Below are 113805 nucleotides of genomic sequence, written 5' to 3'. Positions count from 1 at the left end.
GCAAGACGCGCATTTGGCTGCTTGATACCCAGAGCCAGACCGTGCAGCCACGCGACGTCAGCGTGGTCAGCCGGGATGCCGACAGCGTCCTGGTCAATGGCGGCATCAAAGCTGGCGAGCGCATTGTCACAGCCGGCGTGAACAGCCTGAAACCCGGGCAAAAAGTCAAAATCGACGAGGACAGCCCGCGATGAAAGGGAGCTTCAACTTATCCGACTGGGCCCTCAAGCATCAGTCCTTCGTCTGGTACCTGATGTTCGTCGCGCTGCTGATGGGCGTGTTCTCGTATATGAACCTGGGCCGCGAGGAAGACCCCTCGTTCACCATCAAGACCATGGTGATCCAGACCCGCTGGCCGGGCGCGACCCAGGAGGAAACCCTCAAGCAGGTCACTGATCGCATCGAGAAAAAACTCGAAGAGCTCGACTCCCTCGACTATGTGAAAAGCTATACGCGACCGGGTGAGTCCACGGTGTTTGTGTTCCTCAAGGACACCACCAGCGCCAAGGCCATTCCGGAGATCTGGTACCAGGTTCGCAAGAAGATCGACGACATTCGCGGCACCTTCCCCCAGGGCTTGCAGGGGCCGTCGTTCAACGATGAGTTCGGTGACGTATTCGGCTCGGTGTACGCCTTTACTGGCGACGGCTTGTCGATGCGCCAGTTGCGCGACTACGTAGAGCAGGTGCGCGCCGAAATCCGCTCGGTGCCGGGGCTGGGCAAGGTCGAGATGATCGGCCAGCAGGACGAAGTGATCTACCTGAACTTCTCCACGCGCAAACTGGCGGCATTGGGCATTGACCAGCGCCAGGTCGTGCAAAGCCTGCAATCGCAGAATGCGGTAACGCCGGCCGGGGTGATCGAGGCCGGGCCGGAGCGGATTTCGGTGCGCACCTCGGGGCAGTTCGCCTCGGAGAAAGACCTGGCCAACGTCAACCTGCGCCTCAATGACCGCTTCTATCGGCTGGCGGATATTGCCGACATCAGCCGTGGCTATGTGGATCCGGCGCGGCCGATGTTCCGCTTCAACGGCAAACCGGCAATTGGCTTGGCGATCGCCATGCAGAAGGGCGGCAATATTCAGTCGTTCGGCAAGGCGCTGCACGGGCGCATGGACGAGCTGACCGCCGACCTGCCGGTGGGCGTTGGTGTGCACAAGGTGTCCGACCAGGCCGAAGTGGTGGAAGAGGCCGTGGGCGGCTTTACCAGCGCGTTGTTCGAAGCCGTGATCATCGTTCTGGTGGTGAGCTTTATCAGCCTCGGCATGCGCGCCGGGCTGGTGGTCGCGTGCTCGATCCCGCTGGTGCTGGCGCTGGTGTTCGTGTTCATGGAATACAGCGGCATCACCATGCAGCGGGTCTCGTTGGGCGCCTTGATCATTGCTCTGGGCCTGTTGGTGGACGACGCGATGATCACCGTGGAGATGATGATCACGCGCCTGGAAAAAGGCGAAACCAAGGAGCAGGCCGCCACCTACGCCTATACCTCCACGGCCTTCCCGATGCTCACCGGTACGCTGGTGACCGTGGCCGGTTTCGTACCGATTGGCCTCAACGCCAGTTCGGCAGGCGAGTACACCTTTACCCTGTTCGCGGTGATTGCCGTGGCGATGCTGGTGTCTTGGGTCGTGGCGGTGCTGTTTGCGCCGGTGATCGGCGTGCATATTCTCAGCGCCAATGTGAAGCCGCATAACGCCGAGCCTGGGCGCATTGGCCGTGCGTTCAATGGCGGTATGCTCTGGGCCATGCGCAACCGCTGGTGGGCTATCGGTATTACCGTGGCGCTGTTTGCGGCCTCGGTGTTTTCCATGCAGTTTGTGCAGAATCAGTTTTTCCCGTCATCGGATCGCCCGGAAATCCTGGTTGATCTGAACCTGCCGCAAAACGCCTCGATCAATGAGACGCGCAAGGCGGTTGACCGCCTCGAAGCGATCATCAAGGACGACCCGGACATCGCTCGCTGGAGCACCTACATCGGCCAGGGCGCTATCCGTTTTTACCTGCCGCTGGACCAGCAGTTGGAAAACCCCTACTACGCGCAACTGGTGATTGTGAGCAAGGGCCTGGAAGAGCGTGGCGCCCTGATCGCCCGCCTGCAACAACGCTTGCGCGATGATTTTGTCGGTATCGGCAGCTACGTGCAGCCGCTGGAAATGGGCCCGCCGGTCGGGCGGCCGATCCAGTATCGCGTGTCCGGTAAAGACACAGACCAGGTGCGCAAGCACGCCATCGAACTGGCGACCTTGCTGGATCAGAACACCCACCTGGGCGAGATCATCTACGACTGGAACGAGCCGGGCAAAGTGCTGCGCGTCGACATCGCCCAGGACAAGGCGCGGCAACTGGGGCTGTCGTCCGAAGACGTGGCGCAGTTGATGAACAGCGTGGTCAGCGGCGCGGCGGTGACCCAGGTACACGACGATATCTACCTGATCAACGTGGTCGGTCGCGCCGAAGATGCCGAGCGCGGTACGCCGGAAACCTTGCAGAACCTGCAGATCGTGACGCCCAACGGCACCTCGATTCCATTGCTGGCCTTTGCCACGGTGCGTTACGAACTGGAGCAGCCGCTGGTGTGGCGTCGTGATCGCAAACCGACGATTACCATCAAGGCCGCGGTGCGCGATGAGATGCAGCCGACCGACCTGGTCAAGCAGTTGGCGCCGACCATTCAGAAATTCAGCGACGGCCTGCCGGTGGGCTACAAAGTCGCCACCGGCGGCACCGTGGAGGAAAGCGGCAAGGCCCAGGGCCCGATTGCCAGCGTGGTGCCGTTGATGCTGTTCCTGATGGCCACGTTCCTGATGATCCAGTTGCACAGCGTGCAGAAGATGTTCCTGGTGGCCAGCGTCGCGCCGCTGGGGCTGATCGGCGTGGTACTGGCGTTGATTCCCACCGGTACGCCGATGGGCTTTGTGGCGATCCTGGGGATCCTGGCGCTGATCGGCATCATCATTCGCAACTCGGTGATCCTGGTGACGCAGATTCATGAGTATGAAGAGGCCGGCTATACGCCGTGGGATGCGGTGGTGGAAGCGACCGAACACCGGCGTCGGCCGATTCTGCTCACCGCGGCGGCGGCGAGCCTGGGCATGATCCCGATTGCCCGGGAAGTGTTCTGGGGGCCGATGGCTTACGCGATGATTGGCGGGATTATTATCGCCACGTTGCTGACGCTGTTGTTCCTGCCGGCGCTGTATGTGGCCTGGTACAAGATCCGCGAGCCTAAGCAAGAGCAACAGGAACAACGCAGCTAAAACTGTGGGAGGGGCTCGTTCCCGATGGCGGTGATCAGTCAACCCATCACTGACTGGACTACCGCTATCGGGGCATAGGTATCTACACAACTCTTTGGTGAGCCGCCGGACCTGTGGGAGGGGGCTTGCCCCCGATGGCGGCCTAAGAGCCGACCAGGATGCTGGACTTTGATCGAGTGCATATCCGTTATTTGGGTAGCGGCTGCTATTGGTTCCGCTTTTACAGCGGGTCACTTTGGAAAAGAGCCCCAAAGTAACCAAAAGGCTCTTGCCCCACCACTCGGCACCTCGCCTAGGCTCGGTGTGCCCGTAATCCGCCATTGATTTGGGGGGCCGCCGCCACGCGCCATCCATGGCGCGGGGCGGCTAAACCGGCATCCCTGCCGGTTTACCCCCCAAATCCCTGTCGAATTCCGGCCAGCGTGGTTTGACGGGGCGCCTGAGATCAAAAGCAGATCAAGAGCAAGAGCAAGAGCGGCTCGCTTCGCATCGTGGTTAGCGTCGGCAGTGGTTACATAAGTTGTAGATACCCATGGCTATCGGGGGCGAGCCCCCTCCCACATTTGGATCTTGATCTCGCTTGAGGCTGTGGGAAGCTTCCGAAAAGTCCACTTGTTGCCCCGGCCAACGGCTGCATGTTTTACCCTCTCGACCTCACTTCTCCGTCCAGGTCGATACCCATGCAGTGCCTGCGTCCTATCCTTGTGCTCTGTGCGCTTGTTCTTGCGCCCTCAGTCTTTGCCTCCACCGTGCTGGAAAACGCCCTGTGGCGCGTTGACCTCAACCCCGCAACCCTGGCCCTGCGTGTCACGCCAGCGGGCGAGGCCCCGGTACAAGCCTCCAGCGGTGTCACCGCGCACGCCGTCAGTGCTTTGCAAGCTGATGCCGCACAGGCCTCCTGGCAATGGGACAGCGGCGCCTACCGTCTGACGGCCCGGCTTGAGCATCGCGAACTGTCCCTGTCTATCAGCGCCCGCGAGCCAGGTGAACTGGCCTTGCTGCGCCAGCCGGCTACGGCCATGGGCCAGGCGCTGATCTGGCCGTTGGCTGAAGGGCATTATGTCCCCGTTGATAACGCCGTTTGGAAAGCGTTCCTGCTGGAGCGCGGCGAGGTCAATACCACCCAGGACCTGAGCTTGCCCTTGTGGGGCCTGGATCACGGGCGCTTTACGCTTAACTGGCTGCTGACCAACCCCTACAACAATCGCCTTGAATGGCAGCCGGACGGCCAGGGCCTGGCGTTGTCAGCGTTCCATGACTTCACACCCCTGGCCCCCGACGTGCCGATGACGCTGCGCCTGTACCTGGGCGATGCCGACCCGTTGGCCGGCGCCAAGCGTTATCGCCAGTGGTTGATCGAGCAGGGCCGTTACGAGCCTCTGGCGGACAAGCTGCGGCAAACTCCCGAGGCGGTAAAATTGCTCGGTGCCAGTCACGTTTACCTCTGGGGCAACGGCTTGCTGACGCTGGATGATGTGCGTGATTGGCCAGCGTTGATCAAGCGGCTGCGTACCCACGAGCTCGGCGGGCTGCTGGACCAAGAACCGGCGAAGGTGCTGGCGCACACAACCCCGTTGAATCGTTATGAGCAAACCGTGCTGTTGCGCGGCCTCAATGCGGCCATCAACCAGAAGGCCCGGCAAGCCTGGCAAGTGGAAGAACCCGACATGAATCGCCTTGCCGCTCGCTACGGCGAGGTGCGTAGCGAGCTGGCCCGGGATTTCGCCGCGGCCTTGAGTGATCGTCCCGAAACCTGGGGTAATTCCACCCTCCAGGCCTTGCGTGACGCGGGGCTCTCGCGTCTGCTGTTGACCCTGGGCGATGGGTGGGAAGGCGGGCTCTGGCACCCCGAAGCGATTCGCGCAGGCGTGGCTGCCGGCTACCTGATGGCGCCTTACGACTCGTATGAAACGGCGCTGTCGGCCAGCGAAAATCCGGACTGGGCCACTGCCCACCTGGGCGGCAAGGCCTACCGCGACTGCGCAATCGTGTTGAAAAACGGCCAGCCGAAAACCGGTTTTCAGCAATCTGGCCACTACACAGACCCGCGCTGTGTGCGACCGCTGCTGGAGGCTCGGGTGCGAGCGGTGCAGGCCGCAGCCGGTTTCAATGCCTGGTTCCTCGATGCGTATGCCACCAGCATGGTCTTCGACAGCTACCGCGACGGCGCTTCCATGACTCAGGCGCAGAATGCCCAGGGCAATATCGACGCCTCGCGCTGGATCAACACTTCACTAAAACTGCCCGCGGGCTCCGAAGACGGCAACGCCATCACCGCCGAGGGCATTCTGTTTGCCCATGGTATGCAAACACCGGTCATTGGCTGGGGCGACCGGGACATGACCCGCGACCGGCAGTCGCCCTATTACGTCGGCAACTGGTACCCGGCAGAGCAGCCGGCGGTGTTCTTCAAGCCTGTGCCGTTGAAAGCGTCGCTGCGCACGGTGTATTTCGACCCGACGCTGCGGTTGCCGTTGTATCAGGCGGTGTTCCATGGCTCGGTGATCACCACCCATCACTGGCTGTTCGACAACCTCAAGCTGAGCAATGTACGGGCTGAAAATGAACTGGCCCAACTGCTCTACAACGTACCGCCGCTGTATCACTTGAGTGCGGCGACACTCAAGGACAGGCTGCCGGTGATTCAGCGCCAGGACCGGTTTTTTCGGCCTCTGCATCAGCGGTTGGCGACTCAGGCGATGACTGATTTTCGCTGGCTGACGGTGGACAAACTCTTGCAGCAAACCACCTTCGCAGATGGGACGCGGCTGGTGGCGAATTTCTCGGCGGTGGAAAAACAGGGGTATGCCGGGCGCAGTGTGACGGTGCTGGTGGAGGGGAAGGAGCCGGTGGTGTATCAGGTGAAATAACGCTGCCCGTTACGGCGCCATCGCGGGCAAGCCCGGCTCCCACAGGGGAACGCATTCCAAAGGTGGGAGCTGGCTTGCCTGCGATGAGGCAGGTACAGGCGATGCAGCACTAAATCTTACGCCACACACTGGCCAACCAAGGCTGCTGCTCCCGCGGCAACCCGGCCGGCCGATAGTAATGCTCCAGCTCTTCAAACCCGGCCGCGGTCAGCAAGGCCTGCCACGCCTGCAGGTCGTGATAAGAACCATACCTTGGCCCATTCCAACCTTCCTGATTTTCACCCCGTGGGTTGGAGCTGAACAGCACACCTCCAGGCTTCAATGCGCCATGCAGCTCTTTGAGCACCCGTGGCAGTTCCTGCTTGGGAATATGAAACAGCACCGCATTGGCAAACACTCCATCGAAGCGCTCGGCGGGCAGGGCCAGTTTAAGAAAGTCCTGCTGCAACACTTCACAGCCACTGTCCTCCCGCGCCATCTGCGCAAACCGCTCGGAGCCATCCAGGCCCACGGCGATATGCCCCATGCGCGTAAACGTCTGCAAATCCCGTCCCGGCCCACAGCCGAAATCCAGCACGGTGAACGGCGGCGTGCCCTGGATATGCCGCAGCAGCGCGTCGATGTTCTGGCTCACATCGTGATCGCGGGTGCCTTCACGAAAGTCTTCGGCCACCTTGTTGTAATGGCCCAGGGTGGTGGCGGTGATCTGGTTGAGGTCGTCGGGTTCGAGTTTCATAGGGCTATTTCAGTGAGAACACAGCAACTATATCCGATGCCTGGGCCGCTACCACAATCTAGGCTTAACTAATCTTCGTAAATATTGTGCCAATCAGGACCGCCCGTCTTACAAGGAAATAGGTAGCAAAATTGTCCTACCACCTTCCGCGTTTCAGGTGGTGGCAAAGGCCAAGGTTCAAGTGGAAAAGAGATGGCGGTGGCGTTGTCTAGGACAAGTTCAGAAATTACCTCCCCTGTCATCGATGGGGTGCCTGCAGCGGTACCGCTTATAGCAACACTAAATAACAATGTGACAGACGCAAGGCTGTTCGACGTCATGAGTTTTGACATGATTTTTCCCTGAAGTTATAGATCGTTGGCATGAAGTGGCGTTTGCTGCCTCAAGTATTAATGCACTCAGGGCAGCTCCACTGCTACCGCATCCATATCCTGGGTGCTGTTGAGGTTTACACCCCCGGCGTAGCTTCCGCTTTGAGAGAAGGTGCTCAGCCAGTTTTTTTTGCCTCCACCAATCGAAGCCAGACAATGGGTGGTCGCAGCGTTTCCACCGGTTGCAGGTGACCAGATACAGCCGGTGAGGTACTGATCAACGTCGCTGTTAAGCGCAACAGTATTGTTATCGGCAATACCGAACGCTTGTGTCGACACGGCTCCCGTCGGGGGCTGAATCAGCTGAATGCCCGCCAACCCCGCTAGGGGAATCCACGTTAAGTCGCTCACTCTACCGGTATCGTCCTGCCGTGATGCCAGCACAACCCCTGAGTTATTGATTGCGCGTCCGGCATTTTTGGACTTGATAGAAAGGGTCAAGGTCAGAGGCGCTGTCGTCGGTGTCATCCAGGCTGCTGTCCGGACCGGGTTGGTGGCGGTATCGGGATACTCGCAGTAACCTACCGATTGCAGTGTGTTATTGATCCCTTTGACATAGCAACGATTGGCTCCAGTCGCTATGGGTAAAGAGCTTATGGTATAGGTCGTAACGTTAGCCTTAGCTACTTGGGGAATTGTGATGCCGTTGGTGCTGGGACAGTTCATGGCAATGCTGGGGTAGCCATTCGAAAGGCTGTCACTGACGCCCACTGGAACGCATTTATCGTTGTACCCAAGCAGTCCAAGCAGCGAAGAAAATACCCGCTTAGGCGTGTCATCCCCCGCGAGCCATATGACGGTAGATAGCTCCTGATTGCTGCTGATGCTCCATCCAACCATATCCCCGCGTTGATTGGACGCCATGATGATTGTTTTTACGTCCGCGGCACGCAACGGCAGCACTACCCCAGGAAGCGGCTTGAGAGGTGTCGGAGTGTTATTTGGAGTGGCGTTCCAGACCACGGCGGTGTTGACATTGTTTGCGTTCTTGCAGATACCGCCGATCCAGCCGGCGTTCGAGATATTGAGGGCGCGGCAAGGCTGTTCAGCAACCAATGGCTTGAGCGCTACTTGTGAGTTCTCTGTGTTCGTATCTGCTAACCAAGGGACATTGTTGGCGCTGGCACTGGCCGGAGTGCAATTGCCCACAGCGATACCACTGTCGTTGATGCCGGAGGTTTCGCATTGTGCTCCCGCTTCATGCCCTAAGTTGGTGTAGGCGGCAGCGTTGACGGTCAAGCTGGCCGCGCTCAGTAACAGGCAACCTGCAACCCCTAAAGAGTGCATTTTCATCATCAGTCCATCCTTGGCGAGAGATTCTGTTTGATTAGATACACGCAGAAAACAATCAACAACTGTCAAAGTTAACAGGTATAGGCGAGTAGTTTCAGCGTTTGCTCCGCACTCGTGACAGGGAACCTCAGGCTCCGTCTGATTCAGTTTAAAGACGTGTATTCGATGTAGTGCACTTCACTGGGTTCGTACTGTGGTATTCCGACATACCGCCCCGCGGGATTCTGGGTAAGATTCGGCTTTAATTCAAAGAGAGTTATCCATCCATGGAAGAGGAAAAACGTTCACCCGTTGGCAACGACACCGCGCCGAACAAGGTAGACCAATACGCCACGAGATTGAGCAATGGCCTGTTGTGGCTCAATGAGCGTGCCTGGCCGCTGACGGTGGGGATTCTCTCGGTGGCAGGCCTGTACCTGTACCAGTACATCCAGATGGAAAAGGTGCCGCTGAGTATCCTGTCGGCGTCGGCGTTCACCGCATTGCCGGCGATGTTCGCCATGTTGGTATTTGTGATCGGCATGATGGGCGCGTCAATCCTGGTGCCCACGTTCATCTTGTTCACGCGCCTGAACGGCACCGGTGTGCGCCTGAGTGATCAACTCAATCTCAGCCCGCAGTCGCCGCAAGAGACGGCCCAGCACAGGCGTTTACTGGGACATTGGGCGGCCAGCCTATTGGTGATGTTCGTGTTCTGGATGTCCGCCGTGTACCTGTCCGTGAACGCCGAAAGTGGGCTGTTGCTGACGCTCAGTTGGATCGTGGCGATCATGGCGGCGGTAGTGGCCTATGTCGGCATCATCATTCGCGCCAGGCCCGCCCATGTTGCCCTGCGTGAGTTGTCCGGGGAGTTCTGGCTGGCCAGTGCTGGCGCCGGGGTGGTTCAAATGGTGGTCATTCTGATGGTGACGGTGCCGGTCTCCCGCGCCTTCAGCGAGTACTCCGACAGCGCCGTGTTCTTTGCGCCGTTCATGGCCGCCGAAATGGCCGTGCTGTTCCTGATCCAAGGGAGCGCCGCCTGCCTGGTGGTGCGCATGCGCGTTCAGAAAAACCCGGTGGCGTTCGCCTCACTGGTGGCCTTTGCCCTCATCGTTTTACTCGGGCTGATCCCGGCGAGCGGGGCCAAGTTGGGCGGCCTGCCGTTGCAAGGCTCCGCCTCGGGAGGGCGCGTTTGTACGTTGATGACCTGGGCGGCAGAGGCCAAGGTTCCCGGCGTGCTGGTAGACGCCGACAACCCCAAGCGCAGCGTGAAACTGCGGGTGATGGCCGACTCGGATGGCAGCTACATCGTGCGGCCCTGGCAGGCCAAGGAAAAAACCATCACCTTCGTGCCCCGCGCCAGCGTTGCCCAGCTGGATGAGTGCCCGTGAGCTAGCGGGTTTCCAGGCGGGCGGAGCCCACTGCCCTCACCTCCTGCATCGAACGGTTATCGGTTCGAGAGCTGACCCAAGAAAAACCGTTTTCCCCGGCTCGGACAACGATTGCGAAGTTCTGTGGCACAACGAATGTCGGTGCAGAAGAGATGGGAGTGGCTGCTGCATTTTCGTTTACGGTAGCGAACAGCACGAAGACGGCCGACACGAAGCCGCTGGAAGTCATGAGGTTTGGCATGTGCTGAATCTCCTGGGTCGAATGTGTCGAGTATTAAATGGTGTTTGAGCTCGTAAGCATCCCTTTCAGTAAAGTTTTACCGCCACAGCTTGAACGTCCTGCTCGCTATCAACGTTCTGACCAGCGGCATAATTCCCGCTTTGGGAAACGGCCTTGAGCGCACTGTTTCGGCCACCGTTAATTGCTTCAAGGCAGCTGTATTTGGCAGGATTTTCACCGGAAGCAGGATGCCAGATACATCCGACTGTGTACTGAGCATCATTAGTCCTGTTCAGAGCCACCGTGTTGTTGTCAGCAATGCTGAATGCCTGGGTCCATGTTTTCGGTGGAGGCTCAATCAGCTGGATACCAAATATTCCGGCAGGAGGAATCCACGTGAAATAGCTGGTCCTGCCGTCGTTATCCTTGCGCTCTACCAGGGCAATTCCGTTGCTATTGATTGCGCGTCCATAGTTCATGGTGCCGATTGCCAGATTCAGAGTCAGCGGAGCCGACGTGGGTGTATTCCAGACTGCTGTTCGGGCCGGGTTGGCATTGGTGTTGGGATACTCGCAAAAGCCTATGGATTGTAGGGCGTTATTGAGGCCAGTGACCACGCAATGGTTGGCCCCGGTAGCGAGGGGCAAGGATGTCACGGTATAACCAGTGGCGTTAGCCTGCGCTATTTTAGGAATGGGAATGCCGTCGTTGCCTGGACAGTTCATGGCAATGCTAGGGTAGCCACTCATGAGAACATTGTTGATGTCCACCGGGGAACATCCGTCGTTGTATCCAGCCAGTCCAATCAGCGATGAGTAAACTCGCTTAGGCGTGTCGGTTCCAGCGAGCCACACAATGGTGGAGAACTCCTTGCCGTTGCTACTGATGCTTGATCCAACCATATCGCCACGCTGATTGAACGCGTTAATGATGGTCTGCACATCAGCAGCGCGTAACAATGTGCCAGGGAGCGGTGCGAGCGCTGTCGGATTGCCCGGTGTGGTGACGTTCCATGTTACGGCTGTGACGCTATTATTGGCATTCTTACAGGTGCCACTAATCCAGCTGCCGTTGGAGACAGCGTTGGCGTAACAGGGTTGGCCCGCAACCAGTGACGCCAACGCCACTTGTGAATCTGCTGTGTTCACGTTCGACACCCAGGGAATATTGTTGGCGCTGGAGCTGGGGGGCGAGCAGTTGCCGACAGCAATAGCGTTGTCGTTGATGCTGGTGGTTTCGCACTGCCCAGCCATAGGCCCCAATTTGACGTAGTGGGCAGCATTGGCCGTCAATGCAAGTACACTCGCCAACAGGCTGCCCGCGATTTTCATTAGGTGTGCTTTCATCATCAGTCCGTCCTTGGGGAAACGTTCACGGTCTGATTAGATATACAAAGAACATGGTCAACAACTGTCATAGTTGACAGGTATGAACGCGCACTCAGCGCTTGTTCAACACCCGCGCCAAGCGGTCCCCACTCAGTTGAATCACCGCCACCAGCACCACCAGCAACACAATCACGGTCAGCATGATCTGTGTGTCAAAGCGCTGGTAGCCATAGCGGTAGGCAATGTCGCCCAGGCCACCGGCGCCAATCGCCCCGGCCATGGCCGATGAGTTGATCATGGTCACCAGGGTGATGGTGAACCCGCCGACGATGCCTGGGAGCGCCTCTGGCAACAGCACATGCCAGATGATGTGCCAGCGGCGGCAGCCCATGGCCTGAGCGGCTTCGATCAGGCCGTGGTCGACCTCGCGCAGGCTCACTTCGGCGATGCGTGCAAAGAACGGCGTGGCGGCGATGGTCAGCGGTACCACTGCCGCCCATACGCCATAGGTGGTGCCGACGATCAAGCGCGTGAACGGGATCAGCGCCACCATCAGGATCAGGAACGGAATAGAGCGGAACAGATTCACGAACGCTCCCAGCACGCGGTTAAGCGCCGGTGCCTGGTAGATGCCGCCCTTGTCGCTGGTGACCAGGAAAACCGCCAGCGGAATGCCCACCAGTAATGCAATCAGCGACGACACACCGACCATCAACAAGGTGTCGATAGCGCCCTGTACTAAACGATCAAACCACATAGCCCAGCACCTCCACCCGTTGTGCCCAATTGCCGGCGCGGTTACGCAGTTCTTCGGCATTGTGCGGCGAGCCATTCACCGCCAGCAGTAATTGCCCCAAAGCGTGCCCCTGGATACGTTCCACACCGCCTTGCAGCAAACGCACGCGGCCGCCGAGGGCGCTGAACAGTGCGGCCAGGTCCGGTTCGTCGGTATCGCTGCCGGTGAATTGCAAGCGCAGCACCAGCGCCGCATCAGCCGAGGTTTGTGTCGGCTGCAGGCGGCTTTGCACTTCGGGCGGCAGGCCATGTTGCAGGGGTGCGAGCAGGGTTCTGCTGACCTCATGTTGCGGGTTGCCGAACACTTGCCACACCGGGCCTTGCTCGACGATGCGCCCGTGTTCCAGCACCACCACGCGGTCGCAGATCTCGCGGATCACTGCCATTTCATGGGTGATCAATACAATGGTCAGGCCCAGGCGTTGGTTGATCTCGCGCAGCAGGCCGAGGATCGATTGGGTGGTCTCCGGATCGAGGGCCGAGGTGGCCTCGTCGCACAGCAGAATTTCGGGGTCGTGCACCAGCGCGCGGGCGATGCCGACGCGCTGTTTCTGACCTCCGGAAAGCTGCGCCGGATACGCCTTGTGTTTGTCTTGCAGACCTACCAGCTCCAGCAGTTCATGCACCTTACGCACGCGTTGTGCCTGGGTCACGCCGGCGACCTTGAGAGGTAGTTCGACGTTCTGCCATACGGTCTTGGCCGACATCAGGTTGAAGTGCTGGAAGATCATGCCGATGCGCCGGCGCAGTGCGACCAGGTGGTCTTCATCGAAGCCGCCGATGTCCACCTGATCGATCAGCACGCGCCCGCTGCTGGGTTGTTCCAGGCGGTTGATGGTGCGGATCAGCGATGACTTGCCGGCACCGCTGCGGCCGATGATGCCGAACACTTCGCCACGCTGGATCGCCAGGTCGATGCCTTGCAGGGCGTGTACGGTGCCGCCATAGGTTTTGCCCAGGTTGATAAAACGCACGTGGGCGTGGTTCAGATCCGGGTGCAGTTCTGTCTGCTGGGCGTCCCTGGGCGCATGGCCCAGGTCGCGCAGTTGGGCGTTGGCGGCGGTCATTTTTTATCTTCCCAGCCGACTTGGTAGAGCTTGCCCAGAGATTTATCCAGGGCGGCACGTACCACGGGCGAATGCTGGTAGATGTCCACGAACTTGATCACCCGTGGGTCGGTTTTGCTTTTGGGCTGAATCACGAACTGGATCACGTATTCCGGGTGGTCGAGGCCATCGAACAGCAGCGCCGACTCCGCATCGAAGGTCTTGGACAGGCGGATATACGCCGGGTAGCCCTGCACCAGGTCGGCATCGTCATAGGCGCGTACCAGTTGCACGGCCTCCACCTGCAGGATCTTGAGTTTTTTCGGGTTGCTGATGATGTCTTCTTCGGTGGCCTTGTAGCCTACGCCCGGTTTGAGGGTAATCAGCCCGGCCTTGGCCAGCAGTTGCAGACCGCGCCCGCTGTTGATCGGGTCGTTGGCAATGGCCACGCTGGCGCCTTCGGGCAGGTCGTTGAAGCTTTTGTATTGCTTGGAATACAGGCCGACGTTGTTGATGATGCCCGGTGCGTAAGACACCAGGTCAAACCCGGCGGCGGCCTTGGCGTTTTCCAGGAAGGGAATGTGCTGGAAGTAGTTCACGTCGATGTCGCCGGCGGCGAGGCTGACGTTGGGAGCGATCCAATCGCTGAACTCGACCAGTTCGACTTTCAGGCCCTGCTTGCCGGCCTCTTCTACGGCCGCTTCCAGCGGAATGGCGAACGCGGCGGTGGTGCCGATTTTCAGCGGCGCGTCGGCGGCGAACACCGCTGTGCTGAATAAGCCGAAGGCCAGGGCCAGTGCTTTGACTGGGTGGGTGAGCAGGGTCTTTTTCATAATCAATTTCCAGTCATAAGGTATTGGTAAGACTTACGCGGTCAACTGTGGGAGGGGGCTTGCCCCCGATGGGGAGTGTCAGTGAATACAGCTGTGTCTGACCCACCGCTATCGGGGGCAAGTCGAATCGTCGCACCGCCCCTCCCACATTTTTGATCAGTGTCGGTAGCTGGAGCCGGTGTGTTGTTCGGGTAAGCGAGCGGTGCCGTGGAAGACTTTTTCCCGCAGCGTGCCCTGCTCATATTCGGTTTTGTACGAGCCACGTCGTTGTAATTCCGGTATCACCAGGTCAATGAAATCCACGTAGCTCTCCGGCGTCACAACGCGCGTCAGGTTGAAGCCATCCAGGCCGGTCTCGCTGATCCAGGATTCCAACTCATCGGCAACCTGCTCAGGCGAGCCCACCAGGGTGATATAGCGCCCACCCAGGGCGTGCTGTTCGAGCAATTTGCGCCGGGTCCAGTCGTTGTTTTGCAGGTTCTTGGTAGCCGACTGGATCGCATTGCTCTTCACGTACTGGATCGGTTCGTCCAGTGCGTAGGCGGAAAAATCAATCGCCGTGGACGCCGAAAAGTGCGCCACGCCGGCTTCCGCACTGGCATAGCTCAAGTACTCGGCGTGCTTTGCCCACGCCAGCGCTTCGGTGGCGCCCACGATCACGTTCAGGCCCATAAACACCTTGATGTCAGCCGGGTTGCGCCCAGCCTCCACTGCGCTGGCGCGCACCTTGTCCACTTGTTGTTTGGTGGCGGCCTTGTTCTGCCCGCTGATGAATACGCACTCGGCATGACGCCCGGCGAACAGCAGCCCACGCTCGGAACTGCCGGCCTGGAACAGCACAGGCGTACGCTGCGGCGATGGCTCGCACAGGTGGTAACCCTCTACCTGATAAAACTCGCCGTGGTGCTCCACCTTGTGCACCTTGCCCGGTTGCGCATACACCCGCGTTTGCGGGTCGTTAAGCACCGCGTCGTCTTCCCAGCTGCCTTCCCAGAGTTTGTACAACACCTGCAGGTATTCATCGGCCTGGTCGTAACGCCGGTCATGTTCGACCTGTTGGGTGAGGCCCATGGCCTTGGCGGCGCTGTCGAGGTAGCCGGTGACGATGTTCCAGCCGACGCGGCCACGGCTCAGGTGATCGAGCGTGGACATGCGCCGGGCGAACAGATACGGCGGCTCGTAGGTCAGGTTGGCGGTAAGGCCGAAGCCAAGGTGCCGAGTGACGGCAGCCATGGCCGAGACCAGCAGCAGCGGGTCGTTGACCGGCAGTTGGATGGACTCCTTGAGCGGCACGTCAATGGAGTTCTGGTACACGTCATAGACACCGACGATATCGGCGATAAACAAACCATCGAACAACCCGCGCTCAAGGATCTGCGCCAGTTCGGTCCAGTATTGGAGGGTCTTGTACTCGGTCGAGTTGTCCCGTGGGTGAGTCCACAACCCGTGGTTGATATGCCCGATGCAGTTCATGTTGAAGGCATTGAGCAGGATCTTTTTCTTGCTCATCAGATGGTCCCCCGCAGCGGCGGGTTTTCATCGTTGAGGTAATAGTTGCCTACCGCGTGGTATTTCCAGCGCACCGGATCATGCAGCGTGTGTACTCGGGCGTTGCGCCAATGGCGGTCCAGGCCATGTTCGGCCAGGGTCGCCTGGCTGCCGGCCAGTTCGAACAAGGTGCTGCCGGCCGCCAGGGAAATCTCGGTGCTCAGGGCGCGCACTTCGGCCACGGCGATGGACGCCGCGGCTACGGTTTCGGCATTGCTGTCGGCCTGGGCGCGGTCGAGGAATTCGCCGGAGCGCTCCAGCAACGCCTCGGCGGCGTGCAAGCGAATGCTCAGGTGGCCGAAGCTCTTGAGGGTCAACGGGTCTTCGGTGGCCTTGTCGTTGCCGGAATCGATCCATGGGCGGGTCTTGGTGCGCACAAAATGCAGGGCATCTTCAAACGCGGCGCGGGCGATGCCGGTGTCGATGGCGGCATGAAGGATCTGCGCCAAGGGGCCTACGGTGGTCGGGCGTTCGAAGGCGCTCTGGAACGGGATCACGTCCTGCGCTGCGACCCACACGTTATCGAACACCACCGAGCCGCTGCCGGTGGTGCGCTGGCCGAAGCCGCTCCAGTCGTCGATCACCGTCAGCCCCTCGCTGTCACGGGGTACGAAGGCCAGTTGCTGGACGCCGTGTTCATCCACCACCGAGGTGGGGATGCGTTGAGCGTAGATCGCGCCGGTGGCGTAGAACTTGCGCCCGTTGATGCGAAACCCGTCGCCATCGCGGGTGAGGCTGGTCACGCGGTCATGGGCGGTCTTGGTGCCCAGTTCCGCCAAGGCGTTGCCAAAGCGTTGACCGGCCAATACCTCGGCGTACAGGCGCTTTTGCTGCTCGGGGTTGCCGTTAACGCGCAGCACTTCAAGGGCATAAAAATGATTCTGCGGGATCTGGCCCAGGGAGCCATCGGCCTGGGAAATCAGTGCAATCACCTTGGCCAGGGTGACATTGGATACACCTGCGCCGCCGAATGCCTTGGGCACCGTAATACCCCACAGACCGGAGCGGGCAAACACGTCCAGCTCGGGCCACGGCAGGCGGCGTTCGCGGTCGCGCTGGGCGCTGTCACGGCGCAAGTCTTCAGCAAGGTCGCTGGCGACAATAAGGGCTTGCTCATCGCTGGTGATAACCGCGACGTGTTGAGAAAGAGTCATGAGTTTCTCCAGAAGCTCGTGGAAAAGTGTTCTGGTCGGTTAAATCCAGGAATGACGAGCAGGTAAGGTGCCGTTCAGTCGATAGGCGCCGATGGCGTGATACTTCCAGCGCACCGGATCGTGCAGGGTATGCACCCGGGCGTTGCGCCAGTGACGGTCAAGGTTGAATTCGGCGAGGGTGGCGCGGCTGCCGGCCAGTTCGAAGAGCTTCTCGGTGACCTGCAATGCCACTTCGGTGGTGAGTACCTTGGCCTCGGCCACGGCAATCGAGGCGCGCGCGGCGGACTGCGCGGTGATCGGCGCCGCGCTGACCTGGTCCAGCACCTGGCCGGCCTTGCGCAACAGTGCCTCGGCAGCATGGAGCTCGATCTTCAACTTGCCGATATCGGCGATCACATACAGGTCATCACTGGCCCGCTCGACTTTGGCGTCGATCCAGGGGCGTGAACGCTCGCGTACAAAGGCGATCGTGTCGTCGAGGGCGCCACGGGCGATGCCGGCGTCGATCGCCGCCTGGATCAGTTGCGAAACGGCACCCTGGATATTCGGGCTTTCGCCAAGGCGCCAGTTGTCGATCACCAGCTCCGGCTCTACCGCCACGCGGTCAAGCAGCACGGTGCCGCTGGCGGTGGTGCGTTGGCCGAAGCCCGACCAGTCATCGACAATGCGTAGCCCTTCACTGCCACGCCGCACGAAGGCCATGACTTGCTTGCCGTCATCATTCAACGCCTTTATCGCGACCCAGTGGGCAAACAGTGCGCCGGTGGAGTAGAACTTCTGGCCGCTGACCACGAACCCATCGCCTTCTGCCGTGAGGCGTGCCTTGAGCTCCAGGGTGTTTTTGGTACCGCGTTCCGGGCCGCCGTTGCCGATGCGCCAACCGTCGAGCACGCTCTGGAACAGCTGCTTTTTTTGACGCTCGGTGGCGGTGCCCTGCAACACGTGCAGGATGCCGAAATGGTTCTGCGGGATCTGCCCGAGTGCCGGGTCGGCCGCGCTGATGATCGCGAAGACTTCGGCCAGGGTCACAAACGACACTTGTGGGCCGCCGTATTCGCGGGGAATGGAAATACTGCCCAGGCCGCTGCGGGTGAATTGTTCCAGCTGCGCCCACGGCAGCTTGCGCTGCTGGTCGCGCGTGGCGGCCTGCAGGCGCGCAGCCTGAGCCAGCTCATGGGCCGCACTCAGTGCCTGGGCGTCGTTGCGCAGTACCGTGGCAGGCAACAACAGGGGGGCTACGTCCAGATCACTCTGGGGGGGTGTTAGAGCCAAGTTAGACATCAGCGCCGCTCCTTGGCTGCACGCAATGCCCTGGCGTTATGCACCGGGGTAATTCTGACCATACCGACCTCGCATTCAATGAAATAAAAACAGAAAAATCAGGAATGTCCGGTGGTCCGGTGCATATACCCTAAGCGTGTTAATTCTTTAAATAAACTAACTTTTAGGAATATGCATAGAAGGGCTGTCACCCCGGTTCACAGGGTGAGCCGAAGCGACGCGGTTGATAGCCAGGCGCGGGCGAGGCGGGCTGGGTTGGCGTTGCTGGTGTGCAGGCGGCGATGCGCAGCGTGCGGGCCGGTGCCCAGCGTGAATTATTGCCCACGCGATCGAGAATGCAGTACGTGACTTCCAACCGGCAGTCGTCGCCCGCTTCAACAATGATTTGGGACGGCACCCACACCTGCACTGCCAGACCCACGTTTTTGGCCTGGATTTTCGGCAGGTCCAGGCGTACGTCACCCCAGCGCAGGGTGATCGCATCGCCGGTGCTCATGTTCAAGTAAGGTTCGATCGTCAGCGGAATGCCGCGCCGCACCTGGTTGCTGTTGACGCCATAGCGGCGGATCGTTTCGGGCAGGCCCACAGGGGCGAGATTCTGGTTTTCGTCACTTTCGTGGTTCAGGCAGGGCGCAGGCTGGCCTCCGGGGTAGTTGGTCTTGACCCGCACCAGGGCGACGGCTGAGCGCATCGGGCCATGGCCGATTTGCAGGACCTGGTAGTGGACGCGTGCCGGCCCGTCCTGCACAAAGCTTTCCGGTACCCACAGATGAGTGAAGGTGCCGATCTTGCACGCGGTCACCTTGCGCGAGGCGGCAAAGCAGTTGTTCCAGAACAGTTCGATCAGGTCGCCTTCCTCCATGCCCGAGTAGGGAGATATGTCGACCTGCAGATGCGTGGAGGCCAGGGCGCTGATGCCGTTTCCTACTGCCTGGGGCAGCTTCGGGGCAGGCAGCATGGCCAGGGTTTGAGTGTGTGTCATAAGTAATCTCCTTGTTGCAGCCAGCAGTCATCGTTCCGAACCTTCGGCGCATAGGCACAGGGCGATTCGAAAGGAACGATTCAGTCAGTAGCCGGGATGGGATCCAATCCTCAAGGCGCTAGATAAGAGGGTTGGCCGGGGAGCGTCAATGGAGGCAAAAGGCTAAACGGCGGGTTTGTGGATATTCAGAAGGGTCTGACGGGGAGGGGGATTTTAAGGGGAGTACGGCGGGGTATTTTATGCGCTGAAACGGTAACCCATTGTAGGAGCGAGCTTGCTCGCGAAGAACGTAAACGGTAACGCGGTGAATCAAATTGACCGCGTTGCCTGGGCGTTTTTCGCGAGCAAGCTCGCTCCTACAAAAGGTAGGTTAGTGGGCGAGGAATTTGCTCAGAAACTGGCGGGTGCGTTCTTCCCTGGGGTTGGCGAACAACGCTTTGGCTTCGCCCTGTTCAACGATCACGCCTTTGTCGAAAAAGATCACCCGGTTGGCCACGTCCCGCGCAAAGCTCATCTCGTGGGTGACAATGACCATGGTGCGGTTTTCTTCGGCCAGGCTGCGGATGGTTGCCAGCACTTCGCCCACCAGTTCCGGGTCGAGGGCCGAGGTGGGTTCGTCGAACAGGATCACCTCCGGCTCCATGGCCAATGCGCGGGCAATCGCCACACGCTGTTGCTGGCCGCCGGACAGCCGCCTGGGGTAGGACGCTTCCTTGCCCGCCAGGCCAACCCTGGCCAGCAGTTTGCGGCCTAACTCCATCGCCGCTTCCCGTGGCATCTTCTTGACCACAATCGGGCCTTCGATGACGTTTTCCAGCGCGGTACGGTGGGGGAACAGGTTGAAGTTCTGGAACACAAAGCCCACGTGTTGGCGCAGACGCCGTACCAGGCCCTGTTGCTGGTTAAGCGGCTTGCTGCCGTCGATCTGGATATCACCCACCTTGATGCGGCCGCTGGTGGGTTCTTCGAGAAAATTCAGGCAGCGCAGGAAGGTGGTCTTGCCGGAACCGCTGGGGCCGATGATGGCGATCACTTCGCCTTCCTTGACCTCAAGGTCGATTCCGTTGAGCACCACCTGACCGTTGAATTGTTTGGTCAGTTTTTCAACCACGATCATGCTTCAAGACTCCAGGTCATGCCGGTTGACCCGGTCTTCCAGACGATTTTGCAGATGCGCCAGGATGCTCGCCAGGATCCAGTAGATCAGGGCTGCGGACAGATACATGGTGAAAATTTCGAAGGTACGCGCCGATACCAGTTGGGCCTGACGGAACAGTTCGGGCACCTGGATGGTGGCGGCCAGCGCCGTGTCCTTGACCAATGAAATAAAGCTGTTGCCCAAAGGCGGCAACGCCGTGCGCATCGCCTGAGGCAGGATGGCCCGGCGCAACGTCTGCGCACGGGTCATGCCGATACTGGCAGCGGCTTCCCACTGGCCACGCTCGATAGAGGCGATGGCGGCCCGCAGGATTTCACAGGCATAGGCGGCCATGTTCAGCGAAAAGCCGATCATGGCTGCCGGGATCGGATCCAGCTCGATGCCTACTTGCGGCAAGCCGTAGTAGATCAGGAACAGCTGCACCAGCAACGGCGTGCCGCGAAAGAACGACACGTAGACACGGGCGGTCCAGCTCAGCAACTTGAAGCGCGACAGGCGCATCAAGGCCAGGCCGAAGCCCAGCAGCAAGCCGAAAAACATCCCGCCAAGGCTGAGGATTACCGTGTAGTACGCGCCCTTGAGCAGGAAGGGCGCGGAGTCCAGCGCGAGTTGGAAACCTGCTTCCATTATTGAGTGACGTCAGCGTTGAAGTACTTCTCGGACAGCTTCTTCAAAGTGCCGTCGGCGCGCAGTTTGTCGAGGGCCGTGTTGACCGCATCGAGCAATTCAGGCTCGCCTTTGCGCAGGGCGATACCGGATTCCTGACGTGAGAAGGCGTCGCCGGCCGCAGCGGTGTCGGGGGCTTTCTTGGCGTATTCGAGGGCAGCCAGGCGGTCGATCAGGATCGCGTCGATACGACCGATGCGCAGGTCCTGGAATTTGGTTGGGTCGTCGTTGTAGGTCTTGATAATGGCTTTGGGTTGATTGTCCTTGAGCCATTGTTCGTAGTTGGTGCCCAGGCCCACGCCGACTTTTTTACCGGCAAGGTCGTCGGCTTTCTTGATCGCGTCGACGTTCTTTTTCAGCACCAGCGCCTGGATACCGGACACGGTGTAAGGCTTGGAGAAATCATACTTTTTCTTACGCTCCTCGGAGATGGTCACCTGGTTGACCACGGCGTCCAGGCGCTTGGACTCCAGCGCGGCGAGGATGCCGTCCCAAGGGGTGGCTTGCAGCTTGACCTTGACGCCCAGCTCTTTGGCCAGTGCTTCGGACAGCTCCACTTCGAAACCGCTGAGCTTGCCGCTTTCATCGACAAAGCTGAACGGTGGGTAGGTGCCTTCCAGGCCAATCTTGATCTCGCCGGCCTTCTTGATGGTGTTCAATTGCTCGCCGGCAACTGCCTGGCCCAGCCAACCGGCGCCAAGCGCCAGGCCCAAAGTGCCAACCAACAGCGTGCGACGAAATGCAGAAATAGTCATGGAGAGCCCCTGTGTTTTTATGGTGAGCGAAGCAGGTGACGCGGTAGTCGTATCCTGCCCTAAAGCGCGAAGCGCGTCTTCGCCTTCGGCGCGATGATAAGGTGGGTTTTTAAGTCTTGAAAATAATAAAAATACAATTTCATATTCTATTTTTGAATATGACCCCATTCATTCAGTTGAATACTGAGTCATAGGCAAACAATGCCGGCGCGCCACCGGTATGCAGGAAAATGATCGGCCCCTCTTCAAACCGCTGGCGCCCGATGCCGTCGAGCAAACCGGCCATGGCCTTGCCGGTATAGACCGGGTCCAGCAACAGACCTTCCTGGCTGGCCAAAAGTTTGATCGCCGAGAGGGTGCCAGCATTCGGCTCGCCATAGCGGGGGCCGAAATACTCGTCCCACAGGGTCACTTTGAAGGCCTCGGGAATAGCCACACCCAGCAACTCGGCAGTGCGTTCGGCCAAGCTCTGCACTTTCGGGAATTGCGCTTGCTCGGTGCGCGACACCGTGATGCCGATCACCGGCAACTGCGGCAATGCTTCGCTCAAGGCCAGGGCCAGGCCGCTGTGGGTGCCGGCACTGCCAGAGGCAAGCACCACGGCGGCGAACTCAATTGCGCTGTCTTCAATCTGCGCCGCAAGCTCCAGCCCGGCGCGCACGTAACCCAATGCGCCGAGGGCATTGGAGCCGCCGATCGGCACCAGGTAGGGCTTCTTGCCATTACTGCGCAGGCGGTCGGCGAGGGCTGCGAGTTGGGCGTCGGCGTTGTCGAGGTTTTCCACCAATTCGACTTTGGCATCGAACAGTTCCAGCAGCAGGCGGTTGCCATTGGTCAGGTAGTTGGGATCTTCGGTGCCGGTAGGATTTTCCAGCAGGGCCACACAGCCCAGGCCGAGTTTGGCGGCCAGGGCGGCGGTCTGGCGCACATGGTTGGACTGGATCGCGCCGGCGGTGATCAGCGTGTCGGCGCCCTGGGCGATGGCGTCGGCTGCCAGGTATTCGAGTTTGCGTAACTTGTTGCCCCCCATGGCCAGGGGCGTGGTGTCATCGCGTTTGACGTAAATATCCCTGCCCAGCCAGGCCGACAGCCGTTCAAGTTTTTCCAGAGCGGTGGCACCGCCCAGCAGTTCCAGACGCTTAAAGCGCTCAAGCTGTTGTTTGATCATGGCTACGCACGGTGACTGAATGATGGGGAGGACTATAGGCAGGCACTTTTCATCGGGCAACCGTCAATCGCTTATGAACAATAGTTCTTACGATCACACCATTGGTTCTTAAGAGCTGCCAGGGTGCATACCGTAAAGTGATGGCCATTTCGTCAGGAGTGAATACCGTGAGTGAGCGTTCCAGTCATTGGCAATTGCAGACCATCGTCAGCCAGTTGCGCGGCGCGCGGGATCAGTGGCGAACACGCAACGGTCGCTTGAGCGGCGAACACGGTGGCCGTGAATTGCCGTCCCGCGAGGCGGTGGCGCAGATCCTCGAAGCCTTGTGCGGCGCGCTATTCCCCATGCGCCTGGGCCCGGTGGATCTGCGTGAAGAAAGCGAAGACTTCTACGTGGGGCATACCCTCGACGTGGCGCTCAACGCCTTGCTGGCCCAGGCTCGCCTGGAGTTGCGCTACGCGGCACGTCAAGGCGGCGACGATGACAGCGGTGTGGACGCCCACGCCATTCGCCTGATCCAGGATTTCGCCCTGGCATTGCCGGCCCTGCGCAGCCTGTTGGATACCGACGTACTGGCCGCCTACCACGGCGACCCGGCCGCACGCAGTGTGGATGAAGTGCTGCTGTGCTACCCGGGCATCCTGGCGGTGATCCACCATCGCCTGGCCCACCACCTGTACCGCGCAGGCTTGCCGCTGTTGGCGCGCATCAGTGCGGAAATCGCCCACTCGGCCACCGGCATCGATATCCACCCCGGCGCGCAGATCGGTCCGAGTTTCTTCATCGACCACGGTACGGGCGTGGTGATTGGCGAGACGGCGATCATCGGCGAGCGCGTGCGTATCTACCAGGCGGTGACACTGGGTGCCAAGCGCTTCCCTGCTGATGAGGATGGGCAGTTGCAAAAAGGCCATCCACGCCACCCCATCGTTGAGAATGATGTGGTGATCTACGCCGGGGCCACGATTTTGGGGCGGATCACCATCGGCCAGGGCTCGACCATCGGCGGCAATGTGTGGCTGACCCGCAGCGTGCCGGCGGGGGCGAATATCACCCAGGCGAACTTGCAGCATGATGATGGGGCGCAGAAGTAATACCTGAGCCAACCGCCGACCAGTGTGGGAGCTGGCTTGCCTGCGATAGCGGTGTATCAGTCAACAGATGGGTGGCTGACCCACCGCTATCGCAGGCAAGCCAGCTCCCACATTTCGTATGAGTTTCAACGTGGGGTCGCTGAACGATTTGCCTTCTTCAGCCGTCATACCAATCCCTGAGCTAGTGTAGGAATTACCTACCACTCAGCCCTGCGATTAGTCCAAAACTGCCTATTCATGTTTAACTTGAACGTTCGTTCAAGTTAAACCCGGTGGTTCGCTGCCCGCTCACAACAGGAGGCTTACCTTTGCTGAGTCCGTTTTTTACAGCCATATCCCGCAACCTTGAGGTGCATCGTTCATGAGTGCATCGTCCACCCCTTCCAGCGGCATGGTGCGCATGAATGCGCCCGTTTTCTACTTTGCCGCCACCGTCATCCTGCTGTTTGGCATCACGGTCATCGCTATCCCGCAACAGGCCGGAGCCTGGCTGCTGGCGGCGCAAAACTGGGCGGCCAATACGGTCGGCTGGTATTACATGCTGGCGATGACCCTGTATCTGGTCTTCGTGGTGGTCACCGCGCTATCGGGCTACGGCAAGATAAAACTCGGTGCCGACCACGACGAGCCCGAATTCAGTTACCTGTCCTGGGCCGGCATGTTGTTCGCCGCCGGGATCAGCATCACGCTGTTTTTCTTCTGCGTCTCGGAGCCGTTGACGCACCTGGTGCAGCCGCCCCAGGGCGAAGCGATGAATGCCGATGCAGCGCGCCAGGCCATGCAGGTGCTGTTCCTGCATTGGGGCCTGCATGGTTGGGGCGTGTTTGCGTTCGTCGGCATGGCCCTGGCCTATTTCGCCTACCGGCATAACCTGCCGCTGGCCCTGCGCTCGGCGCTGTACCCGCTGATCGGCAAGCGCATCAATGGCCCTATCGGTTATGCGGTGGATGGCTTCGGCATCATCGCGACGGTGTTCGGCCTGGGCGCCGACATGGGCTTTGGCGTGTTGCACCTCAATTCCGGCCTGGACTACCTGTTTGGTATTGCCCATACCCAATGGATTCAGGTGGGCCTGATCACGTTGATGATGGGCGCGGCGATCATTGTGGCTGTGGCCGGTGTCGACAAGGGCGTGCGGGTGATGTCCGACATCAACATGCTGCTGGCCTGTGCGCTGCTGCTGTTCGTGTTGTTCGCAGGGCCTACCCAGCACTTGCTCAACACCTTGATCCAGAACATCGGTGACTATTTGGGCGCGCTGCCGACCAAGAGTTTTGATGTGTACGCCTACAACGAGCCGAGCGACTGGCTGGGCGGCTGGACAGTGTTCTACTGGGCCTGGTGGATCGCATGGTCGCCGTTCGTGGGTCTGTTTATCGCGCGCATCTCCCGTGGCCGCACCATCCGCGAGTTCGTGTTTGGCGTGCTGCTGATTCCGCTGGGCTTTACCCTGGCGTGGATGTCGATCTTCGGTAACAGCGCCATTGACCAAGTGCTCAACCATGGCATGGCCGCGCTGGGCCAGTCGGCCATCGATGACCCGTCGATGAGTCTCTACCTGCTGCTGGAAACCTACCCGTGGAGCAAGACGGTAATCGCGGTCACGGTGTTTATCAGTTTTGTGTTCTTCGTGACCTCGGCGGACTCGGGCACTGTGGTGCTGTCCACCCTGTCGTCCAAAGGCGGCAATGCGGATGAAGACGGGCCGAAGTGGCTGCGGGTGTTCTGGGGCGCAATGACGGCCCTGGTGACCAGTGCCTTGCTGTTTGCCGGCAGTATCGATTCGTTGAAGTCTGCGGTGGTCCTGACCTCGCTGCCGTTCTCGCTGATTTTGCTGCTGATGATGTGGGGGCTGCACAAGGCGTTCTATCTGGAGTCGCAAAAACAGATTGCGCAGTTGCATTCCCTGGCGCCGATATCGGCTTCACGCAAAGGTCGAGGCGGCTGGCGCCAGCGCTTGAGCCAGGCCGTGCATTTCCCGTCGCGTGATGAGGTGTACCGTTTCCTCGACACCACGGTGCGCCCGGCGATCGAAGAAGTAACGGCCGTATTTGTCGAGAAGGGCCTCACGGTAGTAACCCAGCCCGACCCGTCCAACGACAGCGTCAGCCTCGAAATTGGCCATGGCGAGGAGCGTCCGTTTATCTATCAGGTGCAGATGCGCGGTTATTTCACGCCGTCGTTCGCCCTCGGTGGTATCGGCAAGAAAGAGATCAACAACCGTCGCTATTACCGGGCGGAAGTGCACTTGAGCGAGGGCAGCCAGGACTACGACCTGGTCGGCTACACCAAAGAGCAGATCATCAACGACATCCTCGATCAGTACGAGCGCCACCTGCAGTTCCTGCACATGGTGCGCTGATAGCGTTCCTCTCAAGTAGGTCTTTGCTGTAAAAGGAAGATGCAGACTTAAGCGATTCAGCTGCTTAAAAGGCCCGGGAATATGCCTATTCCCGGGCCTTATTTGCCCTAGATCAAGAGAGGATTCGATGACGTACATTGCTGCCGAAAACCGCTATGAATCTATTCCCTATCGCCGCGTAGGCCGCAGTGGGTTGGTGCTGCCGGCCCTGTCCCTGGGGCTGTGGCACAACTTTGGCGACAGTACCCCGATCGACACCCAGCGCGCCCTGCTGCGTACGGCGTTCGACCTGGGTATCAACCACTTCGACCTGGCCAACAACTACGGCCCGCCCTATGGCAGCGCCGAGATCAACTTCGGCCGTTTGCTGCGTGAAGACTTCAAGCACTACCGCGACGAATTGATCATTTCCAGCAAAGCCGGCTGGGACATGTGGCCCGGTCCTTACGGCCAGGGTGGCGGTTCGCGCAAATACGTGTTGGCCAGCCTGGACCAGAGCCTGCAACGCCTGGGCGTCGATTATGTGGATATCTTCTATTCGCACCGTTTCGACCCCGACACGCCGCTCGAAGAAACCGCCGGCGCCCTTGCCACCGCCGTGCAGCAAGGCAAGGCGTTGTACATCGGTATCTCGTCTTATTCCGGGGTCAAAACCCGTGAAATTGCCGCGCTGCTGCAAGAGTGGAAAGTGCCGCTGTTGATTCACCAACCGGCTTATAACCTGCTCAACCGCTGGGTGGAAAAAGACCTGCTCGACACCACCGAAGAGCTCGGCGCCGGGGTGATCGCCTTCACGCCGCTGGCCCAGGGTTTGTTGACCGATAAATACCTTAACGGGGTACCGGCCGATGCGCGGGTCAATCGTCCGGGTGGTGGCTCGTTGCAGGCCCAGCACCTGTCCGAAGCCAACATCGCCCATGTACGCGGCCTGAATGAAATCGCCAAGCGCCGTGGCCAGAGCCTGGCCCAGTTGGCGTTGGCGTGGACATTACGTGATCCACGGGTAACCAGTGCGCTGATCGGCGCAAGCCGACCGGAGCAGATTATCGAGAACGTCGGGGCGTTGCAGAACTTGAGCTTCAGTGCTGAGGAACTGGCGGAGATTGATCGGTTTGCGCAGGAAGGTGGGATCAACTTGTGGGAAAAACCGTCAACCGCCGAATAAGCTGCCGCACTCGGTAAATGTGGGAGCCGGGCTTGCCCGCGATAGCGGTTTTTCAGCCAATAGTGCAGTGGCTGAACAACCGCTATCGCAGGCAAGCCAGCTCCCACAGTTGATCTGCGCTGGATTCTAGAACGGCACATCCCCAAGAATCGTTGCCCGGTGCATCACCCGCCGCTGCGGCCGGTAGTCATCCACGGCGTAATGCTGGGTGACGCGGTTATCCCAGAACGCTATGTCATTCTCCTGCCAACGCCAGCGAATGGTGAATTCCGGGCGGGTGGCGTGGGCGAACAGCAGCTTGAGAATGGCCTCGCTTTCGGCGGGTTCCAGTTCATTGATTCGGGTGGTGAAACCGTCGCTGACGAACAGCGATTTACGCCCACTGACCGGATGCGTACGCACCACCGGATGCGACAGCGGCGGGTTCTTGCGGCGGGTTTCTTCCCAGCGCAGCAAGTCTTCGGCGGTATTGCCAAAACGCTCCAGCGGAAAGGATTTGGTGAAATCGTGGGTGGCGGTGAGCCCGTTGAGCAATACCTTCAACGGTTCGGAAAGCGCCTCATACGCCGCAATGCCACTGGCCCACAGCGTATCGCCGCCAAACGCCGGCAGCAGCTTGGCACTGAGCACGGCGCCCAGAGCCGGCGTGGGCAGGAAGGTCACGTCGGTGTGCCAAACGGCGTTGTCACGCACGTCGGTGACCGCGGTGTCGAGGATCAGTACTTGCGGCTGTTCCGGCACGTTGGGGTAGATCGGGTGGATGTGCAGGTCGCCAAAATTGGCCGCGAAGCGTGCCTGTTGCTGCGGGGTGATCGGCTGGTCACGGAAGAACAGCACCGAATAGTGGAGCAACGCCTGTTCAATGGCGTCGCGCTGCTCAAGGTTCAGCGGCTGAGTGATGTCGACGCCACTGATCTGGGCGCCCAGGGCGGTGCTTAATGGGGTTATGTTCAGGCTGCTCATTGTGGACTCTTCACTCAGTGTGCCTGGCCATGCCAGGGCACTAATTTACGCTGCAAGGCACGCAGGCCCATTTCCATGGCGAAGGCGATCAGGGCGATCACCAGGATGCCCAGCACCACCACATCGGTGACCAGAAACTGCGCTGCCGACTGCACCATGAAACCCAGGCCGCTGGTGGCGGCAATCAACTCGGCGGCGACCAGGGTCGACCAGCCCACGCCCAGGCCGATACGCACACCGGTGAGGATGTCGGGCAGGGCGCTGGGCAGGATCACATGGCGAATCAGTTGCGCACGGGTGGCACCCAACGACTGCGCAGCCCGCAGCTTGGCCGGGTCGACGGTTCGCACCCCGGTTGCGGTGGCGATGGCGATCGGGGCGAAAATCGCCAGGTAAATCAGCAGCACCTTGGACAGCTCGCCAATGCCGCACCAGATCACGATCAGCGGCAGGTAGGCCAGCGGTGGAATCGGCCGGTAGAACTCGATCAACGGATCGAAAACGCCTCGGGCAATGCGGTTGGCACCGATGGCAATCCCCACCGGCACGGCGGTCAGCACCGCAAAACCCAGGCCCAGGCCAATGCGGCTCAGGCTCGCGCCCAGGTGCTGCCACAAGGTGGAATCCATGTAGCCGGTGGTCGCCAGCAGCCAGCCTTTTTGCAACACGGCGGACGGGGGCGGCAGGAACAGAGGTTCGATCAAGCCGGTGGCGGTCACTGCCCACCAAAGGGCGAGCAGAGCGAACAGGGTCAGCACGCTGATCCAGCGCGTGCTCAGGCTGCGGCGTACCGGAATAACGGCAGGTGACACCGGCTTGCTGGCCGTGGCGGGAAGTTCGTAGCTGCTCATGCGTACACCTGCCGTTGGGAGAACACTTTGCCCAGCACATGTTCACGGGTTTCGATAAAGCGCGGGTCGGACTTGATTGCGCGGGCTGATTCACCGGCGGCGTAACGTTGGCCGAAATCCAGCTGCAGGCGTTCGACGATCTGGCCGGGGTTGGGCGCCAGCAGGATCAGGTCCGTGGCCAGGAACACTGCTTCCTCAATGTCATGGGTAATCAGGAATACCGGCTTGGCCGTGCGCCGCCACACTTGCAGCAGCAACTCCTGCATTTGTTCGCGGGTAAAGGCATCCAGCGCGCCGAAGGGTTCGTCCATCAGCAATACGCGAGGGTCGGCCGCCAAGGCGCGGGCCAGGCCGACGCGCTGTTTCTGGCCGCCCGAGAGCTGCCAGATGCGCCGGCTGTCGAAACCGGCCAGGTCCACCAGCGCGAGCATTTCGCGGGCGCGCACTTCGCGCTGCGCCTTGGGCACGCCGGCCAGTTCCAGGCCAAAGGCGACGTTGGCCAGCACGTCCTGCCAGGGCAGCAGGGCGTCGTCCTGGAACACCACGCCGCGCTCGGCGCTGGGGCCCTTGACCGGCACGCCATCTAAGGTGATGCGCCCGGCAGACGGTTCGACGAATCCGGCAATCAGGTTCAACAACGACGTCTTGCCACTGCCGGACGGGCCCAGGGCAACCAGCAGCTGCTGGGGCCCAAGCTCCAGTGAAATATCGGACAGTACCGGTTCCGGGGCGCCTGGGTACTGTGCGCTGATGCGCTCCAGCTGTAGCAAGGCCATCGCGATGAACTCCTTGGATCAGTTAGTAATGAACTTGGCGCTGACGTAAGGGGCGTAGTCGGGCAATACGGCATCGACCTTGCCTTGTTCCTTGAGGAACACAGCGGTATCGGTGACGGCCTTGGTGGTTGGTGCGCCCAGCAGGGTCACCTGGTCAGCGGCCAGCGGGTAGACGTTGCCTTGCAGCAGCAAGGGGATGTCGCTGGCCTTGGCGCCGGAGAGTTTCACCAGCTTGTCGACGTTGCCTGAGTCGGCAAGCCAGGCTTGTGGGTCTTTGCGGTAGGCGGCGTAGGCATCCAGAGTGACCTTGGCGAAGGCGGTGACGATCTCCGGGTGCTTTTCGGCAAAATCCTTGCGCACGATCCAGGCATCGAACGTCGGCGCGCCGAACTTGGCCAGTTCGCCGGAGGTGATCAGCACTTTGCCGTTTTCCTTGGCCACGCCCAGGGCCGGGTCCCACACGTAGGTGGCGTCGATATCACCGCGCTTCCACGCGGCGATGATGGCCGGCGGCGCGAGGTTGAGAATGGTGACTTTGGCCGGGTCGATGTTCCAGTGTTTCAGCGCGGCGAGCAGGCTGTAATGGCCGGTGGAGACGAAGGGCACGGCGATTTTTTTGCCGATCAGATCCTGCGGGCTGTTGATCCCCGAACCGTTACGCGCCACCAGGGCTTCGGCGCCGCCGATCTGGGTGGCGACGAGGAAGGTTTGCACCGGGACTTTGCGGGTTATCGCGGCGGTGAGCGGGCTGGAACCGAGGTAGCCGATCTGCACGTCGCCGGAGGCAATGGCGGCGATGATGTCGGAGCCATTGTCGAATTTGCGCCAGTCGATTTTGGCGTGGGTGGCTTTTTCATAAGCGCCATCGGCCTGGGCGACTTTGGCCGGGTCCACGGTGGTCTGATACGCAATGGTCACGTCCGCCGCCTGGGCAAACAGGCTGGCACCGGCCAGGGACAACGCGGCCAACAGGCGCAAAGGGGTCAGCAGTTTCAAGGGGAAGCTCCTCAATCAGGCGGCCGAGGGTCGGCGTGAGAGGAGACTAAATGATCTAAGAATTCGAAAATAAATAACTTTTTCGAATTAGCTTAAAACTGTAGGAGCGAGCTTGCTCGCGAAAAACGTTAACGATGACGCGTTCAGTCTGGATGAGCGCGGTGTTCCTGGGTTTTTCGCGAGCAAGCTCGCTCCTACAGGGTGCTGTTTAGTTGCTGATGGCGAGGATGCTGGCCTGGTACGAGCCGACAAACACATCGAAATCGCCCACTTCGTTCTGCTCCAGCTCTGCCTGTTGCGCCAGCGACGCACGGGCCAGGTCTTCAAAGTGCGCTTGTTCCTCAGGCGCCAAAGGTTCTTTGCGGAAGTATTCGGCATGGACCTCGCTCTGATGCAGGGAGAACTGGGCGAAGCTCTCCTTGCGCTCAGCCATGGCTGCCAATACCTGGGCCGACGGCGTCAGGGACGGGTCCTTGACCTTCGCCAACTGGGCGTCCAGTGCCTCGCTGTGTTCGGTGATGCCGTGGCTCTGATCGAGCAGGGCGGCCAGCGGGGCAATCTTCTCCAGCAACTCGGCCGCCCATTCCTTCATGTCCACCGGCTGGCCGTCACGCTGCAATTGCAGGCCCGGACGACGGCCTTCCTTGACCACGCTGAGGAAGTTGGAGGTGGCGTTGCCGCACTCGTTGTTGGCGAACAGTGGGCTGTCGTTCAGCGCGCAGTACAGCAGGAACGCGTCGAGGAAGCGCGACTCCGGCAGGTCGATACCCATCGGCAGAAACGGGTTGATGTCCAGGCAGCGCACTTCGATGTACTGGATGCCACGGGCCATCAGCGCCTGGATCGGCCGCTCGCCGGTATAGGTCACACGCTTGGGGCGGATATTGGAGTAGTACTCGTTTTCGATCTGCAGGATGTTGGTGTTGAGCTGCACCCACTCACCATCCTTGTGCGTGCCGACTTCGACGTAGGGCGCGTAGGGCGTTGCCACCGCTTCGCGCAGGCTGTCGGTGTAGCTGGCCAAATCGTTGTAGCACGGCGTCAGGCCGGCCTGGGCGTTGCTCTGGTAACCCAGGTCGCTCATGCGCAGGCTGGTGGCGTAGGGCAGGTACAGCGTGTCGGCATCCAGCACTTCAAGCTGGTGCGAGCGCCCGCGCAGGAAACCGGCGTCCAGGGCTGGCGAGGCGCCAAAGAGGTACATCAACAGCCAGCTGTAGCGCCGGAAATTACGGATCAACGCGATATAGGCCGTGGACTGATAGTCACGGTCGGTGCCGACAAATCCTTCTGTTTCCTTGAGCAATGGCCACAGCTGTTCCGGCAGCGAGAAGTTGTAGTGGATGCCGGCGATGCACTGCATGGTCTTGCCGTAACGCAGGGCCAGGCCCTTGCGGTACACATATTTGAGCTGGCCGATATTGGAGGTGCCGTAGTAGGCGATCGGAATATCTTCCTCAGCCGGCAACGGGCACGGCATCGAGGGGCTCCACAGGTATTCGCTGCCCAGCTTGGAATAGGCAAAGCGATGGATCTTGTCCAGGCTGTTCAGGGTGTCGGCCGGGTTGGGCAGGGCTGGGGTGATGAACTCCAGCAGCGATTCCGAATAGTCAGTGGTGATCTGTTCGTTGGTCAACGCGGCGCCCAAGGCTTCGGGGTGTGGCGTTTGCGCCAGGCGACCCTCGCTGGTGACACGTAGGCATTCACGCTCGATGCCGTGCAAGCACTGCTCTAGCAGGGAGAGGTGTTCGCGCTTGCCGAGCAGGGCCAGGCGGCGGTTGAGAAGTTCGCTCAAGTTGGATTCCTTCACGCGTCAGTCGCCCCAATATGGGGGTGGGCAGGACGGTCTACAAGGGTGAAGTGGAAACTGGCGTGATCGCCTGGTTCTGAGTCGATTTGACCCGCTCTGAAAATGCCGACTTCACTCCATGAGTTGGGCTACAGCGCAGCGAGAAAATTCCGACGCTGTTATCGCAGCGCCGAAATTAACTCAAATCGAGGGTGGGGAGCTATAGGACAGCGAACGTGCCCTGCGCTTTTGCGACAAGTCTTTCGCCCTGGTACACGTCGGCTTCGACCACCAACGTGCGCCGGCCGGCGTGAATCACCCGGCTGGTGCACAGCACGTCACCGTCTTCGACGGCGCGAATATAGTTGATTTTGCATTCGATGGTGGCGCTCTGTTGGTCGAAACCATGGGCGCTGGAACAGGCCAGGCCCATGGTGATGTCCACCAGGCTGAAAATCGCCCCGCCATGGAGCTTGCCCGCGCGGTTGCGCAGGTGCGGCTCCAGGGTCAGGGCCACCTCGGCAACGCCTTCGTCCAGGCGCTGCAGGCGGCAGCCGATCAGTTCGCTGAACGCGCTCTGGGTCAAGCCGGCCGGGATGTCCATCAACGCTTCTTCAACTGTTTGGCATTGGCGAACAGCGACGCCATGGCGTTGTTGCTCGGCGCGGCAGTCGTCGCTTCCTTGCGCGGCGCGTTGTTCTGCGACTGGCGCGGTGCCGAACCTGGGCGAGCGCCACGAGCACCGTCGATTTTCTCGCCGGGGGTATCGCTCATGCGCATCGACAGGCCGACGCGTTTGCGCGGGATGTCGACTTCCATGACCTTGACCTTGACCACGTCGCCAGCTTTGACCGCTTCACGCGGGTCCTTGATGAACTTCTCCGAAAGCGCAGAGATGTGCACCAAACCGTCCTGATGCACGCCGATATCCACGAAAGCACCGAAGTTGGTCACGTTGGTCACCACGCCTTCCAGGATCATGCCCGGTTGCAGGTCCTTGAGGTCTTCGACGCCGTCCTGGAACTCGGCGGTCTTGAACTCGGGACGTGGGTCGCGGCCAGGTTTTTCCAGCTCTTGCAGAATGTCGGTGATGGTCGGCACACCGAAGGTTTCGTCGGTGTACTTCTTTGGATCCAGGCGCTTGAGGAACGCAGCGTCGCCGATCAGCGAACGGATATCACGGTCGGTCTCGGCGGCAATGCGTTGCACCAGCGGGTAGGCCTCCGGGTGAACTGCCGAGGCGTCCAGGGGGTTATCGCCGTTCATGACGCGCAGGAAGCCGGCCGCTTGCTCAAAGGTTTTTTCACCCAGGCGTGCGACTTTTTTCAGCGCAGCACGGGTTTTGAACGCGCCATTTTCGTCGCGATGGCTGACGATGTTCTGCGCCAGGGTCGCGTTGAGGCCCGAGATTCGCGCCAGCAGTGCCACCGAAGCGGTGTTCACGTCTACGCCCACGGCGTTTACGCAGTCTTCCACCACCGCATCCAGGCCGCGTGCCAGTTTCAGCTGCGATACGTCGTGCTGGTACTGGCCGACGCCGATGGATTTAGGGTCGATTTTCACCAGTTCGGCCAACGGGTCTTGCAGGCGACGGGCGATGGACACCGCGCCACGGATCGACACGTCGAGGTCCGGGAATTCCTTGGACGCCAGTTCCGAGGCTGAGTACACCGAAGCGCCCGCTTCGGAGACCATGACCTTGGTCATTTTCATGGCCGGGTATTTTTTGATCAGCTCGGCGGCCAGCTTGTCAGTCTCGCGACTGGCAGTGCCGTTGCCGATCGCGATCAGGTCCACCGCGTGCTTGGCGCACAGGGCGGCAAGGATCGCGAGGGTCTGGTCCCACTTGTTGTGCGGTACGTGTGGGTACACGGTGGCGTGGTCCAGCAGCTTGCCGGTGGCGTCGACCACCGCGACCTTGCAACCGGTGCGCAGGCCCGGGTCGAGGCCCAGGGTGGCACGCGGGCCGGCCGGTGCGGCCAGCAGCAGGTCGTGCAGGTTGTGGGCGAACACGTTAATCGCTTCGGTTTCGGCACCGTCGCGCAACTCGCCCAGCAGGTCGGTTTCCAGGTGGGTGTAGAGCTTGACCTTCCAGGTCCAGCGCACCACTTCGCCGAGCCACTTGTCTGCCGGGCGGTTCTGGTTCTGGATGCCGAATTGTTGACCGATCATGCCTTCGCACGGGTGCATGGTGCCCGGCAGTTCGTCGCCGACTTTCAACGCGGAGCTGAGAATGCCTTCGTTGCGGCCGCGGAAAATCGCCAGGGCGCGGTGCGACGGCATGCTTTTGAGCGGCTCGTCGTGTTCGAAGTAGTCGCGGAACTTGGCGCCTTCTTCCTCTTTGCCGGCGATGACGCGGGCGCTGAGGATGGCTTCCTGCTTGAGGTAGGTACGCAGTTTTTCCAGGAGGCTGGCGTTTTCGGCGAAGCGCTCCATCAGGATGTACTTGGCGCCTTCGAGGGCGGCCTTGACGTCGGCGACGCCTTTTTCAGCGTCGATGAAGCGCGCGGCTTCGGTTTCCGGCGTCAACGATGGATCGTTGAACAGGCCGTCGGCCAAATCGCCCAGGCCGGCTTCCAGGGCGATCTGGCCCTTTGTACGACGTTTCTGTTTGTATGGCAGGTAAAGGTCTTCGAGGCGGGTCTTGGTGTCCGCGAGTTTGATGTCGCGTTCCAGTTGAGGAGTCAACTTGCCCTGTTCCTCGATGCTGGCGAGGATGCTGATACGCCGTTCGTCGAGTTCTCGCAGGTAGCGCAGGCGCTCTTCCAGGTGACGCAGTTGGGTGTCGTCGAGGCTGCCGGTCACTTCTTTTCGGTAACGGGCGATGAAGGGCACCGTGGAGCCTTCATCCAGTAGAGCGACGGCCGCTTCGACCTGTTGTGGGCGTACACCGAGTTCCTCGGCGATGCGGCTGTTGATGCTGTCCATAAAACCACCTGAAATTCTTAAAATCAGCGCACCGGCCCGTAAAAACAAGGCTCGGCGAGGCTGGTTGAGCGGCCCGACTGGCGCCGCTGCCTGGGTCAAGAGGCTGGCTATTGACCCTCGAAATCGAAAAAGTCACGACAAGCGGGTAAAAAAAGCCCGGCAGCAAACGGTAACGATCTGACGTTGCCCTGCACGGAGGCGCCGCATTATAACCAGCGTTCTGCCATTGGGGGGTACTGCGCCGGAGGTTGTAGGGCGCGGGTTCGCTGGCAGTAGATGAAAAATCTGCTAACAATGCACACGGTGCGTATAACGGCAGCTACGCCATAATGCGCGCCGAGATAAGAGGAGCATCCAATGAGCAGCACCGCACAAACTGCTGAAGGCGAAAAAATTCTCATCGTTGATGACGATCCTGGGCTGAGCAGCCTGCTGGAGCGTTTTTTCAACTCCAAGGGCTACCGTGCCCGCGCGGTGCCGAACACCGAGCAAATGGACCGCCTGTTGGGGCGTGAAGTGTTCAACCTGGTCGTGCTCGACCTGATGCTGCCCGGCGAAGACGGCCTTACTGCCTGCAAGCGCCTGCGTGGTGCCAACAACCAGATTCCAATCATCATGCTCACCGCCAAGGGCGATGAGTTGAGCCGCATCAAGGGCCTTGAACTGGGCGCTGACGACTACCTGGCCAAGCCGTTCAACCCGGATGAGCTGATGGCGCGGGTCAAGGCCGTATTGCGTCGCCAGGCACCGGCCGTGCCGGGCGCACCGGGCAGCGAAGACGAAAGCGTCACCTTTGGCGACTACGAACTGTCGTTGGCCACCCGTGAGCTCAAGCGTGGCGAAGAAGTGCACATGCTTACCACCGGCGAATTCGCGGTGCTCAAGGCTCTGGTGATGAACGCTCGCCAACCGTTGACCCGTGACAAGCTGATGAACCTGGCCCGTGGCCGTGAATGGGACGCCCTGGAGCGCTCCATCGACGTGCAGATCTCCCGACTGCGCCGGATGATCGAGCCGGACCCGTCCAAGCCTCGGTATATCCAGACGGTGTGGGGCGTGGGTTATGTGTTTGTGCCGGATGGCACCGCAACCAAGTGACCGATGATTTGCAGGGGCGGGTATCCGGCGTTTGACTCCATAAGAGTCGACGGGATGCCCGGCGTCTGCAATTCTGCGAGCACCGCTCGTTCCTGCAAGGTGTGCAGCTTTCATCTATGAAAACCCCGCTGTGGTTCCCACAAAGTTTCTTCTCGCGCACCCTTTGGCTGGTGCTTATCGTCGTTCTGTTTTCCAAGGCACTTACGCTGGTTTATCTGTTGATGAACGAAGACGTGCTGGTGGACCGGCAGTACAGCCACGGTGTGGCCCTGACGTTGCGGGGGTATTGGGCCGTAGACCCTGAGAACCGAGAAAAAGTAGCCAAGGCGTCGACCTTGACTCGGGTTGATGGGGCCGGCGTGCCTGAAGGCGAGCAGCATTGGCCTTACAGCGAGATCTACCAGCGCCAGATGCAGGCCGAACTGGGCGCCGACACCGAGGTGAGGCTGCGCATGCATGTTTCGCCTGCGCTGTGGGTGAGGGCGCCCAGCCTGGGTGATGCCTGGATCAAGGTGCCGCTTTATCCGCACCCGCTGCGCGGGCAGAAAATCTGGAATGTGCTGGGCTGGTTCCTGGCCATTGGTCTGCTTTCAACGGCGTCTGCGTGGATTTTCGTCCGACAGCTCAACCAGCCACTCAAGCGTCTGGTGTTTGCCGCACGCCAACTGGGTCAAGGGCGCAGTGTGCGCCTGCCGGTCAGCGACACGCCCAGTGAGATGACCGAGGTGTACGGCGCGTTCAACCAGATGGCGGAAGACGTCGAGCAGGCCGGGCGCGAGCGCGAGCTGATGCTGGCGGGGGTGTCCCATGATTTGCGCACACCGTTGACACGATTGCGCTTGTCCCTTGAGTTGATGGGGGACCATACCGACCTCACCGATGACATGGTGCGCGACATCGAGGACATGGACGCCATCCTGGATCAGTTCCTGGCGTTCATCCGCGATGGACGTGATGAGGTGGTGGAGGAAGTCGACCTCACGGACCTCGTGCGTGAGGTGGTTGCGCCCTATAACCAGAACGGTGAACAGGTGCGCATGCGTCTGGAGCCGATCCAGCCGTTTGCATTGCGCCGGGTGTCGATGAAGCGCCTGCTGAACAACCTGATCGGCAACGCCTTGCATCATGCCGGCTCCGACGTGGAGGTGGCAGCGTATGTCTCCGGTGACAGTGCCGCGCCATACGTGGTGCTGAGCGTGATGGACCGCGGCACGGGTATCGACCCTGCCGAGCTGGAGGGTATCTTCAACCCGTTCACCCGTGGCGACCGGGCCCGAGGTGGCAAGGGAACCGGATTGGGGCTGGCGATTGTGCGGCGGATTGCGTCGATGCATGGCGGCAATGTGGAGTTGCGCAACCGTGAAGGCGGTGGGTTGGAAGCACGGGTGCGGCTGCCGCTGGGGTTGATGCTGCCTAGGGACGCTGTCTAACAAGCAATATGAATGCAAATGTGGGAGCTGGCTTGCCTGCAATGAGCATAGGTATCTACACAAGTTTTTGGTGTGACGCTGGACCTGTGGCGAGGGAGCTTGCTCCCGCGGCGGCCTGACAGCCGACGCTTATCTACCTGACACCCCACGATTCAAATGTGGGAGCTGGCTTGCCTGCGAAGGGGGCCTGACAGTCAACACAGCTGGATTGTGTACATATCCATTGCTGCGGTAACGGCCACTTAGGGTTCCGCTCTGACAGCGGGTCACTTTTGGAAAAGAGCCCGGAATGCCGGCCCAGCCAAAAGTAACCAAAAGGGCTCTTGCCCCACCACTGAGCGTGGTTTAACGGGGCGCCTGAGATCAAAAGCAGATCAAGATCAAGAGCGGCTCGCTTCGCATCGTGGTTACCGTTGAGCGTTACAGATTTGTGTAGATACCTATGCTGCGATGAGGGCGGCACATTCAACATCGTTGTTGACTGAGCTACCGCTATCGCAGGCAAGCCAGCTCCCACAGGTGTTTTGTGATGGGTGGTAGGTGTGGGTATTCAGCCCTTGCCCTTGGTCCGAGTCATATTCGGCCCGCCGTTCTTTTCCAGATGCTGAATGATGATCCCCGCTACATCCTTACCGGTGGTGGTTTCGATCCCTTCCAGGCCTGGCGATGAGTTTACTTCCATCACCAACGGGCCATGGTTGGAGCGCAGGATGTCCACACCCGCCACGCTCAGCCCCATCACCTTGGCCGCCCGTAGTGCGGTCATGCGTTCTTCAGGGGTGATCTTGATCAGGCTGGCGCTGCCGCCACGGTGCAGGTTGGAGCGGAACTCACCGGGCTTGGCCTGGCGCTTCATGGCCGCAATCACCTTGTCGCCCACCACGAAGCAGCGAATGTCCGCGCCGCCAGCTTCCTTGATGTATTCCTGCACCATGATGTTCTGCTTGAGGCCCATGAACGCTTCAATCACCGACTCCGCTGCCGTTGCTGTTTCACACAGCACCACACCGATGCCCTGGGTGCCTTCCAGCACCTTGATCACCAACGGTGCGCCGTTGACCATCTCGATCAGGTCGGGAATATCATCCGGGGAGTGGGCAAAACCGGTGACCGGGAGGCCGATGCCCCGACGCGACAGCAGTTGCAGGGAGCGCAGCTTGTCCCGCGAGCGCGCAATGGCCACGGATTCATTCAGCGGAAACACGCCCATCATTTCAAACTGGCGCAATACCGCGCAGCCATAGAACGTCACCGAAGCGCCGATACGCGGGATCACCGCATCAAAGCCTTCCAGGGGTTTGCCCCGGTAGTGGATCTGCGGCTTGTGGCTGGCAATGTTCATGTAGGCACGCAACGTGTCGATCACCACCATTTCATGGCCACGTTCAGTGCCGGCCTCGACCAGGCGGCGGGTGGAATACAGACGCGGGTTTCGCGACAGCACAGCAATCTTCATGCAGCACCTGGGGCAGAAATAGTGGAGACCGGGAACACCGGCTTGTCTTGAACGTACTTGACGCCTGGATTGACGACCAACTGGCCGTCAATCAACGCCTTGGAGCCCAGTAACAGGCGGTAACGCATGGCTTTGCGACAGGCGAGGGTGAATTCCACCCGCCAGACCCGGTCGCCCAGCGCCAGGGTGGTGCTGATCACGTAGCGCACCTGCGCATGGCCGTTGGAGCTCTTGATGGTTTTCATCGTCACCAGGGGCGCTTCGCAGCGACGGTGACGCAGTTGCACCACGCTGCCCAGGTGCGCGGTAAAGCGCACCCACTTTTCACCGTCGCGCTCAAACGGCTCGATATCGGTGGCGTGCAGGCTTGAGGTGCTGGCACCGGTGTCGATCTTCGCGCGCAGGCCCGCCACTCCCAGGTCGGGAAGTGCCACCCACTCTCGCAGACCCACAACGGTCAAATGGTCAAATGTCTTCAATATGGGTACCGGTCAATGTGCCCAGGCTTGAGGAGAAACCTTGGCCAGGGCATTGAATGCAGGCTTGGCGAACCAGAAACCCTGCATCAGAAATATTCCACAGTCGGAGAGGAAATCCCGTTCGCCAGCACTTTCGATGCCTTCGGCGATGACAGTAACCCCCAACTGCTCACAGATTGTGACAATCCCCCGGACGATCACCTGACGGACACGGTCTTGATCGACATTGCGAATCAACGCCATGTCGAGTTTGATCAGGTCGGGTTGGAAATCGGCCAGCAGATTCAGCCCCGAATAGCCCGCACCGAAGTCGTCGATGGCAGTCTTGAAGCCGAATTCGCGGTATTCACGCAGAATATTGGTCAAATGGCGATAGTTATCTACATGCTCGCTTTCCAGGGTTTCGAAAATCAGCCGGTCCAGGGGGAAATTGTGCGCCCGGGCGGCCTCCAGAGTGCTGCGGATACACAGCTCGGGGCGATATACGGCATTGGGCATGAAGTTGATGGAAAGGTGAGTTTGCATGCCCAGGGCAGCGGCCCCGGCAATGGCCTTGGTTCGGCAGCGCTGGTCGAAGCGGTAGCGATTGGTTTCGTTGACCTGAGCCAGCACCGACAGCGCGCCTTCCCCCTGGGTACCGCGCACCAAGGCTTCGTTGGCGAATATAGAGCGGTCACGCAGGTCTACGATAGGCTGGTAGGCGAACGCAAAATCGAACCCCAAAGGCTCGCTTTGCTGGCAACCCACGCACCGCTGGTTGGGCGAGGTGAGTGAAAGGGGAAAGTCGGTCACAGCGTATCCTCGCGAAAACAGGGTGCTACCTGGCGTATCTTAGGTGAGCCTTGGGATTTATGCGTCGAAGGGTTTCAACGGTAAGGTTGCGACATTTTTCAGAGCGAGGAATTCAAGTGGGTCAAAAACAGCAAGAGGAAGAAAAGGTCCGACTGGACAAGTGGTTGTGGGCGGCACGCTTCTATAAAACCCGTGCCCTGGCCAAGGCCGCGATCGAAAGCGGGAAGGTGCATCATCGCGGCGAGCGCTGCAAACCGGGCAAAGAGCCACGTATCGGCGATGAGTTTCAGATTCGTGCAGGGTTTGATGAAAAGACTGTCGTGGTGCAGGCGCTTTCCATTGTGCGCCGGGGCGCCCCTGAAGCGCAGACGTTGTACGCGGAAACCGAAGCCAGCATTGCCAAGCGTGAAAATGCCGCGGCCATGCGCAAGGCTGGGGCCTCAGGCTTGACCACTGATGGCAAACCGAGCAAGAAGCAGCGCCGCGACCTGTTCAAATTCCGCGGCAGCGGCAATGACGATTGATTGCACGAGTCGCCCATGCAAACTCGACAAAATGTGGGAGCGGGCTTGCCCGCTCCCACTTTTTTTAGCCCTGGGGAGTTACGCAGTTGTGCGCATGACACTCAACCGCCCAATAACGGGCAACTTGCTCAGTAGCCCGAAAAGCGGCGCCGTCATCCGCAACAAAGCGCCCGACACCTTCGCCGCAAACGGCGTGTAATACCCCCAGCCCAGCGCCAACAACGCCAGCAGTACGCCGCCGATGTAATCGTCCTGACCCCAGTGCGCGCCCGCGACCAGGCGCGGCATCATGAACAACAACGCCAGGCCCCAGATCACCAGCACCTGGCTGATGCGCTTGGCGAATACGGTCATGAACATTCCCCAGATCAACAGCACCGACGCATGGTCACCCGGGAAACTTTGGCTGGAACGGTCCTTCAGTTCCCAGGTTTTCTCCAGCCCGGGGAAAAAATCACTCATCTGAATCGCGCCGCTGATCACCATGGACGGGCTGCTGTGCTGCCAGCCCATGTGCGCCGCGAGTTTGGAGAACAACATGCGAATAAACAGCAACAGCAGCAGAATGCCGAGGAAGCCAAAAAACGCCTGGCGCACCTGCACGGCCTTGAACACCCAGTCGCCGCGAATCAGCAGTGCCAGCAAAATCACGCCGACCACTGCATCAAACGGTCGCAGGCTGGCCACGGCCCATACATGCAACCAGGTCGAATTCGTGGACAGCGGGCCATTGAGCAGATGAAACAGCCACTCGTCGAAAATTACACACAGCATCTGCCCCGTGGGCCACAGCCAAAAACACAGCAGCCCGATAGCGAGTAGATTGCAAAGAGCCCATCGCCGGAGGTTCCAGTTGGCTTGGAACAAACCCGGATTGTTCATAAACTGTCCCTCATCGCTTTATTCAGCTCCTTGAATTCAGGAGAAGTCGCACCAAGATGGTGCTAAAGCGTTTAATTTTATAAACCTTGTAATCATTTTGTCATCACTTCAGATACCCAGACCTATGACTGATCTACCGGATACCGACTTCACCCAACGCTTCATCTTCGATGAGAGCGATGCCCGCGGCGAGATGGTGTCGTTGGAGCTCAGCTATGCCGAAGTCCTTGCCAAACACGCCTATCCGGAGCCGGTCGCGCAATTGCTCGGCGAGCTGATGGCCGCCGCGGCGCTGCTGGTTGGCACCATGAAGTTCGACGGTTTGCTGATTTTGCAGGCGCGTTCCGAAGGGCCGGTGCCCATGTTGATGATCGAGTGCTCCAGCGAGCGCGAAATCCGTGGCCTGGCCCGTTACGAGGCCGACCAGATCGCCGCGGATGCCACCTTGGCCGACCTGATGCCCAACGGCGTCCTGGCACTGACCGTCGACCCGACCGAAGGCCAGCGCTACCAGGGCATTGTCGATCTCGATGGCCAAACCCTGTCCGAATGCTTCACCAATTACTTCGTAATGTCCCAGCAGGTGGGCACCAAGTTCTGGCTTAACGCCGACGGCAAGCGTGCCCGTGGTTTGCTGGTGCAACAATTGCCGGCCGACCGCATCAAGGATGAGGATGACCGTGCCGAAAGCTGGCGGCATATCATCGCGCTGGCCGACACGTTGAAAGCCGAAGAGCTGCTGGGCCTGGACAACGAAACCATCTTGCATCGCCTTTACCACGAAGAGGCTGTGCGGCTGTTTGACTCGCAAGCCCTGCATTTCCATTGCAGCTGTTCGCGTGAGCGTTCCGGCAACGCCCTGGTCAGCCTGGGCCTGGAAGATGCGCAGAATCTGGTGGTGGAACACGGCGGCCATATCGAGATTGACTGCCAGTTCTGCAACCAGCGCTACCTGTTCGATGCGGCTGATGTAGCCCAATTGTTCGCTGGAGCAGGCATCGATACCCCTTCCGACACCCGCCACTAAAACGTTTAAGCACAGGTAAATCACCTGACAAACGCCGGATTAGAGGTGTTCTGACGGGAGGGCCCTACTCTTTTTGGGCTTTTCTGGCATAATCCGGCCCACTTTTTTCGCGGTAGTAGTGCGCAACTTTCTACTACAAAACGTTTGGAGCACTCGGCCATAGGCCGACGGGGAACCTCATGACGCAAGCCAATAACACCGTATACACCGATCTGAGTGTTGACGATCTGGTCAAAGAAGCCCTGCAGCGCGGTGAAGGCGTGCTTGCCGATACGGGTGCGCTGGTTGTCGAAACCGGTCACCGCACCGGTCGTTCGCCGGTCGATCGCTTCATCGTTGAAGAGCCTTCCACCCAGGACGCCATTGCCTGGGGCCCGATCAACCGCAAGTTCCCGGCCGACAAGTTCGATGCGCTGTGGGCTCGCGTCGAGGCGTTCAACAACGCGCAAGAGCATTTCGTTTCCCATGTTCACGTAGGGGCTGCAGAAGACCACTACCTGGCCGTGAAAATGACCACCCAGACTGCCTGGCAGAACCTGTTCGGTCGTTGCCTGTTCATCAACCCTGCTCAGTACAACCCGGCCGGTCGTGAAGAGTGGCAAGTGCTCAACGTGGCTAACTTCGAGTGCGTGCCAGAGCGTGACGGCACCAACTCCGATGGTTGCGTGATCCTCAATTTCGCTCAGAAAAAAGTACTGATCGCCGGTATGCGTTACGCCGGTGAAATGAAAAAAGCCATGTTCTCGGTGCAGAACTTCCTGCTGCCGGCCGCCGACGTACTGCCGATGCACTGCGCCGCCAACATTGGCGAAGCGGGCGACGTGACCCTGTTCTTTGGCCTGTCCGGCACCGGCAAGACCACTCTGTCTGCCGACGAAAGCCGTTACCTGATCGGTGACGACGAACACGGTTGGGGCGAAGGCGTGGTGTTCAACATCGAAGGCGGTTGCTATGCCAAGTGCATCGACCTGTCCGAGAAGAACGAGCCGGTTATCTGGAAAGCCATCAAGCACGGCGCTGTGCTGGAAAACGTCGTAATCGACGAGGCCAAGCACGCCGACTACGCCGACGTCAGCCTGACCCAGAACAGCCGTGCCGCCTACCCGCTGGAGCACGTTGCCAAGCGTTCCGAGAAGAACCTGGGCGGCGAGCCAAACGCGGTGATCTTCCTGACCTGTGACCTGACCGGCGTACTGCCGCCAGTGTCGATCCTCAGCGAAGAACAAGCGGCCTACCACTTCCTGTCCGGCTACACCGCACTGGTGGGCTCGACCGAAATGGGTTCGGGCAGTGGCATCAAGTCGACCTTCTCCACCTGCTTCGGCGCGCCGTTTTTCCCACGTCCGGCCGGTGAGTACGCTGAGCTTCTGATCAAGCGTATCCGTGGTTTCGGCTCCAAGGTCTACCTGGTCAACACCGGTTGGACTGGTGGCGGCTACGGTGTTGGCAAACGCTTCAATATCCCGACCACTCGTGGCGTGATTGCGGCGATCCAGAGCGGCGCGTTGATCGGTGCACAGACCGAACACCTGGACACCATCAACCTCGACGTGCCATTGGCTGTACCGGGCGTTGAGACCGGCCTGTTGAACCCACGCAACACCTGGGCTGACAAGGCTGCCTACGACGAAGCAGCGAAAGCGCTGGCTGGCCTGTTCATCGAGAACTTCAAGAAGTTTGAAGTAAGCGATGCGATCAAGGCCGCGGGTCCCAAGTTGTAAGATTCGCCGGTTGTGAAAAAGCCGCCTCTTTGCAGGCGGCTTTTTTGTGCGCGAACGGTCAGTCGGCGATGTGCAGCACCACTGCACCGACCAGCACCAGTACGACGCCTAGCACTTGCACGGCTGACAATCTTTCCTTGAAAAACACAAACCCAAGGATCGCCGCAATCCCGCCTGACAGCGTACTGATCACGGTCACCACCGACACCGAGCCGGCCATCGCGCCCCACGAAAACGCCGAGAAGCCGCCGAGGTTCATCAAGCTTGCACCGGTCAATGTCGCGCAGTTTTTCAACGGCGGGATCTTCAGCCCGTCCTTGATCTTCAGCACCATCACCACCAGCACACACAAGCCCACCAGGTAACCCAGCCATAACATGGTGATCGGCCCCAGCGCCGGCAGGGTGTAGCGACCTTGCAGCCAGAAACTGGTGCCATACAGCGTTGCGGCGAGCATGGCGTAGGCAATGGACAGGCGCGGGTTGTTGTGGGGCGTGCCGTTGTCCTTGTGGAGGCTGGAAAGGACAACGCCGAGCACGCACAGGGCGATGCAGCCCAGCTGTATCAGGCTGATGTGCTCACCGCTGGCCCAGGACAGCAGGGTGGTCACTACGCCATAGGAGGTGACCAATGGCGCGACGATGGCGGCTTTGCCCAGGGCGAAAGCCTTGGACAGCGCGAGGGCTCCGGAGACGGTCAGCAGTGCGGCCGCTATGCCCAGCAGCCAGACGCTCAATGGCGCATCAAGGGACTTGAACAGGAAGGCCGGGAGAATGACCAGCAGCAGGGTCATGATCAAAAAGCCAAGCGCTTGGCCGAAATACACCGCGCGTTTAACGCCAACGGCGCGGGCGTTGAGGCCCACCAGAAAGTCCGTGCCACCCCAGAGCAGAGCGGCCAGCAGGCCCATTGTTACGTCCATGTAAGGTCCTTGTCATGTATACCGCTGGCCAGATTAACGCAGAACCAAGGTGGGAGGGGGCTTGGATTCAGCTCAGGTTCTCCAGCGTTTGCGTGTCCCAGCTGTGGGTCTTGATCGCCAGGTAGAGCATACCGATGGTCAGCGGAATTTTGTCACCACGGCCCTTGGCGCGACGCTTGAGGAACACGTCGAATACCGGCGGCTGGAAGTAACGATAAGCGTCGTAGTCGCTCAGGTCGACCCCGAAATCCTGTTCCAGTGTCTCCATGAACTGCTTGGCTTCGGCGCCATCGCAACCAAGGTCGAAGTTCAGTGAAGTGTGCAAGCCGATGGCCTTGTGCTTCGGCAGCCCGATTTCTTCGTGCAGCAACTGCAGGAGCTGCTGCATGGCAGGGTCTTCGGGGAAGTTGGCAGACAGGTTCATGAGTGCAGTCATCAAAGGGTGAGTGTTATTTACCTTGCAATAGATATTCGGGGTGCTCAGCAACCCGATGCCTGTCACAAAGGTGACTATCGGCAGACTTTCAAGCTGCGCCGCTATGATCCAGGACGTGGCATACAGCAGAAGTGTTGGACCGGTTATCAATAGGCAGAGCCCGAACCACTTCCTGAGTAAGGGCAACCTTATTGTCTTATCAATGACAGCGGCGAGTATCAAGAAGAGAAGCAAATTGATCCATTGAATGTGTTCACTCATCGCACCAGCCACCTTTGTACGTTTCGGCGGGTTGGTAGAGCCGTAAGGCGAATCACTGTGGAAGTGACGCCATAGTGGCCGATGTGTTGAGTCCTTTCGATGTTCACGGTTTTTGCCGAGACAGTTGATAGGGCGTTATTTTCTGTCAGCTGCGCGTAACTGCTAAAGAGGTTGAACGGGTATTTGAAGCAGTTTGGGAAAGGGATGGCGTGGCGTTTGGCGGTGTCCTACAAAAGCCTGCGGCATTTATGGCTAGGCACTGATGCAACAGGCAAAGCGAAACAACTGTAGGAGCGAGCTTGCTCGCGAAAAACTCAAGAACGCCGCGCTTTTCTAACTTACCCCGTCATCGTTGACGATTTTCGCGAGCAAGCTCGCTCCTGCACAGGTGTTGCTTAGACTTGCGCTTGCTCAGGTTGCAGCTGGACGTGCTGCGTACTCGTGGGTAAGTCGTCGCCAGTATCAAAATCCTGGCGAAGATCTTAATTCAATGTGAGCTTTCGCAATATTCCCGTCCGGCCCCCGGCCATCCTCTGCCTGTGTATCATCCTGTCTCTTATTTCCTTGCGACCTTTCTCGATTCGCCGAACTTACTGGGCTACGTTTTTAAGCCACGTTCAGCGGTCAATGGAGTGACAGCCTTATGCACGACACCCTCCAGCAGGTCTTTGGTTATTCACAATTTCGCCTGGGCCAGCAAGAGACGGTCAGCGCCGTTCTGGCCGGGCGTTCGGCAGCAGCCATTTTCCCTACGGGGTCGGGTAAATCCTTGTGCTACCAGCTATCGGCGGTGCTGCTGCCGCACCTGACGCTGGTGGTGTCGCCGTTGCTGGCATTGATGCAGGATCAGTTGGGTTTTTTGCAGCGCCATGGCATTTCGGCAGGCAGTATCGATTCGGCCCAGAGCCGTGACGAGGCCAACGAGGTGATGGCCCGTGCGCGTTCGGGCGAGTTGAAAATCCTGATGATTTCGGTGGAGCGCTTGAAGAACGAGCGCTTTCGTAACTTCCTGCACAGCGTGCAGATTTCTCTGCTGGTGGTGGATGAGGCGCACTGCATCTCCGAGTGGGGCCATAACTTCCGTCCCGATTACTTGAAGCTGCCGGACTACCAGCGCCAGTTCAATATCCCGCAAGCGCTGCTGTTGACGGCCACGGCTACGCCCAAGGTGATTGCCGACATGCAGGCCAAGTTCGCGATTGCTCCGGGTGACGTGGTCACCACAGGCTTCTACCGGCCTAACCTCAATCTGCTGGTAGAACCGGTCAGCGGCCAGGACAAACGCCGCCGGCTGGTGGAGTGGATGAAAGAGCGGCCCAACCAGCCGAGCATTGTCTACGTCACCTTGCAGAAAACCGCCGAGCAGATTGCTGAGCACCTGAACCGCCACGGCATCCAGGCCGAGGCTTACCACGCGGGTTTGCCCCACGATAAACGCGAGGGCATCCAGCAGCGGTTCATGGGGGGGCGTTCCAACTGCATTGTCGCCACCATCGCGTTCGGCATGGGCATCGACAAGAGTGATATCCGCAATGTGGTGCACTTCGACCTGCCCAAGTCCATCGAGAACTACAGCCAGGAGATCGGCCGTGCGGGGCGGGACGGGCAGCCGTCGGATTGTTTGGTCTTGGCCAACCGCGACAGCCTCAATGTGCTGGAAAATTTTGTGTACGGCGACACGCCGGAACAAGAAGGCATTCGCCGGGTGCTTGAGGAGCTGCAGGCAGCGGGCAACGAAGGGCAGTGGGAGTTTCTCCTCCGGTCGCTTTCGGACCACAGCAATATCCGCGAACTACCGCTCAAGACGCTGCTGGTGCAGTTGGAGCTTAAGGGCGTGATCGCGCCGCGCTATGCGTTTTATGCTGAATACCGTTTCAAATATCTTGTTGAACCTGATGCCTTGCTCGCGCGCTTTTCCGGCGAGCGTCAGCAGTTCGTCGCGGCAATCATTCAGGTATGCAAGCGTGCGAAGACCTGGGCGACGGTGGATTTCGACGCGCTTTATCAACAGCACAATGCCGAGCGCAGCCGTGTGGTAAAAGCGCTGGATTACTTCCAGGAACAGGGCTTGATCGAGCTGGAGAGCAAGCAGATGACTGAGGTCTACAGTTTGCTCGACACCGATTTCGATCCACAGACCTTGAGCGCTGAGTTATACGCAGGCTTCAAGCAACACGAGGTGACGGAGGTGGCGCGGATTCACGCCATGCTCGATCTGTTCGCCACCGAACATTGCCTGGGGCAACGCCTGGCGCAGTATTTCGGTGACGAAAACGCTCCCCAGCGCTGCGGGCATTGTTCGGTGTGCCACGGTCATGTCGCCCATCTGCCGGATCCGCCGAGCCTGCCGGCGCTTGTGGATAAAAACTTCATGGGACTGTGCGGTGATTTTATCCACAGGCATCATGAGTACACCGGTCATTTGCCGCATGCCGAGCGGTTGACGCGTTTCCTCGGTGGTATCAGTGTGCCGCTGTTCACCAAGCTGAAGGCGCGGGGCATTTCCGGTTTTGCTGCGCTGGAAGACTACCCTTACGCCGAGGTACGCGATTGGGCCCACGCCCAATTGGATTCACTCTGAAGAGACTTACCGATGACTGACTCAACGCCTTTACGCGCCGATTACCGCCACTTCCAACCGATTACCACCCGTTGGCACGACAACGATGCTTATGGTCACGTCAATAACGTCACCTATTACAGTTTTTTTGACACGGCGGTGAATACCTACCTGATCGAACAGGGCGGGTTGGATATTCACGACGGTGAAGTGGTGGGCTTTGTGGTGAGTTCGGCGTGCGACTATTTTGCGTCGATTGCTTTTCCCGAGCGCATTGAAGTTGGCCTGCGGGTGGGTAAGTTGGGCAACAGTTCGGTGCAGTATGAGCTGGCGGTATTCAAGGCAGGCGAAGAGGAGGCCTGTGCGGCGGGGCGCTTTGTGCATGTGTTTGTGGATAGGGCGTCGAACCAGCCTGTGCCGATACCGGAGATGTTGCGCGAGGCGTTGCAGCGACTGGTGGTTTGATGCTGTCTTGAAGCAAATGTGGGAGGGCGCAACCCTTCCCACATCAGTGCTGTTGTGGCCTTTAGGGCTTACCGATGACGGTAGTGATGCTTGTTCTTGCGATGGCCATAGGCATGACCGCGGCCCGGGTGGCCGTCGCGGTAGTAGCGACGGTCGTCACGGTCGCGATCGCGGTAGCGGCGGTCGTCGCGGTCACTTTCGTTGCCCATGTAGTTACCCAGCGCACCGCCGGCACCACCGCCGGCTGCTGAGCCGATCAGTGCACCGGTGCTGCCGCCGACGCTGCGGCCCACGACGTTGCCGCCGGCTGCGCCCAGTGCGCCGCCAATAGCAGCTTCGCCACGGCTGCGCTTGTCGGCGCCGACCGCACTACCGCCCGCGCCGCCCAGGGCCGCGCCGATGGTCGAACCGGTATTGCCGCCCAGCTGCTGGCCGACAACGGAACCTAGAACCCCGCCCAATGCGCCGCCTACACCGGCTTCGGTGGTGCCACCGGCCATGGCTGCGCCACTGACCAGGCCAAGGGACAACAAGAGAATCGAGGAGAACTTCATTCAGGGAAACCTCAAGGGGATGACGGCGCGATCCTGAGGTTGTATCGAGCCGCTGACAATCGAAATCCGACCGGCGGCAGAGGTTGTATACAATTCGCTAAGTTGCTGTTTTGTATAGGGAACTTAAGTCGTTTTTGCAGGTCTTTAGTTACTTCGGAACGGCCGCTTTTATGCAAAAGCGGCCTTTTTTTGTGCCTGTAGAATGTGCGGTGCTTGTGCTGGCCTCTTCGCGGGCAAGCCCGCTCCCGCATTACATCGGTCCACACAGTCTCAATGGTGAACCCATCCCAGTGTGGGAGCGGGCTTGCCCGCGAAAGCAGTAGTTCAAGCAACACATATCTCGGATCAAGTCAGGCCGAGCGCGCCATGATCAACCCACTGTCACTCGCCGCTTCCAAGCGAATCGCAACAAACTTCGATGTTGGCGTATGGCTACCGTCGCCCGTGCTTTCCAATGGCACCAATGGGTTCACTTCCGGGTAGTAAGCCGCCGCCTGCCCCGCCGGAATATCGAATGCCAGCAGCGTAAAGCCCTTCACACGGCGCTCACGGCCGTCTTCCCACAGCGACACAATGTCGGCCTTCTGCCCCGGTTTGAAGCCCAGGCGGATAATGTCGGCTTCATTGACGAACAGCACGTCACGCTGGCCTTTGACCCCGCGATAACGGTCGTCCAGGCCATAGATGGTGGTGTTGTACTGATCATGGGAGCGCATCGACTGCATGATCAGGTCCGGCACCCGGCCCGTGGCGTGGGTGCGTTCGTGGATCAGGTCCTTGGGCAAGATGTTCGGGCGGAAGTTGGCGCGGCCCGACGGTGTGTTCCAACGGCGTGCGCCGGCGGAGTTGCCCAGGTAAAACCCACCCGGATGTTTGATCTTCTCGTTGAAGTCCTTGAAGCCTGGGATGGTGTCGGCGATCAGGTCGCGGATGCGCCCGTAGTCGGCCACCAGCCAGTTCCAATCCACGGGCTTGCTGCCCAGGGTGGCGGCAGCAATGCCTGCCAGGATCGCCGGCTCGGACTTCATCAGTTTCGACAGCGGTTGCAGTTGGCCATTGGAGCCGTGGACCATGCTGAACGAGTCTTCCACCGTCACCGCTTGCGGGCCGTCGGCCTGGATGTCGATGTCGGTACGACCCAGGCACGGCAGGATCAGCGCGTCTTTACCGTGCATCAGGTGGCTGCGGTTGAGCTTGGTGCTGATTTGCACGGTCAGGTCGCAATTGCGCAGCGCTTCGAAGGTACGCAGGCTGTCCGGGGTGGCTTGAGCGAAGTTGCCGCCCAGGCCGATAAACACTTTGGAGCGGCCTTCAAGCATGGCGTGAATCGCTTCCACCACGTTGTGACCGTTGTCGCGCGGCACCTGGAACTGGAAACGACGCTCCAGCGCATCCAGAAACGCCACCGGAGGGCGTTCGTTGATACCCATGGTGCGGTCGCCCTGCACGTTGCTGTGACCGCGCACTGGGCACAGGCCGGCACCCGGGCGGCCGATATTGCCGCGCAACAGCATCAGGTTGGCGATTTCCTGGATGGTCGGCACCGAGTGACGGTGCTGGGTAATACCCATGGCCCAGCACATGATGACGTTCTTGCCTTTGGCGTACATGCGCGCCGCTTGCTCAATCTCCACCAGGGTCAGGCCGGATTGCTCGACGATTTCTTCCCATGAGGTGTCATCGATCTGGCCCAGATACTCCAGTACGTTGGCAGTGTGCTCATTGAGGAAGTCATGGTCGAACACCGCTTCCTTGCCTTCGGCCAGCGCTTGGCGTTCCCACAGCAACAGGAACTTGGCCATGCCGCGCAGAATCGCCATGTCGCCGCCCAAAGCCGGGCGGAAGTAAGCAGTGTTGGTCGGTTTGTCACCATTGGTGAGCATTTCCAGCGGATGTTGCGGGTGCTGGAAGCGCTCCAGGCCGCGCTCTTTCAGGGGATTGATGCACACCACCTGGGCGCCGCGCTTCACCGCTTCGCGCAGCGGTTCAAGCATACGTGGATGGTTGGTGCCGGGGTTCTGGCCCCAGACGAAAATAGCGTCGGCATGTTCGAAGTCGTCAAAGGTCACGGTGCCTTTGCCTACGCCCACACTCTGTGCCAGGGCGACGCCGCTGGCTTCGTGGCACATGTTGGAGCAGTCCGGGAAATTGTTGGTGCCGTAGGCGCGTACAAACAACTGGTACAGGTAGGCGGCTTCGTTGCTGGCGCGACCCGAGGTGTAGAACTCAGCCATGTTCGGGCTGGGCAGGGCGTTGAGGTGTTTGCCGACCAGGTCGAATGCCGCATCCCAGCTGATGGGGGCGTAGCGATCGGTTTCGGCGTCATAACGCATCGGCTCGGTCAGGCGGCCCTGGTATTCCAGCCAGTAGTCGCTTTGCTCCAGCAAGGCCGTGACGCTGTGCTTGGCAAAGAAGGCCGCATCGACGCGGCGCTTGGTGGCTTCCCAGTTGACCGCCTTGGCGCCGTTTTCGCAAAACTTGACCATGCCGCTTTCCGGCGAGTCGCCCCAGGCGCAGCCCGGGCAGTCGAAGCCGCCGTTCTGGTTGGTCTTGAGCATCATGCGCAGGTTTTTCAGGGCGTTGTCGCTGGTCAGCCAGGCTTGCGCCACGCTGATCAGGGCGCCCCAGCCACCGGCTGGGCCTTTGTAGGGCTTGTAGCGTGGGGTTGGCGTCTGGTCGGCTTGGTGGTGAAGGCTCATGGCTGGTGCTCCATCGCTGGGCTGTAGACCCGTGGCGCGCTTTTTTGCGGCAGGTGGATGAGATTGAGGTTGTGCCGGCGTGCCCATTGCAGGGCCAGGCCGGTGGGCGACGACAGGCTGACCAGGGTCTGGATGCCTGCGCGCAAGACTTTCTGGATCAATTCAAGGCTGCAGCGGCTGGTAACAATGGCCAGGCCACCGTCGGTCGGAATCTTTTGGCGGATCAACGCGCCGATCAATTTATCCAGGGCGTTATGCCGGCCGATATCTTCTCGGCCCAACAGCAATTCACCTTGATCGTTCATAAACACCGCCGCGTGCACGGCTCCGCTGTACTGGCCCAACGGTTGGAATGCACTGATGCGCTGGCGCAGACCGTCGAGCCATTGCGCGGGCGGCAAGGGCGCGCCGGGCAGCACTTGAAGGTCGGGCAGGGCCTGTTCAACCGCTTCTACACCGCACAGGCCGCAGCCGCTGGTGCCCGCCAATTGGCGGCGCTGCTGCTTGAGGTTCCAGAACGCGCGGCTGGAAATCTGCACCTGAGCGTACTGAGCGCAACCCTCGCCGCTGATCTTGAGGTCATAAATGTCGCTAACGTCGGCAATAATGCCGCTGCCGAGGCTGAAACCGACGATAAAGTCTTCAAGGTCCGTGGGCGTTACCAGCATGACTGCCTGACTGATGTCGTTGTAAGCAATGGCCAATGCCACCTCTTCGGCCAACGCGGTGCTGCCGACTTCGGTGTGTTCAAGATTGCAGTATTGGTAGCTCTGGCTGGCGGCGGGCGCAGGCGTTTCAAGGGCGGGCGCCGCGCAGGTTGGGCGCTTGGCGTTCATGGGGCAGTACCACCGACGGATTGATCAGTGTTCAGACTAGGCGCGACAAAGGGTCGCGTCTAATTGCCAGTATTGATGTATTGATAGATGGCGTCGATCAAGGTTCCCGGCCTTTTCGCCGGCGGCTTATTCCAGAGACGGCGGATCAGGATACTTTTTGAGTCTTTAGCCAGTCAGGAACCCAAGTCTGCAGGACTGGTCTAGTCTTGGGCATCTGGAAATTAAATCCCAAGGAGAGCGCACCATGAGTATTTTTAGCTTTATCAAAGAAGCCGGCGAAAAGATTGTTGACCTGTTGACGCCGGGTAATGCGAACGCCAGTGAGCAGTTGAAGGAGCATGTGAGCAAGGTGGGCCTGGGTAATCCAAACGTGCAGACCACGGTGGACGGCGATAAGGTCACTGTGACCGGTGAAGTGGCGACCCAGGAAGAGAAAGAAAAGATCCTTTTGGCGCTGGGTAACATTGCCGGTGTGGCAAGCGTAGATGACCAGATCACTGTCACCGGCCCTGCAGTTGCCGCGGCTCGCTTCGTCGTGGTGAAAAAGGGCGACACACTCAGCGCGATTTCTCTCGCGGTGTACGGTAACGCCAACCAGTACAACAAGATTTTCGAGGCCAACAAGCCGCTGCTGTCGCACCCGGACAAAATCTATCCAGGCCAGACACTGCGTATCCCTGAGTAATACGCAGGACAAAATGTGGGAGGGGGCTTGCTCCCGATGGCGGTGGTTCAGTCACCTGATACATGGCTGATACACCGCTATCGGGAGCAAGCCCCCTCCCACATGGGTTCAGAGCCCAGCAATGAGATCTCGGTAATCCCCGACAGCCGCGAATTCAGCGGTGTCCTTTGGTCCTTTTTTGCTGTCCGGCTCTTTCACCGCCAGCAAATGCCCCACGCCGAAATCCCGGGCACTGCGCAGAATCGGCAAGGTGTCATCGATAAACAAGCTACGGGCCGGGTCGAAGCGGATGTCGGCTTGCAACGCTTGCCAGAACTGTGGGTTCTCCTTTGGAAAACCGTAGTCATGGGAGCTGATCAATCGCTCGAAATACGGCGCCAGTTCAATGCGTTCCAACTTCAATGACAGCGAATCACGATGAGCATTGGTGATCATAATCACGCGCTTGCCGGCCTGTTTGATCGCCTTCAGAAAAGTATCGGCATCCGGGCGCAGGGCGATCAAGTGGGCCGTTTCCAGCTTGAGCTCACGCACCGGGATCGCCAATTCAGCGCTCCAGAAATCCAGGCAATACCATTGCAACTGTCCGGCGTTACGCTCAAACAACGGCTGCAACTCCATTTCGGCCATGGCCCGGCTCACGCCGTGCAGTTCGGCGTAGCGGTGAGGCAGGTGTTCCATCCAGAAATGGTTGTCGTAATGCAGGTCGAGCAAGGTGCCGTCCATGTCCAGCAGGACGGTGTCGATGGCGTGCCAGGGCAAAGAGGGCATGGTGCGTTCTCATGTAAGTAAAGATATCCGACACAGACAATCGGAAAAGCCACGGTATAGTAACCCGATCACGCCAAGGAGCCGCTTATGCGCCAGAAACCCACCGTCCTCGCCCGCGACATAGTCGCCAGTAGCCGTTTGTTCCGCGTGGAGGAAGTGCAGTTGCGCTTTTCCAATGGCGTTGAACGGACCTACGAGCGCCTGGTGGGGCGTGGTGCTGGCTACGGCGCGGTGATGATTGTGGCGATGATCGACGAAGATCATGCGTTGCTGGTCGAAGAATACTGCGGCGGCACCGACGAATATGAATTGTCCTTGCCCAAAGGCTTGATCGAGCCCGGCGAGGACGTGTTGGCGGCGGCGGACCGCGAACTCAAGGAAGAAGCCGGCTATGGCGCGCGGCAGTTGGAGCACATCACCGAGCTGTCATTGTCGCCGGGCTATATGAGCCAGAAAATCCAGGTGGTGCTGGCCACCGACCTCTACGAAGAGCGTCTGGAGGGCGATGAACCTGAGCCGATGCGCGTGGACAGGGTCAACCTGCGGGAGCTGTCGGCGCTGGCGCAAAACGAACAGTTCAGCGAAGGCCGAGCGCTTGCCGCGCTGTATCTGGTACGCGATCTGTTGACCCAGCGTGGAGCGTTCAACGCATGAGCGAACTGTTTTTAGGCCACCCGTTTATTGCCCCCGTGATTGAGCTGGCCCGCCAGGCCGGTGAAGCTATCCTGCCCTACTGGCGCGCAGATGTAGCTGTGACCTCCAAGGCGGATGATTCGCCGGTGACGGCTGCCGATCTGGCTGCGCATCATCTGATACTCGCAGGTCTTACCGCGCTCGATCCGAGCATTCCGGTATTGTCCGAAGAAGACGCCAATATCGATCTGAGCGTGCGTGCCCAGTGGCAGCGGTGGTGGCTGGTGGACCCGTTGGATGGCACCAAGGAATTCATTTCCGGCAGCGAAGAATTCACGGTCAATATTGCCTTGATCGAACAGGGGCGCGTGGTGTTCGGTGTCGTGTCGATGCCGACCACCGGCCGTTGCTACTTCGGTGGCGCGGGCCTTGGGGCATGGCGTTCAGATGTGAAGGCAGCGCCCAAGCAGATTCAGGTGCGCCAGACTCCGGCCGCAGGGGAAGCCTTTACGGTGGTCGCCAGCCGTCGGCATACCAGCCCTGAGCAGGAACGCCTGCTGGATGGCTTGAGCGAAGGCTTGGGCGCGTTGAAACTGGCGAATATCGGCAGCTCGTTGAAATTTTGCCTGTTGGCCGAAGGCAGTGCCGATTGCTACCCGCGCCTGGCACCGACCTCGCAATGGGATACCGCGGCGGCACAGGGCGTACTGGAAGGGGCGGGAGGCGAAGTATTGGAGTTGAGTGGTGAGCGTTTCAGCTACCCCGCACGGGAGTCGCTGTTGAACCCCTTCTTTCTTGCGCTGCCAGCCAAGGCCGCATGGCGTGAACGCCTGTTGACCCTGGCCAGAACTTAAGACCGCGGCAGATCAAAATGTGGGAGGGGGCTTGCCCCCTCCCACATTTTTTATCGGTGCAGGACGTACTGGCCGGTAAAGGTTACTGCACGCGCCTCACTGCCCTCATTCACAATCCATGTCTCCAGCGCCAACCGTGCCCGACCATAACGCTTGTACGTCGCCAAGAAACGTTTCCACACTTTTTCTTCCGGCGCCGCGCAAATGGCCGTCGCATCCTGCGTCACCGGCAGCGGATAGCTGATCTGCCCTTCCTGAATCACGATATGACCGTCGTCTATCCCCGCTTCGTGCAGCTTCAGATGCAACCAACCCCAGCCTGCCAGCACGGCACCGCAGTAGAGGCTGCCACCGAACATGGTGCTCTTGTGGTTGATATTGGCTTGCAAGGGCAGGTGCAGGTGCAGTTGGTCATGCTGCCAGTCGAGCACCTTGAGACCCATCTCACGGGTGAGGGGAATGTCATGGTGGAGTACGGCTTGCAAGTAACGGCTGTCGCGGCTCATAGCGGTCTCTTGGCGGTAGGCGGATTCATTCGTCGTCGGCGCTGTGGCTGGCGCTGTCGGCGAAGTTCAGGCCGTGTTTGCGCAACTTGTCGTGCAAGGTCTTGCGCGGCACGCCCAGGGCTTCGGCGAGGCTGCGCACGGAGCTGTGAGGGCGGGTGAGTTCGGCGGCGATCAGGCTTTTTTCGAACTGCTCCACTTGCTCGCTCAAGCCGCCGGGCGTGGACGTCAGCACGCCGGCGGCGGGATTGTCCTGGGCGTTATCGAGCGCCAATTCCAGGCCCAGAGCGAAACGCTCCGCGGCGTTTTGCAGTTCCCGCACATTGCCCGGCCAGCTGTGGCGCAATAACAGCGCGCGCTGGCCCGGTTGCAGCTCATGCAGGGGCAAGCCATGGCGGCTGCTGGCCTCGTCGGCGAAATGCTGGAACAGCATCAATGCATCTTCACCACGCTCGCGCAGGGGCGGGATGCGTAGCGGTGCCACATTGAGGCGGTAATACAGGTCGGCACGGAAGCGGCCCTGGTCGGCGGCTTGGCGCAGGTCTTCCTTGGTGGCGGCGATAATGCGGATATCCAGCGGGATCAGTTGATTGCCGCCCAGGCGTTCCACCACGCGCTCCTGCAACAGGCGCAGCAACTTGACCTGCACATCCAGGCTCATGCTTTCAATTTCATCGAGAAACAGCGTGCCCCCATTGGCGAACTCGAACTTGCCGATGCGGCGTTTCTGCGCACCTGTGAACGCGCCCGGCTCATGGCCGAACAGTTCGCTCTCTACCACCGATTCGGCCAGCGCTCCGGCGTTGATCGCCACAAAGGGGCCACTGCGGCGGCTTGAGAGGTCATGCAGGGCGCGGGCGACGACTTCTTTGCCGGCACCGGTTTCGCCCAGGATCAGCACGTCGGCCTTGGTCGCAGCCAAGGCACCAATCTGCTCGCGCAGGCGCAACATTTGCGGGGAGTGCCCCACCAGGCGCGTGCTCAGTTGCTGACGATCGCTGAGGGCCAGGCGCAGGCTGCGGTTGTCCAGCACCAGGCGGCGCAGGGCCAGGGCACGGCGCACGCTGTCGAGCAGTGCGTCGCTGGCGAAGGGTTTTTCGAGGAAGTCATAGGCCCCGGCACGCATGGCCTGCACCGCTAACGGTACGTCGCCGTGGCCGGTGATCAGCAGCACCGGCAGGTCCGGGTCCTGGCCGTGCAGTTCAGCCAGCAGCTCCAGGCCGTCCATGCCGGGCATACGGATGTCGCTGACCACCACGCCTGGCCAATCGCGGGACAGGCGGGCGGTGAGGCCGGCGGCTTCGCCCAGGGGCAGGACTTTCAGGCCGGCCAGGTCCAGGGTTTGGCACAGGGCTTGACGCAGGTGTGGATCGTCGTCGATCAACACCACCTGAATCTGGTTGTCGATGCTCATACACTGCGGTCCTCGGACGGTTGCAGACTGACGCCCGGCGAGCCGGCACGCAATTTCAAGGTTAACAGCGCGCCGCCTTCCTTGTGGTTGGCGAACAACAGTTCACCGCCGAAGGCGCGCATCAGGGTGTCGCAGATTGCCAGGCCCAGGCCCAGGCCCTGGGTGCGCGTCTTGGTGGTGTAGAACGGCTCGCTGGCGCGGCCCAGGGCTTCCATGCAAAAGCCCGGGCCATTGTCGCGAATGTACAGGTTGACGCCCTGGGGCGTGGTTTCGGCACTCAGCCAGAGCTTGCGCGGCGGGCCTTTTTCGGTGAGGGCGTCCAGAGCGTTGGCCAGCAAGTTACCCAGTACCTGGCGCAGACGGGTTTCACCGGCCTGCACCCACAGGGTTGCCTCCGGGAGGTCGCGGATCAACTCCACTTCCATTGAGCGCCGCCGCTTGGCCAGCAACGCCAGGGCGTCATCCAGTGCCGGTTGCAGGGCCACACTCTCCGGTGCGTGACGGTCACGGCGAGCGAAGGCGCGCAAGTGCGCGATGATCGAGGCCATGCGCCCGGTCAGCTCGCTGATCAACTTGAGGTTGCCGCGGGCGTCGCTGGTGCGCTCATGGTCGAGGAGGATTTCGGCGTTTTCCGCATAGCTGCGAATCGCCGCCAACGGTTGGTTCAGCTCATGGCTGATACTCGCCGACATGGTGCCCAGGGCCGAGAGCTTACCGGCCTGGACCAGGTCGTCCTGGGCGCGCACCAGTTCCTGCTGGGCGTGTTCGCGCTCCAGCACTTCCTGTTTCAGGCGCCGGTTCAGGCCCTCCAGGTCGCTGGTACGCTCGGCCACGCGCATTTCCAGCTCACGACGAGCCTTGGCTTCGAAGGCGATGCGTTCCAAATAATGCCGGCGGCGCTGCATCAATAATCCCAGCAACAGCATTAGCACCAACAACGTGGCACCGCCCACGGCGACAACCGTGCGCACCGGACGGTTGATCAGCGAGCGTGGTGCGAGAATTTCCACGTTCCAGCCGGTTTCGGCGATGGCCGTGGATTGACGCAGCCAGGCGCTGCTGCTCAGGCTCAGCGGCTGCGGGTCGCGGGTGGGGTAGGGCTGGATAGCGATGATGGCCTGGCGCTCTTCGGCGGTCAGTGGCCGCGTGGCACGGAATCGCCATTGCGGGCGCGAAGTGAGGATCACCACGCCGTTGTGATCGGTGACCAACAGTTGTTCCGGTGTGTTGCCCCACAGGCTTTCGGTGTGGTCAAGGTCGACCTTGACCACCAGCACGCCGATGATGGTATCGCCGTCATGCACCGCGGCGGCAAAGAAGTAGCCGCGCTTGGCCGAGGTGGTGCCCAGGCCGAAAAACCGTCCCAGGCGCCCGGCCATGGCTTCGCTGAAATAGGGGCGAAAGGAGAAGTTGCGCCCGACGAAGCTGTCTTGTTTGTCCCAGTTGGAGGCGGCAAGGGTCTTGCCGGTGGTGTCCATCAGGTACATCACTTCCACACCGGCCTGCGCGGCGACATCCTTGAGCAACGAATTGGCATTGGCCAGGTTGGTGCTGACGTGAGGCGCGTCCAATGCGATGCGCAGGGCCGGCAAATCGCCGAGGATCTGCGGCAGCACTTCGTAGCGGTGCAGGGTGCCCAACAGGTTGGCGACATACAGGTCGAGGGTCTGGCGGTTTTGCCCGGCCAACTCGCTGCGGTAGTAGCGCTCGGCCAAATGCTCCAGCGGCCATAGCAGCGGTGCCAGGCACAATGCCAGCAGGGCGAGGCTGCGCCAGCGGGGTCTTCGCGGAAGGGGTGGAGTCATGGGGAGTGTGCGCCTGTGGGTACAGGCGCATTATGCCTAGTGCTGCTCGGCAAGACACTCGTGCAATGCGTCCTGCCAATGGGGCTGGCTGACGTTCCATTGCTGTTGCAGGCGGGTGCAGTCCAGTCGCGAGTTCAGCGGGCGCTTGGCGGGGGTGGGGTAGGCGCTGGACGGAATCGGCTCCAGCTCGGCGCAGGCTTTGCCTTCGATCCGCAATTGCTCGCCAATGGCTTGGGCGAAGCCGAACCATGAGGTCTCACCTTGTGCGGTGAGGTGGTAGACACCCCAGTCTCCAGCCTTGCCGGCCTGCCACTGCTCAATCAGCGCGCGGGTGCTGTTGGCGATGGTGCCGGCCCAGGTCGGGGCACCGATCTGGTCGGCGACGATGCGCATCTGCGGTTTATCCTGCAGCAGGCGCTGCATGGTCAGCAGGAAATTCTTGCCATGGCTCGAATACACCCAACTGGTGCGCAAGATCAGGTGCTCGCCACCTACGGCAGCAATCGCCTGCTCACCCGCCAGTTTGCTCTGACCGTAGACACCCAACGGGTTGGGTGTGTCGCTTTCGGTGTAAGGGGCAGGTTTGCTGCCGTCGAACACGTAGTCGGTCGAGTAATGAATCAACGGGATGCCCAGGGCCTTGGCTTCCTCGGCGAGGACGCCGGGGGCGATGGCGTTGATGGCAAAGGCTGCGTCCGGTTCGCTCTCGGCCAGATCCACGGCGGTGTGGGCTGCCGCGTTGATGATCAGGCCGGGGCGGTGAGCGCGTACCTGTTGGCGGATGAGGTCAGCGTCGGCCAGGTCAAGCTGCTCGCGGCCCAGGACGATGAGTTCGCCAAGGCCCTGGAGCCGCTGTTGCAGCTCTTGGGAGACTTGGCCGTGTTGGCCGGTGATGAGGATTTTAAGGGGCGCTGTCACGGGAATAGGTCCGCCTCTTTCAGCGTTGTACCGTTCTGATCCTTGGCGGACAACGTCGGTGTGGCAGTGAGCTGCCAATCGATATTGAGCTCCGGGTCGTCCCAACGAATGCAACGTTCCGCAGAAGGCGTGTAGTAATCCGTGGTCTTGTAAAGGAATTCGGCGCTATCGCTGAGCACCACGAAACCGTGGGCAAAACCTGGTGGAATCCACAACTGGCGGTTGTTCTGGGCAGACAGTCGCACACTGGTCCACTTGCCGAAATGCGGGGAGCTGCGGCGGATATCCACCGCCACGTCCAACACTTCGCCAGCGGTCACACGCACCAGTTTCCCTTGGGCGTGTTCTACCTGATAGTGCAAGCCTCGCAGCACGCCTTTTTGCGAGCGTGAATGGTTGTCCTGCACAAATTGCAGTTGCAACCCACTGGCCTTCTCAAACTCGCGGGCATTGAAACTCTCATAGAAAAAACCGCGCTCATCGCCAAAAACCTTCGGTTCGATGATCAATACATCGGGCAATTCAGTGGCGATCACATTCATTTAGTGTTCCCGGCGAGCATGTACAAATACTGGCCATAGCCGGTCTTGCCGAAGTATTTGGCGCGCTCCAGCAGATAGTCGCGGTCGATCCAGCCGTTTTCGTAGGCGATCTCTTCCAGGCAAGCCACTTTCAGGCCCTGGCGATGCTCGATGGTTTGCACGTAAGTCGAGGCTTCGAGCAGGCTGTCATGGGTGCCGGTGTCGAGCCAGGCGAAACCACGACCGAACCGCTCTACGTGCAGATCGCCGCGTTGAAGGTAGGCGTTGTTGATGTCCGTGATTTCCAGCTCGCCGCGTGGCGAAGGCTTGACCGCCTTGGCGATCTTGATCACGTCGTTGTCGTAGAAATACAGGCCTGTCACGGCGTAGTGGGACTTGGGCTTCAGCGGCTTTTCTTCAATAGACAAGGCTCGGCCTTCGCTATCAAAGTCGATCACACCGAAACGCTCCGGGTCCTTGACCCAGTAACCGAACACGGTAGCGCCCGACGGACGTTCGGCTGCGCCGCGCAGTTGATCGCTGAAATGCTGACCGTGGAAGATGTTATCTCCCAGGATCAGGCACACCGGATCATCGCCAATGAACTCTTCACCGATGATAAACGCCTGGGCCAAGCCATCCGGCGAAGGCTGCTCGGCATAGCTGAAGCGCACGCCGAACTGGCTGCCATCGCCGAGCAGGTTCTGGTATTGCGGCAAGTCCACGGGCGTGGAGATCACCAGGATGTCCTTGATCCCTGCCAGCATCAACACCGAGATCGGGTAGTAGATCATCGGTTTGTCATACACCGGCAACAGCTGCTTGGATACGCCCAGAGTAATGGGGTGCAAACGGGTGCCGGAACCGCCGGCCAATACAATGCCCTTCATCATGCGATCAAATCCTTTGCGTCAGTATTGCCGAGTCGTTCACCTTGATAACTGCCGTCCTGGACCCTGCGGCACCATTCCAGGTTATCGAGGTACCACTGTACGGTTTTGCGCAGGCCGGTCTCAAAGGTTTCTTCCGGGACCCAGCCCAGCTCACGTTCGATCTTGCTGGCGTCGATGGCGTACCGTTGGTCGTGGCCCGGGCGATCCTTGACGAAGGTGATCAAGTCAGTGAATTTTTCCACGCCGGCGGGGCGCTGCGGCGCCAGCTCTTCCAGCAGGCCGCAAATGCCGCGTACCACGTCGATGTTCTTCTGCTCGTTATGGCCGCCGATGTTGTAGGTCTCGCCCACAACGCCTGTGGTCACCACTTTGAGCAGCGCACGGGCGTGATCCTCGACGAACAGCCAGTCACGTACCTGCAAACCATCGCCGTAGACAGGCAGTGGCTTGCCCGCGAGGGCGTTGAGAATGACCAGAGGGATCAACTTTTCGGGGAAATGGAATGGCCCGTAGTTGTTCGAGCAATTGGTCAGCAGTACCGGCAGGCCGTATGTACGCTGCCAGGCGCGTACCAGGTGGTCGGACGCCGCCTTGCTCGCGGAGTAAGGCGAGCTGGGTGCGTAAGGCGTGGTTTCGGTGAAGAGGTCGTCTACACCGTGCAGGTCGCCATACACTTCGTCAGTGGAAATATGGTGGAAACGGAACGCGCTTCTGGCCGGTTCTGCCAGCTTCTGCCAATACGCCCGTGTGGCTTCCAGCAGGCTGTAGGTGCCGACGATGTTGGTCTGGATAAAATCCGACGGACCGTCAATGGAGCGGTCGACGTGGGACTCGGCGGCCAAGTGCATGATCGCATCAGGTTCAAAGCGTGCGAGTACGGCGCTGACGGCGGCCTGATCGATGATATCGGCCTGGACAAACTCATAGCGGCTGTTGGACGCGATGCTGGTCAGCGACTCAAGGTTGCCGGCGTACGTCAGCTTGTCCAGATTGAGCACTTCGTGCTCAGTGTGTTGAATCAGGTGGCGGATCAGGGCAGAGCCAATGAATCCGGCACCGCCGGTGATGAGAATGCGCATGTCGAGGGCCTTTTCCTTAGACGGACAATAAGCGAAAGAAGCATAGCTTGAGTTGTGAATCGGGCCGGCGCAAGCGCGGCGAGCATAAGGGGTTGATTAACGCCCCGGAACAATGGCGATATAGACGTCTGAAAAAACAAAGGTCGTCACAATGTCGTTAGCCACATTGACCCACCGCGCCAGTTTACCGTGCCCACAAGTAAGCCCCGATCAAGCGGCAATCCTGCTCGAACGGCACTATGGAATGAGCGGCTTATTACACGCGTTGGGCAGTCAACAAGACCTCAATTACAAAGTTGACAGCGCCGATGGCCGTTTCGTTCTGAAAATCTGCCGCGGTGACTACGCCGCTGTGGAACTCCAGGCCCAACACGCGGCCCTCAATAGTCTGCAAGCACATCTGCATCTACGCGTGCCCAAGGTGATTCAGGCGTTGGATGGTAATGAGCTGCTGACGGTGAGCGTCGATGGGCAAACCCTGCACCTGCGGCTACTGGAGTACATCGACGGCCAGCCGCTCACGCATTTACCGCACCTGAGCCGCGACGTGATCGCAGGCTTCGGTGAGCTGTGCGCGCAGATGAGCCTCGCGCTGCAAGATTTCGAACATCCAGGCCTTGCGCGCACCCTGCAGTGGGATCCGCGCCATGCGCAGGCGTTGATCACTCATCTGCTGGCAGCCTTGCCTGACCTGCCGCAGCGCGCCGCATTGGAACACGTAGCCGCGCAGGTTCAGGCGCATGTCCTACCGTTGGCACCCCACCTGCCGTGGCAAGCGGTGCACATGGACATCACCGATGACAATGTGGTGTGCCAGCGTGATGCCCAGCGGCGCTGGCGTATTCAAGGCGTGATTGATTTCGGCGATCTGGTGCGCACCTGGCGGGTTGCCGACCTGTCGGTAACCTGCGCGGCCCTGTTGCACCACGCCCACGGTGACCCATTTGCGATTCTGCCGGCAATCCAGGCCTGTCACGCAGTGATGCCGTTACAGCACGAAGAGCTGGAGGTGCTGTGGCCGCTGATCGTCGCACGTGCGGCGGTGCTGGTGCTCAGCAGTGAACAGCAGCAACGCCTGGACCCGGATAACGCCTATTTAAAGAAAAACGCCGAGCACGAGTGGGAAATCTTCGATATAGCGACATCAGTGCCGTTTGAGTTGATGCAAGCGGCGATTCTCACCAGCGTTGGCGAGACATGGCCATCCGTTGCCAGCGATGACTTTGCACCCTTGTTGCCGGGCCTGGTAGGGCGCGAGTTCGCGCTGATCGACCTGGGCGTACTCAGCCCGCATCTGGAGGCAGGTAACTGGGAGGCGCCTGGCATAGATCGACGGTTGCTGGCTGAAGCAGCGGCAGTACATGGGCTGGCGGCCAGCCGTTATGGGCAATATCGCTTGTCGCGTACCTGTCCCGACAGCGCGGTAGAGCCGCAGACCTTCCCCCTGCATGTCGAACTGCACCTGCCCCCTGGCACCGTGCTGCAAGCCCCCTTCGCAGGCACGCTGCGTGAAGGCGCCGATGGCTTGCTGTGCTTGCACGCCGCCGCGATGAGCCTGCGTGTGTGGGGCGTAAAAACCTCCCTCAAGCCTGGGGCCGTGGTGGTCAAGGGGCAAATAGTGGGTGAGGTTCACGCGCCGCTGACTGTGCAATTATGCAGCGCCGACCTTGAACCACCACTGTTCTGCACGCCCTCCCGAGCCTCGGCCTGGCGGGCGTTGTGCCCGTCACCGGCGGCGCTGTTGGGGCTGGCCTGCGATGCCGAGCCGGAGCTGGACCCGCACGCCCTGCTGGCCCGGCGTGATGCCAGCTTCGCCCGCTCGCAGAAGCATTACTACATTGACCCGCCGCGTATCGAGCGGGGCTGGCGCAACCACCTGATCGACATGCAGGGCCGATCCTACCTGGACATGCTCAACAACGTCGCCGTGCTGGGCCATGGTCACTCGCGCATGGCCGCGGTAGCAGCGCGGCAATGGTCGCTGCTCAACACCAACTCGCGGTTTCACTATGCGGCGGTTGCCGAGTTTTCCGAACGTTTGCTGGCGCTGGCGCCGAAGGGCATGGACCGCGTATTCCTGGTCAACAGCGGTACCGAAGCCAATGACCTGGCGATTCGCCTGGCCTGGGCCTACAGCGGCGGGCGCGACATGCTCAGCGTACTGGAGGCGTACCACGGCTGGTCGGTAGCGGCAGACGCCGTGTCCACATCAATTGCCGATAACCCCCAGGCATTGAGCAGCCGCCCGGACTGGGTGCACCCGGTAACAGCCCCCAATACCTACCGCGGCGAATTCCGCGGGCCGCACAGTGCACCGGACTACGTGCTAAGCGTGGAACACAACCTGGCGAAAATTGCCGCAAGCCAGCGCCAGTTGGCCGGATTTATCTGTGAACCGGTATACGGCAATGCCGGGGGTATCTCTCTGCCGCCGGGTTACTTGCAGCAGGTGTATGGTTTGGTCCGTGCCCAAGGCGGCGTGTGCATCGCCGATGAGGTGCAGGTAGGTTACGGCCGCATGGGCCATTTCTTCTGGGGTTTTGAAGAGCAGGGCGTGGTGCCGGACATCATCACCATGGCCAAAGGCATGGGTAACGGCCAGCCTTTGGGTGCGGTAATCACCCGTCGAGAAATTGCCGAGGCGCTGGAGGCCGAAGGGTATTTCTTCTCGTCCTCTGGAGGCAGCCCGGTCAGTTGCCAAATCGGCATGGCGGTGCTGGACGTGATGGAAGAAGAGAAACTCTGGGAAAACGCCCAAGTGGTTGGCGGGCATTTCAAGGCTCGACTGGAAGCGTTGATCGACCGCCATCCGCTGGTCGGTGCCGTACACGGTTCGGGCTTCTATCTGGGCCTGGAACTGGTGCGTGACCGCTACACCCTGGAACCTGCGACGCAAGAGACGGCCCTGTTATGTGATCGTCTTCGGGAATTGGGGATTTTCATGCAACCTACCGGCGACTACCTGAACATTCTCAAGATCAAACCGCCGATGGTCACCTCCCGGCAAAGCGTGGACTTCTTTGTCGACATGCTGTCGAAGGTGCTGGACGAGCAATTGTAATAGGTCGATTGTTATCGGCTATTTTGTGTAATATTCGGGCGCTATTATGGTTAATAGCTTCCAAAGCCGATTTTTATCCAGATTGAGTCGGTCTTCATCCCATTCGGAGTCCTGAACGCCATGACCACTTTGCACAGCACCCCACGCGCCGATGGCTTCCATATGCCTGCCGAATGGGCGCCACAGACCCAAACCTGGATGATCTGGCCCGAGCGCCCCGACAACTGGCGCCTGGGCGGCAAGCCTGCGCAGGCCGCCCATGTGGCTGTGGCCAAGGCCATCGCGCGCTTTGAGCCCGTGACCGTTGCCGTTTCGGCAGGCCAGTACGAGAACGCCCGTGCGCGCCTGGATGTACCCAATATTCGCTTGGTGGAAATGTCTTCCGACGATGCCTGGGTCCGCGACACGGGCCCTACGTTCGTGATCAACGACAGCGGCGAAGTGCGGGGCGTGAATTGGGATTTCAACGCCTGGGGTGGTTTTGACGGAGGCCTGTATGCACCGTGGAACCGAGATTCCCAGGTAGGCGGCAAGATCCTGGAGATCGAGCGGGCGCCGCGTTACCGTACTAAAGGTTTCGTGCTTGAAGGTGGTTCGATCCATGTGGATGGCGAAGGCACCCTGATCACCACCGAAGAGTGCCTGTTGAACCGCAACCGCAACCCGCACCTGGATCGTGCGGCCATTGAGGCGGTTCTGGCTGATCACCTGGCGGTGGACAAGATCATTTGGTTGCCGGATGGCCTGTTCAACGACGAAACCGACGGTCATGTGGATAATTTCTGCTGCTACGTGCGCCCAGGCGAAGTGTTGCTGGCCTGGACCGATGACCCGCAAGATCCGAATTACTCGCGCTGCCACGCAGCCATGGAGGTGCTGCAAAACAGCACCGACGCCAAGGGGCGCGCGTTCATCGTGCATAAAATGCCAATCCCTGGGCCGCTGTATGCCACCGAGGAAGAATGCGCCGGTGTCGACCCGGTGGATGGCAGCCAGGAACGTAACCCAACCGTGCGGTTGGCCGGCTCCTACGTCAACTTCCTGATCGTCAACGGCGGCATCATTGCGCCGAGTTTCGATGACCCGCTGGACCACCAGGCCAAACAAATCCTGCAGAGCCTGTTCCCGCAGCACGAAGTGGTGATGGTGCCGGGCCGCGAACTGTTACTGGGGGGCGGCAATATTCACTGCCTGACTCAACAGCAGCCCGCTCCGCACAGAAATTGAGTGCAGTTGTAACAGCGCCTTGAGCGCGAGTGAGCGCTGCGCAACCGCAGTGTTCCAGCCAAGCCCGCGACCCGGCCAGGTCGCGGGCTTTTTCATGCCTGTATACCGGTGAGCACGGGACATTGGCATAGCTCTTGTATCGCTGTCGTTACAGTGGACCAAGGGCGATGACTGCACAGTTCTGTCACAAACCTTGAGTAAGTTAGCCGCTCACGCAGCAGGAGAGAGCGCTGAAATGAATGCCGATATCGACCTGATGAACACGCGCACGTTTCACCCCTTGCGAGTCAACGGCGATGCGATCCATGCGTTGGCGCTATGGTTGAAGGCAAACGGCTCGCGACAGGTCAGGCAGGTGCCTGATTTGCGCAGCGTGATGAATGAACGCTACCCGGTGGGGTTGTTCACAGAGGATGAAGTGCAGGCTCTGTGTGATCTGATGTGTAGTTAAGCCGCTTTTGTTGGGGGGAGCTTGCTCGCGAAAAATTTATAAGCGCCGCGTTCGGTCAGGAACCGAGCGTTATCGTTGACGTTTTTCGCGAGCGAGCTCGCTCCAACAGGGGGTGATTCGCGCCTGACTGGTGTTAGAAGCTGTAGGTACCGGTGACCACCAGGCTACGCGGCTCCCCCGGTTGAATCTGCGCCGCACTGGTCGCCGAGGCGTAGTAATTTTTGTCGGCAATATTGTTCAGCGCCGCCCTCACGTCCCACTCTTTCTGACGGAACCCGGCCAGCGCGTCCCAGCGGCCGTATCCCGGCAGAACCACGGTGTTGAGGTTGTCGGCGTAGCGATCGCCCACCAGAGTCAACCCGGTTTCCGCATACCAGCCCATTTCCGGCTTCCAGGTGATGAACAAGCTGGCATTGCGCTTGGCCACGTCGCTGATGCGTTTGCCTTCAAAGCCGTTGTTGTCCTTCTCTACCTTGGCGTCCTGCAGGCCCACGCCGCCGCGTACGTACCAGTTATCGATGATCTTGCCGGTGGCCGTCAGCTCCACGCCGCGTGAACGTTGCTCGCCGGTAAGCAGGGTAATGGTGCGGTCCAGCGGGTCGCTGGTACGGCGGTTGTAGAGTTCCAGCTCGTACACAGCGAGGGTGGTGCTCAGGCGATCGTCGAACCAGTCGCTCTTCACACCGATTTCCTTCTGCTTGGTCAGCTCTGGGCTCAGGTCGTTAACGCTCCCGGCGGCGTTCGGCGTGATGCCGATCAGGCCGCCACCCGCTGGCGAGAAGGTCTTGCTCCACGAGGCATAGAACGAATGATTTTCCAGCGGCGTCCACACCAGTCCGACGCGGGGGCTGGTGCTGTGGCTCTTCACGTTCTCCTGGGTGTTGAGCACCTTGCTGGTGGTATCCACTTCAAAGCGGTCGTAACGCAGCCCGCCCAACAGTTGCCACTGGTCGTTCAGGCGCAGTTGATCCTGCACGTACAGCGCGCTGCTTTCGACTTCTGTGTGGTTGTAACTCGACAGTCGCATGCTCCCGGTGTGGCTCAGGCGGCGATTGGGTTGGTTGAGGTCCAGGCTGGGTACCGTCCTGGCATCCCGAGCCGAATACAACTTCGGATCGCGGCGCTGGCTGCCCAACTCGATACCGGTGAGCAGGCGATGCTCCAGGCCAAACGTGTCGAAACCACCCTCCAGCTCAAGGTTGTTGAACACGTTGCGGGTGGTCAGGTCTTGCTGCCAGTGTTGGCGGGTGACACTGTTGGTTTTAGCGTCGTAGCCGGTCTGGTAGGTGTTGTCGAAATCGCTGTTGAGCTTGAACACCCCAAGGGTGTGGCGCAGTTGCCAGTTGGCATTGAGCTCATAGGCGAGCTTGGAGCGCAGTGACCGGGATTTATCGTCGATGTAGTCGCCGTGATCGAAATAAGTGGTGCTGCGGCTCACATCCGCCGGGCGCCCGTTGACCCCGGGAATGCCACGGTCCGGCGTGCGGTTGTAGCGGCTGTATTCATATTGCACCAGCCAGTTCAGGTCGGGCGTGAGCTGCCAGCTCATCGACGGTGCGAACAACTGGCGGTTGCCGCTGACGCCATCGCGAAAACTGTTGTTGTCCTGGTTGCCCATGTTCAGACGCAGGCTGATGGTGTCGCTTGGGTCGGCACTCAGGTCGGCATACAGGCTACGCAAATCGTTGCTGCCGCCTTGGGCTTCGATGCTCGATTTATGGCCCGGCGTGGGTAATTTGCTCACGCGGTTGACGATACCGCCCTGGCCACCTCGCCCATACAGCACGGCGGCCGGGCCCTTGAGCACTTCGATACGCTCGATGTTGTGCAGGTCGCGCACGTACTGGCTGTCGTCGCGAATGCCGTCCAGGTAGAAGTCATTGCTGGCGTCGAAACCGCGTATGCGCAGGCTGTCGAAGCGCGTGTCGGCGCCGCTGCTGACATTGGGAATGCCGCTCAGCGCCTGGCCCAGGTCGTTGGTGCCGTAAGAGCGCAGGTTGTCGGTTTTTACCGAGTCGATCGCCTGGGGCACATAGCGTACGGAGGTGGCGGTGCGCGTGGCGGTGTTGGTCTCTTTGACACGTGGGTCGTCTTCGTCAGCCACCGCGTTGATGGAGGTTTCGGGCAGTACCGTAGTCGCGCAGGCAAAGCCGGCAGACAACAGCATAGAGAGCCCAAGGGCGGTGGGCGTCAGGCAAGGGGTGGACATGGGAGTGTGTATCCAACAGGGTGGGCAGAAAATTTGCGCGAATGGTAATGCTTTGCATTTGCGCGTGTTATCTATTCCCTGTCATGACGCCTGTCAGATTTGTTACTTGATGTGTTTTTATCGGTGACGAGGGACATTCAGCCCTTTTCAACGTAGCGCTTTAGCTCGCCGCTTAGACGAATATCGCCTAAATACAGACGATTCACGAAATTGACACATAGTTCAACGCGCGCATAGGATTGCGCCCAACGCCTGTGGCTCACCGCCATGACTTACTCCAATAAAAAAGGCCCGCGGCAGTTCAGTCGTCCGCGGGCCTTCTTTTTGCGGCAAAAGTCGACACCAGAAAAAAGCAACACGGAGCCTGGTGTCACAGCGCGTACTCAACCCGTAATAAGGAATATAAGAATATGTTGAAGCAACGGATGAGTCTGATCGCTCTGGGGATTTTGAGCGCATCGACAGCAATGGCAAACGACCAGGAGCAATCCAAGGGTTTTGTTGAAGACAGCCACCTGAACATCGCCGCACGTAACGCCTACATCAGCCGTGATAAAAAAAATGGCGAGAAGGACAAAGCTGAATGGGGCCAAGGCTTCATCGGCAAGTTCGAGTCCGGCTTCACCCAAGGCACCGTGGGTGTGGGTGTGGACGTGATTGGTCAATACGCTATCCGTCTGGACGGTGGTAAAGGCCGCGCTGGCGCCGGCGGTATCGACTTCTTCAAGCAGGGCAACGGCACTGTCGATGAAGACGGTCAGCGGAAACCGGGCTCGGCACCCCACGACCTGGCCAAAGGCGGCGCTGCCGTGAAGTTCCGCGTTTCCAACACTGTACTCAAGTACGGTGATCAGTTCCCGGCTGTGCCTGTGCTGCAGTACGACAACTCCCGCCTGTTGTCGGAAACCTACACCGGTACGTCGATCGTCTCCAAAGAGATCGCCGGTCTGCAACTGGACGCAGGTCACTTCACCAAAGAAGCGCGCAAAAGCATGGAAGGCACCGACAGCGGTCGCCTGAAAAGCATCAACTACATCGGTGGTAGCTACAAATTCACCGAAAGTCTGTCGGCTGCTCTGTACGCCTCCGACATGCAGGACGTGCTGAAGAAGCAATACGTCAACGTCAACTACGTGCTGGCCCTGCCAGAGAAGCAGTCGCTGACGTTTGACTTCAACGGCTACAAGACCAAGCTCGACCGCAGTTTCGCCCTGCAAAACCAAGGTGACGCGGACGCACGCGACAACAAGATCTGGAGCCTGGGCGCGACCTGGGCCGTTGGCGCGCACAGCTTCACCCTCGCTCATCAGCGCAGCACCGGCGACACCGGCTACCTGTACGGCGGCTATCGCAACGCTGGCGGTATCGGCGACGGCGGCAATACCATCTTGCTGGCCAACTCCTACTGGTCCGACTTCAACGGCAAGGACGAGCGCTCCTGGCAAGCAGGTTACGGCATCGACTTCGCCACCTTTGGCGTACCGGGTCTGACCTACAACATTGCCTACGTGCGTGGCACCAACATTGACGACGGCACCGGCCGTGGCGATGGTTCCGAGCGTGAAATCTGGAACCAGTTCAAGTACGTCGTACAGAGCGGTCCAGCCAAAGACCTGAGCCTGCGTGCTCGCGCCTCGTGGCTGCGCGTTTCCAACAACGCCAGTGGGTACAACACAGGCGGAAACGAAATCCGTCTGTTCGCCGACTACCCGATCAACGTTTTCTAATTGATCGAGCGTCGTGCCTGATGTCAGGCAATAAAAAACCCCGACTGGTTCGGGGTTTTTTTATGCCTGGAGGCTGCCACCTAGGCCTTGGCTGGCGCGAGCTTCTTGCAGTTTTCCTTGCGTGTCGGGTACTGCTCGCACTTGCGCAACACCGTTTGCACCTGCTGCGCATTCTGCAGTTGCTGGTTGGCCAACAGCTTCTCGGTAATAAACAGTTCCTCCGAGCCCAGATTGCGTTCCGCTTTGTCGATCATCGCCAGCGCCGATTGCCCATCACCCCGCTTGAGGTGGTAGCTGATCATCAAGTCATAAGTAGAAGGGCCGGCCAGGGACCAGTCCTTGATCGCCTGTAACTCTTTCACCGCTTCGCTGTTTTTGCCTTGGGCCAGGCGCACGGTATAGGCGGTGCGCCGAATGCTCGGCTGGTCTTTTACCGGCGAGGCCAGGGCCTTGCGAATGAAAGCGTCAGCCTGTGGCACCTTGTTTTTCTCCAGGGCATCAATCGCGAAGTACGCGTCTTTATAGCCCTGCAAAGCTTTCGCCACCTGGGGCGTGCTCTTCATCTTCGACCAGCTTTGCGGGTTGACCCGGGCGCGGCGCTCCTGGCGATATTCGCGTTGCAAGTACTGGCGCAGCTCGGTGTCACGGTCCATGGCCGACATGTGTGAGCGATTGAAATACTGCGTGGTTGCGGTGATGCCGGTGGTCAAACCGTCCTTGACCAGCACGTCCAATTCTTTGGTGAACTGGTTGAGGTTGAACTGTTGCAGCGAATCCTGCATGGCATTCTTGCGCGCAGTGAGGAAGCCTGTGAGCAAGGGTTTCTGCTTGCCCTGGAAGTCGTTGAGGCGCTCCAGGCTATGGGTGGCGGCGCGAGGGGCGTAACCGGCGCGGATCATCAAGTCGGTGCCCAGCAAGTCCGCCTGGTCTTCCTGGCTGCGGCCCCAGGCGGTGCTCCATACATGATCGGAAAAGGTATTGGCCAGGGCGGTGTACAGCACGGTGTTACCGATGGTCTTTTGGGTGCCGGCCGGGTCTTTACTGAACAGTTTCATGGTCCCGGAACTACGATCGACGCCCGTATCAGCAGCCATGGTGGCCAAGGCGACCGTGGAGGCGACGGTGGTGAACATGTCTTTCTGCTGCTGGAAGGCGGCCATGCGGTCATGGTGATGCAGCAATACGTGGCTCATTTCATGGCCAAGCATCGCGGCAATTTCGTCTTCGCTGGCGACGTTGTCCAGCATACCCAGCGGCACGAACAGGTTGCCGTAAGGATCTGCCGACGGGCCGAATCCATAGCTGTCGGTAATCTTCACCTGCAGCGGCGGCAACTCCCCTGGCCAGCCCTTGGACAAGCGCGTGACAATGCCCTGCAAGTAGGTTTGCAGCATCGGGATATCCACCAGGTTCTGCTGGCGCGCTTCGGCGGCCGGCACCGCACGACCGTCGTAGCTCAGGCGCTGTTTGCTCTGGCGTTGGGGGTCGAGCTTGTAATACTGGCGCACGTCGGTGTTGTCCACATAGTGGCCCTGAACCCTGGATTGGGTCGAGGGCCCCACCAGGTTCAGGAACGCCTGGTCTGCGCCCTTCAAAGTGGCGCAACCGCTGAGCACCGAACTGGCCAACAGGCTGGCTGCTACAAGATATCCCTTCACCGCAACGCTCCTTTTATTGATTGCAACCGGCACCAAAACCAATGGTGGAATTATTGCGGCTGTCTTTGGCCTGGCTTTTGGTCAGACCCTGGCAGGGCAGGTCCACGACATTCAGCGGTGGTTCGATGCGCAGGTCCATGGTGTCCAGCCACACCTTCTGGCCCGCCAGCTCCACCTGGACCAGGTCCAGCGCCTGGTTGTACTGCAACACCGGTACGGGCTGAGTGGGTGCGTCTTTTTTTGCCAGCTCACGTTGTTGCTTGCCCTGCTCGTCCAGCACGGTCACCGGGTCGGCGAGGAACGCCTTGATACTGTGAATTTCCGCCCAGGCACCCTGGGTGAAGAGGGCGGTGAGCAAAACGACGAGACTTCTGTTCATCCTTGAATTCCTTGAGTCAAATGACAAAACGGCACACTCAACGGTCACGGTCGAAGAAGGCTTCGATCCGCTCGCTGAACAACACCAACGACAGCAACACAATGCCCAACACGTTGACCGGCGTGATGTCATTGAGGCTCAGCAACACACTGACCGCCGCCAACATCGACATCACCAACAGCCACGAGGGGCACGGCGAGGTAAAAAACCAGATTTCCTGGCGCCGCCAACGGCTCCAGGTGCGCTGGCCCGCCAGGCGACGTGCGTGCAGCGCCTTGAGCACGGCAATCAACGCCAGAAGCCCGAGTTCCAGCAGGTCCAGCCAATTGAAGGGCAAGCGGGGGAAGTTGGCCGGTTCATGGTCGTAGTCCATGCCCTCATTGATCAGGTTATCCAGGGCCATGGCGTGCAAATACACGCCGGGGAGCTGGCCATGTACCGGCGACTCCACCAGATCCCCGGTGGAAGCAATATTGGCGCCCACCAACACCAGGCGGTCGCGCAGTAACTCGGCGACCAGTGCCTGGTCATCGGGGTCGCTGACCTCAAGGTCACTGGCCGACAACGTCAGCGTATAAGGGCATCGCGCCTGGGCCGAGTCATCAAGCTTCCAGAACACGGCCTGAAAGAACTGCGCCACCCCGTCCAGCAAAAAATGCCGCGCGGGCGCGCAGTGGCTGATATCGGCAATACGCGTCTGTTCCGGCGCCAGCTTCAAGCCCCACTGCACGGCAATGGGCTGACGTTGCGCAGCGGTTTGCGCATCCACCGGCGGCTGTTTGCAATGTTGCGTGGCGCAGAACTCGCGGTACAGCGCCATCGCCGGCGTTTCCAAAAGCCCAGCCTGTGTGTGCATCGCCAGTGGATACTTGTCATCCACTCCTTCCCACACCACCAACGCCGGCTGGCTCACCTGCATAAACGGCGCCAGCGTATTCGCCTGGCCCGCCTCCCCGCGCGCCAAGCCCGTATTGGCCAGCCACAGCGGGATACCCTGGCGTTGATAACGCTCAAACACATTCGCCAACAACTGACTGCCCCGCGTCGGGTCGCCCAACGAGTGGTCGTGGCTATAAAGCAAATCCACAAACACCGCCTGAGGCTTGTACGCCAGCAAGCGCTTGAACAATTTGCTCTGCTCGCCATAAGGCATGGGCCACGAGCTGTTGTTGCGCATCAGGTAGGCATCATCGATCAACACCACCGCCACCCGCTGCTGCCCAAGGCTCGGGTAGTGACTGGCAAACATGCGATTGAGCCACTGCGCCGACGCCTTGTCGCTGGAACTGGCCAGGCCGAAAGGATCAAGAATCGCCAGCAACACGATGATGGCTGCCAGCCAATAGCGGCGGTACTTGAATAGCGGGGGGTTGGACGACATCCATGTCTCGATTAAAAGCATAAGCAGGGCGAGGTTTTTAACGGAGTGGGGAGGGGGTGTCAACCGGATAAGTGGCTAAGTGCCATATCGCTATGGGCGCATGGATCGTCGTTCGCAAAAAGCCCCGACCTATTCAGGCCAGGGCTTTCCTGTGCTGGGCTTGCCCGCGATGACCATGGGTATCTACACAATTCCTGGTGCGACGCCGGACCTGTGGGAGGGGGCTCGCCCCCGATGGCGGCCGTAGGGCCGACCAGGATGCTGGACTTTGATCAAGCACGTATCCGTTATTTAGGTAACGGCCACTTAGGGTTCCGCTCTGACAGCGGCTCACTTTCGAAAAGCCGGAATGCCGGCCCAGACAAAAGTAAGCAAAGCGCTCTTGCCCCACCACTCGGCACCTCGTCTGGGCTCGGTGTGCCCGTAATCCGCCAGTGATTTGGGGGGCCGTCGCCACGCGCCATCCATGGCGCGGGGCGGCTAAACCGGCATCCCTGCCGGTTTACCCCCCCAAATCAGTGTCGAATTCCGGCCAGCGTGGTTTGACGGGGCGCCTAAGATCAAAAGCAGATCAAGAGCGGCTCGCTTCGCATCGTGGTTACCGTCGGCAGTGGCTACAAAAGTTGTGTAGATACCCATGCCGCGATGACGTCAGCCCGCGCACCACACGACTTCTGTTAAGGCGCCTGCATCAAATCGGGCTCTCAGATCCGGTCGCGGAATCGGCAGCGACGGTCGGAAGGGTAAATTGGGGGGGAGTGGGGAGCAGTCGGGAAAATGGATCTGTTCCTTTTAGCCTCAAGGCCTTCAATGATTGTTACTGCCTCGTCACAAAGAAAAGCCCGCAATGGCGGGCTCAGACTCGCTTTTTCGCCGTGTCGTAAATTTCGCTGTCACGACGAGCTCCGACAGCAATGATCAGAACCTCGATTCTCTTTCCATCGACCCGGTAGACGATTCGAGTTTCGCCTGTTCGGATTCTGCGACATCCAGCCAGGCTGCCACTTAAAGGTTTACCGCTTTTGTCAGGCTCGCCGTTTTCAACTCTGTCTTCAATCACATCAAGGATCCGGTTTGCCGCAGCAGAACCAAGCTTATCGAAGTCTTCTTCTGTATCCGGGTGGTATATGACGCTCCAAACCATCGCAAATCCTTAGTCTTTTTTGGCGTACCTGGCCCGCATATCGGCGTGGGAGATAGCGTTTTGTGGGTCGAAATTTGCCACCCGATCACGTGCCGTCGCTTCAATACGAAGGTCTTCAAGCTCATCAAGCATTTCTTGATAAGCCTGGACATTTACGATGACTGCTGCGGGCTCATTGTCTTTGAATACAACCAGACGATCGGTGGTGCGGCTCGATACCTCTTTGAGCTTCGTACTGAACCCTCGAACCATCGCGGTAACCGATACGGCCTGATCAGCTCGCTCAAGCAACGCTGCCATGACTGTTACTCCATACAAAACAGACATTGAAACACAGGAGTGCATACAATAAAGCGATAAATCCTGCGTGTTTAAGTACGTAAAGTATTGCGCAATACATCACGCGATTCAACCGTCAGATGAATGTATTTATGTGCGAAACGTCGCTGTTTTCCTGTCACCAAGGTTGCAGACCCTCCGGGCAGCAGTGTCAGCGCGCCTAGTGCCTTGAGGCTCTTATCCCACCTACCTACTGCCTCGGGACTTTGTGCGGGTGATGAGTCTGGACCAACGGTCTTGTAACCGGTTGGTCAATTACCTGGGCGCATATGCGTTTCAACGATCACCAATCCTCACGACGCTCCGAGTGCTGGTGAGGAATACGGAAGACCATTACACGGCCACCTTGCAAGCTATAGGTCGCTCGATACGGATACGTGGTGAGAATCAGCTCACGGAAATCGGGCGCTGGAGACGCTTTCCCTGCATTAGGAAAACGTTCCAGCATTTGCAGGTTTATTGATGTGATTAACGGCGAAGGGGCGGAGTTCACCCCCACAGTGACCGGTCATGTCTACGAGGGTTGGGCCGTTGATGTGTCAACGATCAACCACTTTAGAGTTAGAGTAGGTCCATGGTGGCCATGGAATCAGTCATGCGGTAGCCCATCGCTTTGTAACCAGCCTGGCGTTTATCCCACATTCTCATCAGTGCGACATTACCTTCGTCAATGAAGTCGATCACTTGCACGTCGGCCTTACCGGCATGTGATCGATGCAACCGCCCCGCATATTGCTGAAGGATTCCCTTCCATGAGATGGGCATTGCCAGCACCAGCGTGTCCAACGGCGGATGATCGAAGCCTTCACCTACTAGTTTTCCTGTTGCCAGCAGCACTCGTGGAGCATTAGGGGGAAGGGACTCAAGCTCATGCATACGGGAAATCCGCTGTTTCTTAGGCACTCGCCCATGAAGCGTGAAAAGGTTATGCACGCGCTGCTTCAATTCTAATTCAAGGGCATCCACATGTTCCGTCCGCTCCGTTAGCACTAGAATTTTTCTACCCTCGTTGTACGCCAGCTCAATCTCCGAGACGATTTTGGCTGTCCGCTCAGAGTCGTCGGCTAGACGCCGAAAAACGTCCTGAATCCCAAAGCCGTCGGGGACCACTATTGGTTTGGGCAGCAATCGAGGCACGACAGATAGGTCATGGGGCGCACTCGTTGGTCGAGCAGCAGAATGTCGGATCGGTCCGCACTGCATGAAAATAATGGGCTGCTGCCCATCTCGGCGCACTGGGGTTGCTGTGAGTCCCAGTATGTACCGCGCGCGCGCGCTCCTCAGTAGTGCCTCGAATGACACTGCTGATAGGTGATGACACTCATCAACGATGATCTGGCCGTAATTTTTTACCTGATCGCTGATCTCGCCTTTTCGCGATAACGACTGCATTACGGCAATGTCGATGATGCCGGTAAGCTTCGCTTTTCCGCCCCCAAGAGTACCAACGACACCATTCCCGACTCCCAAGAACGCCTGCAAGCGCTCTTGCCACTGCCTTAACAGTTCCGTCCGATGCACAAGCACCAACGTGTTAATGCCACGTGCGGCAATTAACGCAGCAGCACTCACCGTTTTACCGAAAGCTGTCGGTGCGCAGAGGATACCGGTGTCATGACTTAGCATTGTGCTGACAGCAGCCTCTTGGTCAGAACGCAGGGTCCCGAGAAAGCTCACGTCGATGGGGTCGCCCGCGAAGCGTTCGTCTTTAAGAATAGGGGTAACCCCGTTTTCCTCTAAAAGCTCCAGCGCAGCATCCAAACAGCCACGTGGTAACGCAATATATTTGGGGAAGTTCTGGGCACAGCCGATAATCCTTGGCTTGTTCCACACTGACATGCGCATGGCCTGAGCTTTGTAGAACTCAGGATTTTGAAAGGCAGCGAGCCGGCCAAGCTGGTTTGCCAATGGCTGTGGCAATTCCGACTTTTCAAAGTAAATTAAGTTAGCCAGCGTGATGTTGACAGCAGCAGGCAACGGGCATGTCAATTTACGTGATCTCGATTCACGATCTTTCCAAGGTTCTGCATCACCTTCGTCATCGACATAGGCGACCCCTAGAGGGTCCCGATTACCCATCGCCTGGATAATAACGGGCTGGATATCTTCTGGACTCATGCGCTGAATCGATGCCAGGAAGGCCCATTGATCAGGATGAGGCTCAAGCGAGTCGTTTACAAAAACGCTATTGTTTTGGGCCCTGGCCCGCTTTTGTAAAGGGAGCGCGATGAGATTTCCAAAGCCGCCTTTGGGCATATAGTCCTGGTTTGGAAACAGTCGATCATAGGAGCTGAGCGCCAACTGGCGGGTGCGTTCACAGGCATGACTGATAATTGCGGCCCCGAGGCGGCGCGCATCGCAGGCAGGAACATTACGCTCAAAGAAAACCCAGGCATGAGCCCCTTGGCCTGAGCGCGATATTTCCAGCGCCACCGGGACGTTCAGCTCATGGCATGACTGCACAAAAGCTTTGGAATCATCACGCCATTCGGCCTCATCGAAGTCGACTGCCAAAAAATAACAAGTGTCATCAGAGAGTAGGGGGTAGATACCAACGACCACTTCGCCCGCCAGATGGCGATAGACCACCTCATCGGTCAGCGGAAGCAGCTGGCGGTTACCGCAGTCGCCACATTTAATTCGGGGCTTCTCACAAACGCCAGGCCTCCATTCGTTTGCGCAAGCGGGTGCGTATCCTGATTTGCCTGCCTTGCTTTCCCAGCGGAGGGGATAAACGTCCGTTCGACCACGAAACAAGCTTCGGAATAGGGCAAGCTTTCCATCAGTACCGAGTTGCTGTGATTGTTCTGCTTGGACAAGCGCTATCTTGACTGGCACAACTGGTCGGCGCCATTCGATGCCATGAGCATCCAGCAAGGCAACCAATCTTGCATTCTCAGTCCTTAACTTCGCCACCAGACTAGTATCTTTCACCGCCTACAGTCCCTACTTCTCAGGTGAAGCCTGTAGCGTCAAGCTACAACTCCCAGTCCCATCAATGAAATATAGACCAGGTCGCCTCTCAGAAATGTCTTTTTACCCGTGCGGCGCAGGCCAGAAAAAAAGGCTTGAGCGTAAGTTGGCATTAAGCACGCCAGGGTTCAGAAGCTTGTTTGCCATCGACTCAGCCAATTCAGGGTGCTGAGATCTGCTGAGAATGCAATTATCCTTATTGCCAGCCCATAATTGAGTATAAAGCTCTTGAGGTGGGCCTGTGGAACCTAACAGATTCGGTGGCCGAGGGGCATCATGGCGGCCGCGCGCGGGTAGAATATTAATGTGGCAGAAACAACAAAGCCCCCACATTTCTGTGGAGGCTTTGTTTTGTATGGTGCCGGCACCAGGAGTCGAACCCGGGACCTACTGATTACAAGTCCAACCCGATGTCCGGTATCCATTGGCAAAGCGCGTAGTGTCTACGATTTTCTGTCATATATGGGAAATGTGAGGCTGATTCTCCCGGTGGCTGTGGACACTTTGTGGACACTTTTTCTGCTTTGGGCTTCACACTTCTTCCAAAGATTTCGCTGCGTGACACTCTCAGGTAGTCCGGTTCTGGCGCTGATTCGCTTGGGTTGAGCTGCCATTTCTGAGTTTTTGTGATTTCGTAAAATGACCACGTGCGGCCCGTCGGCGGGAGGGGGAAAAGTGCTTTCTTAGCCCCGATTGATAAGCAATGGGGGTACGCTTGGTCAGAAAGGCCGTTTTAGGCTTAAAGTGAAGCGTTTTTAGTTGTCGAGGAGAAAGTATGTCTAGAGAATGGATTGATGAATTAATGCAGCTAATTGGTACCCGCTCGATGTCTCTTGAGAGAATTTCGGCGGCTCAGAGTTTGAAATTTGATCACTTCCCTAATTCGTTGTTTAAGTTTAGAGAGGTAAACGATTACTCGTTGAATAATCTTGAAAGTTCTACATTGCATTTGACTTTCGCTAGTAACTTTAATGATCCATATGATTCGGCAGTAGATTTTGATCCTAGCTTTGGAGTTTCACATGTTGAATCCTTGCTTAATCATGTTGAAGAGATTTCAGAAGCGGATCGTCAGAATATTTTGACCGCTAAAGATCCGATGTTAGAAATGCTTAGATATATCCCGGCTCAAATGAATGAGTCTGAGCTTAGCAAGCGTGAGATAGAAGCTATTTGCGAGGTTTTAAGGATGAGCCATGCGAAGTTAGCAGTTGATATGGTGAGCCAAATGAATACTCGGCTTCAAAACTCCTACAAGATCTGCTCATTAACAGAGAGGCTTAATTCTTTGCCCCTTTGGGCCCACTACGCCAAAAATCATACCGGGTTTGCCATGGAGTATGATTTCAAAGGTCTGTCGCCTAAGAATCTTTTGGGGTTGTCTTTATGGCCCGTCATATATAGTGGAGTATTTAACGCCTCCGACGTTCTTCGGGGTGAGATCCCTCGAAAGAACTTTAATAACCTATTTGGCTTGGTTGCGGCGCTTCATAAATCTCCTGACTGGGCATACGAGGAGGAATGGCGCTTAGTGTTGGTGGATGGGCCGGAGTACCCTGCTAGAAATCTTATTGCTCCGCTTAAGGCCGTATACCTTGGTTCGAAGATCAGTGAGAAAGATGAAGAGCGTGTTGTCTGTGCCGCGCGGGCGGCTGGTGTGCCTGTACTTCGGATGCGTTTGGTCCCACACAAATTCTCTATGGAAGCGGTGTCTGCGGGACTGTGAAAAAATGAGAGGGCTAAAGGAGGTTGTTGATTAATTGGAGGCATGAGTTGCCAAGAGACAATAAATAACCCACTATCGCTAGAGCTATAGCGGGTTTGGCATCGCGTCGTAAGTGGCTATCGAAGCGGCAGCATCAGCGTAATGGGCGAGAGTCCCGGACACGGTATAAATCCTGCGTACTTGATGTAAAAGCTCGACAGGCGTTCGTTCAGAGGGTGAACAATCAAGGCGGTCGAGCCAATCGTATTGGAGGCGCTGATTGCTCGCTCAATAGCATCTTGCAGGAGGTCGATAGCGAATCCTTGCCCCTGAGCTGCTTGAGTGATTCCCATACGACCCAGCAGTGTCACTGGATGAACGTTTGGTGAATTCCGTTGGTGGCTTTTCGGAACGACATTCGCGCGCGCAATGGAGCCGCTCGACAAGGAGTAGTAACCCATGACAATCAAGGTATCCTTGCGGCAGACAACGTAAATGACAGCTTGTTTGGCCGCTTGTGCTTTGCGCGCCTGCCTTTGGAGGTAGTCGTCAATGGACGGTTCACCCGAATCGAACTGATCCAAGATGTGCTCGTCGGTCAGCTTTTGCGGAGCACTTAGCTCCACCGTTTGGGTCTTTCGAGAAGTTGACGTAGGCATTCGTTACCTCGTATCGGGTTGGCTTCCATGGCCTGTTCGAATGCGTCAAATGCTATGTCGTCGAGAAGGAACAAGCGCTTATCCAGGATGACTTCTTCTGCTTTTTGGCAAGCAGCTTCCAAGATAAAGCTGGTTCGGTCGCGACCGGACATGGCAGCTGCCAGATCGATCAGGTTCCGTTTTCTTTCGTCCGCACGCATGTTGATCGCCACGGGCTTTGTTTTTTCAATGCTTTCAATAGTTACCGTCATGTTCCGTTCCCGCCTTGGAGTATTACGTGTGTGTGTAGAGGCCTCCTTATCGCTTTAGTGCGTCAAACTTCTGTTTTGTGTTTTTCATGGATGGATACCTTTGAGATGCCTCAGTGATTCGCTTGATGTGATCTCTCGTTTGAGAGATCTAACATTTGAGTTTTCAGGCCATGAAGGTGGCCTCGCGAGGAATTTTACAGTCTCGTGTATCTTTTGTCTATGCGTGTGTATCTTTGTGATATACGGACTCTTCGGCGATTGTGCCGTTCAGCACCCTGTATATTTGCATCAGAACCCGAGCGCCCTCATCCGATCAGGCCTCGATGAGCGACCGGAATAATTTCCTCAACGCCGCTTGCTCCGTCAGCCGCTGCGCAAAAAATTTGAATCATCCTTCTTTAAACGAGCCCTGGGACAGTGGCTCATTCGATGAGTGAAAAAATCCCCCGGTGCGTTGATTCTGCCCCCTTTGGAGGGGCAGAAAGGGCCATTTGATCTGCGCCAAGGGTGGGTGGATTGCCAGTGTGAGCATCTCCCAGCAGTCGTTCTCTACAAGGCTTGAGTTTTCGGCGATGTGGCAGGTGATGCCAGCTTTTGGAATTCGCATGATGGCGATTGGACGAGAATGAACACGTAGTGAGAGGTGGGTGTAGCAGGGGAAAGCGCTCCATGAAGAGCAATGAAGGCGGTTAGCAGAGTTATTACTTCAGCCAGAAAATGTAAGATTTTTTTAAGCCTTCGCATGATCGGTTGTTCCAATTTGAATGAGGAACAACTCATTTACAGTTTTGAAATCGGGGGATTGCACAGCGTTTTTGCTGGGGTTTCGGTTACCGCAGCGGCTGATGCTGCGGCCCGCGATTTTTCAGAAATTGTCCGGCATCCCCCTAATGAATATCGCGCCAAAGATGGCGGTCTCGTCATCTGCCCAGAGATAATTCCTATAGCCAGCAATTTATTCGAGCAGCCATGATTAGGATCCGCTGGCGTTACATCCCGTACTCAGCATCTAAAAGGAATTTCGAAATGATCCGAGTGATGGTCTCTCTAGACCTTATGAACGCCGAGCCTCGGCGTGACGATTTTTACAAGCTGCTCGCCACCAAGGGCTGGGTCAAATTGGCTCACGTGGATACGGTTTGGACGTTCAGCACACCGGGTCATTCCAAGCAGGACGAACTCAACGCAATGGCAGATATCGCCGAGGTGCTGACCGAGGCCGCAATCGAGTTCAAGCCCACACGCATCAATTATGTTGCCCAGATTGGAAACAACGTTGCCATTGAACGGGTTGTTGAAAAAAGGCGTAACCAATACTGTGCCTTTGACGCTGTGTAGCTAAGGCCGATCGCGTCCGCTTAATAGTAGGCGGACGCATTTTTTAGAAATCAAGGGGGACCGCTCTCGTGCCCTCCACCGCCCCCCGTCCAACCCATCCCGCCACCTGCTTAACAACGGCACTTCCGGCATGTATGCACCCGCGCGGTGTGGAAGGACGGCCTGTCATCCATAGCCGATTTCCAATTGGGGCATTACGCGTAGTAGATAAAACAATATGTCCGATCTGCTGCGGGCTCTCCCACTTTTTTCCGCTTTTTCCAAGTTCATGAGCTGAGTCGTATAAGGGTATGGTAAATTGCCATCATCTGAATGGAACTCGACCTCGGTGAGGCTTATGTCATTTGAACTAACCAAAGAAGAATTTCTGAAATTAGCTAATATTTCAGAAGAGGTTTTCACGAGCGCAAAAATTGATTGGGAGGTGCTTGTAGCGATTGCGTCGGATTATCAGGATAGCCATCAAGCGCTCGAGAGCGTCGCTGAGCAGGTTTCATCTAGGATTCGAACGTTCTTTGGTGTGCATTCAGTTCGCTGGAGGATTAAAGATACTTTGCACCTTTTGAAGAAAATAATTCGTAAGCGTGCCGAAAATGAACCTAAGCCCAAGTGGATGGATTTAAATTCATCAAATTATCTTTCCGTCGTAACAGACTTAATCGGTGTGCGGGCGCTGCATCTCTTTCGTAATGAATGCCTAGTAATTGATGATGCAATTCGTGAAACTTGGAATTTGGCAGAGCCGGTAATAATTTTCAAACGTGACGGTGATCGCATCCAACATGATATGGTCGAGCGAGGAGGGAAGGAAACGGTACATGAGGCAGGGTATCGTTCAATTCATTATATTGCTCAGACACAGCCTGAAAAAACCGAATTTTTGGTGGAGATTCAGGTGCGTACTATCTTTCAAGAGGGGTGGAGTGAGATAGACCATAGAGTTAAATATCCAGATTACTCTGACAATCCTCAGCTTGCTGTTTTTTTAAGCGTATTTAATGGCCTGGCTGGGAGTGCAGATGAAATGGGGTCTTTTGTTCAGGAGTTAACAAAAATACTCCAGGCGAGTGAGCAGGCAAACTTAGGTCGGGAGTTAGCTATAGCGGAGCGTGATAAGACGCTTTTGGATATGAATGAGAATCTGCAGGACTATGAGAAGTTGCGAAAAGAGCAGCCAAAAGGCAAAGCAACTATTAAGCAGCTGGAAGCGCAGAATGAGAAGTTTCAATCCGTGATTGAAAATCTCAAAGAGGATTTGGAGAAGCTAAATTCGGCCTCATATAAAAATCGAAAGGCTTTGAGTGGCCTCGGTATAAGCGGATTTTTTAATCCTAATATTCTTTCGATTGGTTCAAGCTTGAGCAACATGATGAGCGCCTCTGAGCTGTTGGCAAAAAATGGTTTGGGTTTGCCAGAACTGCCAACATCACTTTCTATCTCTGGATTAGGCTCACAGAATATTGAGAATCTAAAGCAATTGCGTAAAGAGCTGAATTTACCGAAAGGGCCACGTGAACCTGATGACGCGTAGTTTTAGGCTTCGCTCGCTTTGAATCTGATTTAAGAGCTATAACCCTCAGCCTACGCTGGGCGGGCGCGATTACGCGCGTCCGCTCATCCGAAGTGCTCTCATTGCCATGCATGTAGAAGGTCAGTGGCTCTGAATCAACCCCCGCCCAACCCACTCCGCCACCTGCGTAACAACGGCATTTCCGGCACCAAAAGCCTCCGCAAGGTTGGCCGCATCCAATCCGAGGCAAAACCCATCATCCTCAGACGCTCGCTGCCGCTCAACCATCTGATCCCATCCGTTCGGCTCAGCGACGAAAGTGGTACAGCCCATAGAGATCTGCGATCCGGCTTTGTTTGCCAATAAAGTATTGGCAGCCCAGGCATCCGCGGGCCGTGGCCAGTGCTGCGATTGAGACGCTGGAGATATTGCGTCCACTGGCGCGGCGTCAGCCAGGAGCTGGATGGGGGGCATTTGTCGATAACCGGCGACCAGGAATACGCGGCGACGTTGCTGGGGGACTCCGAAATATTGAGCATTAAGCACTCGCCAAAATCCCACATACCCGCAGTCCGCAAGGGCCCGGATGACTGTCTCAAAGTCGCGGCTATCGTTGACAGCGAGCAGGTTAACGACGTTCTCAAGGACCACCCAGCGAGGTTGTGTTTCTTTGAGGATTCGTATGACTTCCCAAAACAATCCGCTGCGCTCGCCTTGCAGACCTCGGCTGGCGCGGTTGCTCTCTCGGCAGCCGGCGACGCTGATGTCCTGGCAGGGGAAGCCGGCAGTGATGACATCGACGGCTGACAGGTTGTGAGCGCCGCACTGGCGCACGTCTTCAAATTGGCGTGCATGGGGAAATCGATCGGCAAGCACAGTCCGGTTGATGGGGTTGAGCTCGACTTGCCAGGCGGTGCGGTATCCGGCGTTTTCAAATCCGACATCAAAGCCTCCGATGCCTGCAAACAGGCTTCCAATGGTGGGTTGGTGCATTCATTCACTCGGTGATGGGTTTTAGTTGTGCGGCCTGCACCGTGGCAGACGCTGCATGTGTGGTGAATTCACCCGCGTTATCCGGTGGAGGTGTCGGGCCGTGTTTGTGTGCGGCGATAGCAATATTCATCTGCTGTACCAGCTCGATCAGGTCGCCCACCACCTGCAGCACGTTGACCGCCTCGGAGCCGAGCCAGGTCTTGGTCGCCACCAAACGTTGACCGACCGCCGCCATGCTTTCGCGCACGCCCTGGATCTGCTCGCGCATGTCGCCCCCCACGGTCGTGTTGTGCTCTTGCCCCACCACCAGATTCAAATCCCGCCCGGTGGCTATGTGTAGGTCATCTATCGCCGCCAGGCTGGCCGACCCACCCGATAGCAGTTTCACTGCCCCCAGCGCCTCGACCGTCTTGATCCCGCCGACCAACTCCGTGCTGTGGTCATTCACCTCCACGGTGCTGACTTGATAGCGTTCTGCGTTATCGAGCGCCTGGACCTGTCGTTCGCTGGCTTGATCGGTGATCCGGGCGTCGGTTATTCGCAACCAATTCCCCTCGGCATCCGCTCTCTGTTGCGTCGCCTCACTGTGTTGCCACACCTGATCCCCTCTCGGCACCCGGGGCAAACTCAACCCATGCGGTAAGGTCTGCAAAATGAACGGCTTGTTTGGCAGCCCATACGCAAAGCTGACCACCACAACGGTGCCTTCCTGGGGAAACCCATAAAAGCCCATCTCCGCACCGCCGGCGGGAACTGGCAGGGCAACGCCCAGCAGAGGGGGCAAATCGGCAGCCACTTCACCGTCCGGGCCCAGCACTTCAAGGTCGACGGCATAGCGCGGCCGAAAGTCGTCGCACAGCCCGGCACCGGCAGGCGGATCCGTTACGGCCAGCACGCGGGCAAAACGCGGCAGGTGATAGGCGCCGGCCAGTTCCGGGAAGCGGCGTTCAACGATGCGGGTTACGGCTTCTTCCACTTGAGCACCATTTGCGTACCAGTCAGCGTTACGGCGGTGATGCGCTGATGTTGGTTGATCATTGCGCCAGGGCGCAGGCCGGGGAGGGCGGCGATCTCGGCGCTTTGGCCGCTCTGATAACTGTCGAACAGCTCGACGGGCAGTTGCAGCGCCGGGCGCACACCCCAGTAGCTGTCGGCCCAACTGCCGACGAACACCTCGCCGTCGCCCTGTTGGTGCCAGATAAAGTCGGGGATGTTGAACACGTGGGCCATGCTATGCATGGCTTGAACGCCGCCGCCTAGGGAATAGAAGTAGGGCACACGCACACGTGCGTACGGCGCATCCGGCACCCGAAACCGCAGACCGGTCACGCGGCTTACTTCGACCAGCACGGCACGAAGGTCCACATGCCGCAAGGCCATGGGCAACGGGTAATCGAGCACGGCCGCGAGCTCCCGGCAGAACAGCAGCTGTTCCTGGCTATTGGCCGTGGTGCAGCGCTCTACGTAGCCGACGAAGTGCCGGTGAAGTGACTTGTCGTTGTAGCCTAGGTCGAGTGTCACCAGTCCGCGCTGGGCTGCGGGGGATTTGATCGTGAAGCTGGCGCGGCCTGGGGCGCGCAGCTCCAGCCTGACATCGTGCTGCACCAGGTCAAAGGGCTGGCCGTTTATCCTTACCGTTATATGTGGCTTCAAGATACGGGGCCCACGTAGTCGTCTACGCGCTTCAAAATCTGCTCCAACCCGCTCAACTCAGACGCATCCGATTCTGCCGATGAAGCCGCCACGCTGACCCCGGTGCCGCCTTGCTGTTGCACGTTTTTATCAGGTCGCCGCGTTTCCACCCGCTCCGGATTCGACAGTCTCTCAGTCAGCGTAAACTGCACTCGCCACGCGGCCAGGTTGTCATCCTCCCGCACGGTGATCGTGTCGCTGAATATCACCTGCCGCACCCCGAACGCCTCGGCGGTGTCGTTGACCACCCGGTAAGTCTTGAGCTGCCCGCCACCCGCCGTGACTTCCGCCAAGCGCATGATCTCCACGAGGTGTTGCCGATCGCGATAAGGGATCAGCAGCGAAACCGTCAGCGCCTTGGGTTTGAACCCCTTGTGTGCGCTGTCAGTGTTACTGGTCTGCCCTGACAGATCGACGCTCTCGATCCTCAAGTTGGCTGTCACCTTCAACGACTTGCCATTGATCTTCTGGCCATCGAGCAACAGCGTCATAGGCCGACCAACTCCTGCACAAAGCTCATTCCGTCTTTCGGTCCGACCAGCAGCAGCCCTGCGCACGACACCCATTCATGGCCAGGCGAGGACCCCGATAATAACTGCCGGCGCAACTCGCCGCCGTTCCCTGGGCCGACGAAGCGGACGACCATGGCTGTGTCTGGAATGGGATTGGCCAGCTGATCCTGCAGGTCTTTCAATTGCTGATCCCGCGCCGCCGCCTGCCCCACCTTGCGCGCTGCCAAGGCAGACAAATCCTCCAGCGGCGAACTGTCCGCCGTGTAGCTTTCCAACGCCGCCAACTGCCCTGATAACGAACACTTTGCCGCCTGGGTGATAGTGCAGCGTTCCAACGGCAAAGTGCCCCAACTCGGAAGAGCTGCTGCGGTAGGCAACTCCCACTTTTCTGCCTCAAGCCGCGATAAGTACCGCGCTCGCTTCTCGGTGCGCTGCAACTCAGGTACCGGCATCAAGGCATTGAATCGCGCCAGCACATTTGCAAGCTGGTTATAGTCGGAGGATAAAAATATCAGCGCCAACGCGTAACCGCCCGCGCCATCTAGCAGCTTGTCCGCCAACAGCTGCAATAGGTTCGGTGCCGACAAAAAACGCTGATACCCACGCCCCTGACCTACACCGCACTGAAACGGGGTAATCACCATGCACGCAGGTGCCTGCCCCAACTGCCCAGCCATCGCCGCCCGCCCGGCCCCAACGGCGGCTTTTGCAGCGGGTCCCACTGGTCCTGGGTTAGTAGTGGCGAGTCCTTCCAGTTCAGCAAGCCGTTTGGCTGTGCCCACCAGCTCGGCGTCGGCCAACGCTTTGGCAGGCCCCAGCTCATCCATCCACTTAGTCGCATGGGCAGGCCAGCGCATGGTGACTGGTGACCAGGTATCGGTTTTGGTCTGCATATTCGGCCTCAGTACTTGATGCAAATTAGAAGGGCCTGGTTGATGGGGCGTGCTTCGTTGCCACCGGTGGAGTCGATGGTGATTGCATGGGTGTGGGCGCCGCTACCAGTCACATAGACGGAGTGCACATGCGCGCCCGCCGCGCCCACACTGACCCCGTGGCTATGGTTGCCGGCAAAATCAGTCGCGGAGGCCCAGCCAGCGGAGCCGTTAGCAGTCGTCAGGTTGGGGCCGCCGTTACCGACGTTGATGTTTTGTGCCCTGAAGTTACTGTGTTGGTGATTGCCCTGGGCGTCTGTAGTTGCAGTGTGTATGTGTTCACCCTGGGTATCTGTCGAAGCGTTGTGTACATGGTCGGGAGCAGCTTTTGCCAAGGCGTGATGTGTATGCGCCGCGTTCTGTCCTTGCTGGACAGTGCTTAACTGGCGCCCGGAATCCAATCCACGGTGATTGTCCCAACCTCGGATAAACATTCCTCGACTGTCACCGACGTTAAAGGTTGTGCTGCCATCTCCTGAGCCATATCGGGTCCCGATCACGGCAAACAACTTGGCGTAGGTCGTGCGTGACACGTCTGCACCATTGCGTTCAAGCCAGCCCGGGGGAGCCGTTTCTCTGTCGAACGCGGCCACCATGCCCACCATCGCATCACCTATTTGTTGGTTCAGCCGGTTCAGTGCAGCGGTTGAGGCCAGGATCTCGCTGCTGTTGGTGTTCGGGTCGTCGCTGATAGCGTTGGGCAGATTGCCCAGATCAACATCTTCTTTAGTGGTCGCCCGCGCTCGCAGTTCTTTGTAATCACCTTGCCGAAACGCAAATTGTTGCACCAACGGGCCACGAATGGGCTCTACGCTCCGTAAGTCCGTCACGGTCCGTGAGTCGGTCAGGTGCGCCAATGGAATCAGGTAATGCTGAATGCCTACGCGGTCTTTGTAATCAGCGAGGTTTTCGCCCCACGCGACCGACCACTGCACGCCAACGCTGTTTTCCTGGCGAATGAGTGCGACGTCCAGATAGGCCTTTGTCGGTAAACCGGGCGGCGTGATCGGGAAAGCAACTTCCCGCTCAACACGCATGCCTTCGATGTACGTCACTCCAGGTCGGAGCTGATAACCTTTTTCGAGCTTTGCCACCTGCAGACCGTCGCCAAAGAAACACGCCCGCCCATACACATCCAGATTCGCCAATCGTTCCCGCTCATCGATATCACGCAGGCGCACAGTAAAGTCGTGCTGCCACGTACTGGCATCAATGTTCACCTCCGTCAGCACCTGCGCCCCGTCAAACATCAACAGCATGTTGCGCGTAACGTTATTGCCCATCTTGTGTGGCGGAATGTTCTTTCGCTTTTGCTGTACCGGCACGTAGCCGACGACCAGCAATATTCCTTCGGCGCTTTCCAGCCCAATCCAGTTCCAGTCGAAGTCGCCAATATCGCTACCCATCATCAGGCTGTACACCACTTGATTGGGGTTCACGAAACCTTTTTGGGTGTAGTTCTGGGTGTGCATGATTTGCTCGGGAGGCGGCTTCTCCGCGTCTCGGTCTACCGGTCTCGAGGGATCCAGGTCCGGTACTAGGGCAAGCACAAAGCGACTGATCACTAGCACCTCATGGGCGGCCTGTTTTTTTGCAATCAGTTGTTCGCCGGCTCGGGTAATCATTACTGCCATGCGGGCTCCTACAGCGTGGCAACCAGCGTTTGCTGGTCATCGTTAAAATCGGCCATGGTCATCAGCAGCGTGACTGGGGTAATGGTTTCAAAGTCGTAGCGGCGGCATGTTCGCCCGTATTGCTGCACGATCACGCGCAGCAGCTCGGGGTTGTCCGAGAGCTGCGAGTCACTGAGCTTGAGCACCACAACGTCCCAATCGCGCTCGGGCACGCGTTCTTCGATTTCCACGTAGCCGACGCCCAGGCGATTGAGGATCCGCATCAGCCCTGCTGTAGAACCGGCGTCGACCGAGTTGATAAAGGCGAATTTCACGCGCAGGCGATACAGGCTTTCCGGCTCGCCGCGAAAGCGCGTGATGTCGCGCTGCCAAGCCAGCAGATCAAGGATGATGAGGTGGCAGCGCTCCGGATCCATTTGCAGCAAGGGCCATTGCATCCAGCATTCGATGGTCTCCCACCAGGCCTGAGCAGCGGTTCGGAGCTTGGCCAGCTCGCCGGCGTTAAGCCAAAAAGGCAGCTTTAGCTTAAGCATCGAGCTGCACCTCCAAAGCTTTAATCCTCGGGATATTGAGCTCGGAAAGGATATCGGCGTTGGTGAAGCGCAACGACTCAATACGAGGAAATTGCGCGTGCAGCTCCTCGCCCAGGCGACTGAATGAAAACCGCGACTGTGGATAAGTCAGAGTGGGCTGGTAATTGTTTGGCGTGCTTTCCCGAAAGGCGGCACGGATGAATTGCTCGACCTGCTTGGTCAGTTGAATGCGTTGCTCTTGGGTAAGGTGCGCACGTGGCCAAAGCTTCAGTTGCAGCGAATGTTCGGTCTCGGGCATGACCTTCACCAGCAGATCGTCGCCGTGACCATGGTTGCCGGCGTCGCGGATGTAGGCGTTGATACGCGCCAGGTATTCGTCTGCGGGCACGCCTGCGTCGAACAACACAAAAGCGTTTGCGCTGCCGGGGCCACGCGGCGCGCCATGTTCGAAGTACACGCCGTCCGGGTGTACGCCGGGGAACGAGGTGATCATGGCGCGGTATACGGCGTCGGTGTGGTACTGATTCACCGCTGAAAACTGGTTGCGCACGCGCAGGCGCAGTTGGTCGTTGGGCTCGGAGTCCGCGCCGGGCTGGGTCATCCAATCGTCTGCGTTCACCACTTGTATAATCCCTGGCACCGGTACTGGCAGAATCGCGTAATAACCGGGCGCCAAGTTGAAGCCGCTGCCAGCTTCAATCGCCTCGGCCGCAATAGTCAGCTGCGATTGTCCGTCGGCGAACGTGCCGGGCAGGGTAGTGACCAGCTCATAGACGTGACCATTAATGGCTGCTGACTGAACCCGTGTGCCTGCGGGCACTTCCAGTGCACCGGCTGCGGAAGACCGGGTAAACAGCAACACGCCCTGGGCTTTGGTCGAGGCCTTGCGTTCAACGTTCACCGCCCAGGCGAGCATATCCAGCCAAGTGTCCACCGCGGTTTTCACGAAGAAGTTGGGCAGCACCGTGTCGACCAGGAACTGGATCAACCACAGCACTGGCGTGGTCACCAACGCCGTCACGATGCGCCAGAATGGCGAATAGGCGCTGGTGTTGCTGATTTTGCTGCCTTGTGCGGCGGCTTCCTTTTCCCAGGCCTTTTTCAGCTCGGCCTCGTTGGTTGGGATCCCGGCGTCACGTAGCGCCTGCTTGAAGTCGGCGCTCACATGGTCACCTTCACATCGCCAAATTTCACGGTGGTTGCCGTCACCAGGTACACGCCCAGTGCCTGCGGCAAGATCCGCACCGTGCCCGGCACCAAGCGTTCATCCGCTTCCACTTTGAGTTCCAGCTGTTGCAGGCAATCGCGCTGACGCAGCGGGTCGCGTTCGGCCACCAGCGTGACCAGTAAGCCGCTATCGCGAATCATGTGGGCGATGTCCTGGGCAATGCTGGCGCGGTCGTCGATCAGTAATGGTTGGTTGGACGGGTCCAGCACCAGGTCATTGCCAGCAATCCGCAGGTCCACGTAGTCGCTCATCCGGCCATCCCCATCAGCCCTTCCAGTTCGTGGGCTGTCATGGGTTTGTTGGTGTGGATCTCGATTTTCTCCACATGGGTGCCCCGGTTCTGGGTGGTGGTGCTCTGGATGCTGGTGAGCAAGCCGCCCGACGGCACGGCGGTGGCATGGGTGGGTGAAAGGGAAGGTATTGCCGCGTTAATCGTCCGCTGAGCGCGCTGCGCCGCGTCGAGACTGTCTAGGTTTGGCCCGGCTGGCAGTTCGCCGAATTGCGCCTTGATATCCACGCCTGGGATTTTGTTGAGCTGGGCGATCAAACCATTGATGGCGTTGTGGAAGACGGCTGTGATTCCATTCCAAGCGGCTTTAGCCATGCCTGACCAACCGCCCATCGAGTCGAACCAGTCGGACAATGCCGTCAGCTGTTCGCTGATCCACTGGAACGCGGCGGTGTCCATCAAGGCACCGGTCCACTCTTCCCAGAAGTAGATGGCGGTAATGATTACCGCCGCCAGCGCGATGATCCCCAGCACAATCCAGGTCACCGGGTTGGCCCACAGAGCGGCATTGGTCAGCCAGATTGCCGCCTGCCACAGCAGCATCGCGCCTTTGACCAGACCGAACCACAGCACCAGCGAGGCCAGTCCCGCGACGTAGAGTGTCACCAGCAAGATCTGCATCAGGTATGCGCCGACGCTGCGCCAGGCCACCAGGCCAAGCAGCTTCCAGAGCGCAATCACCGGAATAGCGGCGGTACGCCAGACGCCAAACGCAAAGGTCAGCAGCGCAACCGTCGCGGTTAGTCCGAGGATGGCCAAAGCGGTCAGGCCGATGAGTCGGGTCAGGTTGGGAAATAAAGTGGTCCAGCGCACCACAGACGAGCCGCCCGTGGCCAGACGTTCAAGGATCGGGTTCAGGATTGGCAACAGTTTCTGGCCGAAGGCAATGCGCACGGCCAGGATCGCGTGTTCGAAGCGTTCCCACGGATCGGCAATGGTCTGGGCCATCTTCATGGCCTGCTCCATTCCGTTGACCTTGCCCAGTTGGTCGATGCTGTTAGCCAGGTCAGCGGTTTTAGGCAGCAGTTGGGTGATCAAGCCCATAGCTTGTTTGCCGCCGAATGCTTTGCTGATCAAGTCGGTTTCAGCTGCATCTAATTCGCCGAACCTGGCGTTGAGCTTGTCCAGGATGTCGAGCATCGGCAGCAACCGGCCCTGGCTGTCGGTAAATGACAACCCAAGCTTGGCCTGGGCGCCGTAGGCTCCGGCGAGGAAGGCTCGGTACTTGGTACCAGCCTCGCCGCCGCTCATGGTCGCCTGAAGCGTGCCGAGGATAGCGATCTGTTCCGCTGCCTGAATCCCGGCCGATGCTGCGCTGGCGCCGAGCGCGGTAAAGGCATTGCTCATGCTTTGGCCGGTGGTTTTGAACATCTGCACGGCGGTGGCGGTTTGCCCGGTCAGTTGCTCTACCCAGGCGGCTTTGCCCATAGCGTCGGCCTGCTCCTGGAAAATGCCGTACATCGTGCCGACATAGCTGGTCACCGTGGCCGCGTCGGCTTTGGTGGCCTTGGCCAGCACGTTGGAGGCGTGGGTGAATACCGCCAGCTGATTGCCGGTGAGCCCGGCTATGGCGCTTTGAATGTCGTAGGCCGAGCGCACAAAACTGGTGGCACTCTCGCCGTAAGCAATGCTGAATTGCAGTGATTTGCGGTTCAGCAGCTCCAGGGCATCCGCCGCCACGCCCAAACTTTCCACCTCGCCCAGCGCGGCGTTTTGACCCAACGCAGGCGCCATTGCCGCTTTGAGCGCATGCGCGGCGCCGATCATGCCGGCCATGCCTACCCCCATCTGAACAAGACCCTTCTGTCCCTGTGCCGCCATATCGCTAAAGCTGGTTTTAACCTTGCCCAGGGGCTGGCTCACGCGATCTACCAGGCGCAGGATGAAGTCGAGTTTGCGGGTGGTGGTGACGCTCATCAGTAAGTCCGTTGCTCAACCATTCAAAGCCATGGCAATCCCGTTCGCCACGGCGATTTCCATGCGTTTCCAATGCTCATCTTCCAGCCACTTGGCGGTGCCCAGGTTGTCGGCGGTGGGCTCGGCGCCGGGTAGCCAGCGTTCGGTCAGGGCCATGAGCTGGCCAAGGCTGTCATCGCTCAGGCGGTCAGCACGGCCGAGGGCTTTTTTACGACGATTTCTACGTCTGGGCCGTATTCCTCCAGTAGCGTGCCGGCCAGTTGCATGGTCAGCACCGGGTTGCGCAGCAGCGGGCGCAGCGCGTCGAGGTGGGCGGGCAGCACAGTGGTGGTCAGCAGGTTGTTGGATGGTGCCACCTTGTTGTTGGGCGTCACCGCGTTGAAGTACTTGGTCACGTCCTGAGGCGCCAGGGTGAAAGTGAATTCCTGTTCGCCGATTTCCAGGGTGATGTCGCGGCGGTCGCTCATGGCGTGGCCCTTTGGTTGAGGTTGGAAAAGTAGGTGTCCAGACACTGCTCAAGGCGTTTTTCAAAGCGGTGTTCGAGCTTGTCCAATGCCTTGTCGAAGGCTTCTAGGCGGCCGTTGTGCGTGGCCATCTCAATGCGCAGTTCCAGGTTTTCGCGCCGTGCGGCGTTGACTTGGCGGAACAGGTAGATCTGGAAGCCGGCGACCCAGGTGAGGACCAGTTCGGTCAGCAGCAACATGACGCTGATATGCAGCGGGGACATTTCCATCAAGGCCGCCCCCAGGCACCGCGCCCGCCGAAGCGCACGGCTTGCCACATCAGCCAGGCCAGTGCGTCGCTGGTGCCTTCGTCCAACAGGGCTTCATAAAAGATCTGGTCGGCCTCGCGCTTGTTAAAACGGTGGGTCAGATGCGTGTAGATGTAGTCATGGATGGCGGCCGGTCTACGTGCGGTCGGGCACTGGGCGTCGAGCAGGCCGCGCACAAACGGTGGAAAGCTGGCCAGGTCCGACAGCGCACCCACCGGCACGCTGATCTGTCGACCGTCGCGGGTGGTGTAGTCCAGTGGCAGGATCACTTCCCAGCGGCGATGGCCCGGGCGGTGACGCAGTTCCAGATGACTTTCAAAGGGCATGTTCAGTAGCTCCAGATCGCAGGGCTGGGCAGCCGACCGCCGTTAGGGCTTATGGCTAGATGCAGAAAGCGCTCGTGGCCTTTCTGGTGGATGCCTATGCGGTTGAACCCAAGGGGCAACGCCAGGCGCAGCAATGCCAGCGCATCGGCGCCACGGCAACGCACGTCCACCGCTCGGCCGTCGAAGTGTTCGCCCGGCGCCGTCTTGCTGGCTTCGATGGGGTGACGTGCGCAGCGGTAGGCGCTCGCTAATGGCATGGGGCGGCCAAAGGCGTCACGTAGCCGTTGTAGGCGAGTCATAAAAGCAGGTTCCATCTCACGACCTGTGCTGTCGCATACGCCGCAGCGGCAACGCAATTCGGAATAGGCAAAGTTCGGCCAGGGGCTGTCGTTCATTAGCGCAGGCCCTCGATCTCGCTGGCGTCCAGATAGGGCACGCCGTTAATGCGGATAAAGTCCGGGCTGGTCACGTCGAACGGGACCTTGTGCATGGACTTCTGTCCACCCTTGGGGTCGATATCCAACAGGCTGGACATCTTCAGACGGCAACCGAAAGCTTCCACACGCAATTCATCGGTAGCGGTTTTGGCAAAAAATAATGTGTCGAAGGGCTCCAGCTTTCGAAACGACCCGGCGCGGTTCGCTGCCTGAATGAGTAAGCCGAGGTTGGCACTGTCCAGCTCGAACTCGCCGCTGGCCGCCACGTCACCATCCACGTAGCCGTCCGGCACACCTTTGGTTTGGGCGACGGCGCTGTTGTCGGTGATGTCCAGGGTGGCTTTCTCGATGTGCACCTGCAGGTCGCCCAGGCTCACGTCGAAGTTCATGCCGCTGATTCGGGCCATAGTTTATTCCTCATCGTCCAGGGACAGGTCCAGGGCGATGTTCGCCGTCAGGTCCTTGGGGCAGTTGTAGGGGCGCACGCGCAGGTAGGCTTCGATGGTGGTGCGGCTGTTCCATACCAGGGTGATATCGCCGTCTTTGGGCGGCTGGATATCTCCGGGGAATTGCTTGCCGGCGAAGGTCGCGGAGCGCGACATTTCGCGCAGTGGGCGCATGAGTTTCAGGCAGGTGTTGGCCATGCTGTTGGGCGTGTTGTTGACCTTGCGGTCGGCCACCATTTGGATCAGCAGAATGCGTATGCGGCGAGCGGCCTTGTCGACGATGCGTAAATTCTCCACCACGGTGAAGTCGCTGCCGGTAGCGTCGAGCAGGTTGGCATCGCCCCAGAACATACCGGGGTAATCCGGATAACTCTGCGGTACCGAAAGGCGCAGTTTGTCCAACTCGGCCAAGGTCGCAGACGACAGCGGCACCGCATCTTTATCCACAGGCGTGGCGCCCAGGCCGACCAAGGCACCAGTGGCGACACGCATAGGGCTGTCGGCAATGCTGACGGTGGCGTTTGCCAGGCGCCCGGCCAACACCCCCAGGTCGTTACCGTGCAGTTGCGGCACGATCCCCACGCGCGGCGCTGCCATATCAAGGACAAGTGCGCGCTGCTCCTCGCGGTACGCCGGCCAGTCCTGCGCGGGTGTGATGCCAGCGCTGGCAGCCAGCATGAACACGCGGCGCCCGTAACGGTTGGTCAGGTGCACCGCAGCGGTGTGCATGGCCGTGATATCGGCGCTGTTGGTCACCGGCTTGGTGATCACTACGGCCTCAACGGAGACGCCCGCGCTCTGTGCTTGATCCAATGCAACCTTCCAGTCGCCATCGGCAGCCAGCGGTGCGGCGGCGCAGGCCCAACGGTCGCCACCGTTATTGCGGGCGGCAGTCACCTGGGTTTTCAGGTCGCTGGCGGCCACGCCCAACTCGGTGTCCAAGTCGCTCTGTGTGTTGAGCGCCAACAGCTTGCCGACGTTCTTGGTCGCTGCGCCGATAAACAGAAAGTGGCGCTCAATCGCGGTCACCGAGCCTTGGCCGAGGTTGAGATTATTAACGCTGACTTGACCTTGAGCCATGGGACGGCCTCTTTACCTGGGCGATTTAAGGGTTTGCTGCAACACGGTGCTGATGATTTCGCGGATGTCTTGCGGGTCGGCGCCGAGGGTGTCGCGCGCCGGAAGATCGATCTTCCAGCTGCGCCGTTTGCCATGGCGCGTAGTGGTCACCGTGGTGGACAGGCCCAACTGGTGTTCACGGGCGATGCGCTCGTTTCGACGTTGGCGCCAACCGAGGGTGGCGGCGTCGGCTGACAGTCTGGTCACCTGCAAGCGCGTGCTGAGACGGCGCAGCATCTTGCGTCGGCTCTTTTGCTTGCGTGGTGCGAAGGGCGAACCATTGAGGTTGCTCTGTGCGCTGATTCGCCGGGTGTTGCGAGTGCGCAAGCGTTTGCTGGCGTTGTTCAACAGGCGCCGTCGCTTCGCCACTGGCAGGGCCAGCAGCTGCAACTGCTGTTGAGCGTCGATCAGCCCGCGAATGTCGACATTAATCATCGGTGCGGTCATGGCTGACGGCTCCCTGCTCGGCGATCCACAGGTCATACGGCATAAAGGCCCAGCGTTTGCCGAAGGCGTTAATCTCGCCGTCGACGGCTTCGGCCAAGTGCAGCGGTTCGATGAAGTCCAGTTGCAGCTCAACGTCTGCGGCATCGGGGGTGAGTTGATCGATCTCAATCACAGGGGCGGGCAGTTGATCGTCCTCGCGGCCGGGGTCGTTCACCTCAAGCCATGAGCCAAGCAGCGCCATGAGCCGCGCCGCGTTGTCGGCAAAGCGGGCGATCACGATGACAGCGCGGTAGCGCATGTCACCCATGTGCAAGCCTTGCGCGGTGGGCTTCCAGTCCAGGGTGAGCGTGACCTGTTCGGCCCAGCTGTCGAATTGCTCGGGTGCGACCATGAAGCGTTGCAGCAGGTCGCGGGTGAGGGCGCGGAGTTTGTCCATCACATCAGCTGCGCTGTGACGCGGCTGCGGCCTTGAAGCAAGCGCACCGCCTGCTGGCTGAAAGACAGGAATCGCTCGGCGGTTTCCGGGGCTTCTTTCGCGAGGTTTTCTGCGGATTCGCGGCGGATAAAGGTCGCGAACTGGCTCAGCAGGTAGGCTTTGGCGCGGCAGTAAACAGCACGTTTGTAGCTGGCAGCCATGAAGGTGCGTTCCGGGAGAATCATGGGGTCGGCGGTCGCTACGTGGGAGATGCCGACGACTTGCCACTGCGCTTTGCGCCGGGCCAGGTCGTGGTTCACTTCGCCCATGGCCAGGGTGATGCCGTCCACCAACAGTTCCACCAGGTACTCCGCCGGCAGCCGGTAGCCGCGCTGAAATTCGGCCACATCCAAGTCGGGCCAGAAGCCGTCATTGGTGATCGGTTCGGCAATCAGGTGGGTGGGTCTACCGGAAAAGCTCATGGATGACGGCTCGCTCAAATAAAACGCGGGGGTGGCTGCTTGTGGTCATTTGCACACGGCAATGGCCTCGGCAGGCCCCCGCTGGGGGGGTAAGTCAGTTAGCCTGGCGACGCAGGGCTTTGGTGGCTTCTTCGTGACGGGTTTTCACGCCGATGCCGGGGTACAACGCGGTGGCGCGTTCGAAGTGTGTGATGGCCTGGGCCCATTGCTTCTGGTCCATCGCCAGCACACCCAATAACTTGTGGTAGCGCGCCGGGATGCGCTCAAACAGCTGCCATTCACCGTCCACACGCGGTAGCAGTTGCGACAGGTAGGGCTCGGGAGAGCGCTTGGCGTCGTACTCGGCTTCGGCCCAGTCGATCAGTGCGTCGGCGATAAAGGTGGGGATGTCACGCTTGAAGCGCTCGGGCATGGCTTGGCCCTGCTGCAGGGCGAAGTCGGCCAGCTCCAGGCCTGCCTCGAATTGTTCGGTGTCGAACAGCCACACCAACACCTGCATCAACACCGGGTTGGGGTGATTCAGGCCGGATTCTCGGTAACGCTGCACATAGTCCAAATACTTGGGCAGCAGCTCGTCACGCTTGAGGCGTTGGCGTTCGCCCATGTTGTTCAGGTCGGACAAGCGGGCACAGTCTTCGGCCAAGGCCGTACTCATCAACGCCAAGTGCTTCTGGGCGTTGGCGGGGCCTGCGAGGGCGGTGTTGGGCGTGTAGACCTCATCGGTTGCGACGGGGCCCTGCTCGAGCACGCGCTGTTTATGCTTGAGGGCCAGGCTCATGCTTCGGGCTCCGCAGGTGGTGGTTCGACGAACTCAACATTGCCCGCTTCAATACCGGCGAATTTGCCCAGTTGCTCGACCACGTAGCCTTCGTTGCGGCTGTTGTAGTCCTCGGCGCGGGAACGCTTGGGGTTTTCCAGCAGGTAGCGGCGCCACGAACTGTCCTGAAAGTAGATTGAGAGGTTATCGAACGAGGTCACCACCACACCTTTGGCCGGAAAATGCGGGCAGGTGTAAGAGGGTAGGCCGCCGTAGGTGTCGATCACCTGGGCCAGCTCGACCTTTTGTTTCTCGCTGGGCGTGTGGCCTTGCTTGGCGTACAGCTTGCCCTTGTCGTGGGCCAGCAGGTCGCGGCCGATGATCGCTACCAGATCGCCGCCGTCGCGGAATTCTTCGTCGATCATCAGCGACACATCGAACACCAGGCTGTCGAGGTTCACATAGTCGCCGCCGATACCAATGCAGATTTTGCCCTTGGTCGCGCCCTCGACCAGCAACTGCTGCGCGGCTTGTTCGCGCACAATCTGCAACCAGCCTTTGTTCACGTCTTGCAGCAACGGAAAGGCCACACGGTCGGTGTTGGGCGCGACCTTCACGCCGTGCCAGCCGATCATGATGCGGTCCAGGGCGATCTGGCGGCGCACGGCGGCGTAGCGCTCGGCAAAGTCCTTGAACTTGGCCCAGGCGTCGATGGTGGCGAATTTCAGGGTCACATCGCTGTGGGTGTCGTGCAGCTCGTAACCCTTGCCGTCGAGGCCCAATACGTTGCGTGGCTCGCGCTCTTTGGTATCGGTGTCGGTGCGCCCGGTGACGGTGCCGTTGACGCCCAGCATCACCTTCTCACCCTTGATTTCGCTGACGCCGATCACGTTGATGCGCTGCAAAAATGCGGAGCTGAGCGTGATTTTATCGTTGAGGGTTTGGGCCAAAGAGGGCTCGACGTTGAACTCCTCGCGGGCGCTGCCCACACCGTATGTCTGGGCGACGCGGGTTTGCAGCGCGTGGTAGCGCTGGCGGGCGGTAAGGCTGAGCTGGCTCATCAGTAAACGGGCTCCAGTTCTTCGGTGACCGGGCCGGTGCTGAGGGGGATGGTGTGCCCGGTGCCTTGGTTGAGCGCGGTGTTGAACGTCTCGTGGAGTTTTTCCAGCGAGCTTGTAAGGCTGTTGAACTGTTCGGCAGTGACTTCGGTTTTTTGCGGCTCAACCGGGGCGGGTGCGAGCTGTTCAAGGCGGGTGGCCACGCTGTCGAGTTTGTCCACGGCGGCGGCGAAGGCTTCGGCGGTTTTTGGGTCCATGGCGGGCGTCTCGTGTTTGGGAGTGTGTTTGCCGCTCAACTGGTGAAACAAGCGGGTGACAAAGTTGAGGGCAGATTCATCGCCCAGGTCTGGCGGTAGCAGGTCGTCCAGGGGCTCCACGGAGGCGAAGTAGTTGCCCGCGTCGGCACGCCGGGAAAAGTGCAGCGGTTCGGTGCCCAGGCTCGCCGGGTCATCGGTCACGGCCAGGCCGCGCAGGTAGGGTTTGCCGGTGCCGGCGAACTGCGGCTGGATCTCGATACTGGTGAACAGCTTCTGCGCTTCTTTGTTGAGCTGCAGCAGCCTGTCGTTGGGGGCGAGCTTGGCGAACAATGCAACCTTGCCGCCGTCCAGGTCCTCGGCTTTTGCCTCGACCACGCTGCCGAAATTGCCCATGTAGCGGATATGTTCAAACCAGATCACGGCGGTGTAAGTGGCCGGGTCGTAGCTGGCCGCCATGTCGCGCAAGTCCTGCGGATCAATCGTGCGACCGTCGGCGGTTTTGCCGCTGGTGGCGACACGTTTCCAATCAGAAACAAGGGTGCGGGGCATGGGGCTGATCGCTCGGCTTCGTTTGCAGTTGCCGCCACGATAGGCAGCGAAAACCGCCCGAACAAACGCTTTGGTTGCGCGCTATTCCTATATCCAATGGGTAGGAATTCTTAGGATTTGCGACGCAGGTTTGTGGGGTTTTGGCTGCATAGACTGCCGTTCATGCCCTACTCGAACGAAGTCAAAGACGCTGCCAGACGGCTCTATCTGCGCCGCTGCAAACCGCGTGAAATTCAAGCCGAACTCAAGCTGGCGAACGTGCGTATCGTTTACTACTGGATCGCCAAGGGCGGCTGGGACGAGTTGCTGACGGACGAGGAACCGCTGACGGCGGTGAGTCGGCGGATCACCTTGATCCTGGAGCGATCGGGCACGCTCGCCAAGGTCGATTTGGATGAGTTGGACCGGCTCACCACGCTGCGCGAGCGGCTGCTGAAACAGTGCGGCAAGACCGTAGCTCCATCGACGTCCAGCGTGGACAAGGCCGAGCGACCCAAGCGCAAAACCAAGACGGTCAAGAATGATATTTCTGCGCTGACTGAAGTGGATTTTGTGGAGAAATTCACCAGCCAGCTCTTCGGTTACCAGAAGGAACTGTTCGCCGCCAAACAGAACCCGCTCAACCGGCGCATTCGCAACGTACTCAAGTGCCGTCAATCCGGGCTCACCTATTACTTTGCCGGTGAAGCGTTCATGGACGCGGTGCTGACCGGTGACAACCAAATGTTCCTGTCGGCCAGCCGGGCGCAGTCGGAGTTGTTTCGCGGTTACATCGTCGGTTTTGCGCGGGACTGGTTCGGCATCGAGCTGACCGGCAACCCCATCACCCTGAGCAACGGCGCCGAGCTGCGCTTTATGAGCACCAACAGCAGCACCGCCCAGGGGCCGCATGGGCATGTGTACATCGACGAGTACTTCTGGATTCGTGACTTTGACAAGCTGAGCAGTCTGGCCGGGGCAATGGCCACTCACAAAAAGTGGCGCAAGACCTTCTTTTCTACCCCCAGCGCGGTCAGCCACCAGGCCTACCCGTTCTGGACCGGCGATACGTTCAAGCGCGGCCGGCACAAGAAGGCCGGCCACGCCTTCCCCAGCGAACCGGAGCTACGCCAGGGCGCGCTGTGCCCGGATGGGCAGTGGCGCAAGATCATCAACATCCACGACGCCATTGCGGGTGGTTGCAACTTGTTCGACTTGGAACAACTGCGCCTGGAAAACTCCGATGAAGTCTTCGAACAGCTCTACCTGTGCCAATTCATCGACAGCACCCAAAGCGCGTTCAATCTGGCCGACCTGGAGCGCTGCTACTCAGACCAGGCCCTGTGGAAAGACTTCAACCCGAAAGCCGAGCGCCCCTTCGGCAACACGCCGGTGTGGATCGGCTACGACCCCAGCCGCACCCGCGACGATGCCACCTGTGTGGTGGTGGCGCCGCCACTGGAGCCGGGCGGCAAATTCCGCATCCTGGAAAAACACTCCTGGCGCGGCCACTCGTTCACCTACCAATCGGCCCAGGTCAAAAAACTGTGCGAGCGCTTCAACGTGCAACACATCGGCATCGACATCACAGGCGTGGGCTACGGCGTGTTCGACCTGGTGCGCGACTTCTTCCCGCGTGCCACGCCGATCCACTACAGCCTCGAAACTAAAAACACACTGGTCCTCAAGGCCCAGGACACGATCCAGGGCCGGCGCATCGAATGGGACGCCAGCTGGAACGACATCGCTGCCGCTTTCCTTACCATCAAGCGTGGCGCCACCACCAGCGGCCAGATCACCTACAGCGCCTCACGCACCGACGCCACGGGCCACGCCGACATCGCCTGGGCGGTGATGCACGCGCTGGCCCACGAACCCCTGAACGTCCACAAGAAGCGGCGCAGCCGCTGGTCAACCCTCGAAGGCAGCCATGAACGATCCCAAGCCACCAGCCACTCCCCTTCACCCCAAGGTAAGAACGTTCAGCTTCGGCGCGCCCGAGTCCGTACTGACCGGCAACCTGGGCGAGTACATGGGCGTGTTCGCCAGCGACGACGGCCAGCTCTACACCCCGCCCGTGTCGCGCACTGGGCTGGCCAAGCTGCTGCGTGCCAACGCCCACCACGGCACCATCCCGCGTTTCAAACGCAACTTGCTGCTGCGTGACTTCGTGCCCTCAGCTGGGTGCAGTACGCAGACCATGGGCCGGGCCGCGTTGGATTTCATGGTGTTCGGCGAGGCCTACTTTCAGCGAAAAACCAACGTGTTGGGGCAGGTGCTGGAACTACAGCATCTACCAGCGTTGAACATGCGTAGAAAGGTCGGCGGTGGGTTTGGGATGTTGTTGCCCGGTGGGAAGCAACTGCACTTTGCTGAGGACAAAGTGGAGCATGTGATGGACTACGACGTGGAACAGAACATCTACGGCGTACCCGATTACCTGGGCGGGATGCATGCGCTGTTGCTCAACGAGTCCGCTACGTTGTTTCGACGCCGGTATTACAACAACGGGGCGCATGCTGGGTTCATCTTCTACACCAACGACCCGAACCTGTCGGAGGCGGATGAGGAGCGGATGCAGAGCCAGATCGGGGCGAGTAAGGGCGTGGGCAATTTTCGGTCGTTGTTTGTGAACATACCGGGGGGAGGGGATAAGGCGATTCAGATCATCCCCGTGGGGGATATTGCGACCAAGGACGAGTTTGAGCGGATCAAGAATATTACGCGCAATGACGTGATCGCGGCCTGGCGGATGAACCCGGCGCTGGCGGGGTGCATGCCTGAAAATGCGGCGGGTTTTGGGGATGTGGAGAAGATTGATCGGGTATATATGAATAACGAGATACGACCGATTAGGCAGTTGTTTTTGCAAGTGAATATGAGCTTGAGAAACGATCGACGAATTGAGTGGAGAAAGTGATTATCTTTTTTTAAAATGAGGGGAGTTGCGGGGCGTTGCTTGCCCCGCTTTAAATGGCTCACAGGTTCGAAGTAATCCAAGAGGAAATCGCAGTTTTTGGCATTGCACCTACCTTAGAACTCACTGCGTTACCATTTTTTAAAAGGAGCAGGGTTGGCAAGTTTCTAATACCAAACTTAGTCGCTAAATTTGGAGATTCATCAATGTCAACCTTTCCTACAAAAACTCTTCCATTAAACTCTACCGCAACTTCAGAAGCTACAGAAGCTATCATTCTGCTTGGGGCGTCCCATGAGGCCCCGAAGAAAAGAAAAACAGGGGTTTTCGAGTTTTGAACTTCGTTCTCAAAGCTTGAGTCGGTGATGATTGGGATGCTCATTTTCAGTGTCCTTTATTGTGGTCGGCTTAATATGTTCAAGCGCTAAATAATTAGGGTTTACTGAAGATAGTTTGGCTCCTTAGGTATAGATTTTCTACTGTGAAAGTTGACAGTTTTTTAGAGTTTATTGATCTCTGTGCAATTGCGAATAGAACTATGCGAAAAGGATCGCAGAGACGCTGTTAGATGGAGTGAGGGAGAGCGTTTGAGGGACCGATTGGATAGGTCTGCTTAGGAGACTCAAAGTCATCACCTATCAGGCGCCCGATGCACTGCACCGGGCGCGAACTACTTACTGCGGGTGCGGCCCACCTGGTTGCATGGCCAGAAGCAGGTCATCGACAATCGCTTTGCCCATTTCACACAGGTAGTGCGAGGCAAATGCGAACTTCTCCGCCTTGGGATCCATGGCGGCTTCAAGCGAGAGCATTTTTGCGTAGTAGAGCACGTGTGCTGCGTGTTCCAAGGCTTCCAGAATAGGAACCCCGGCATTGACTCGAAACAATTTCAGATGGCTTTTTTCCTCGCCACAATCGGCGAAGGTCTGTGCGCCAATGGTTTTGGCTTCTGCGGGTGGGGTGCTCATTGCTGACCTCCTGCGTACAGGGTGGCGGCATTGGGACGGACGGCACTACGGTAATCAAGCATGGTGTGAAACCTCTGTGATGACCAACTGAGACGGCCACACATCGATTCCAGGCGATGGGTGGCAGCCGTGCGCAGGCTGGAAACCGAGACAGAGACAACTCGGCAGACACGAAGGTCTCCCGCACACGGCCGCCATAAAGCACAAACGGCAGGCACAAAAAAAGCGCCTGCTGATTGCTTGACGACGCTGCGTGCGTCTCGGTAACGGGTTTCCAGGCCCGGTCGCTGATGAGCAGCGACGCATGAATTTTAGCGTGACCGATATTTGAAAGCAATGTGGGAACGAGTGTTAATTGTGTCAGGAATAGGTCGGGATACTAATGTAATATAAATTTAAAAAAGGCCATGTTGAAACGCGCTTAACGAGGGGTGCGGTTGTAAGTTGAAAAAAAACTGGTCTTAAAGCAGGTTTGACTTTGACTCAGTCATAACTCTCGGAGTTGATATCCCGATTAAGGAGTCTCGCAGTTTTTACGCCCATGGTGTTTTCGCTCTTCAGGAAGTAGTCTGCTAAAGCATTCATGTCGTTGGGAAGGTCTTTTTTAGGCGGTGCGCCGTAAGTAATAAATGCGCTACGAAACAGTGGATAAGCTTTTGAGGCAAAGCCCTGACAGTCTTTTAGTGAAATAAGATCAATTAAAGTCTTATCATCGAATAGACGGCTAAGTCCTTCCTTGGAGAACGTCGGTCGGTTCATCTCGGCAGATTTGGCAATGAGAATTGTGCGCAGACACCAGGCTAGCCTTTTGTTAAGAAGGTAATAGTTATTTATGTGCTCTGAGTGTGCTATCAGCGCGTAGCCCAAATCGCTAGCATTATTTATTTCTGTTGAGTAGTTAGGTTTTTTGCAGAAATGCTTCTGTATTTTTGGGAACACTCCTGTAGGGTCATATATTGGCTTTCCCTCTGTAGTAATGTGAAGGAAAAACAGGTCGCCCCCCTCTGCTCGAGAAATTGCTTGATCTAGAGGGTAGCACGCAATATTTGTGCTGCCTTCTATAATCATCTCATATTGCTCGTCGTCAGTGATTGCGAACAGGTCAGTGTCCGACTCATCTGAATGGTCTTCACGGGCGCGACTACCGTATACAGATAGAGAGATAATCGGCATTAATTGACCCTGCTTATCCTATTTATTATGGTTGGTACAAGTATTGCGTACCACCATAGTCCAAAAAAAGCGTTCACTCCGTACAGCACCTGCATATTCTGCGAAATATCATTATTGGAATGCTTTGTGTATCCAACTAGAAAGGTAATGTCAAATCCCTTTATTATTCCTGTGGCATAATTTTTATCAATGTAGCCGTAAAGAAGCCCAAAAAATAATGTTAATGATAGACCGATAATTGCCGGGCGTGCGATGCTTTTACCCCAGCTATTAAGTGATCCTGTTATATTTATGAGCAATATTTCTAGCAGTGCCGCAAGGAAGCTCCAAAAATTACTGATTATGTCTTTTCCTAGGAAAAGCTCGTAAGCTGTTTTTTTCGCTCGACTTTTAAGTGATTGATTTAAGTGTGTTTTGAGCGCGTTATAGTAAGCATCCTCATTGCCATGGCTTTCAGCATTTTTTAAAAGTGTTCGTGAGAATGTGGCTTTAGTACTCTCAAGCCTCATTTTTTGGTAGGAGGGGTTGGTGTTATTTCTGGAAAGTATTTCTTTGTTTAAGTTTGTATAAGCGGCGCTGATAAATTTATCCGGATTAGAAATCAATGTATTAGGTAGCTTGGTCTCTGTTCCGGAAAGCGTAATGTCAGCCCATGCGCACTCAATAAAATTACAATCCTCAAATTCTGCGAGAGTAAATGAACATCTTTCAAACTTGCATTCGTTGAATTTTACGCCGCGCCATACTGTGCCGCCAAAGTCGCACCTGGAAAAATTACACTTTGCAAACGTTATGTCACCATTCGAAACGTCGCTGGTGAACTCTCCATCAAAGTCACAGTTGTCAAAGCTGATGGATCGACAGCTGAATCTTCTTAATTCGAGCGAGTCAGTGTAATTTTTCAAAGTGGCGGCGGTGAATAACAGCTGGAAGGGGCCCTTGTTGTTTGTAAAGTCCCATCCATGTGAACTCAATTTCAACGGCTTTCCGGTATAAAGGGAGTCCCACCACGACATGGATCTTTTATGAGAATTTGACGTGACTGGGCTTTGTACGTCTTCCATTACAGTCATTTACACATTCCATGAGAGGTGGTAGTAACCTATGATATCTCTTAAATCACGTTTGGTGATAGAGATAGCCATACTCAGGATATGGTTGGAGGGTAGGTATGCGTGTTTCTTGTAAAATCTGCGGGGCGAAAGGACGGATCGTTTCCCGCGACGAATTATCCTTGGAATTCGCCCGCCTCTACTGCCAATGCAGCTCCCCTCACTGCGGCCACACCTGGGTAGCTAACCTCACCTTCTCCCACACCCTGAGCCCCTCCGCCCAGGCGGTCGACCGTTTGCTGTTCGACCGCCTGCGCAGCTTGAAGGTCCAGCAGCGGGACCTGTTCGATCAACTGGGCGTGGCATCCTCCACGTAATCACGGAGCCTCGCCTCGGCGCGTCCAAAGCGGTCCAACTGGGCCACGCCATACTCAAACAGAGCCAACCTTGCCCGCTGCGGAAGCTGTAGGTCACCGCCTAACAGGTACACCATCAGCGCAAAGCTATGGCCGCATTCTTCAAATTCATCACGCAATGCTGTGGTACAGATTTTGGAATTGATCACAACGATAGGTCCTTTTTCGATGTCGTTGGACGAGTAGTTTATGGAAGGTTTTTTTCCCCGCCAGTGGCCTGCCGATGCACAAATGTAAGTAGGTAATATCCCCTGCCAAGCGACGAAAAGGCATGCTTGAGCCCGCGCATTGGCCTATGTTGTCATTGATTCAGAATGTGTTCTGCTGACAAATTTTGTCTTAAGTCCGTAAAGCGCGAAGGCTCTAAATTGAGGGTTATGGCGAGGCGGGCTGCACGGTTCTGTCTATTTCCAGCAGAAATCGGGGTTCCCTGACTGTGTTATCTGCTTACAAAAACAAGGGCGCCGCGTGCCCTTGTTTCAACTCGTACTACGCGTTAGCGTCACATCGGGTTGAGGTGGTAGCTCAAGACGTCCAGGGTGACCACGCCGTAGAAGCGCTGTCCGTCTTCCCCTTCAAACGCAGTGACCACCTGTTTGCCGGGCAGCGGAATCCGCACCAGGGCATTCCCGCTGTTGAACTCCAATAACCGGGTGGCACCCAGTAAGTGTGCATCCGAGCGTAGGCCCAGTTGCTGGCGGGCTTGCTTGAGTTGGTCGTTCGGCACGACCACCAGTTCCCCGTCGATGCACAGGCTGGTACTGCCCAGGCGCTGCCGGGCGGGGAAGATTGCGACTATGTGCTTATCCATGATGGTGTCCTCGGGCCGTGGTAGCCTTGTGCCCGCTGCTGCGGAGGTGTTGTGCTTGCATGGTGTGGCTCCTTTTGTGGTGGCAGGTGTCGGGGAGGTGCGAACTCCTCGGCACCGTCTCTTTTTCAGCCTTGCTGCAAGGCGCTGGCCGTGAATACGGGCTGGCGTTCGCAGCGCACTTCGAACAATCCCAGGTCGCGGCCTTCTACGTTGTGTAAATGCACGACGGTGACGAAGGTTGGGCGGCTGTCGGGGTGGGCGCGCCAATGGTCGGCCGCAGCCAACTCGGCTAGGTCTTCGGCGGTGCGGTTTTCGACGTACCAGGTGGGCAGGCTAAAGTGGCCGATCAGGGCGTTGGCGCTGTAGTGAAGGGTCATGATTAGGCCGCCTCGGTATCGGTGAAGTAGTCCATGCGTATTACGCGCAGGCAGTCTTCAAAGAGCTTGATGTCTAGCCCGCGCAGGTCGGTGAGGTTGAAGCGATAGTGGGCGTGCTGAATCAGGCTCATCAGGAACACACCTACGATGCGGCTTTGGCCGGTGCGGCGCTCGGCGACTTGCAGCAGGCGATCGAAGGCTTCTGTGCCCTGGGCTTGGATTGCTTGGCGGCGCTTTGCGCACAGCTCGGGAACGCGCAGGGCCAGCGGCAAGCGGCCCATGAGTTCCAAAGGCTGGGCTCGCCATAACTCGGCCAGCTCTCGCCATACGCTGTCACCTTCGTCGATGCGTTGGTGTACTTCTACCTCGGGCATGTAGTCCATCTCCAGCACGCGCAGGCAGTCTTCGAATTCGCGCAGGCTGAGCCTGTGAAGTTGTCTTAGGTCGAACCGGTAGGTCGCGCCGTCATACAGCCCCAGTAAAAAGAGTCCGATTATCTTGCCGGTTGGCGTGCGGCTGAGCGCTGCCGGGATGAGCCGGTGCAGGGCTTGTATACCGGTATCGATGACGTGGGGACGGTTCTTTTGGTAGGTCCAGATTGCCGCGAGTGCGTCGATGAGTGAGTCGTTCATGGTGTGGCTCCTTGGGTGGGTCAGGCCTGGCGAACCAGGTAGAGGGTGAAGTGGTCGGGCAGGTCGATGTTCTGCACCGCCTTGATCTGCTCACGCGTGCAGTCGTCGGCCAGGAAGTGGTGTGCACCGGAATCGGCCTGTTGCTGGATGCGGGCCACCAGGTAAGGGGTGGTGCAGGCGTTGCCGGTGATGATTGCGGTAGCCAGGCCTTGTTTTTGCAGCTCGGCGTGCAGGGCGCGTATTCGGCGGGTTTTGCCTGAACCGCGGGGGCCGGTGATGACGTGCATTGGCATGGTGGAGCTCCTTTTCAGTGGACAGGGGAGTGCTTGCGCAGGGATTTCTGCGCATGGGGTTGATGGGGCTGGAATGTTTGAACTGTTGGCGTGGCGAGGGGGCTGGAAACCCTGTTTTTGCTAGAGGCGATTGACCGAATATGTAGTGCAGTGCGAACGGAATGCGCTGAACTATCAGGCACTGGTAAATGCGCTGGAGCCCTTGTGGTTAAAGGCGTACAGCAGGTTTGAAGAGCGGGGTGGTGAATGGAATGTGGGTGGAATGAAAAGTAGTGCGAGACCTTACACCGGCATTCCAGCAGTGATTTTTTATAAGTCTTTGAATTCATTTATAAATACCTAAATAGTTCAAAAATTACAGACACAAAACGGCTCAACGCACAGGGCCATCACCAAAACGCGGGCAACACTTCCCCCTGGGGCGAAATCGCCCAGCATTCAGCGCTTGGCTAAGAGGTCTTGAAGATCCAGCAGTTGATGGTGCGGCGTTCGATGCGGGAGTAGGCCTTGCGGGTTTCTATGAAGGTGTAGGTGGTGCTTTGCGGTAAGGCGCGCTGCAGTTGGGCGCGTGTGAGGACTTCCTGGCCGGCTTTGCGGCAGGCTTCCTGAAAATGCTCGATGTTGATGGCCACCACGCCGCGTTCAGCGCTGTGGTTGAGGGTTTGGTGTTTTTCTTCGCGGGTGCCGTTGCTGTCGGTGATGGTGACGACACGTTCGTTGAGGTAGTGGTAGATCTGCCAGAAGGTGGCGGCGTCGGCGGGTTCGGAGCCGAGGCGGTGCTGGCGGGCGATCGCGCGTTGTTCCAAATGTTTGGCCAGATTCTCAGTGTCGAGGTCGGTCCAGGTTGGGAACAGGGCTTGAGTGGCGTGGGCCGCAGCCAGGACTTGAGCATGGCATAACACGATGCGAGCTTCGGTAATGATGGTCACGCTTTGCAGGCGTTGTTCACAGTGGGGGAATGCTTCGAAGTAACGGGCTAGCCATTGTTGCTCGCAAGCTAGGCAGCGCCGCATGTAGCCACCCAATATTTTGGCATTCATGCTTTTGAGGCGATCGGCACGGGGCTTGAGGGCTGCCGAGTGATGGTCTTTGGTGGCATGCAGCTCAACGATGCGCGACAGGATAGCCCCCGAGGCCTCGACACTTCGGTTCTGTGAGATGCCCAGGGCACCTCGGAAGTGCGTGACGCGAGTCTCGTTGCCGGTGCTTTTTACGCCGGTTACCCGAAGCGTGGCGTGGTAGTCGAACAGTTTTTTGAACTCGTCCCAGTTGAACTGCACTACGATTTTTCGGCCCTGGCTGTCGATTTGCTCTTTGTCGGACTCGATCAGGATCACCGGCAGGTTGCTGACTTCGCCGAAGGTGCGTGCCAGGCCGATCATGCTGGCACCTGCACCGCCAGGCTGGATGCCTTCGAAGTTCTCGCGTCCAGTAAGCCGCCAAAGAAAGCGCAGCAGGGAGGACTTCCCCGCTCCCGGTTGGCCGGTGAACTCCATGAACGGAAACGAGACCTGCTGTTCACCGATCTGCTGCACAAAGTAGGTGGCGGTCCACCAGGACAGGATTGCGAGGCCGTTGAGTCCGTTTACAGCCAGGAAATCCTCAAACCACTCAGGATCGAAGTTTTGGGCACGTTCGATTTTGAAGTTGGTCAGGGAGGTCTTTATCCCGTTGCCGGCGATGTCGATGAAGCCGTGATCGTTGACCGCCAGCTCTTTACCTTGATGAAAACCGAAGGTGGGGTAGCAGTAGAGGCCGGTGGTTTCGTCGTAACCCACGAAGGGCAGGCTGCGCACAGTGCGCACCGGGCGGTGTTCGTCGTTGAGCCATTTGTCACGCAGGTTCGCCAGCACTGGTTCGCCGCCTTCGAAGTTTCCGCCGGGGGTTTGCTCTAGCAGTGAGCGGGCAAAACTTCTGGGGTCGGCGATGGCATTGGGGGCCAGCGGTGCCTTGCAGCTGCGGGTTTTGTCGGGAAAGCGGAAGTCGAAGAAGTAGCGCTGCTCGTTGGTGATGATGTCTTTTTCTAGGTACTCCAAGTTGGGGATGCAGTTGGCGACCTGTTTGATTTTCACGTGCTTGATGAAGGTCTCGCGGTTACCTTCAACTTTGTCTTCGCCCAGGTCGTCGTGTAGGTCGCGCTGCGCAACCTTGGCGGAGTACAGACGGTTGCGAAACTCCATCAGGTAGAACGCTACCGGTTTGCGCAGGTAAAGCAGGTAGGCGAGCTTGCCGGTGTTTTCGGCGGTGAATAGACGGCCTTGGTATTCAGCTTCGGCCATAAAGGCCAGCCCTTTCAAGGTCTTTTCGTCTTGGCAGCCTTGATTATCCGGTCCGTTGAAACATGCGCATTCACCGCGGTGCCTTTAACCCATGTTTTGGGCTTGGGTACCTTGGGGCCACGGGGGCTTTT

The 113805-nt window shown here is 58.7% G+C and carries 109 protein-coding genes (1 of these 109 only partly in view); 28 read left to right on the top strand and 81 right to left on the bottom strand.

Going from position 1 to position 113805, the window contains the following annotated elements; all coding sequences use genetic code 11:
* The 3 genes from JFT63_RS18285 to JFT63_RS18275 all read left to right on the top strand — a co-directional run.
* Window positions 1-194, top strand: partial view of an efflux RND transporter periplasmic adaptor subunit gene (locus tag JFT63_RS18285; protein ID WP_198844468.1) — the 3' end only. It extends 877 nt beyond the left edge of the window; the window shows 194 of its 1071 coding nt (coding positions 878-1071); its start codon lies off the left edge, out of view; it ends in the stop codon at window positions 192-194.
* Window positions 191-3256: an efflux RND transporter permease subunit gene (locus tag JFT63_RS18280; protein WP_198844467.1), complete on the top strand. Its 3066-nt coding sequence runs from the start codon at window positions 191-193 to the stop codon at window positions 3254-3256. The genes JFT63_RS18285 and JFT63_RS18280 overlap by 4 nt, the downstream gene beginning before the upstream one ends.
* Window positions 3257-3936: 680 nt before the next feature.
* Entirely contained in the window at window positions 3937-6126 is a 2190-nt protein-coding gene (locus JFT63_RS18275; RefSeq protein WP_198844466.1) for a glycoside hydrolase, read from the top strand.
* Window positions 6127-6235: 109 nt separating this feature from the next.
* Here JFT63_RS18275 and JFT63_RS18270 read toward each other — a convergent pair whose 3' ends face one another.
* Window positions 6236-6862, bottom strand: coding sequence for a class I SAM-dependent methyltransferase (locus tag JFT63_RS18270; RefSeq protein WP_198844465.1), 627 nt, complete (start codon window positions 6860-6862; stop codon window positions 6236-6238).
* A 398-nt stretch (window positions 6863-7260) separates the two neighbouring features.
* Window positions 7261-8529: a hypothetical protein gene (locus JFT63_RS18265; protein WP_198844464.1), complete on the bottom strand. Its 1269-nt coding sequence runs from the start codon at window positions 8527-8529 to the stop codon at window positions 7261-7263.
* A 263-nt stretch (window positions 8530-8792) separates the two neighbouring features.
* Between JFT63_RS18265 and JFT63_RS18260 the strand changes: the two genes are divergently transcribed.
* Window positions 8793-9896: a hypothetical protein gene (locus JFT63_RS18260; protein ID WP_032894144.1), complete on the top strand. Its 1104-nt coding sequence runs from the start codon at window positions 8793-8795 to the stop codon at window positions 9894-9896.
* Window position 9897: 1 nt separating this feature from the next.
* Here the strand turns inward: JFT63_RS18260 and JFT63_RS18255 are convergent, their stop codons facing one another.
* The 13 genes from JFT63_RS18255 to JFT63_RS18195 all read right to left on the bottom strand — a co-directional run bounded on the left by JFT63_RS18255 (window position 9898) and on the right by JFT63_RS18195 (window position 22831).
* A complete protein-coding gene (locus JFT63_RS18255) occupies window positions 9898-10137 on the bottom strand; it encodes a hypothetical protein (RefSeq protein WP_057702383.1) in 240 nt (79 codons plus the stop codon).
* Window positions 10138-10202: 65 nt separating this feature from the next.
* On the bottom strand, window positions 10203-11465 hold the full coding sequence (locus JFT63_RS18250) for a hypothetical protein (protein WP_057702384.1): 1263 nt from the start codon (window positions 11463-11465) through the stop codon (window positions 10203-10205).
* A gap of 91 nt (window positions 11466-11556) precedes the next feature.
* A complete protein-coding gene (locus tag JFT63_RS18245) occupies window positions 11557-12201 on the bottom strand; it encodes a methionine ABC transporter permease (protein WP_003187635.1) in 645 nt (214 codons plus the stop codon).
* Window positions 12191-13306, bottom strand: coding sequence for a methionine ABC transporter ATP-binding protein (locus JFT63_RS18240; RefSeq protein ID WP_198844463.1), 1116 nt, complete (start codon window positions 13304-13306; stop codon window positions 12191-12193). Before JFT63_RS18240 ends, JFT63_RS18245 begins: the two co-directional genes overlap by 11 nt.
* Complete coding sequence (locus JFT63_RS18235) at window positions 13303-14118, bottom strand: MetQ/NlpA family ABC transporter substrate-binding protein (RefSeq protein ID WP_198844462.1); 816 nt, start codon at window positions 14116-14118, stop codon at window positions 13303-13305. Before JFT63_RS18235 ends, JFT63_RS18240 begins: the two co-directional genes overlap by 4 nt.
* 156 nt (window positions 14119-14274) lie before the next feature.
* Complete coding sequence (locus JFT63_RS18230; protein ID WP_198844461.1) at window positions 14275-15627, bottom strand: LLM class flavin-dependent oxidoreductase; 1353 nt, start codon at window positions 15625-15627, stop codon at window positions 14275-14277.
* Window positions 15627-16820, bottom strand: coding sequence for an SfnB family sulfur acquisition oxidoreductase (locus tag JFT63_RS18225; RefSeq protein WP_198844460.1), 1194 nt, complete (start codon window positions 16818-16820; stop codon window positions 15627-15629). Before JFT63_RS18225 ends, JFT63_RS18230 begins: the two co-directional genes overlap by 1 nt.
* Window positions 16821-16859: 39 nt before the next feature.
* A complete protein-coding gene (locus tag JFT63_RS18220) occupies window positions 16860-18101 on the bottom strand; it encodes an SfnB family sulfur acquisition oxidoreductase (protein ID WP_057702389.1) in 1242 nt (413 codons plus the stop codon).
* A 187-nt stretch (window positions 18102-18288) separates the two neighbouring features.
* Window positions 18289-19083, bottom strand: a complete 795-nt coding sequence (locus JFT63_RS18215; RefSeq protein WP_057702390.1) for a hypothetical protein — start codon at window positions 19081-19083, stop codon at window positions 18289-18291.
* 370 nt (window positions 19084-19453) lie between these two features.
* Window positions 19454-20200 (bottom strand): L-cystine ABC transporter ATP-binding protein TcyN, encoded by a 747-nt coding sequence (gene tcyN / locus JFT63_RS18210; RefSeq protein WP_057702391.1) that lies wholly within the window; start codon window positions 20198-20200, stop codon window positions 19454-19456.
* A 3-nt stretch (window positions 20201-20203) separates the two neighbouring features.
* A complete protein-coding gene (gene tcyL / locus JFT63_RS18205; protein ID WP_003187646.1) occupies window positions 20204-20869 on the bottom strand; it encodes a cystine ABC transporter permease in 666 nt (221 codons plus the stop codon).
* Window positions 20869-21663 carry a cystine ABC transporter substrate-binding protein gene (tcyJ, locus tag JFT63_RS18200; protein ID WP_057702392.1) on the bottom strand — a complete coding sequence of 265 codons (795 nt, stop codon included), beginning with the start codon at window positions 21661-21663 and terminating at the stop codon, window positions 20869-20871. Before tcyJ ends, tcyL begins: the two co-directional genes overlap by 1 nt.
* 172 nt (window positions 21664-21835) lie before the next feature.
* The gene (locus JFT63_RS18195; protein ID WP_198844459.1) at window positions 21836-22831 is read right to left on the bottom strand and encodes a D-cysteine desulfhydrase; all 996 of its coding nucleotides are present in this window, start codon (window positions 22829-22831) and stop codon (window positions 21836-21838) included.
* Between the two features lie 167 nt (window positions 22832-22998).
* Here JFT63_RS18195 and epsC point away from each other — a divergent pair, with 167 nt between their 5' ends.
* From epsC to mgrA, 3 genes are all read left to right on the top strand, one after another.
* Complete coding sequence (epsC, locus tag JFT63_RS18190) at window positions 22999-23925, top strand: serine O-acetyltransferase EpsC (RefSeq protein ID WP_057702394.1); 927 nt, start codon at window positions 22999-23001, stop codon at window positions 23923-23925.
* A 400-nt stretch (window positions 23926-24325) separates the two neighbouring features.
* A complete protein-coding gene (gene betT, locus JFT63_RS18185; RefSeq protein ID WP_169856569.1) occupies window positions 24326-26287 on the top strand; it encodes a choline transporter BetT in 1962 nt (653 codons plus the stop codon).
* A gap of 127 nt (window positions 26288-26414) precedes the next feature.
* The gene (mgrA, locus tag JFT63_RS18180) at window positions 26415-27452 is read left to right on the top strand and encodes an L-glyceraldehyde 3-phosphate reductase (RefSeq protein ID WP_186561370.1); all 1038 of its coding nucleotides are present in this window, start codon (window positions 26415-26417) and stop codon (window positions 27450-27452) included.
* 126 nt (window positions 27453-27578) lie between these two features.
* Here the strand turns inward: mgrA and tauD are convergent, their stop codons facing one another.
* From tauD to JFT63_RS18145, 7 genes are all read right to left on the bottom strand, one after another.
* Window positions 27579-28415 carry a taurine dioxygenase gene (tauD, locus tag JFT63_RS18175; RefSeq protein ID WP_198844458.1) on the bottom strand — a complete coding sequence of 279 codons (837 nt, stop codon included), beginning with the start codon at window positions 28413-28415 and terminating at the stop codon, window positions 27579-27581.
* A 14-nt stretch (window positions 28416-28429) separates the two neighbouring features.
* On the bottom strand, window positions 28430-29266 hold the full coding sequence (gene tauC, locus JFT63_RS18170) for a taurine ABC transporter permease TauC (protein WP_198844457.1): 837 nt from the start codon (window positions 29264-29266) through the stop codon (window positions 28430-28432).
* The gene (gene tauB, locus JFT63_RS18165; protein WP_014716468.1) at window positions 29263-30042 is read right to left on the bottom strand and encodes a taurine ABC transporter ATP-binding subunit; all 780 of its coding nucleotides are present in this window, start codon (window positions 30040-30042) and stop codon (window positions 29263-29265) included. The genes tauC and tauB overlap by 4 nt, the downstream gene beginning before the upstream one ends.
* 18 nt (window positions 30043-30060) lie before the next feature.
* Window positions 30061-31038 (bottom strand): taurine ABC transporter substrate-binding protein, encoded by a 978-nt coding sequence (gene tauA, locus JFT63_RS18160; protein ID WP_198844456.1) that lies wholly within the window; start codon window positions 31036-31038, stop codon window positions 30061-30063.
* A 208-nt stretch (window positions 31039-31246) separates the two neighbouring features.
* Entirely contained in the window at window positions 31247-32830 is a 1584-nt protein-coding gene (gene gshA / locus JFT63_RS18155; RefSeq protein WP_057702399.1) for a glutamate--cysteine ligase, read from the bottom strand.
* Between the two features lie 214 nt (window positions 32831-33044).
* Window positions 33045-33428, bottom strand: a complete 384-nt coding sequence (locus JFT63_RS18150) for a PaaI family thioesterase (RefSeq protein WP_057702400.1) — start codon at window positions 33426-33428, stop codon at window positions 33045-33047.
* The gene (locus JFT63_RS18145) at window positions 33428-35752 is read right to left on the bottom strand and encodes a Tex family protein (protein ID WP_057702401.1); all 2325 of its coding nucleotides are present in this window, start codon (window positions 35750-35752) and stop codon (window positions 33428-33430) included. The genes JFT63_RS18150 and JFT63_RS18145 overlap by 1 nt, the downstream gene beginning before the upstream one ends.
* A 357-nt stretch (window positions 35753-36109) precedes the next feature.
* On the opposite strand from JFT63_RS18145, the gene ompR reads away from it, so the two are divergent.
* Together ompR and JFT63_RS18135 are read left to right on the top strand one after the other, a co-directional pair.
* Window positions 36110-36850, top strand: coding sequence for an osmolarity response regulator transcription factor OmpR (ompR, locus tag JFT63_RS18140; protein ID WP_003187669.1), 741 nt, complete (start codon window positions 36110-36112; stop codon window positions 36848-36850).
* 116 nt (window positions 36851-36966) lie between these two features.
* Complete coding sequence (locus tag JFT63_RS18135) at window positions 36967-38280, top strand: ATP-binding protein (protein WP_057702402.1); 1314 nt, start codon at window positions 36967-36969, stop codon at window positions 38278-38280.
* A 550-nt stretch (window positions 38281-38830) separates the two neighbouring features.
* Here JFT63_RS18135 and rimK read toward each other — a convergent pair.
* The 3 genes from rimK to rimA are packed head-to-tail and all read right to left on the bottom strand — an operon-like array spanning window position 38831 to window position 41007.
* Complete coding sequence (gene rimK / locus JFT63_RS18130; RefSeq protein ID WP_003187674.1) at window positions 38831-39736, bottom strand: 30S ribosomal protein S6--L-glutamate ligase; 906 nt, start codon at window positions 39734-39736, stop codon at window positions 38831-38833.
* Complete coding sequence (rimB, locus tag JFT63_RS18125; protein WP_005783815.1) at window positions 39733-40215, bottom strand: retropepsin-like aspartic endopeptidase RimB; 483 nt, start codon at window positions 40213-40215, stop codon at window positions 39733-39735. The genes rimK and rimB overlap by 4 nt, the downstream gene beginning before the upstream one ends.
* A gap of 12 nt (window positions 40216-40227) precedes the next feature.
* A complete protein-coding gene (gene rimA / locus JFT63_RS18120) occupies window positions 40228-41007 on the bottom strand; it encodes a S6 modification regulatory phosphodiesterase RimA (RefSeq protein WP_186561383.1) in 780 nt (259 codons plus the stop codon).
* A 116-nt stretch (window positions 41008-41123) separates the two neighbouring features.
* On the opposite strand from rimA, the gene JFT63_RS18115 reads away from it, so the two are divergent.
* Window positions 41124-41531, top strand: a complete 408-nt coding sequence (locus JFT63_RS18115; RefSeq protein WP_057702404.1) for an RNA-binding S4 domain-containing protein — start codon at window positions 41124-41126, stop codon at window positions 41529-41531.
* Window positions 41532-41609: 78 nt separating this feature from the next.
* On the opposite strand, the gene JFT63_RS18110 is transcribed toward JFT63_RS18115, so the two are convergent.
* Entirely contained in the window at window positions 41610-42413 is an 804-nt protein-coding gene (locus tag JFT63_RS18110; RefSeq protein ID WP_198844455.1) for a phosphatase PAP2 family protein, read from the bottom strand.
* Window positions 42414-42537: 124 nt separating this feature from the next.
* On the opposite strand from JFT63_RS18110, the gene hslO reads away from it, so the two are divergent.
* Window positions 42538-43440: an Hsp33 family molecular chaperone HslO gene (gene hslO / locus JFT63_RS18105; protein ID WP_005783822.1), complete on the top strand. Its 903-nt coding sequence runs from the start codon at window positions 42538-42540 to the stop codon at window positions 43438-43440.
* 179 nt (window positions 43441-43619) lie between these two features.
* A complete protein-coding gene (locus JFT63_RS18100) occupies window positions 43620-45161 on the top strand; it encodes a phosphoenolpyruvate carboxykinase (protein ID WP_057702406.1) in 1542 nt (513 codons plus the stop codon).
* Window positions 45162-45219: 58 nt separating this feature from the next.
* Here the strand turns inward: JFT63_RS18100 and JFT63_RS18095 are convergent, their stop codons facing one another.
* Window positions 45220-46083, bottom strand: coding sequence for an EamA family transporter (locus tag JFT63_RS18095; RefSeq protein WP_232910415.1), 864 nt, complete (start codon window positions 46081-46083; stop codon window positions 45220-45222).
* A gap of 67 nt (window positions 46084-46150) precedes the next feature.
* Window positions 46151-46507, bottom strand: coding sequence for a DUF1493 family protein (locus JFT63_RS18090; protein ID WP_198844454.1), 357 nt, complete (start codon window positions 46505-46507; stop codon window positions 46151-46153).
* 916 nt (window positions 46508-47423) lie between these two features.
* On the opposite strand from JFT63_RS18090, the gene JFT63_RS18085 reads away from it, so the two are divergent.
* Window positions 47424-49361 (top strand): RecQ family ATP-dependent DNA helicase, encoded by a 1938-nt coding sequence (locus JFT63_RS18085; RefSeq protein WP_198844453.1) that lies wholly within the window; start codon window positions 47424-47426, stop codon window positions 49359-49361.
* Between the two features lie 12 nt (window positions 49362-49373).
* Window positions 49374-49805: an acyl-CoA thioesterase gene (locus tag JFT63_RS18080; RefSeq protein WP_198844452.1), complete on the top strand. Its 432-nt coding sequence runs from the start codon at window positions 49374-49376 to the stop codon at window positions 49803-49805.
* Window positions 49806-49873: 68 nt separating this feature from the next.
* On the opposite strand, the gene JFT63_RS18075 is transcribed toward JFT63_RS18080, so the two are convergent.
* From JFT63_RS18075 to fdhD, 3 genes are all read right to left on the bottom strand, one after another.
* The gene (locus JFT63_RS18075; protein ID WP_005783837.1) at window positions 49874-50359 is read right to left on the bottom strand and encodes a glycine zipper domain-containing protein; all 486 of its coding nucleotides are present in this window, start codon (window positions 50357-50359) and stop codon (window positions 49874-49876) included.
* A gap of 350 nt (window positions 50360-50709) precedes the next feature.
* Complete coding sequence (locus JFT63_RS18070) at window positions 50710-53058, bottom strand: FdhF/YdeP family oxidoreductase (RefSeq protein ID WP_057702411.1); 2349 nt, start codon at window positions 53056-53058, stop codon at window positions 50710-50712.
* Entirely contained in the window at window positions 53055-53894 is an 840-nt protein-coding gene (gene fdhD / locus JFT63_RS18065; RefSeq protein ID WP_057702412.1) for a formate dehydrogenase accessory sulfurtransferase FdhD, read from the bottom strand. Before fdhD ends, JFT63_RS18070 begins: the two co-directional genes overlap by 4 nt.
* A 244-nt stretch (window positions 53895-54138) precedes the next feature.
* Here fdhD and lysM point away from each other — a divergent pair, with 244 nt between their 5' ends.
* Window positions 54139-54579, top strand: coding sequence for a peptidoglycan-binding protein LysM (gene lysM, locus JFT63_RS18060; RefSeq protein ID WP_198844451.1), 441 nt, complete (start codon window positions 54139-54141; stop codon window positions 54577-54579).
* Between the two features lie 108 nt (window positions 54580-54687).
* On the opposite strand, the gene yrfG is transcribed toward lysM, so the two are convergent.
* Window positions 54688-55350 carry a GMP/IMP nucleotidase gene (yrfG, locus tag JFT63_RS18055; RefSeq protein ID WP_198844450.1) on the bottom strand — a complete coding sequence of 221 codons (663 nt, stop codon included), beginning with the start codon at window positions 55348-55350 and terminating at the stop codon, window positions 54688-54690.
* Window positions 55351-55437: 87 nt separating this feature from the next.
* Here yrfG and nudE point away from each other — a divergent pair, with 87 nt between their 5' ends.
* Together nudE and cysQ are read left to right on the top strand one after the other, a co-directional pair.
* Window positions 55438-56004, top strand: a complete 567-nt coding sequence (gene nudE / locus JFT63_RS18050) for an ADP compounds hydrolase NudE (protein WP_186561393.1) — start codon at window positions 55438-55440, stop codon at window positions 56002-56004.
* Window positions 56001-56837, top strand: a complete 837-nt coding sequence (gene cysQ / locus JFT63_RS18045) for a 3'(2'),5'-bisphosphate nucleotidase CysQ (protein WP_057702415.1) — start codon at window positions 56001-56003, stop codon at window positions 56835-56837. The genes nudE and cysQ overlap by 4 nt, the downstream gene beginning before the upstream one ends.
* A gap of 50 nt (window positions 56838-56887) precedes the next feature.
* Here cysQ and JFT63_RS18040 read toward each other — a convergent pair whose 3' ends face one another.
* From JFT63_RS18040 to rfbB, 7 genes are read right to left on the bottom strand one after another with little or no spacing between them, the layout of a single operon-like run.
* Complete coding sequence (locus JFT63_RS18040; protein ID WP_057702416.1) at window positions 56888-57343, bottom strand: thioesterase domain-containing protein; 456 nt, start codon at window positions 57341-57343, stop codon at window positions 56888-56890.
* Between the two features lie 25 nt (window positions 57344-57368).
* On the bottom strand, window positions 57369-58754 hold the full coding sequence (locus tag JFT63_RS18035; protein WP_057702417.1) for a sigma-54-dependent transcriptional regulator: 1386 nt from the start codon (window positions 58752-58754) through the stop codon (window positions 57369-57371).
* A complete protein-coding gene (locus JFT63_RS18030) occupies window positions 58751-60559 on the bottom strand; it encodes a sensor histidine kinase (RefSeq protein ID WP_057702418.1) in 1809 nt (602 codons plus the stop codon). The genes JFT63_RS18035 and JFT63_RS18030 overlap by 4 nt, the downstream gene beginning before the upstream one ends.
* A gap of 36 nt (window positions 60560-60595) precedes the next feature.
* Window positions 60596-61477 (bottom strand): dTDP-4-dehydrorhamnose reductase, encoded by an 882-nt coding sequence (rfbD, locus tag JFT63_RS18025; protein ID WP_057702419.1) that lies wholly within the window; start codon window positions 61475-61477, stop codon window positions 60596-60598.
* Window positions 61474-62019 (bottom strand): dTDP-4-dehydrorhamnose 3,5-epimerase, encoded by a 546-nt coding sequence (rfbC, locus tag JFT63_RS18020; RefSeq protein ID WP_198844449.1) that lies wholly within the window; start codon window positions 62017-62019, stop codon window positions 61474-61476. The genes rfbD and rfbC overlap by 4 nt, the downstream gene beginning before the upstream one ends.
* Window positions 62016-62891, bottom strand: coding sequence for a glucose-1-phosphate thymidylyltransferase RfbA (gene rfbA / locus JFT63_RS18015; RefSeq protein ID WP_057702421.1), 876 nt, complete (start codon window positions 62889-62891; stop codon window positions 62016-62018). The genes rfbC and rfbA overlap by 4 nt, the downstream gene beginning before the upstream one ends.
* Window positions 62888-63970 (bottom strand): dTDP-glucose 4,6-dehydratase, encoded by a 1083-nt coding sequence (gene rfbB / locus JFT63_RS18010; RefSeq protein ID WP_198844448.1) that lies wholly within the window; start codon window positions 63968-63970, stop codon window positions 62888-62890. The genes rfbA and rfbB overlap by 4 nt, the downstream gene beginning before the upstream one ends.
* 151 nt (window positions 63971-64121) lie before the next feature.
* On the opposite strand from rfbB, the gene JFT63_RS18005 reads away from it, so the two are divergent.
* The 3 genes from JFT63_RS18005 (at window position 64122) to JFT63_RS17995 (ending at window position 68709) form a co-directional block, all read left to right on the top strand.
* Window positions 64122-67031 carry an aminotransferase gene (locus tag JFT63_RS18005; protein ID WP_198844447.1) on the top strand — a complete coding sequence of 970 codons (2910 nt, stop codon included), beginning with the start codon at window positions 64122-64124 and terminating at the stop codon, window positions 67029-67031.
* 120 nt (window positions 67032-67151) lie between these two features.
* Window positions 67152-68258, top strand: coding sequence for an agmatine deiminase (aguA, locus tag JFT63_RS18000; RefSeq protein WP_057702424.1), 1107 nt, complete (start codon window positions 67152-67154; stop codon window positions 68256-68258).
* A gap of 235 nt (window positions 68259-68493) precedes the next feature.
* Window positions 68494-68709, top strand: a complete 216-nt coding sequence (locus JFT63_RS17995; protein WP_057702425.1) for a hypothetical protein — start codon at window positions 68494-68496, stop codon at window positions 68707-68709.
* A gap of 133 nt (window positions 68710-68842) precedes the next feature.
* On the opposite strand, the gene JFT63_RS17990 is transcribed toward JFT63_RS17995, so the two are convergent.
* The gene (locus tag JFT63_RS17990; RefSeq protein ID WP_198844446.1) at window positions 68843-70918 is read right to left on the bottom strand and encodes a TonB-dependent receptor; all 2076 of its coding nucleotides are present in this window, start codon (window positions 70916-70918) and stop codon (window positions 68843-68845) included.
* A gap of 410 nt (window positions 70919-71328) precedes the next feature.
* Here JFT63_RS17990 and JFT63_RS17985 point away from each other — a divergent pair, with 410 nt between their 5' ends.
* The gene (locus JFT63_RS17985) at window positions 71329-72645 is read left to right on the top strand and encodes an OprD family porin (protein WP_057702427.1); all 1317 of its coding nucleotides are present in this window, start codon (window positions 71329-71331) and stop codon (window positions 72643-72645) included.
* A gap of 80 nt (window positions 72646-72725) precedes the next feature.
* On the opposite strand, the gene JFT63_RS17980 is transcribed toward JFT63_RS17985, so the two are convergent.
* The 6 genes from JFT63_RS17980 to JFT63_RS17955 form a co-directional block, all read right to left on the bottom strand.
* A complete protein-coding gene (locus JFT63_RS17980) occupies window positions 72726-74303 on the bottom strand; it encodes a M48 family metallopeptidase (RefSeq protein ID WP_198844445.1) in 1578 nt (525 codons plus the stop codon).
* A gap of 13 nt (window positions 74304-74316) precedes the next feature.
* Window positions 74317-74682, bottom strand: a complete 366-nt coding sequence (locus JFT63_RS17975) for a hypothetical protein (protein ID WP_057702429.1) — start codon at window positions 74680-74682, stop codon at window positions 74317-74319.
* A gap of 37 nt (window positions 74683-74719) precedes the next feature.
* Window positions 74720-76063: a CHASE2 domain-containing protein gene (locus JFT63_RS17970; protein WP_198844444.1), complete on the bottom strand. Its 1344-nt coding sequence runs from the start codon at window positions 76061-76063 to the stop codon at window positions 74720-74722.
* 856 nt (window positions 76064-76919) lie between these two features.
* On the bottom strand, window positions 76920-77207 hold the full coding sequence (locus JFT63_RS17965; protein WP_198707571.1) for a type II toxin-antitoxin system RelE family toxin: 288 nt from the start codon (window positions 77205-77207) through the stop codon (window positions 76920-76922).
* A gap of 9 nt (window positions 77208-77216) precedes the next feature.
* Window positions 77217-77507 carry a type II toxin-antitoxin system Phd/YefM family antitoxin gene (locus tag JFT63_RS17960; protein WP_198707570.1) on the bottom strand — a complete coding sequence of 97 codons (291 nt, stop codon included), beginning with the start codon at window positions 77505-77507 and terminating at the stop codon, window positions 77217-77219.
* A gap of 600 nt (window positions 77508-78107) precedes the next feature.
* Entirely contained in the window at window positions 78108-80480 is a 2373-nt protein-coding gene (locus tag JFT63_RS17955; protein ID WP_198844443.1) for a TOTE conflict system archaeo-eukaryotic primase domain-containing protein, read from the bottom strand.
* An 814-nt stretch (window positions 80481-81294) separates the two neighbouring features.
* On the opposite strand from JFT63_RS17955, the gene JFT63_RS17950 reads away from it, so the two are divergent.
* Entirely contained in the window at window positions 81295-82245 is a 951-nt protein-coding gene (locus JFT63_RS17950; RefSeq protein ID WP_198844442.1) for a DUF2971 domain-containing protein, read from the top strand.
* Between the two features lie 116 nt (window positions 82246-82361).
* Here the strand turns inward: JFT63_RS17950 and JFT63_RS17945 are convergent, their stop codons facing one another.
* Entirely contained in the window at window positions 82362-82808 is a 447-nt protein-coding gene (locus JFT63_RS17945) for a hypothetical protein (RefSeq protein ID WP_233102338.1), read from the bottom strand.
* Between the two features lie 32 nt (window positions 82809-82840).
* The gene (locus JFT63_RS17940) at window positions 82841-83134 is read right to left on the bottom strand and encodes a type II toxin-antitoxin system TacA family antitoxin (RefSeq protein ID WP_198844440.1); all 294 of its coding nucleotides are present in this window, start codon (window positions 83132-83134) and stop codon (window positions 82841-82843) included.
* 679 nt (window positions 83135-83813) lie between these two features.
* Here JFT63_RS17940 and JFT63_RS17935 point away from each other — a divergent pair.
* The 3 genes from JFT63_RS17935 (at window position 83814) to JFT63_RS17925 (ending at window position 86003) form a co-directional block, all read left to right on the top strand.
* A complete protein-coding gene (locus JFT63_RS17935) occupies window positions 83814-84107 on the top strand; it encodes a hypothetical protein (RefSeq protein WP_198844439.1) in 294 nt (97 codons plus the stop codon).
* Between the two features lie 53 nt (window positions 84108-84160).
* Window positions 84161-84472: a hypothetical protein gene (locus tag JFT63_RS17930; protein WP_198844438.1), complete on the top strand. Its 312-nt coding sequence runs from the start codon at window positions 84161-84163 to the stop codon at window positions 84470-84472.
* Between the two features lie 337 nt (window positions 84473-84809).
* Entirely contained in the window at window positions 84810-86003 is a 1194-nt protein-coding gene (locus tag JFT63_RS17925) for a RelA/SpoT domain-containing protein (RefSeq protein WP_198844437.1), read from the top strand.
* Window positions 86004-86123: 120 nt separating this feature from the next.
* Here JFT63_RS17925 and JFT63_RS17920 read toward each other — a convergent pair whose 3' ends face one another.
* From JFT63_RS17920 to JFT63_RS17810, 23 genes are all read right to left on the bottom strand, one after another.
* Complete coding sequence (locus JFT63_RS17920) at window positions 86124-86975, bottom strand: DNA cytosine methyltransferase (RefSeq protein ID WP_198844436.1); 852 nt, start codon at window positions 86973-86975, stop codon at window positions 86124-86126.
* A 4-nt stretch (window positions 86976-86979) separates the two neighbouring features.
* Window positions 86980-87951, bottom strand: coding sequence for a hypothetical protein (locus JFT63_RS17915; protein ID WP_198844435.1), 972 nt, complete (start codon window positions 87949-87951; stop codon window positions 86980-86982).
* Window positions 87936-88628, bottom strand: coding sequence for a hypothetical protein (locus JFT63_RS17910; RefSeq protein WP_198844434.1), 693 nt, complete (start codon window positions 88626-88628; stop codon window positions 87936-87938). Before JFT63_RS17910 ends, JFT63_RS17915 begins: the two co-directional genes overlap by 16 nt.
* The gene (locus JFT63_RS17905) at window positions 88625-89158 is read right to left on the bottom strand and encodes a baseplate complex protein (RefSeq protein WP_198844433.1); all 534 of its coding nucleotides are present in this window, start codon (window positions 89156-89158) and stop codon (window positions 88625-88627) included. The genes JFT63_RS17910 and JFT63_RS17905 overlap by 4 nt, the downstream gene beginning before the upstream one ends.
* Window positions 89155-90072 (bottom strand): hypothetical protein, encoded by a 918-nt coding sequence (locus JFT63_RS17900; protein WP_198844432.1) that lies wholly within the window; start codon window positions 90070-90072, stop codon window positions 89155-89157. The genes JFT63_RS17905 and JFT63_RS17900 overlap by 4 nt, the downstream gene beginning before the upstream one ends.
* A gap of 8 nt (window positions 90073-90080) precedes the next feature.
* Entirely contained in the window at window positions 90081-91745 is a 1665-nt protein-coding gene (locus JFT63_RS17895) for a phage tail-collar fiber domain-containing protein (protein ID WP_198844431.1), read from the bottom strand.
* Window positions 91746-91753: 8 nt separating this feature from the next.
* Entirely contained in the window at window positions 91754-92278 is a 525-nt protein-coding gene (locus JFT63_RS17890; protein ID WP_198844430.1) for a phage tail protein, read from the bottom strand.
* Window positions 92271-93443 (bottom strand): baseplate J/gp47 family protein, encoded by a 1173-nt coding sequence (locus JFT63_RS17885; protein ID WP_198844429.1) that lies wholly within the window; start codon window positions 93441-93443, stop codon window positions 92271-92273. Before JFT63_RS17885 ends, JFT63_RS17890 begins: the two co-directional genes overlap by 8 nt.
* Entirely contained in the window at window positions 93440-93757 is a 318-nt protein-coding gene (locus JFT63_RS17880) for a DUF2590 family protein (protein WP_198844428.1), read from the bottom strand. The genes JFT63_RS17885 and JFT63_RS17880 overlap by 4 nt, the downstream gene beginning before the upstream one ends.
* A complete protein-coding gene (locus JFT63_RS17875) occupies window positions 93754-95712 on the bottom strand; it encodes a phage tail tape measure protein (protein ID WP_198844427.1) in 1959 nt (652 codons plus the stop codon). The genes JFT63_RS17880 and JFT63_RS17875 overlap by 4 nt, the downstream gene beginning before the upstream one ends.
* A gap of 15 nt (window positions 95713-95727) precedes the next feature.
* Entirely contained in the window at window positions 95728-95868 is a 141-nt protein-coding gene (locus JFT63_RS17870; protein ID WP_198844426.1) for a DUF6890 family protein, read from the bottom strand.
* A gap of 23 nt (window positions 95869-95891) precedes the next feature.
* Window positions 95892-96179 carry a putative phage tail assembly chaperone gene (locus JFT63_RS17865; protein ID WP_198844425.1) on the bottom strand — a complete coding sequence of 96 codons (288 nt, stop codon included), beginning with the start codon at window positions 96177-96179 and terminating at the stop codon, window positions 95892-95894.
* Window positions 96176-96445, bottom strand: coding sequence for a hypothetical protein (locus JFT63_RS17860; RefSeq protein ID WP_198844424.1), 270 nt, complete (start codon window positions 96443-96445; stop codon window positions 96176-96178). The genes JFT63_RS17865 and JFT63_RS17860 overlap by 4 nt, the downstream gene beginning before the upstream one ends.
* The gene (locus JFT63_RS17855; RefSeq protein ID WP_198844423.1) at window positions 96445-96810 is read right to left on the bottom strand and encodes a DUF1353 domain-containing protein; all 366 of its coding nucleotides are present in this window, start codon (window positions 96808-96810) and stop codon (window positions 96445-96447) included. The genes JFT63_RS17860 and JFT63_RS17855 overlap by 1 nt, the downstream gene beginning before the upstream one ends.
* 2 nt (window positions 96811-96812) lie before the next feature.
* The gene (locus tag JFT63_RS17850) at window positions 96813-97205 is read right to left on the bottom strand and encodes a D-Ala-D-Ala carboxypeptidase family metallohydrolase (protein ID WP_198844422.1); all 393 of its coding nucleotides are present in this window, start codon (window positions 97203-97205) and stop codon (window positions 96813-96815) included.
* Window positions 97205-97654, bottom strand: a complete 450-nt coding sequence (locus JFT63_RS17845; protein ID WP_198844421.1) for a phage protein — start codon at window positions 97652-97654, stop codon at window positions 97205-97207. Before JFT63_RS17845 ends, JFT63_RS17850 begins: the two co-directional genes overlap by 1 nt.
* A 3-nt stretch (window positions 97655-97657) precedes the next feature.
* Entirely contained in the window at window positions 97658-98773 is a 1116-nt protein-coding gene (locus tag JFT63_RS17840; protein ID WP_198844420.1) for a DUF2586 domain-containing protein, read from the bottom strand.
* A 12-nt stretch (window positions 98774-98785) separates the two neighbouring features.
* Entirely contained in the window at window positions 98786-99259 is a 474-nt protein-coding gene (locus JFT63_RS17835) for a phage virion morphogenesis protein (RefSeq protein WP_198844419.1), read from the bottom strand.
* Window positions 99240-99695, bottom strand: a complete 456-nt coding sequence (locus JFT63_RS17830; protein ID WP_198844418.1) for a phage tail protein — start codon at window positions 99693-99695, stop codon at window positions 99240-99242. The genes JFT63_RS17835 and JFT63_RS17830 overlap by 20 nt, the downstream gene beginning before the upstream one ends.
* On the bottom strand, window positions 99695-100156 hold the full coding sequence (locus JFT63_RS17825) for a head completion/stabilization protein (RefSeq protein WP_198844417.1): 462 nt from the start codon (window positions 100154-100156) through the stop codon (window positions 99695-99697). The genes JFT63_RS17830 and JFT63_RS17825 overlap by 1 nt, the downstream gene beginning before the upstream one ends.
* Before the next feature lie 94 nt (window positions 100157-100250).
* Complete coding sequence (gene gpM, locus JFT63_RS17820; RefSeq protein ID WP_198844416.1) at window positions 100251-100934, bottom strand: phage terminase small subunit; 684 nt, start codon at window positions 100932-100934, stop codon at window positions 100251-100253.
* Complete coding sequence (locus JFT63_RS17815) at window positions 100931-101977, bottom strand: phage major capsid protein, P2 family (RefSeq protein ID WP_442963717.1); 1047 nt, start codon at window positions 101975-101977, stop codon at window positions 100931-100933. The genes gpM and JFT63_RS17815 overlap by 4 nt, the downstream gene beginning before the upstream one ends.
* Window positions 101974-102777, bottom strand: a complete 804-nt coding sequence (locus tag JFT63_RS17810; RefSeq protein WP_198844414.1) for a GPO family capsid scaffolding protein — start codon at window positions 102775-102777, stop codon at window positions 101974-101976. The genes JFT63_RS17815 and JFT63_RS17810 overlap by 4 nt, the downstream gene beginning before the upstream one ends.
* A 162-nt stretch (window positions 102778-102939) precedes the next feature.
* Here JFT63_RS17810 and JFT63_RS17805 point away from each other — a divergent pair, with 162 nt between their 5' ends.
* Window positions 102940-104922 (top strand): terminase large subunit domain-containing protein, encoded by a 1983-nt coding sequence (locus JFT63_RS17805; RefSeq protein ID WP_198844413.1) that lies wholly within the window; start codon window positions 102940-102942, stop codon window positions 104920-104922.
* Window positions 104834-105676, top strand: coding sequence for a phage portal protein (locus tag JFT63_RS29680; protein WP_332875260.1), 843 nt, complete (start codon window positions 104834-104836; stop codon window positions 105674-105676). Before JFT63_RS17805 ends, JFT63_RS29680 begins: the two co-directional genes overlap by 89 nt.
* Window positions 105677-105734: 58 nt before the next feature.
* Here the strand turns inward: JFT63_RS29680 and JFT63_RS17800 are convergent, their stop codons facing one another.
* From JFT63_RS17800 to halA, 4 genes are all read right to left on the bottom strand, one after another.
* The gene (locus tag JFT63_RS17800) at window positions 105735-106055 is read right to left on the bottom strand and encodes a thioredoxin family protein (RefSeq protein ID WP_198844412.1); all 321 of its coding nucleotides are present in this window, start codon (window positions 106053-106055) and stop codon (window positions 105735-105737) included.
* 292 nt (window positions 106056-106347) lie between these two features.
* The gene (locus JFT63_RS17795) at window positions 106348-106641 is read right to left on the bottom strand and encodes a DUF3077 domain-containing protein (RefSeq protein ID WP_056782556.1); all 294 of its coding nucleotides are present in this window, start codon (window positions 106639-106641) and stop codon (window positions 106348-106350) included.
* A gap of 483 nt (window positions 106642-107124) precedes the next feature.
* A complete protein-coding gene (gene halB, locus JFT63_RS17790) occupies window positions 107125-107814 on the bottom strand; it encodes an anti-phage Hailong system nucleotidyltransferase HalB (protein WP_198844411.1) in 690 nt (229 codons plus the stop codon).
* A complete protein-coding gene (halA, locus tag JFT63_RS17785; RefSeq protein ID WP_198844410.1) occupies window positions 107814-108887 on the bottom strand; it encodes an anti-phage Hailong system effector protein HalA in 1074 nt (357 codons plus the stop codon). The genes halB and halA overlap by 1 nt, the downstream gene beginning before the upstream one ends.
* Before the next feature lie 98 nt (window positions 108888-108985).
* Between halA and JFT63_RS17780 the strand changes: the two genes are divergently transcribed.
* Window positions 108986-109243, top strand: coding sequence for an ogr/Delta-like zinc finger family protein (locus JFT63_RS17780; protein ID WP_198844409.1), 258 nt, complete (start codon window positions 108986-108988; stop codon window positions 109241-109243).
* Here the strand turns inward: JFT63_RS17780 and JFT63_RS17775 are convergent.
* The 6 genes from JFT63_RS17775 to JFT63_RS17750 all read right to left on the bottom strand — a co-directional run bounded on the left by JFT63_RS17775 (window position 109216) and on the right by JFT63_RS17750 (window position 113674).
* Window positions 109216-109431: a hypothetical protein gene (locus tag JFT63_RS17775; RefSeq protein ID WP_198844408.1), complete on the bottom strand. Its 216-nt coding sequence runs from the start codon at window positions 109429-109431 to the stop codon at window positions 109216-109218. The two genes, JFT63_RS17780 and JFT63_RS17775, sit on opposite strands and share 28 nt — an antisense overlap.
* Before the next feature lie 353 nt (window positions 109432-109784).
* Window positions 109785-110093, bottom strand: a complete 309-nt coding sequence (locus JFT63_RS17770) for a hypothetical protein (RefSeq protein WP_198844407.1) — start codon at window positions 110091-110093, stop codon at window positions 109785-109787.
* 125 nt (window positions 110094-110218) lie between these two features.
* The gene (locus JFT63_RS17765) at window positions 110219-110470 is read right to left on the bottom strand and encodes a hypothetical protein (RefSeq protein ID WP_198844406.1); all 252 of its coding nucleotides are present in this window, start codon (window positions 110468-110470) and stop codon (window positions 110219-110221) included.
* Window positions 110471-110472: 2 nt separating this feature from the next.
* On the bottom strand, window positions 110473-111102 hold the full coding sequence (locus JFT63_RS17760) for a DUF7673 family protein (RefSeq protein WP_198844405.1): 630 nt from the start codon (window positions 111100-111102) through the stop codon (window positions 110473-110475).
* Between the two features lie 20 nt (window positions 111103-111122).
* The gene (locus tag JFT63_RS17755) at window positions 111123-111395 is read right to left on the bottom strand and encodes a GTP-binding protein (RefSeq protein WP_198844404.1); all 273 of its coding nucleotides are present in this window, start codon (window positions 111393-111395) and stop codon (window positions 111123-111125) included.
* Between the two features lie 449 nt (window positions 111396-111844).
* On the bottom strand, window positions 111845-113674 hold the full coding sequence (locus JFT63_RS17750) for a hypothetical protein (protein ID WP_198844403.1): 1830 nt from the start codon (window positions 113672-113674) through the stop codon (window positions 111845-111847).
* Window positions 113675-113805 lie beyond the last annotated feature (131 nt).

It is taken from the genome of Pseudomonas sp. MF7453 (assembly GCF_016405455.1).
GTDB lineage: Bacteria > Pseudomonadota > Gammaproteobacteria > Pseudomonadales > Pseudomonadaceae > Aquipseudomonas > Aquipseudomonas paralactis.
The sequence above is the reverse complement of the archived record's forward strand: the minus strand, read 5'-3'. Positions and strand labels throughout refer to the sequence as shown.

Bases quoted from the DNA above. Each gene is read 5' to 3' on its own strand.
- rfbA (WP_057702421.1), bottom strand. From the start codon at position 62,891: ATGATGAAGGGCATTGTATTGGCCGGCGGTTCCGGCACCCGTTTGCAC.
- JFT63_RS18195 (WP_198844459.1), bottom strand. From the start codon at position 22,831: ATGATCAAACAACAGCTTGAGCGCTTTAAGCGTCTGGAACTGCTGGGC.
- JFT63_RS17835 (WP_198844419.1), bottom strand. From the start codon at position 99,259: ATGACCGCACCGATGATTAATGTCGACATTCGCGGGCTGATCGACGCT.
- JFT63_RS18230 (WP_198844461.1), bottom strand. From the start codon at position 15,627: ATGAGCAAGAAAAAGATCCTGCTCAATGCCTTCAACATGAACTGCATC.
- JFT63_RS18240 (WP_198844463.1), bottom strand. From the start codon at position 13,306: ATGACCGCCGCCAACGCCCAACTGCGCGACCTGGGCCATGCGCCCAGG.
- halB (WP_198844411.1), bottom strand. From the start codon at position 107,814: ATGCCGATTATCTCTCTATCTGTATACGGTAGTCGCGCCCGTGAAGAC.
- JFT63_RS18135 (WP_057702402.1), top strand. From the start codon at position 36,967: ATGAAAACCCCGCTGTGGTTCCCACAAAGTTTCTTCTCGCGCACCCTT.
- JFT63_RS18275 (WP_198844466.1), top strand. From the start codon at position 3,937: ATGCAGTGCCTGCGTCCTATCCTTGTGCTCTGTGCGCTTGTTCTTGCG.
- JFT63_RS18225 (WP_198844460.1), bottom strand. From the start codon at position 16,820: ATGACTCTTTCTCAACACGTCGCGGTTATCACCAGCGATGAGCAAGCC.
- JFT63_RS17950 (WP_198844442.1), top strand. From the start codon at position 81,295: ATGTCTAGAGAATGGATTGATGAATTAATGCAGCTAATTGGTACCCGC.
- JFT63_RS17840 (WP_198844420.1), bottom strand. From the start codon at position 98,773: ATGGCTCAAGGTCAAGTCAGCGTTAATAATCTCAACCTCGGCCAAGGC.
- JFT63_RS18005 (WP_198844447.1), top strand. From the start codon at position 64,122: ATGTCGTTAGCCACATTGACCCACCGCGCCAGTTTACCGTGCCCACAA.
- rfbB (WP_198844448.1), bottom strand. From the start codon at position 63,970: ATGCGCATTCTCATCACCGGCGGTGCCGGATTCATTGGCTCTGCCCTG.
- JFT63_RS17970 (WP_198844444.1), bottom strand. From the start codon at position 76,063: ATGTCGTCCAACCCCCCGCTATTCAAGTACCGCCGCTATTGGCTGGCA.
- JFT63_RS17965 (WP_198707571.1), bottom strand. From the start codon at position 77,207: ATGGTTTGGAGCGTCATATACCACCCGGATACAGAAGAAGACTTCGAT.
- tauD (WP_198844458.1), bottom strand. From the start codon at position 28,415: ATGAGCAGCCTGAACATAACCCCATTAAGCACCGCCCTGGGCGCCCAG.
- nudE (WP_186561393.1), top strand. From the start codon at position 55,438: ATGCGCCAGAAACCCACCGTCCTCGCCCGCGACATAGTCGCCAGTAGC.
- gpM (WP_198844416.1), bottom strand. From the start codon at position 100,934: ATGAGCCTGGCCCTCAAGCATAAACAGCGCGTGCTCGAGCAGGGCCCC.
- JFT63_RS18035 (WP_057702417.1), bottom strand. From the start codon at position 58,754: ATGAGCATCGACAACCAGATTCAGGTGGTGTTGATCGACGACGATCCA.
- JFT63_RS17975 (WP_057702429.1), bottom strand. From the start codon at position 74,682: ATGAACAGAAGTCTCGTCGTTTTGCTCACCGCCCTCTTCACCCAGGGT.
- JFT63_RS18070 (WP_057702411.1), bottom strand. From the start codon at position 53,058: ATGAGCCTTCACCACCAAGCCGACCAGACGCCAACCCCACGCTACAAG.
- JFT63_RS17755 (WP_198844404.1), bottom strand. From the start codon at position 111,395: ATGCCAATGCACGTCATCACCGGCCCCCGCGGTTCAGGCAAAACCCGC.
- lysM (WP_198844451.1), top strand. From the start codon at position 54,139: ATGAGTATTTTTAGCTTTATCAAAGAAGCCGGCGAAAAGATTGTTGAC.
- rfbC (WP_198844449.1), bottom strand. From the start codon at position 62,019: ATGAATGTGATCGCCACTGAATTGCCCGATGTATTGATCATCGAACCG.
- JFT63_RS17805 (WP_198844413.1), top strand. From the start codon at position 102,940: ATGCCCTACTCGAACGAAGTCAAAGACGCTGCCAGACGGCTCTATCTG.
- fdhD (WP_057702412.1), bottom strand. From the start codon at position 53,894: ATGAACGCCAAGCGCCCAACCTGCGCGGCGCCCGCCCTTGAAACGCCT.
- betT (WP_169856569.1), top strand. From the start codon at position 24,326: ATGAATGCGCCCGTTTTCTACTTTGCCGCCACCGTCATCCTGCTGTTT.
- JFT63_RS18090 (WP_198844454.1), bottom strand. From the start codon at position 46,507: ATGAACCTGTCTGCCAACTTCCCCGAAGACCCTGCCATGCAGCAGCTC.
- JFT63_RS18040 (WP_057702416.1), bottom strand. From the start codon at position 57,343: ATGAGCCGCGACAGCCGTTACTTGCAAGCCGTACTCCACCATGACATT.
- JFT63_RS17770 (WP_198844407.1), bottom strand. From the start codon at position 110,093: ATGGATAAGCACATAGTCGCAATCTTCCCCGCCCGGCAGCGCCTGGGC.
- JFT63_RS17905 (WP_198844433.1), bottom strand. From the start codon at position 89,158: ATGACGCTGTTGCTCGATGGCCAGAAGATCAATGGCAAGTCGTTGAAG.
- JFT63_RS17940 (WP_198844440.1), bottom strand. From the start codon at position 83,134: ATGACGGTAACTATTGAAAGCATTGAAAAAACAAAGCCCGTGGCGATC.
- JFT63_RS17900 (WP_198844432.1), bottom strand. From the start codon at position 90,072: ATGCAGACCAAAACCGATACCTGGTCACCAGTCACCATGCGCTGGCCT.
- JFT63_RS17960 (WP_198707570.1), bottom strand. From the start codon at position 77,507: ATGGCAGCGTTGCTTGAGCGAGCTGATCAGGCCGTATCGGTTACCGCG.
- JFT63_RS17865 (WP_198844425.1), bottom strand. From the start codon at position 96,179: ATGAGCGACCGCCGCGACATCACCCTGGAAATCGGCGAACAGGAATTC.
- JFT63_RS18280 (WP_198844467.1), top strand. From the start codon at position 191: ATGAAAGGGAGCTTCAACTTATCCGACTGGGCCCTCAAGCATCAGTCC.
- mgrA (WP_186561370.1), top strand. From the start codon at position 26,415: ATGACGTACATTGCTGCCGAAAACCGCTATGAATCTATTCCCTATCGC.
- JFT63_RS18030 (WP_057702418.1), bottom strand. From the start codon at position 60,559: ATGACTCCACCCCTTCCGCGAAGACCCCGCTGGCGCAGCCTCGCCCTG.
- JFT63_RS17860 (WP_198844424.1), bottom strand. From the start codon at position 96,445: ATGGAAATGTCCCCGCTGCATATCAGCGTCATGTTGCTGCTGACCGAA.
- JFT63_RS18075 (WP_005783837.1), bottom strand. From the start codon at position 50,359: ATGAAGTTCTCCTCGATTCTCTTGTTGTCCCTTGGCCTGGTCAGTGGC.
- ompR (WP_003187669.1), top strand. From the start codon at position 36,110: ATGAGCAGCACCGCACAAACTGCTGAAGGCGAAAAAATTCTCATCGTT.
- JFT63_RS18150 (WP_057702400.1), bottom strand. From the start codon at position 33,428: ATGGACATCCCGGCCGGCTTGACCCAGAGCGCGTTCAGCGAACTGATC.
- tcyN (WP_057702391.1), bottom strand. From the start codon at position 20,200: ATGATCGTGGTTGAAAAACTGACCAAACAATTCAACGGTCAGGTGGTG.
- yrfG (WP_198844450.1), bottom strand. From the start codon at position 55,350: ATGCCCTCTTTGCCCTGGCACGCCATCGACACCGTCCTGCTGGACATG.
- JFT63_RS18260 (WP_032894144.1), top strand. From the start codon at position 8,793: ATGGAAGAGGAAAAACGTTCACCCGTTGGCAACGACACCGCGCCGAAC.
- halA (WP_198844410.1), bottom strand. From the start codon at position 108,887: ATGACTGTAATGGAAGACGTACAAAGCCCAGTCACGTCAAATTCTCAT.
- tauB (WP_014716468.1), bottom strand. From the start codon at position 30,042: ATGGCCTTGCTACAGCTGGAGCGCATCAGCGCACAGTACCCAGGCGCC.
- JFT63_RS18245 (WP_003187635.1), bottom strand. From the start codon at position 12,201: ATGTGGTTTGATCGTTTAGTACAGGGCGCTATCGACACCTTGTTGATG.
- JFT63_RS17855 (WP_198844423.1), bottom strand. From the start codon at position 96,810: ATGCCCTTTGAAAGTCATCTGGAACTGCGTCACCGCCCGGGCCATCGC.
- JFT63_RS17795 (WP_056782556.1), bottom strand. From the start codon at position 106,641: ATGAGCACCCCACCCGCAGAAGCCAAAACCATTGGCGCACAGACCTTC.
- JFT63_RS17810 (WP_198844414.1), bottom strand. From the start codon at position 102,777: ATGCCCCGCACCCTTGTTTCTGATTGGAAACGTGTCGCCACCAGCGGC.
- JFT63_RS18215 (WP_057702390.1), bottom strand. From the start codon at position 19,083: ATGACACACACTCAAACCCTGGCCATGCTGCCTGCCCCGAAGCTGCCC.
- JFT63_RS17920 (WP_198844436.1), bottom strand. From the start codon at position 86,975: ATGCACCAACCCACCATTGGAAGCCTGTTTGCAGGCATCGGAGGCTTT.
- JFT63_RS17780 (WP_198844409.1), top strand. From the start codon at position 108,986: ATGCGTGTTTCTTGTAAAATCTGCGGGGCGAAAGGACGGATCGTTTCC.
- aguA (WP_057702424.1), top strand. From the start codon at position 67,152: ATGACCACTTTGCACAGCACCCCACGCGCCGATGGCTTCCATATGCCT.
- JFT63_RS17875 (WP_198844427.1), bottom strand. From the start codon at position 95,712: ATGAGCGTCACCACCACCCGCAAACTCGACTTCATCCTGCGCCTGGTA.
- JFT63_RS18270 (WP_198844465.1), bottom strand. From the start codon at position 6,862: ATGAAACTCGAACCCGACGACCTCAACCAGATCACCGCCACCACCCTG.
- JFT63_RS18095 (WP_232910415.1), bottom strand. From the start codon at position 46,083: ATGGACGTAACAATGGGCCTGCTGGCCGCTCTGCTCTGGGGTGGCACG.
- tcyJ (WP_057702392.1), bottom strand. From the start codon at position 21,663: ATGACTATTTCTGCATTTCGTCGCACGCTGTTGGTTGGCACTTTGGGC.
- JFT63_RS18100 (WP_057702406.1), top strand. From the start codon at position 43,620: ATGACGCAAGCCAATAACACCGTATACACCGATCTGAGTGTTGACGAT.
- JFT63_RS17925 (WP_198844437.1), top strand. From the start codon at position 84,810: ATGTCATTTGAACTAACCAAAGAAGAATTTCTGAAATTAGCTAATATT.
- JFT63_RS17825 (WP_198844417.1), bottom strand. From the start codon at position 100,156: ATGAGCTTTTCCGGTAGACCCACCCACCTGATTGCCGAACCGATCACC.
- JFT63_RS17995 (WP_057702425.1), top strand. From the start codon at position 68,494: ATGAATGCCGATATCGACCTGATGAACACGCGCACGTTTCACCCCTTG.
- rimK (WP_003187674.1), bottom strand. From the start codon at position 39,736: ATGAAGATTGCTGTGCTGTCGCGAAACCCGCGTCTGTATTCCACCCGC.
- JFT63_RS17760 (WP_198844405.1), bottom strand. From the start codon at position 111,102: ATGAACGACTCACTCATCGACGCACTCGCGGCAATCTGGACCTACCAA.
- JFT63_RS17880 (WP_198844428.1), bottom strand. From the start codon at position 93,757: ATGAGCGACTACGTGGACCTGCGGATTGCTGGCAATGACCTGGTGCTG.
- JFT63_RS17870 (WP_198844426.1), bottom strand. From the start codon at position 95,868: ATGGCCCTGACCGAACGCTGGCTACCCGGCGCCGAGCCCACCGCCGAC.
- JFT63_RS18255 (WP_057702383.1), bottom strand. From the start codon at position 10,137: ATGCCAAACCTCATGACTTCCAGCGGCTTCGTGTCGGCCGTCTTCGTG.
- JFT63_RS17800 (WP_198844412.1), bottom strand. From the start codon at position 106,055: ATGAGCATCCCAATCATCACCGACTCAAGCTTTGAGAACGAAGTTCAA.
- JFT63_RS18220 (WP_057702389.1), bottom strand. From the start codon at position 18,101: ATGTCTAACTTGGCTCTAACACCCCCCCAGAGTGATCTGGACGTAGCC.
- JFT63_RS17750 (WP_198844403.1), bottom strand. From the start codon at position 113,674: ATGGCCGAAGCTGAATACCAAGGCCGTCTATTCACCGCCGAAAACACC.
- JFT63_RS18145 (WP_057702401.1), bottom strand. From the start codon at position 35,752: ATGGACAGCATCAACAGCCGCATCGCCGAGGAACTCGGTGTACGCCCA.
- JFT63_RS17990 (WP_198844446.1), bottom strand. From the start codon at position 70,918: ATGTCCACCCCTTGCCTGACGCCCACCGCCCTTGGGCTCTCTATGCTG.
- JFT63_RS17895 (WP_198844431.1), bottom strand. From the start codon at position 91,745: ATGGCAGTAATGATTACCCGAGCCGGCGAACAACTGATTGCAAAAAAA.
- tauC (WP_198844457.1), bottom strand. From the start codon at position 29,266: ATGAGCAGCTACGAACTTCCCGCCACGGCCAGCAAGCCGGTGTCACCT.
- JFT63_RS18080 (WP_198844452.1), top strand. From the start codon at position 49,374: ATGACTGACTCAACGCCTTTACGCGCCGATTACCGCCACTTCCAACCG.
- JFT63_RS18110 (WP_198844455.1), bottom strand. From the start codon at position 42,413: ATGAACAATCCGGGTTTGTTCCAAGCCAACTGGAACCTCCGGCGATGG.
- JFT63_RS18250 (WP_057702384.1), bottom strand. From the start codon at position 11,465: ATGATGAAAGCACACCTAATGAAAATCGCGGGCAGCCTGTTGGCGAGT.
- hslO (WP_005783822.1), top strand. From the start codon at position 42,538: ATGACTGATCTACCGGATACCGACTTCACCCAACGCTTCATCTTCGAT.
- JFT63_RS17830 (WP_198844418.1), bottom strand. From the start codon at position 99,695: ATGGACAAACTCCGCGCCCTCACCCGCGACCTGCTGCAACGCTTCATG.
- JFT63_RS18265 (WP_198844464.1), bottom strand. From the start codon at position 8,529: ATGATGAAAATGCACTCTTTAGGGGTTGCAGGTTGCCTGTTACTGAGC.
- JFT63_RS17845 (WP_198844421.1), bottom strand. From the start codon at position 97,654: ATGGCCCGAATCAGCGGCATGAACTTCGACGTGAGCCTGGGCGACCTG.
- JFT63_RS17985 (WP_057702427.1), top strand. From the start codon at position 71,329: ATGTTGAAGCAACGGATGAGTCTGATCGCTCTGGGGATTTTGAGCGCA.
- JFT63_RS17765 (WP_198844406.1), bottom strand. From the start codon at position 110,470: ATGACCCTTCACTACAGCGCCAACGCCCTGATCGGCCACTTTAGCCTG.
- JFT63_RS17890 (WP_198844430.1), bottom strand. From the start codon at position 92,278: ATGCTTAAGCTAAAGCTGCCTTTTTGGCTTAACGCCGGCGAGCTGGCC.
- JFT63_RS17930 (WP_198844438.1), top strand. From the start codon at position 84,161: ATGATCCGAGTGATGGTCTCTCTAGACCTTATGAACGCCGAGCCTCGG.
- tcyL (WP_003187646.1), bottom strand. From the start codon at position 20,869: ATGGAAGCAGGTTTCCAACTCGCGCTGGACTCCGCGCCCTTCCTGCTC.
- JFT63_RS18235 (WP_198844462.1), bottom strand. From the start codon at position 14,118: ATGAAAAAGACCCTGCTCACCCACCCAGTCAAAGCACTGGCCCTGGCC.
- JFT63_RS17935 (WP_198844439.1), top strand. From the start codon at position 83,814: ATGAAGGCGGTTAGCAGAGTTATTACTTCAGCCAGAAAATGTAAGATT.
- JFT63_RS18085 (WP_198844453.1), top strand. From the start codon at position 47,424: ATGCACGACACCCTCCAGCAGGTCTTTGGTTATTCACAATTTCGCCTG.
- JFT63_RS17850 (WP_198844422.1), bottom strand. From the start codon at position 97,205: ATGAACGACAGCCCCTGGCCGAACTTTGCCTATTCCGAATTGCGTTGC.
- cysQ (WP_057702415.1), top strand. From the start codon at position 56,001: ATGAGCGAACTGTTTTTAGGCCACCCGTTTATTGCCCCCGTGATTGAG.